Annotated in this window: 85 protein-coding genes, 2 tRNA genes and 1 pseudogene (2 of these 88 only partly in view); 19 read left to right on the top strand and 69 right to left on the bottom strand. The window is 37.3% G+C overall.

Features of this window, described 5'->3' with window-relative positions; translation table 11 throughout:
• A protein-coding gene (locus EHLA_RS00765; RefSeq protein WP_096238949.1) for a DUF5711 family protein crosses the window boundary here: on the bottom strand, positions 1-376 show its start. It extends 812 nt beyond the left edge of the window; 376 of the gene's 1,188 nt are visible here — the first part of the coding sequence; the start codon lies at positions 374-376; its stop codon lies off the left edge, out of view.
• Between the two features lie 117 nt (positions 377-493).
• Positions 494-1,702 carry a LysM peptidoglycan-binding domain-containing protein gene (locus EHLA_RS00760; protein WP_096238948.1) on the bottom strand — a complete coding sequence of 403 codons (1,209 nt, stop codon included), beginning with the start codon at positions 1,700-1,702 and terminating at the stop codon, positions 494-496.
• A gap of 356 nt (positions 1,703-2,058) precedes the next feature.
• Here EHLA_RS00760 and yyaC point away from each other — a divergent pair, with 356 nt between their 5' ends.
• The gene (gene yyaC, locus EHLA_RS00755) at positions 2,059-2,607 is read left to right on the top strand and encodes a spore protease YyaC (protein ID WP_096238947.1); all 549 of its coding nucleotides are present in this window, start codon (positions 2,059-2,061) and stop codon (positions 2,605-2,607) included.
• 442 nt (positions 2,608-3,049) lie between these two features.
• Here yyaC and serC read toward each other — a convergent pair whose 3' ends face one another.
• Positions 3,050-4,132 carry a 3-phosphoserine/phosphohydroxythreonine transaminase gene (serC, locus tag EHLA_RS00750; RefSeq protein ID WP_021906989.1) on the bottom strand — a complete coding sequence of 361 codons (1,083 nt, stop codon included), beginning with the start codon at positions 4,130-4,132 and terminating at the stop codon, positions 3,050-3,052.
• Positions 4,133-4,451: 319 nt separating this feature from the next.
• On the opposite strand from serC, the gene EHLA_RS00745 reads away from it, so the two are divergent.
• The 3 genes from EHLA_RS00745 to EHLA_RS00735 all read left to right on the top strand — a co-directional run bounded on the left by EHLA_RS00745 (position 4,452) and on the right by EHLA_RS00735 (position 6,730).
• Positions 4,452-4,721: a hypothetical protein gene (locus EHLA_RS00745; RefSeq protein ID WP_096238946.1), complete on the top strand. Its 270-nt coding sequence runs from the start codon at positions 4,452-4,454 to the stop codon at positions 4,719-4,721.
• Between the two features lie 458 nt (positions 4,722-5,179).
• The gene (locus EHLA_RS00740) at positions 5,180-5,752 is read left to right on the top strand and encodes a manganese efflux pump MntP family protein (protein ID WP_096238945.1); all 573 of its coding nucleotides are present in this window, start codon (positions 5,180-5,182) and stop codon (positions 5,750-5,752) included.
• Positions 5,753-5,818: 66 nt separating this feature from the next.
• Entirely contained in the window at positions 5,819-6,730 is a 912-nt protein-coding gene (locus EHLA_RS00735) for a polysaccharide deacetylase family protein (RefSeq protein ID WP_242970642.1), read from the top strand.
• Between the two features lie 7 nt (positions 6,731-6,737).
• On the opposite strand, the gene EHLA_RS00730 is transcribed toward EHLA_RS00735, so the two are convergent.
• The gene (locus EHLA_RS00730; RefSeq protein ID WP_021906985.1) at positions 6,738-7,409 is read right to left on the bottom strand and encodes a hypothetical protein; all 672 of its coding nucleotides are present in this window, start codon (positions 7,407-7,409) and stop codon (positions 6,738-6,740) included.
• Positions 7,410-7,739: 330 nt separating this feature from the next.
• Positions 7,740-8,444: a 5'-methylthioadenosine/adenosylhomocysteine nucleosidase gene (locus tag EHLA_RS00725; protein ID WP_021906984.1), complete on the bottom strand. Its 705-nt coding sequence runs from the start codon at positions 8,442-8,444 to the stop codon at positions 7,740-7,742.
• A 388-nt stretch (positions 8,445-8,832) separates the two neighbouring features.
• On the opposite strand from EHLA_RS00725, the gene EHLA_RS00720 reads away from it, so the two are divergent.
• Together EHLA_RS00720 and EHLA_RS00715 are read left to right on the top strand one after the other, a co-directional pair.
• Entirely contained in the window at positions 8,833-9,084 is a 252-nt protein-coding gene (locus EHLA_RS00720) for a TIGR03905 family TSCPD domain-containing protein (RefSeq protein ID WP_021906983.1), read from the top strand.
• A gap of 40 nt (positions 9,085-9,124) precedes the next feature.
• Entirely contained in the window at positions 9,125-10,186 is a 1,062-nt protein-coding gene (locus EHLA_RS00715) for an undecaprenyldiphospho-muramoylpentapeptide beta-N-acetylglucosaminyltransferase (RefSeq protein ID WP_021906982.1), read from the top strand.
• Positions 10,187-10,314: 128 nt separating this feature from the next.
• Here EHLA_RS00715 and EHLA_RS00710 read toward each other — a convergent pair whose 3' ends face one another.
• From EHLA_RS00710 to proC, 4 genes are all read right to left on the bottom strand, one after another.
• A complete protein-coding gene (locus EHLA_RS00710; protein ID WP_096238944.1) occupies positions 10,315-10,839 on the bottom strand; it encodes a cysteine hydrolase family protein in 525 nt (174 codons plus the stop codon).
• A 70-nt stretch (positions 10,840-10,909) separates the two neighbouring features.
• The gene (locus tag EHLA_RS00705) at positions 10,910-11,659 is read right to left on the bottom strand and encodes an exodeoxyribonuclease III (RefSeq protein WP_096238943.1); all 750 of its coding nucleotides are present in this window, start codon (positions 11,657-11,659) and stop codon (positions 10,910-10,912) included.
• Positions 11,660-11,684: 25 nt separating this feature from the next.
• Complete coding sequence (locus EHLA_RS00700) at positions 11,685-12,752, bottom strand: S66 family peptidase (protein ID WP_096238942.1); 1,068 nt, start codon at positions 12,750-12,752, stop codon at positions 11,685-11,687.
• Positions 12,753-12,790: 38 nt separating this feature from the next.
• A complete protein-coding gene (gene proC / locus EHLA_RS00695) occupies positions 12,791-13,573 on the bottom strand; it encodes a pyrroline-5-carboxylate reductase (RefSeq protein WP_096238941.1) in 783 nt (260 codons plus the stop codon).
• 147 nt (positions 13,574-13,720) lie between these two features.
• On the opposite strand from proC, the gene EHLA_RS00690 reads away from it, so the two are divergent.
• Genes EHLA_RS00690 through EHLA_RS00680 form a run of 3 tightly spaced genes read left to right on the top strand, consistent with a single transcriptional unit; the run spans position 13,721 to position 17,592 of the window.
• A complete protein-coding gene (locus EHLA_RS00690; RefSeq protein ID WP_096238940.1) occupies positions 13,721-14,764 on the top strand; it encodes a leucine-rich repeat protein in 1,044 nt (347 codons plus the stop codon).
• A gap of 12 nt (positions 14,765-14,776) precedes the next feature.
• A complete protein-coding gene (locus EHLA_RS00685; protein ID WP_096238939.1) occupies positions 14,777-16,066 on the top strand; it encodes a VWA-like domain-containing protein in 1,290 nt (429 codons plus the stop codon).
• 14 nt (positions 16,067-16,080) lie between these two features.
• Positions 16,081-17,592, top strand: a complete 1,512-nt coding sequence (locus EHLA_RS00680; protein WP_096241513.1) for an ATP-binding protein — start codon at positions 16,081-16,083, stop codon at positions 17,590-17,592.
• A 95-nt stretch (positions 17,593-17,687) separates the two neighbouring features.
• Here EHLA_RS00680 and EHLA_RS00675 read toward each other — a convergent pair whose 3' ends face one another.
• The 6 genes from EHLA_RS00675 to EHLA_RS00650 all read right to left on the bottom strand — a co-directional run bounded on the left by EHLA_RS00675 (position 17,688) and on the right by EHLA_RS00650 (position 25,379).
• A complete protein-coding gene (locus tag EHLA_RS00675; protein WP_096238938.1) occupies positions 17,688-19,202 on the bottom strand; it encodes a chromate transporter in 1,515 nt (504 codons plus the stop codon).
• A 303-nt stretch (positions 19,203-19,505) separates the two neighbouring features.
• Positions 19,506-20,948 carry a hypothetical protein gene (locus EHLA_RS00670; RefSeq protein ID WP_096238937.1) on the bottom strand — a complete coding sequence of 481 codons (1,443 nt, stop codon included), beginning with the start codon at positions 20,946-20,948 and terminating at the stop codon, positions 19,506-19,508.
• Between the two features lie 43 nt (positions 20,949-20,991).
• Complete coding sequence (gene cysC / locus EHLA_RS00665) at positions 20,992-22,821, bottom strand: adenylyl-sulfate kinase (protein WP_096238936.1); 1,830 nt, start codon at positions 22,819-22,821, stop codon at positions 20,992-20,994.
• Position 22,822: 1 nt separating this feature from the next.
• Positions 22,823-23,725, bottom strand: coding sequence for a sulfate adenylyltransferase subunit CysD (cysD, locus tag EHLA_RS00660; RefSeq protein WP_021906974.1), 903 nt, complete (start codon positions 23,723-23,725; stop codon positions 22,823-22,825).
• A gap of 218 nt (positions 23,726-23,943) precedes the next feature.
• The gene (locus EHLA_RS00655; RefSeq protein ID WP_096238935.1) at positions 23,944-24,657 is read right to left on the bottom strand and encodes a hypothetical protein; all 714 of its coding nucleotides are present in this window, start codon (positions 24,655-24,657) and stop codon (positions 23,944-23,946) included.
• Positions 24,658-24,782: 125 nt separating this feature from the next.
• Positions 24,783-25,379 (bottom strand): AAA family ATPase, encoded by a 597-nt coding sequence (locus EHLA_RS00650; protein WP_096238934.1) that lies wholly within the window; start codon positions 25,377-25,379, stop codon positions 24,783-24,785.
• 371 nt (positions 25,380-25,750) lie between these two features.
• Between EHLA_RS00650 and EHLA_RS00645 the strand changes: the two genes are divergently transcribed.
• A complete protein-coding gene (locus EHLA_RS00645) occupies positions 25,751-26,305 on the top strand; it encodes a TIGR00730 family Rossman fold protein (RefSeq protein WP_157908525.1) in 555 nt (184 codons plus the stop codon).
• A gap of 447 nt (positions 26,306-26,752) precedes the next feature.
• On the opposite strand, the gene EHLA_RS00640 is transcribed toward EHLA_RS00645, so the two are convergent.
• The 13 genes from EHLA_RS00640 to EHLA_RS00575 form a co-directional block, all read right to left on the bottom strand.
• Complete coding sequence (locus EHLA_RS00640) at positions 26,753-27,085, bottom strand: energy-coupling factor ABC transporter substrate-binding protein (protein ID WP_021906970.1); 333 nt, start codon at positions 27,083-27,085, stop codon at positions 26,753-26,755.
• Positions 27,086-27,099: 14 nt separating this feature from the next.
• Complete coding sequence (locus tag EHLA_RS00635) at positions 27,100-27,834, bottom strand: energy-coupling factor ABC transporter permease (RefSeq protein WP_021906969.1); 735 nt, start codon at positions 27,832-27,834, stop codon at positions 27,100-27,102.
• Positions 27,835-27,861: 27 nt separating this feature from the next.
• Positions 27,862-28,698 (bottom strand): energy-coupling factor ABC transporter ATP-binding protein, encoded by an 837-nt coding sequence (locus EHLA_RS00630; protein ID WP_021906968.1) that lies wholly within the window; start codon positions 28,696-28,698, stop codon positions 27,862-27,864.
• 96 nt (positions 28,699-28,794) lie between these two features.
• Entirely contained in the window at positions 28,795-29,607 is an 813-nt protein-coding gene (cbiQ, locus tag EHLA_RS00625) for a cobalt ECF transporter T component CbiQ (protein ID WP_096238932.1), read from the bottom strand.
• Between the two features lie 974 nt (positions 29,608-30,581).
• Positions 30,582-32,243, bottom strand: a complete 1,662-nt coding sequence (locus EHLA_RS00615; RefSeq protein ID WP_416791024.1) for a DUF6020 family protein — start codon at positions 32,241-32,243, stop codon at positions 30,582-30,584.
• Between the two features lie 707 nt (positions 32,244-32,950).
• Entirely contained in the window at positions 32,951-33,370 is a 420-nt protein-coding gene (locus tag EHLA_RS00610; RefSeq protein ID WP_096238929.1) for a cupin domain-containing protein, read from the bottom strand.
• 26 nt (positions 33,371-33,396) lie between these two features.
• Positions 33,397-33,861 (bottom strand): ribose 5-phosphate isomerase B, encoded by a 465-nt coding sequence (gene rpiB, locus EHLA_RS00605; RefSeq protein WP_021906964.1) that lies wholly within the window; start codon positions 33,859-33,861, stop codon positions 33,397-33,399.
• A 96-nt stretch (positions 33,862-33,957) separates the two neighbouring features.
• Positions 33,958-35,511: an FGGY-family carbohydrate kinase gene (locus tag EHLA_RS00600; protein ID WP_096238928.1), complete on the bottom strand. Its 1,554-nt coding sequence runs from the start codon at positions 35,509-35,511 to the stop codon at positions 33,958-33,960.
• A 109-nt stretch (positions 35,512-35,620) separates the two neighbouring features.
• Complete coding sequence (locus EHLA_RS00595; RefSeq protein ID WP_021906962.1) at positions 35,621-36,058, bottom strand: RpiB/LacA/LacB family sugar-phosphate isomerase; 438 nt, start codon at positions 36,056-36,058, stop codon at positions 35,621-35,623.
• Positions 36,059-36,117: 59 nt separating this feature from the next.
• A complete protein-coding gene (locus EHLA_RS00590) occupies positions 36,118-36,912 on the bottom strand; it encodes an HAD-IIA family hydrolase (RefSeq protein WP_021906961.1) in 795 nt (264 codons plus the stop codon).
• Between the two features lie 93 nt (positions 36,913-37,005).
• The gene (locus EHLA_RS00585; protein WP_096238927.1) at positions 37,006-38,184 is read right to left on the bottom strand and encodes a sn-glycerol-1-phosphate dehydrogenase; all 1,179 of its coding nucleotides are present in this window, start codon (positions 38,182-38,184) and stop codon (positions 37,006-37,008) included.
• Between the two features lie 95 nt (positions 38,185-38,279).
• Positions 38,280-39,227, bottom strand: a complete 948-nt coding sequence (locus EHLA_RS00580; RefSeq protein ID WP_096238926.1) for a sugar-binding transcriptional regulator — start codon at positions 39,225-39,227, stop codon at positions 38,280-38,282.
• A 282-nt stretch (positions 39,228-39,509) separates the two neighbouring features.
• Positions 39,510-39,770, bottom strand: coding sequence for a hypothetical protein (locus tag EHLA_RS00575; protein ID WP_123864821.1), 261 nt, complete (start codon positions 39,768-39,770; stop codon positions 39,510-39,512).
• A gap of 248 nt (positions 39,771-40,018) precedes the next feature.
• Here EHLA_RS00575 and EHLA_RS00570 point away from each other — a divergent pair, with 248 nt between their 5' ends.
• The 4 genes from EHLA_RS00570 (at position 40,019) to EHLA_RS00555 (ending at position 44,494) form a co-directional block, all read left to right on the top strand.
• Entirely contained in the window at positions 40,019-41,578 is a 1,560-nt protein-coding gene (locus tag EHLA_RS00570) for an amino acid adenylation domain-containing protein (protein ID WP_096238924.1), read from the top strand.
• A 34-nt stretch (positions 41,579-41,612) separates the two neighbouring features.
• Complete coding sequence (locus EHLA_RS00565; RefSeq protein ID WP_096238923.1) at positions 41,613-41,843, top strand: phosphopantetheine-binding protein; 231 nt, start codon at positions 41,613-41,615, stop codon at positions 41,841-41,843.
• A gap of 8 nt (positions 41,844-41,851) precedes the next feature.
• Entirely contained in the window at positions 41,852-43,444 is a 1,593-nt protein-coding gene (locus EHLA_RS00560) for an MBOAT family O-acyltransferase (RefSeq protein ID WP_096238922.1), read from the top strand.
• 93 nt (positions 43,445-43,537) lie between these two features.
• Entirely contained in the window at positions 43,538-44,494 is a 957-nt protein-coding gene (locus EHLA_RS00555) for a hypothetical protein (RefSeq protein ID WP_096238921.1), read from the top strand.
• 140 nt (positions 44,495-44,634) lie between these two features.
• On the opposite strand, the gene EHLA_RS00550 is transcribed toward EHLA_RS00555, so the two are convergent.
• From EHLA_RS00550 to trmB, 4 genes are all read right to left on the bottom strand, one after another.
• Positions 44,635-45,327: an HAD family hydrolase gene (locus EHLA_RS00550; protein WP_096238920.1), complete on the bottom strand. Its 693-nt coding sequence runs from the start codon at positions 45,325-45,327 to the stop codon at positions 44,635-44,637.
• A 71-nt stretch (positions 45,328-45,398) separates the two neighbouring features.
• Positions 45,399-45,471 (bottom strand) — tRNA-Lys (locus EHLA_RS00545).
• 82 nt (positions 45,472-45,553) lie between these two features.
• Positions 45,554-46,372, bottom strand: coding sequence for a Cof-type HAD-IIB family hydrolase (locus EHLA_RS00540; protein ID WP_096238919.1), 819 nt, complete (start codon positions 46,370-46,372; stop codon positions 45,554-45,556).
• A 343-nt stretch (positions 46,373-46,715) separates the two neighbouring features.
• Positions 46,716-47,363, bottom strand: a complete 648-nt coding sequence (trmB, locus tag EHLA_RS00535; protein WP_096238918.1) for a tRNA (guanosine(46)-N7)-methyltransferase TrmB — start codon at positions 47,361-47,363, stop codon at positions 46,716-46,718.
• A gap of 303 nt (positions 47,364-47,666) precedes the next feature.
• Between trmB and EHLA_RS00530 the strand changes: the two genes are divergently transcribed.
• Entirely contained in the window at positions 47,667-49,115 is a 1,449-nt protein-coding gene (locus EHLA_RS00530; RefSeq protein WP_157908524.1) for a D-alanyl-D-alanine carboxypeptidase family protein, read from the top strand.
• A 701-nt stretch (positions 49,116-49,816) separates the two neighbouring features.
• Here EHLA_RS00530 and serS read toward each other — a convergent pair.
• The 3 genes from serS to EHLA_RS00515 all read right to left on the bottom strand — a co-directional run bounded on the left by serS (position 49,817) and on the right by EHLA_RS00515 (position 53,224).
• Positions 49,817-51,103: a serine--tRNA ligase gene (gene serS / locus EHLA_RS00525; RefSeq protein WP_096238916.1), complete on the bottom strand. Its 1,287-nt coding sequence runs from the start codon at positions 51,101-51,103 to the stop codon at positions 49,817-49,819.
• A gap of 294 nt (positions 51,104-51,397) precedes the next feature.
• Positions 51,398-51,592 (bottom strand): hypothetical protein, encoded by a 195-nt coding sequence (locus EHLA_RS15995; protein WP_123864820.1) that lies wholly within the window; start codon positions 51,590-51,592, stop codon positions 51,398-51,400.
• A gap of 726 nt (positions 51,593-52,318) precedes the next feature.
• Entirely contained in the window at positions 52,319-53,224 is a 906-nt protein-coding gene (locus EHLA_RS00515; protein ID WP_096238914.1) for a diacylglycerol/lipid kinase family protein, read from the bottom strand.
• Positions 53,225-53,542: 318 nt separating this feature from the next.
• Here EHLA_RS00515 and EHLA_RS00510 point away from each other — a divergent pair, with 318 nt between their 5' ends.
• The 3 genes from EHLA_RS00510 (at position 53,543) to EHLA_RS00500 (ending at position 56,571) form a co-directional block, all read left to right on the top strand.
• Positions 53,543-54,220, top strand: a complete 678-nt coding sequence (locus EHLA_RS00510) for a response regulator transcription factor (RefSeq protein WP_096238913.1) — start codon at positions 53,543-53,545, stop codon at positions 54,218-54,220.
• Between the two features lie 18 nt (positions 54,221-54,238).
• Positions 54,239-55,642 carry a sensor histidine kinase gene (locus EHLA_RS00505; protein WP_096238912.1) on the top strand — a complete coding sequence of 468 codons (1,404 nt, stop codon included), beginning with the start codon at positions 54,239-54,241 and terminating at the stop codon, positions 55,640-55,642.
• Positions 55,643-55,710: 68 nt separating this feature from the next.
• On the top strand, positions 55,711-56,571 hold the full coding sequence (locus EHLA_RS00500; RefSeq protein WP_096238911.1) for a hypothetical protein: 861 nt from the start codon (positions 55,711-55,713) through the stop codon (positions 56,569-56,571).
• 77 nt (positions 56,572-56,648) lie between these two features.
• Here the strand turns inward: EHLA_RS00500 and EHLA_RS00495 are convergent, their stop codons facing one another.
• From EHLA_RS00495 to EHLA_RS00350, 31 genes and pseudogenes are all read right to left on the bottom strand, one after another.
• Positions 56,649-57,077, bottom strand: a complete 429-nt coding sequence (locus tag EHLA_RS00495; RefSeq protein ID WP_096238910.1) for an Hsp20/alpha crystallin family protein — start codon at positions 57,075-57,077, stop codon at positions 56,649-56,651.
• A 169-nt stretch (positions 57,078-57,246) separates the two neighbouring features.
• The gene (locus EHLA_RS00490; protein WP_096238909.1) at positions 57,247-57,708 is read right to left on the bottom strand and encodes an Hsp20/alpha crystallin family protein; all 462 of its coding nucleotides are present in this window, start codon (positions 57,706-57,708) and stop codon (positions 57,247-57,249) included.
• Positions 57,709-58,047: 339 nt separating this feature from the next.
• Positions 58,048-59,031, bottom strand: coding sequence for a ubiquitin-like domain-containing protein (locus EHLA_RS00485; protein ID WP_021906650.1), 984 nt, complete (start codon positions 59,029-59,031; stop codon positions 58,048-58,050).
• A 1-nt stretch (position 59,032) separates the two neighbouring features.
• Positions 59,033-60,448, bottom strand: coding sequence for an alginate O-acetyltransferase AlgX-related protein (locus tag EHLA_RS00480; RefSeq protein ID WP_157908523.1), 1,416 nt, complete (start codon positions 60,446-60,448; stop codon positions 59,033-59,035).
• Between the two features lie 19 nt (positions 60,449-60,467).
• Positions 60,468-61,883 carry an MBOAT family O-acyltransferase gene (locus EHLA_RS00475; RefSeq protein ID WP_096238907.1) on the bottom strand — a complete coding sequence of 472 codons (1,416 nt, stop codon included), beginning with the start codon at positions 61,881-61,883 and terminating at the stop codon, positions 60,468-60,470.
• A gap of 5 nt (positions 61,884-61,888) precedes the next feature.
• On the bottom strand, positions 61,889-62,920 hold the full coding sequence (locus tag EHLA_RS00470; protein ID WP_096238906.1) for a transglutaminase domain-containing protein: 1,032 nt from the start codon (positions 62,918-62,920) through the stop codon (positions 61,889-61,891).
• Positions 62,904-63,458 carry a transglutaminase domain-containing protein gene (locus EHLA_RS00465; RefSeq protein ID WP_096238905.1) on the bottom strand — a complete coding sequence of 185 codons (555 nt, stop codon included), beginning with the start codon at positions 63,456-63,458 and terminating at the stop codon, positions 62,904-62,906. The genes EHLA_RS00470 and EHLA_RS00465 overlap by 17 nt, the downstream gene beginning before the upstream one ends.
• Positions 63,459-63,496: 38 nt before the next feature.
• The gene (locus tag EHLA_RS00460) at positions 63,497-64,138 is read right to left on the bottom strand and encodes a hypothetical protein (protein WP_096238904.1); all 642 of its coding nucleotides are present in this window, start codon (positions 64,136-64,138) and stop codon (positions 63,497-63,499) included.
• Positions 64,139-64,598: 460 nt separating this feature from the next.
• Positions 64,599-65,963 carry a HAMP domain-containing sensor histidine kinase gene (locus tag EHLA_RS00455; RefSeq protein ID WP_096238903.1) on the bottom strand — a complete coding sequence of 455 codons (1,365 nt, stop codon included), beginning with the start codon at positions 65,961-65,963 and terminating at the stop codon, positions 64,599-64,601.
• Entirely contained in the window at positions 65,956-66,663 is a 708-nt protein-coding gene (locus tag EHLA_RS00450; RefSeq protein ID WP_154580731.1) for a response regulator transcription factor, read from the bottom strand. Before EHLA_RS00450 ends, EHLA_RS00455 begins: the two co-directional genes overlap by 8 nt.
• 282 nt (positions 66,664-66,945) lie before the next feature.
• Positions 66,946-68,106, bottom strand: a complete 1,161-nt coding sequence (locus EHLA_RS00445; protein ID WP_096238902.1) for a type II toxin-antitoxin system HipA family toxin — start codon at positions 68,104-68,106, stop codon at positions 66,946-66,948.
• Entirely contained in the window at positions 68,072-68,371 is a 300-nt protein-coding gene (locus EHLA_RS00440) for a helix-turn-helix domain-containing protein (protein ID WP_005349716.1), read from the bottom strand. Before EHLA_RS00440 ends, EHLA_RS00445 begins: the two co-directional genes overlap by 35 nt.
• A 551-nt stretch (positions 68,372-68,922) precedes the next feature.
• Positions 68,923-70,788 (bottom strand): ABC transporter ATP-binding protein, encoded by a 1,866-nt coding sequence (locus tag EHLA_RS00435; RefSeq protein WP_096238901.1) that lies wholly within the window; start codon positions 70,786-70,788, stop codon positions 68,923-68,925.
• Between the two features lies 1 nt (position 70,789).
• Positions 70,790-73,150: an ABC transporter ATP-binding protein gene (locus tag EHLA_RS00430; RefSeq protein ID WP_096238900.1), complete on the bottom strand. Its 2,361-nt coding sequence runs from the start codon at positions 73,148-73,150 to the stop codon at positions 70,790-70,792.
• A gap of 97 nt (positions 73,151-73,247) precedes the next feature.
• The gene (locus EHLA_RS00425; RefSeq protein ID WP_096238899.1) at positions 73,248-73,844 is read right to left on the bottom strand and encodes an AAA family ATPase; all 597 of its coding nucleotides are present in this window, start codon (positions 73,842-73,844) and stop codon (positions 73,248-73,250) included.
• 36 nt (positions 73,845-73,880) lie between these two features.
• Positions 73,881-74,315, bottom strand: a complete 435-nt coding sequence (locus tag EHLA_RS00420) for a MarR family winged helix-turn-helix transcriptional regulator (RefSeq protein ID WP_096238898.1) — start codon at positions 74,313-74,315, stop codon at positions 73,881-73,883.
• A gap of 473 nt (positions 74,316-74,788) precedes the next feature.
• The gene (locus tag EHLA_RS00410) at positions 74,789-75,670 is read right to left on the bottom strand and encodes an IS3 family transposase (protein ID WP_242970754.1); all 882 of its coding nucleotides are present in this window, start codon (positions 75,668-75,670) and stop codon (positions 74,789-74,791) included.
• 20 nt (positions 75,671-75,690) lie between these two features.
• Positions 75,691-76,350 carry a helix-turn-helix domain-containing protein gene (locus EHLA_RS00405; RefSeq protein WP_096238895.1) on the bottom strand — a complete coding sequence of 220 codons (660 nt, stop codon included), beginning with the start codon at positions 76,348-76,350 and terminating at the stop codon, positions 75,691-75,693.
• 616 nt (positions 76,351-76,966) lie between these two features.
• On the bottom strand, positions 76,967-77,404 hold the full coding sequence (locus EHLA_RS00400; RefSeq protein WP_330399828.1) for a metal-sensing transcriptional repressor: 438 nt from the start codon (positions 77,402-77,404) through the stop codon (positions 76,967-76,969).
• Between the two features lie 83 nt (positions 77,405-77,487).
• Positions 77,488-78,093, bottom strand: coding sequence for a methyltransferase domain-containing protein (locus tag EHLA_RS00395; RefSeq protein ID WP_096238894.1), 606 nt, complete (start codon positions 78,091-78,093; stop codon positions 77,488-77,490).
• Positions 78,094-78,214: 121 nt separating this feature from the next.
• The gene (locus EHLA_RS00390; RefSeq protein WP_096238893.1) at positions 78,215-78,751 is read right to left on the bottom strand and encodes an HD domain-containing protein; all 537 of its coding nucleotides are present in this window, start codon (positions 78,749-78,751) and stop codon (positions 78,215-78,217) included.
• Between the two features lie 128 nt (positions 78,752-78,879).
• Positions 78,880-78,964 (bottom strand) — tRNA-Leu (locus EHLA_RS00385).
• A 122-nt stretch (positions 78,965-79,086) separates the two neighbouring features.
• Positions 79,087-80,199, bottom strand: coding sequence for an FKBP-type peptidyl-prolyl cis-trans isomerase (locus tag EHLA_RS00380; RefSeq protein ID WP_096238892.1), 1,113 nt, complete (start codon positions 80,197-80,199; stop codon positions 79,087-79,089).
• Between the two features lie 98 nt (positions 80,200-80,297).
• Positions 80,298-80,603, bottom strand: a complete 306-nt coding sequence (locus EHLA_RS16835) for a hypothetical protein (RefSeq protein ID WP_330400034.1) — start codon at positions 80,601-80,603, stop codon at positions 80,298-80,300.
• Positions 80,604-80,696: 93 nt separating this feature from the next.
• Positions 80,697-81,419, bottom strand: a pseudogene (locus EHLA_RS16830) (P-loop domain-containing protein); the annotation flags it as partial.
• 12 nt (positions 81,420-81,431) lie between these two features.
• Positions 81,432-82,007, bottom strand: a complete 576-nt coding sequence (locus EHLA_RS16825) for an ABC-ATPase domain-containing protein (RefSeq protein ID WP_330399826.1) — start codon at positions 82,005-82,007, stop codon at positions 81,432-81,434.
• Positions 82,008-82,103: 96 nt separating this feature from the next.
• Complete coding sequence (locus tag EHLA_RS00370; RefSeq protein WP_096238891.1) at positions 82,104-83,597, bottom strand: C39 family peptidase; 1,494 nt, start codon at positions 83,595-83,597, stop codon at positions 82,104-82,106.
• A 47-nt stretch (positions 83,598-83,644) separates the two neighbouring features.
• Complete coding sequence (locus EHLA_RS00365) at positions 83,645-85,807, bottom strand: DNA topoisomerase III (protein WP_096238890.1); 2,163 nt, start codon at positions 85,805-85,807, stop codon at positions 83,645-83,647.
• 149 nt (positions 85,808-85,956) lie between these two features.
• Positions 85,957-86,742 (bottom strand): ABC transporter permease, encoded by a 786-nt coding sequence (locus tag EHLA_RS00360; RefSeq protein ID WP_096238889.1) that lies wholly within the window; start codon positions 86,740-86,742, stop codon positions 85,957-85,959.
• Positions 86,742-87,485: an ABC transporter ATP-binding protein gene (locus EHLA_RS00355; RefSeq protein ID WP_021906872.1), complete on the bottom strand. Its 744-nt coding sequence runs from the start codon at positions 87,483-87,485 to the stop codon at positions 86,742-86,744. The genes EHLA_RS00360 and EHLA_RS00355 overlap by 1 nt, the downstream gene beginning before the upstream one ends.
• Positions 87,486-87,532: 47 nt before the next feature.
• Positions 87,533-88,540, bottom strand: coding sequence for an aliphatic sulfonate ABC transporter substrate-binding protein (locus EHLA_RS00350; protein ID WP_096238888.1), 1,008 nt, complete (start codon positions 88,538-88,540; stop codon positions 87,533-87,535).
• 233 nt (positions 88,541-88,773) lie between these two features.
• Here EHLA_RS00350 and EHLA_RS00345 point away from each other — a divergent pair, with 233 nt between their 5' ends.
• Positions 88,774-89,805 carry a LacI family DNA-binding transcriptional regulator gene (locus EHLA_RS00345; protein ID WP_096238887.1) on the top strand — a complete coding sequence of 344 codons (1,032 nt, stop codon included), beginning with the start codon at positions 88,774-88,776 and terminating at the stop codon, positions 89,803-89,805.
• Positions 89,806-89,810: 5 nt separating this feature from the next.
• Here EHLA_RS00345 and EHLA_RS00340 read toward each other — a convergent pair whose 3' ends face one another.
• From EHLA_RS00340 to EHLA_RS00330, 3 genes are all read right to left on the bottom strand, one after another.
• Entirely contained in the window at positions 89,811-90,635 is an 825-nt protein-coding gene (locus EHLA_RS00340) for a C39 family peptidase (RefSeq protein ID WP_157908522.1), read from the bottom strand.
• 29 nt (positions 90,636-90,664) lie between these two features.
• On the bottom strand, positions 90,665-92,143 hold the full coding sequence (locus tag EHLA_RS00335; protein WP_096238885.1) for an Ig-like domain-containing protein: 1,479 nt from the start codon (positions 92,141-92,143) through the stop codon (positions 90,665-90,667).
• A 78-nt stretch (positions 92,144-92,221) separates the two neighbouring features.
• Positions 92,222-92,329, bottom strand: the end of a protein-coding gene (locus EHLA_RS00330) for an SGNH/GDSL hydrolase family protein (RefSeq protein WP_096238884.1). It continues 753 nt past the right edge of the window; the window shows 108 of its 861 coding nt (coding positions 754-861); its start codon lies off the right edge, out of view — the gene reads right to left on this strand; its stop codon occupies positions 92,222-92,224.

The raw sequence follows: 92,329 nt of genomic DNA, 5'->3' as shown, positions 1-92,329 counted from the left end.
TATTAAATAGAATAAGACTATTTTCACCTTTATCACCAAGTACAGCATATGAATCTGACTTTGTAAAAAAAGGATGAACATAAGACAATGCTACATTCCACTCAGAACGTCCAAATTTTTTCTGAAACTCAATTCCATTACTACTATACTTTAAATACCCATCTGCAAATGTTTCATAGGATACATCTACATTATCTTCTGTATCTGTCTTGTCTTTATATACATAATATTCACATCGACTTGATGATAAAATATATAAAACAATCAGAACAGCCACAATGCATACCGCTGCCATAATCATTTTTATCCTGCGGTTTTTTTCTCTTTTTTTTCGTATTTTTGTCAACGCTTCAAAATTATATACCTGTTTCTCCATTGCTCTCTCTTTCTATAAAAATAATCTGCATATTCAAAAATTTTCTTTAGTAATTTGTTGCTCATCACCTATAGATATGGGAGTCATCGCATATTTGATATTATAACATACCCCTTTTTAATCTTCAATCTGAGGGAGTTCCAAAATCTGACCCGGGTATATTTCATCAACATTTTCTATCCCATTCGCTTCCGCAATTTTTTCTATATAATTATAGGAATGATACATTTCCTTTGAAATTGCTGCTAACGTATCCCCGCGTTTTACTGTATAATATCCCCCGATAGAATTCCATGTTTCCTGCGTTTCTTCGGAACTTTCTGTCTGCCTTTCTTCATTGTTTGCATTCGTATCACTACTCGTACCGGTATCTTCTGAAGATTGCCCGGAGGAACTTTGCAATGTTTTTTCCTCTTTTACTGCTGCCGTATCTTCGTTACTACCAGCTTGTGTATTTGATTCTGTCTTTCCTTCTTCTGAATCCGCCTTCATATCCGTTATCTTTTGCTGATCAAAAACTGTCTGCGTCTTATCATCTCCTTGAAACTGTGCCAGAGTATGAATACCATAAACAAAAACTAAGGCAGCAGCAAACCCACAACCTATATAAACAGGGCTCCTAAATACGGATTTGGGCCGCAGATTTTTCTTTTTTTTCAATGCTTTTTTATAATTTCTCACGACCGCTGTATCCCTTTTTATTGTTTCAGAATATCGTCCCCTTTCCTTTTGTTCCGGTATATGTCCCATCTCTCCTTCTGCAAGCATATAATTTTTCATTTCTTGATTTGTCTCATAATAAATATAGTATCCTCTTTGTTTTTTTAAAGAATAGTTTTCAAACTGATAAAATGCATCTTCATTTTCAAGGGCATCAATCATATACAGCACCTTATTTTCTCCGCTAAAGTTATCCATATGAATCCGAATAATTTTATCATTTAAATCTACCGAAAACCCCATTCTTGATAAAAACCATCCGCAGATTTCCATTTCAGGGAAGAAAGAATCTCTAATACGATAAATTTCTCCCCAGCTCTCTTCTGAAAAAATCGTTTCTTCCAAATCCAATTCAAAATTCTGACAAGCTGCCGCCCCACTTATAAAGATACATTTTCCAATTGATGTCTTGTACATTTTTCCAAATAAAACTGCGCCTCTTGCATAAAGATTTTCCGGCTGCGCCAATTTATTTAAATATGTATACACATAATCTTCTATATATATTTTTTTTGCACCCGGCTCTCCAATCTGTCTGTAATTTCTCGGCAGACTTCTTGTTAATTCTCCTGTTTTCTTTTGATTGCTCCGCTTTTCCTCTGCCATGAATTTCCCACCTTCCCTGTTTTACATTTTTAAGATGGCTCAATCATAGCATTTTCCTATTTTGGTCTATGGCAGTTTTTGTCATATGCTTTCGCATTTTTCTTTCATTTTTCAAGTAAATGTTCTATTTAGTTGCAATTCAAATACACGTAGGACTTGAAGCACATCTTTAGCACAGCAAAATGTTGTTTAAAGTTCTTTCTCTTTGTCTACTTCTAAATATAGAAAGAAACTTTTAGCGCTACAGATATTTTACAGCATTAACATCATAAAATAAGAAAAATATGTATTCTCGGAATCTTTTTGTGCTAAGAAAGACTCCGAGAGTACATAAATAACAAAGAGAGGATTTTAACATGAAGTTCAACATAAAAAAAGAAAAACGCTGCCAGTATTTTTCTCCTGACAACGCTTCTACTGCACTTTTTTCTAATGCACTTAATAAACACATTGCTTATTTAAATAAAAAATATGAAGACCTTGTTCTTCTCTGCATCGGCACAGATAAAATAACCGGCGATTGTCTTGGTCCGCTTGTCGGTTCAAAACTAATGCAGCAAAACTTTCCTCATCCTTTATATGGAACTTTAGAAAAACCTCTCCATGCTGGCAATCTGACCAGGCAGCTCCCTGAAATCTCTACAGCGCACCCTAATGCCTGCACACTTGCCATTGATGCCGCTGTAGGTTCCCGGAATCACATCGGCCTTGTTTCTCTATCCTGCCAACCTCTTTTCCCTGGAAAAGGGGTTTCACGCTCACTTTCTCCTGTCGGAAATATTTCTATTACAGGGATCATTAATGAATTTTCTTCGGGTGAAATCTTGCTTCCCTATACCAGCCTCTACCTTGTAGATTGCCTGGCAACCTACATCTGCAACGGAATATTAATGACAATAACATAGTAAGTTGTAGATTTTGTGTAGACGAAAAAAGAACTGCTACCCTATCCCATCTGCTCTGTAGTCGCATCTGGGATAGGGTAGCAGTTCTTTTTTCTGATTATACTAAATCCACAGTTGATAAGAATGGGGATTCACCATACTCTTCTGGGCAATCCCCTTCTCTTTCCAAAACAAATAACTAATTTGTTATTAAAACAGTCAGCCGCTGAAACAAAATTTTATGCCGAATTGTAAGTACATTGTATTTAAATACTAATTTCCATCTAGAACCAAAGAACAGAAAAGTGGAATTTGATATAATCAGAAAAAAGAAAAAATACCCTATCCCAGATGCGGCTTCGGAGCGTGTTTAAAATGCGAACGAGCATTTTAAATATCGCGACTACAGAGCAGATGGGATATGGTATTTTTTCTTTTTTCGTCTATGCGAAATCTACAAATATTATTTGTTTTCAGCTTCGAATTTCTTCATAAATTCTACTAATTTTTCTACGCCTTCGATTGGCATTGCATTATAGATAGATGCACGCATGCCGCCAACTGTTCTGTGTCCCTTGAGGTTTACAAAACCGTTTGCCTCTGCTTCTGCTACAAATTTAGCGTCTAATTCTTTATCACCTGTTACGAAAGGTACATTCATGAGGGAACGGTCTTCTTTTACTACTGTTCCTTTGAACATTTCGCTCTCGTCTAAGAAATCATAAAGGATTTTGGCTTTCTTTTCGTTGTATTCTTTCATTGCCTGAAGTCCACCCTGTTTTTTCAGCCATTTGAATACTTTACCACAAATATAGATACCATAGCATGGTGGTGTGTTGTAAAGAGAATCTTTGTCTGCCTGTGTTTTGTATTTGAGCATGGTAGGTGTTCCTTCCATTACGTCATCGCGGATTAAGTCTTCGCGGATAATTACGATTACAACACCGGCTGGACCTACGTTCTTTTGTACTCCACCGTAGATTACACCATATTTTTCTACATCGTGTGGTTCGGATAAGAAACAGGAGGATACGTCAGCAACTAATGTTTTACCTTTTGTGTTTGGTAACTTTTTATACTTTGTTCCATAAATAGTATTATTCTCACAAATATAAACGTAATCTGCGTCTTCATCAATTGGAAGATCGGAGCAGTCTGGAATGTAGGAGAAAGTTTTATCTTCAGAAGATGCAATTTTTACTGCTTTTCCATAACGGCTTGCTTCCTGATATGCTTTCTTTGCCCACTGTCCTGTAACAATATAATCTGCAACACCGTTCTTCATAAGATTCATAGGAATTGCTGAGAACTGCTGTGAAGCTCCGCCCTGTAAGAATAAAACTTTGTAGTTATCTGGAATGTTCATGAGGTCTCTTAAATCCTGCTCTGCTTCTTTGATAATATCATCGAAGACTTTAGAACGATGACTCATCTCCATAACAGACATTCCACAGCCTTTATAATCCAACATTTCATCTGCTGCTTCTCTTAATACCTCTTCCGGCAATACGGCCGGACCTGCTGAGAAATTATATACTCTTCCCATTTTTAACATATCCTCCTTGTACTATTTATTAAAAATTAAAATAAATGTTTATCGCGTTACTGCGTTATACTTACGAATTATAACACACTTTGACGAATTGTTAACAGTGTTTTTTTAATATCGGCATTTTTTTGCAATTTTCACTTTGTAACCCTTCAAAATTAACAACTTTCACGAATTTTTTGAATATTTCCCCCTTAATTCAACCTTCTCTCGCTTTAGCTGCAGTTCCGCTTAGAAATTGACAAACGCTTTCAAATTCGTTACACTGGCAGAAATACTGATTTCTACTATGTTATATATCCAGAAAGGAGCTTTTATGAGAATCTGGTGCAAACTTTTTGAAAAAAATCATATGCTTAAAGATACTGTTATGGAAAACTATGATATATCCATGTCACGCACTGCCAAAGTATATGATTGTTTAGAACGTGCCTGCTATGAGTTTGATCTTGAAAAACCGCTGTGGCTCGATAAGAATAAACGTGAATTTATCAGCCATGCAAGGACTCGTTTTTATCAGGATAACTTTATTGAACACATTGATTTTGACTATCTTGATTTTCAGGTTATTGAAGAAGATTATTAACGCTTTTTCTCTATATGCATAACCTATAGTATGATTTTGATTTACAAATATTGATAAATATAATTTCCTAAATATTGTTATCCTTATTGAGAAAAAGTTATTGATAATTTCTCCCCCATATGCTATACTTCCACTCAGATATTATTCCGTGAGGGAGTAGCGAGCGTTCTTTTATACGTTGGAACGTAGCAAGTCAACATACTGGTGTAATCTAATCCACCTGGCTTGTTTTAAATTGCGAGACTCATGTATAACTGTGATAAGCTATACAGGGGTCTTTTTATATTTTTATGATAATTACCTGAGCATAGCTTATCGCTATGCTTATTTTTTTGCGTTATTATGATTAGTGCACTCTCGTAATCTTTTTGTGCTTGGTTTTGAGATTTTTTGTCAGTTGCAAAAGCACATGCAGAAAAGACTTTAAGAGTACATATTACAAACAGGAGGGATTTCTAATGACTTGGAGCTTACTATTTTTTACTACGAACATTTTTCTTGGGATTGGTCTGGCAATGGATGCTTTTTCTGTTTCCATGGCAAATGGTCTGAATGAACCACATATGAACAAAGGGCGTGTATGCACAATTGCCGGAGTATTTGGTGGATTTCAGGCACTTATGCCTCTGATTGGTTGGTTCTGCGTACACACGATCGCGGAGTATTTTCATGTATTTGAAAAGTTTATTCCATGGATTGCATTGATTCTTCTTCTTTTTATCGGTGGAAAGATGCTGATCGAAGGTATAAAAAACGACTGTAAAGAAGAAGTGTCCGCCGTCAGCCCTGGGGCACTGTTTGTTCAGGGAATTGCCACTTCTATTGATGCGTTGTCTGTTGGTTTTACTATCGCAGAATATAACTGGATCATGGCTCTTGCTGCTTCCCTGATCATTGCTATCGTTACCTTTTTTATCTGCATTGGTGGATTAATTATCGGAAAAAAATTTGGAACAAAATTATCCAACAAAGCGCAAATTCTCGGTGGAATTATCCTGATCGCCATCGGAATTGAAATATTTGTCAGCTAATTAAATATTCATATTTATTTTTTGAAGAAATATATTATAAAAAGATTTTCTTTTCGGGAGCTTTTTATGAAAAAATTTCTTCTTTTTCTTTATATTTTTCCCTGTTTCATAATGTGTGGCTGTCATCCTTTTGCCCATAATAAAAATCCAAATTCTCAAAACAATTTTTCTTCAAAACAGTCTTCTTCCACTCGTTCCTCTATGGAATCTGTCCAGAAGGAAGCAGGTACTTCCACGCAGCCAAATAAAGCTGTTTCTTCTATTAATCCTGATACGCTTCCTAATAAAAAAATGGCATGGTGGATTAAACGAGAAGAAAACCATATAACCCCTTCTGCACAGGAGGAAGTAGACCTTTCCCGTTATGATGCCTGGTATGTAAAAACAAATCTAAAGGGCGCTGAAAAGCCAGTCTTTCTTACTTTTGACTGTGGATATGAGAACGGCTATACCGCATCTATTCTTGATGTGTTAAAGAAGCATAAAGCACCCGGGGCATTCTTCCTGTGCCGGCATTATATTGAGGATCAGCCTGAACTCGTTAAGAGAATGAAAAAAGAAGGGCATGTTGTCGGAAATCACACTTCCCATCATGTTTGTATGCCTGAAACAGATTCAAGAAAAGTTCGTGAAGAAATTACAGATAATGCAAATTATATGAAAGAAGCGACCGGATACGAAATGGATCGTTTTTTCCGGCCGCCAAAAGGAGAATATAGCGAACGTACCCTTCAGATTACAAAGGATGTCGGTTATACCACTGTTTTTTGGAGTATGGCATATCTTGATTATGATGTAGATAATCAACCGGGCAGTGATTATGTCATCAACCACTTTGAAAAATATATCCATCCCGGTGCCATTCCATTGATACATAATATATCAAAATCAAACGCTGAAGCTTTAGATACGGTTCTTACAAATTTAGAGCAAGAGGGATATACCTTCCACTCTTTATTTGATCTGAAAAAGGGTTAAAAATATTTCAGGCAAAGAACTCCTGCAAAACATCTTCTAACACTTTCTTTTCTTCTAAAGATACCGGCTCATCCTTTGCTTTCTTTTTGGTATTTTCTCTGGCATAACGAAGAAGACGGCGACGCTGTTCTCTTGTCGTTCCGTTTTCCAAATCGACTTCCTGACCTGCAATACTGTTCTCAAGAACATTTTGCAGGTAATCATTTATATTCATGATGATGCGGTGTTCTTTTGCATCTGCGCGGAGCAGAATATCAAGGAATATAAGACTAAATGCAGCAATCACCCCGGTAAGGTAAGTAATAATTACGCTGGTAAGTTCACCTCCTCCCTGTGAGACAGCCAGCGCTCCTGCCGCCCCTGTGATCGCGCATGCCGCTATTGCCAGGCGATATAAGGTTCTCCAAAAAGCACAAGGAAATCCACAAACTCTTTTTTTGCGAAAATACTTGTCCACAAATGTTTCCACGTTATTCACTTTGATATCCATTTCATGATAATCTTCATACTTCTTTTTCAGAGAAACAAGCCACTTTTTCTTCGTCTGCCCTATCCTCGATGTCGCACGTATCATGCTTCTGTATGATATCGTTAACACCGACCAGCTTAATATTCCAATAAAACAGCAGGTCATGATTGTTTTTGTAAAAACGGTATTACCAAGAATAAAATCAAACATTTTCTTCCCTCCCAAATATTTCAAACATTTTCATAATTTTAATTACAAATACATGAGAAATAATACAGTCCAGCGCAGACTCTTTTTCCGGTCAGAATTATGTACGGACGTTTCATTGCCGGGCCCCAGCCGAAACAATCTGCGAATCGGTATCTTGTCTGCCATGACTCACCTATTCCCGTTCTGCCTTGTGAAATCACTTTGCTCTGTCTGGATTGTGCCCCAATTATACAAAATGAAAATCCATTTGAAAAGGGGGATTCGTTCGTAAAAAAAATCCCCTCTCTGTCAAAAAGAGAAGGGATTCGAATACTTCTTTATGAAACTGACTTATTTGGACATCTTAAGAAACATAGCTGCCAGTAGCTTCACTGTGTGAACGATCGCCTGTTCTTCAAAAGTCTCGTAAGCAACCGGTGCACTGTTATCTGCCTTATCGGAAATTGCACGAATGATAACAAACGGAACTTTATTCAGCGTTGCAACCTGTGCCATGGAAGCACCTTCCATCTCTGCACAGTACCCATCATAATCCTTTACAAGTGCTGCCTTTGTATCATTATCAGAGATAAACTGATCTCCTGTTACTACTCTTCCAACAAAGCACTGGATCTCCGGATTCACGATCTCGCATGCTTCCTTCGCCATCTCCACAAGTTCCGTATCTGCTGTGAATACAGATGTTTCCATTCCTGGAATAACACTCTTTTTATATCCAAGACCTGTTACATCAAAGTCATGCTGAAGTGCATCGCTTGAAATAACGATATCGCCAACATTAATATCTTTGTAAAGACCACCTGCAACGCCTGTGTTGATAAGCATATCCACACCATAAATATTCACAAGAATCTGTGTACAGATTGCCATATTTACCTTACCGATTCCACTCTGAACAACTACGGTATCCTGATTCCAAAGCGTTCCCTTATAAAAAGTCATGCCTGCCATCGTTTTAGACTCGGCATCTTCCATCTGATTAATGAGAGAGGAAACCTCTTCTTCCATTGCTCCGATTACACCAATACAAACCATAAATTTTCCTCCATATACTATTCTAATACTTAATGTTTTATTTACGCTGACCAGAATCACGCGCCAAGTCTCGCGGTTGCTCGACTTGAATTTTAACTGCCATCAAAACAAGTAGACTCATTATAACACATTTTGCCCCTCCACGTCATTAGGAATTTGCCAAAGGGAAGACAGAGATATCTAAATGCTGACTACCCCATTATTACCGCCTGACTTAAGATGTCAAAGACGGAAACAGAAAAAAAGCACATTTTTTACATATTGCCTTTTCTCCGTTTCGTCAAGTACCCCAAATTAGGCATTTTTTCTCTATTCTTTTAAATGAAAAGATGATATACTGACATTAAATTTTTGAAAAATATTTTTTACATACAGGAGGAAACACGATATGTATAGTTACAAGACAAAGGGAACCTGTTCTCGTGAGATTCAGTTTGATGTAGAAAACAATATTGTGAAAGAAATCCGTTTTATCGGCGGATGCATGGGAAACACTCAGGGTGTTGCCGCACTTTGCAAAGGACGTAATATTGATGATATCATCAGCACATTAAAGGGAATTGACTGTGGTGGAAGAGGCACATCCTGTCCAGATCAGCTTGCCCTTGCTCTTCTTGCATACAAACAGCAGCAGGCATAGACTTCTAGATTTTAATTTATCTTAGGAGGGTTTTAAAAGTATGAAACGAATCGTTTTAACCGGTGGTGGAACAGCCGGTCATGTTACGCCAAATATGGCACTGGTTCCAAGTTTAAAAGAAGCCGGATATGATATTCAGTATATCGGCTCCTATAACGGTATCGAAAAAAGATTAATCGAGGAAATGGGAATTCCTTATCATGGAATCTCTTCCGGTAAGCTCCGCCGTTACTTTGACCCTAAGAACTTTTCTGATCCATTTAAAGTTATGAAGGGTTATTTAGAAGCTTCCCATATTATTCATAAATTAAAACCGGACATTGTCTTTTCTAAGGGTGGATTTGTATCTGTTCCCGTTGTTCTTGCAGCAAAAAGACGGCATGTACCTGTTATTATTCACGAATCTGATCTTACTCCGGGACTTGCCAACAAGATTTGTATTCCTGCAGCAACAAAGGTTTGCTGTAACTTCCCTGAGACACTAAAACACCTCCCGGAAAGCAAGGCTGTTTTAACCGGTTCTCCAATTCGTCAGGAGTTATTTTCCGGCAATAAAGAGGAGGGGCTGCGTCTCTGTGGATTTGATGATTCCAAACCGGTTCTTCTTGTAATGGGTGGAAGTCTCGGTGCTGTTGCAATTAATAATTCCATTCGTGAGAATCTAAATGAATTATTAAAACAGTTCCAGATTATTCATTTATGCGGACGGGGACACTATGATGCTTCCCTCGATGGTACAAAGGGCTATAAGCAATTCGAATATGCAAAAAAAGAATTAACACATTTATTTGCAGCTACAGATTTAATTATCTCCAGAGCCGGGGCGAATGCGATCTGTGAGCTTCTTGCTCTTAAGAAGCCTAATATTCTGATTCCGCTTCCTGCCTCCCAGAGTCGAGGAGATCAGCTTTTAAATGCTGCTTCCTTCGAAAAGTCCGGATACAGCTACGTACTTCAGGAAGAAGAACTCACAAGCAACACTTTGTTAAAAGCAGTGCAGTATGTTTATGATGAACGTGAAGAATATATTCAGACCTTAAAAGAAAGTAAACTCAACAGAGCCATTCCTATTATAATGAATTTGATTAAGAAGTATTCATAATCTAAAAACAAAAAAGTCCGACCCATACTACTCTTTAGAGCAAGTAGAAGATTCCTAACCGAATCCCCTCGCTCCCCAAAGACAGAAAGCGAAGAAACCACCATATATGGTGGTTTCTTCGCTTTCGTCTACCTCACCTCTATTTGACAAGATTTCATTGTTTCTAATGCACTTTTATGTTTTTCCGGTGTAACTCCTGCGCAGCAGCCAGCCGTTACAGATATCGGTACTTCCGGCAGAAATGCTTTTATAAGCAAGGCATTCGAAACAACACAAATGTCTGTACATAATCCAATAAGCTCTATAGACTCTATTTTCTTTTCTTTATGAAGTTCTTTTAAAAAGCCTGCCAATTTACGTGAACCGAAAGTTTCTTTTTCAAATATAGCTAATGCTCTTTTTGTATAGGGTTGAAGTTCCTCTATAATCTCATGTCCAACCGTTCCCCTGATACAATGAACTACCGGAAGATTCTGTCCTTCCTGTGTATTTAAATAATCTTCTTCGTGTGTATCTTTTGTAAAGATAATGTCCCCCTCAAAATTCTCGATCTTATCTTTAACAGCTGGAACAATAGACTGTGCTTCCTTCGTTCCAAGAGAACCATCCACAAAATCTTTTTGCATATCTACGACAATCAATATCTTTTCCATAACCTTCTCTTAAACCTCCTCTATTCCTTCACGTCCTATCTCTTAAGATTCAAGAATGCCCCGGCATACTTTATATTTCTAATCCGATTGGACAATGATCCGATCCCATCACTGTTTTATAGATTACTGCATCCTGGATTTTTTCTTTCCAACATTCAGATACTACAAAATAATCAATACGCCAGCCCGCATCTTTTTCCCTTGCTTTGAAACGATAAGACCACCATGTATAGGCACCAGCAAGTTCCGGATTAAGATAACGGAAGCTGTCAACAAATCCTGCATTTAAAAGTTCCGTAAATTTATCTCTTTCTTCCTGCGTAAAACCGGCATTCTTTTTATTTGTTTTTGGATTTTTAAGGTCAATCTCTTCATGTGCCACATTGAGATCTCCTGTCATAATAACAGGTTTTTCTCTATCAAGTTCCTGTAAATACTCCCTAAAGTCATCTTCCCACTTCATACGGTATTCTAAACGTTTTAATTCAGACTGGGAGTTTGGTGTATAGACTGTAACAAAGAAAAAGTCTTCAAATTCTAAAGTAATTACTCTTCCTTCCTGATCGTGTTCTTCTATTCCGATTCCATTCCACACTTTTATTGGATGTTTTTTGGTAAACACTGCTGTCCCTGAATAACCTTTTTTCTCCGCATAATTCCAGTAACATTCATAACCTTCCGGTGCAAAATCAATTTGTCCTTCCTGAAGTTTTGTTTCCTGCACACAGAAGATATCTGCATCTGCTTCTTTAAAAAAGTCCTCAAATCCTTTTTTTACACAAGCTCGAAGCCCGTTCACATTCCATGATATTAATTTCATTATTTACTCCTGCTAAATGTTTTTATTATATATACGCCATATCTATTTTTATCGAATTGCCCTCTACCTTTACTTTCGCTTTACTGCCACAGACTAACGGCATCATCGGAGGCAGATGTCCGATATCCACATCCATAATAACCGGGACGTTATATTTAGATAAAATACCAAGGACTGCCGTATATTGATCCATGCCAAAGAAATCTTCTCCGTAACAATAAGGACGGCCGATTAAAAAACCTTTTGTATATTTAAGCCAGCCTGCTTCATCAAGCTGCCATAAGGCTCTGCGTATCCCCATAGGATTAAGATCACAGGACTCTAAAAACCAGAGAATCCCATCTTCTTTATATTTTTCATTAAACTGTTCTACCTGATCGAACTTCGTTCCGCACAAGATTGACAGACAGTCAAGACAGCCGCCCAAAAGACGTCCCTCCATTTGAATAATCTCATCTGTGTTTTTCGATATGTCATCAGGTATAGATAAGCCTTTTTCTGCCGTCCAGGTGCGTAGCTGAAACTTCTCTGTCACATTATATGGTTCTAATGGATTGTCTTCTGTTTTTAATCCTTCTTTTTCCCATTGTTCATAATTGTGCACACTCTTTATATTTCCTTTTAATATTCCCATCGCATCCTTTAATGAGTCATGCCATGGTTCCATCCCAAATGCTGCCGCACATGGTCCGTAAATTGCCGCAATATCACAGAGGGTTGCTAAAAGAAAAATAAGATTTGTATTGTCAGAATATCCAAGGAACCACTTTGGCTCACTGTTTCGAATCTTTTCAAAATCTATATATGGAAGAATTTCACACATTAACTCTCCACCGCCACAGGATATAAGAACATCTACATCTTCCTTAGCATACCAGTCATTAAATTCTTCTGCACACTTTTGCGGAGTGTTACTGATTCCAATTCCACAACCCTCATAAGCATTCGGGCCAAAACTAAATCCATAGCCTTGTTGTTCCCATATTTTCTGTGCATTTATAAACGCACTTCTATAAGGCTCAATGTTACAGCCGAATGATGGCGCAACAAATCCTATTGTCCCCTTTTCGGGCAAAAACTTTCCATATCTCATTTTGTTTCCATACCTCGTTTATTCTTATTCCTGGTTGATTATTTATTCATAACTGCATCAATCGCATCAATAAATGCCGCACGAACTCCCGCATGTTCTAGCGCATCCACTCCACAGATCGTTGTTCCTGCCGGTGAACATACATTATCTTTTAACACTCCCGGATGCTCTCCTGTTTCAAGCTGTAACTTTGCACTTCCAAGAATCATCTGCGAAACCATTTCATAAGCCTGTTTTCTTGGCACACCATATTTTACTCCCGCATCTCCTAATGCTTCAATAATCAAATCGATAAATGCAGGACCACAGCCTGTAAGCGCTCCTCCGATTCCCATCAGATGAACTGGCAGTTCAATGACAATTCCTAATGCTTTAAAAAGATTCTTTACTTCCTCATGTTCTTCATCTAACAATGAATTCTTTTCCTCAAATAAAAGAACTCCTTCTCCGACCATAGACGGTGTATTTGGCATAATAAATTGAAAACGAGTACTCTCATCAAGATATGCCTGATATTTATCATAATTCCATCCTGCTGCAATAGAAATTAATGCCTTTCCTTTTAAATCTTCTTTAATTTCAGAAAGAACATCTTCGATTTGATATGGTTTACATGCCATAATTAAAGTATCGGTTTTTGCCACAAGTTCTTTTAATTCTTTGCAGGCTGTAAATCCTATCTTTTCTGCATTCTTTACAAGCTTATCATAATGTGGGGCATACGCAAATACCTCATCTTTCTTCATCAGACCTTTTTGTATGATTCCGGAAGCAATTGCCCCTGCCATATTTCCCATTCCAATAAATCCAAGTGTTTTCATTTTATCCTCCTGTCTGTTCGTTTCGAGTATATTTATATGGTTTTCCCATAGTTTATCATATTTTTTTACTTCTCTCACTCCTTTTTCCTGTTTTTGTGGTATGATTCTAAAGAAACATTTTAACTTTACTATAATAGGATTTTTGCTATGAATAATATAATAAATAATACTCTCGTTTTCTTATGGGAACCTGCCGGGTCCGGGATACGACTTCTTCGCTGTTTTGGAAACAGCCCCGTATTAACTGTTCCCGACCAGCTAAACGGGAAAAAGATTACGGAGATTGGAGCCTATTGTTTTTCCCGCTCCCGTCCCAAATTCTCTGAGAAAATATATAAATCTATTTTTATCGATATAAGAAATGTGACTACTACACAGGAAAATGGGCTTTCATTCAACGATTCTTCCTTTGATTTTTCTCTCTTTGGAACAGAACTTGATGGCACATTTCTTGAAGAAGTTACTCTGCCGGAGGAGATAACCACACTGCACAATGCTGCATTTTACAACTGCCGCAAGCTAAAAAAATTATCTGTGGGTACCAGAATTTCCGGTATCGGCAGCGATGAATTTATGAATGATACTCATCTGGAACACTTAATTATCCGCGGGAAGGATACGGAGCCAAGTGGATTATCCCTTATCTTAGAACGTATTGCAGAAAATATTACCGTTTCTTTCTGCCCGAATGATTCATCCACTCCAGAAAGCATACTATTTTTCCCCGAATACTATGAGTGGCTTGATGAAATCTCTCCGGCCCATATTTTCAGCCGCAGTATTCACGGAGAAGGCTTCCGCATGAGAAAAAGTTTTGAAAACGGCATTCTTAATTACAGAAAGTATGATTCCTGCTTTGATAATGCACTCACTGTCGAATCACCGGAATCTCTTTGTAAGATTGCTTTAAACCGTCTCCGCTGGCCTTCCAGACTGGAAAATGTATTTAAAGAGAAATATGAAACTGCGATAGAAACACATTTGAATACCGCTTTTTCTCTTACAATAAAATCAAAAGATTTTTCTCTTCTCCAATTTATCTGCGAGCATTTTTCTCCAGATATGACGGTGCTTTCTGAAGCGATGGAACACTGTATTGAAACTGACTGGAGTGAGGGAAATGCCTTTCTGATGGAACAGAAACATAATACATTTTCTGAAAAAACTTTTGAATTTGATCTTGATTTTTAGAGAGGTGAGCATATGACCCAGACAGAATGGGAAAATGAAATGTGCATTAAGATTCTTGATTTAATTGAGAACGAATTATACATCGACTTTCGTTATCTTGATGTCGCCATTTCCACTCTTATATTAACTCCAAAGGAATCTCTTCGTTCTACGGCAACCGATGGAATCTCACTCTTTTTTCCGCCGGAACAGATTTTGCGAGCCTTTCGTTCCAATCCTCTTTTCCTGAACCGAGCCGTGCTCCACAGCGTTTTCCACTGTATTTTCCGGCATCTGTGGATTCGTGGAAACCGTGATTCTGATTTATGGAACCTTTCCTGCGACATTGCTGTGGAATGGATTATCGATTCCTTTGACAAAAAAAGTGTAAAACGTGCATTATCCGGAATCCGAACAAACATTTATAATGATTTTGAAAAACAGAACATCCCTGTCACAGCGGCAAATATTTATCACTATCTTCTCTCCGATGTGACCGAAAATCCTGACCGGTTAAATCAGCTTACAATGGAGTTCTTTACAGATGACCACAGATTCTGGCCAAAAGATCCTTCCCGTTCTCCTTCCGCTGCAAAAGCCGGGCAGTCCTGGGATAAGATCAGCCATCGAATGGAACAGGAATTAAATCTCCGGGGTGATCATACTGCCTCCGGTGCCGAAGCCATAAAAGCGCAGATTAAAGAGGGAAAAAGCCGCCGTTCTTATAAAGATTTTCTGAGAAAATTTACGGTTCTTCAGGAAGAACTGCATTGTGATTATGATGAATTTGACCTAAACTACTACTCCTATGGTCTGCGGCTGTATAAAAATATGCCATTGATCGAACCTTTAGAAAGCCGGGAAGTTACGAAAATTTCTGAATTTGTTATTGTCATTGATACCAGCTATTCTACAAACGGTCCGCTTGTGCAGAAGTTTCTTCAGGAAACATTTCAGATTATTCAGGAACGGGACAGCTTCTTTCATAAAAGTCAGATTCGAATTATTCAATGTGATAATCAGGTACACTCTGACACAGTTATTAAAGACCCACACGATATTCAAAAACTACTTCATAACTTTGAATTAATTGGTGGCGGCGGAACAGACTTTCGTCCAGCTTTTTCTTATATTAATACACTTCTTGAAAACGGAGAATTTCACCAACTAAAAGGGGTTCTCTATTTCACAGATGGAAAAGGCTTTTTCCCGGCAAAAAGACCGCCTTACGAAACCGCATTTTTATTTTTAGGAGAAGAAGAACACCCGGATGTACCAGCCTGGGCTATGAAGTTAGTTTTGCATGAAGAAGATTTAAAATGAAAGGATTTCATCTTATGAATATAAAAAAAGCAAAAGAAGACATAAAAAATACCGTTCGTGCCTATCTGAAAAAAGATAACTACGGACAATACGCTATCCCTTCAATTCGTCAGCGCCCTGTCCTGTTGATGGGACCTCCCGGAATTGGGAAAACACAGATTATGCAGCAGATTGCCCAGGAATGTAATATCGGCCTTGTCGCATATACTATTACTCATCACACAAGACAGAGTGCCGTTGGTCTGCCCTTCATCAAAGAAAAAACATTTGATGGCAAATCTTACTCTGTAACAGAGTATACAATGAGCGAAATCATTTACAGTATTTATCAGTACATGGAGGAATCCGGCAAAAAAGAAGGTATCCTTTTTATTGATGAAATTAACTGTGTTTCGGAAACCCTCGCACCTACAATGCTTCAGTTTCTGCAATGCAAAACATTTGGCAATCAGGCAGTTCCGGAAGGCTGGATCATTGTTGCCGCAGGCAACCCGCCAGAATATAACCGAAGCGTCCATGACTTTGACTTCGTAACCTTAGACCGTGTTCGAAAAATCAATATCGAAGCAGATCTTGATGTATTCAAAGGCTATGCCAGAGCAAGACATCTGCATCCATTTATCTTAAGTTATTTAGAACTCCGTCCGCAGAATTTCTACCGGACAGAAAATGATGTAGATGGTATCCAATTCGTTACTGCCAGAGGCTGGGAAGATTTAAGCAGTCTGATTCAGACTTATGAAGATCTTTCTATTAAAGTAGACGAGGATATTATCCATCAGTTTATTCAGCATGAGGATATCGCAAAAGATATTGCTGCCTACTATGACTTATACCAGAAATATCGCGACGACTACGACATCAGCCGCATTCTCACAGGACAGGCCGGTACTGACATCTACGCTAAACTGTTCCGTGCCTCCTTTGATGAGCACCTAAGCTGCGTAGAACTCCTTCTGAGCGGACTCCACAACTATATTTCCGAAGCCCTGACCGAAGATGCTTTAACCACAGAAGCCTATGAATTTTTAAAACACTATCAAAAAGAGTTAAAAGAAAACGGATCGTATCGCACCCTTCTTCAGAAAAAAACAGAAGAATACGATTGGGAAAATAAAGCCGGACTCACCACTCCGGAACAGAAAAATTTCCAGTTAAAATTACTGGAATTACTTTCCACATGGGCCCCGGACTCCACCCTCGCACCAAAAGAAGCCTTCCTCTTCGCCAAAACTGGTTTCGATAAACAATGCCAGATTCGCACAGACACAATAAAAAAAGCATCCTCTACACTGGAAAATGCTTTTACTTTCATGGAAGAAGCCTTCGGCGAAGGTCAGGAAATGGTTGTATTTATCACCGAACTTACCATGGACCCTGATGCATCACGCTTTATCACAGAAAACGGATGCGAACGATACTTCAAATACAATAAAACTCTGTTAGTTGGTAGCCGCAGAACCGCTATCTTAAGGGAACTCGAACATGACAGAATCTACGCCAATGCTATGGAATATGAATTCTAGGTTGTCAGCGCAGCTGACGTGATGAACAGACAGACGCCCCAGAGACTTTCCGATACGGTCAGTGGGCGTCTCGTTTGCCTTCGCAAACTAGAATTTTAAAGAATATTGCATCCAATAAAGGATATTCCTGCAGATATGAGGATTTTCCAAATAAGGTGTATGTTCTTGCCATTTTTCTGTAACTTCATTAATATAAGATTTACGGCAAGTACCAGCAATGTAATAATCAGTGCTATATTACTTCCGCTGCCTGCCTGAATCTGTCCGCAAATTCCAGATGTATACAATGATACAGCTACTGTAAGCAGCAAACCAGAAATAATCGGACGGATGAAGTGTTTTACTACAGCAAATATCTGAAGACTTTCGTACTTCTCATACACACAGAATACTAATTCAAAAATCGCTCCGGATGCTGCTACACTGCAGGCAAATCCCGAAAGTGCCACGAACAGCCCCTCAATGATAGAACCATTCAGATTATACCCTACATCATATGCGATACCGGTAAGTATCTTACAAAGAATAGAGCCTGGAAGTGCGTTCGCTACTGATACTACATTTCCATAAAAATCTGCATTATTAATTACTCCGCCTTCTACAAATAATCCCTGTGCTACAGAAAGATAAGCATCTCCTCCACCAAAAGACATAACAGAGGATAACCATCCCATTCCGATAAATCTCAAAGCCTTTGCAGTTAGGAACATTGCCGGTATAGAAAACATTGCCACAAATATAAGCCAAAAACCTACAGATGTTACAAGTCTCTTTACTGGAAAAGCCTTTTTCTGCGGACTTTCCAATACGGACTGCGCCAAGCCAAGTACTGCTAATACTGCCATAAGTGCCAATATAAATGGTTTCGCTGCCAGTGGTATAATATGTGCACTTCCTACACATAACAGATAACATCCTGTAATGATCACCGCCGGTATCGATCTCCTTAAGCAGCGGATATGTCCCTTTGTAAATAAAATTACAAAAAACGCAGCACCAAGTACCTGAATTGTTGAGAGTGCAAATATTGGTTTCATATTCAATCCAAATAACTGATAAATACTCTTTTCACCGGAAAGCAAAAATACTCCTAAAATAATCAGGCTATACAACTGTCCTTCTCTTTTATTAACAGCCTGACGGACCGTTCCTAAAGAATAGGCTAATAAAGTTAATATAATAAATGCAGAAATTCCAATCGAAAGATAGTTAATCTGTGACTTTACCATACTTCCGGCACTGGAAATAACCGCCTGTAATAATACTGTTAACAATGCACCCGGTAATGCCATCGCTGTCGCCGCTGCTGCCATTCCTTTTAAACCGGAGGCCTGTCTTCCAATTCCTGTTGCGACTTCCACAGGAAGCGCTCCCGGTGTTATACTTGCGATCATTACATCGTCATTAAATTCTTCTTCTGATACAATCTTATCCTTCTCTACGACTTCTTCTTCAATTACCGGAATCAGGGCACTTCCTCCACCAAAACCGATAAATCCTATTTTTAGCATAGTCGCAGTCATGGAAATAAACTTTCTCATCTTTATACTCTCATCACTTGTTTTTACTTTTTGTCTTTTTTCTGATATCTGTATTGCTGTTACATTCATAATATTATATTGCCTTTCATTATATATGGATATTCAAAAAACTGCAATGTAAAAATCTGCTAAATATCATTTGACTTACACGTATCTTTTTGATTTTCTTTATATTACCGCATATTTCATATTATTTCAATAGGAAATATATGAAATATTTTTGAATCCACTTTTACCAGGCAATATAAAAGACCAAGGGTATGGATTTACACCATTTGAACTATACCCTTGGTCTTTTTGCATTTTTTAATATTCAAGAATGTCGAGACATTCTTGTTACAGGATACGCATCATACAATACATGATATCCTTCTACTGCGCATCTTTTCCAGTAATATGTCTCCATTTTCTGCGAAGACGGAACCAGAGAGAAGTCTGTTCCAGCTCTCGAATCATTGCTTTTAACTCTTTATCACGTTCTTTTAGATTCTCATAATCTTTCTTCATTACTTTTTCAAGTTTATCTTGATCCTGACGCACGTCAATTAATTCATTCCCAATAGTAAGACTCTGTACTTTTACCTCTTGGCTTCTATCTTTTACTGCATCAATCTTATCAGAATTCTCAAGAGCTCTCTGAATGTCTTTCTGCTGTTTAGTAACCTGTTCAGCAAGTACCTGTAAAACATTTTTTGCAGTCTCATCCAGATCTTTATCCGACAATCTTTCTATCGTCTCTAAATGGCTGTCTTTTAAAGTGGTAATTTCTTTTTCTAACTCTTCGATATGACGTTGCTGTCTGATAACAACCCCACCAAAAAAACGTACCATATCCTCATACATAAAACGATTATTCGGAGTCCATCTTTCTCCTTCTTTTCTCTTCATGTTAAAAAGAGGCTCTTCCTGATTTAAATAATCTTTTGCCAGAGCTTTATTCCACTTTTCGTAACGCCCCATAAACTTATTAAATTCTTCTTCTGAAAACATAACAAAGTTATTCTGAGGATCTTTATAATTCTCACAGTCCTGTGCTGATTCTCTAACCAGAGTTCTCACCTTTACATCGTCTGGAAGAATTGTATTGATAATTCGCAAAATTTCCTGACTGTTTCCTGTCAGAGAACGATTTGCCTCTTCTTCTGTTATTTTAAACTCATCTGTATAATCCACGCCAATTGCCTCCAAAAAATCCGAAAAAATGGTATGATCTTTACCTTTAAACTTACCTCTGTCAAAAATGCGGACAATGATATTTTCTCTTCCTGTTACTTCAGCAATCTTTTCAAGTAAAAGATAATAATTAAATACAACTTTTCTTGTCTTCTGCTGAAAAGAATCCCATTTAATTGTAGAATTGGTATTCCATCCTTCTTTTACCTGCTGACTAAGCCACGAATTAGCCAATGTGTCCTGCCGTCTTATATAAACGACTATTTTGACCTGATAATCATACTCCTTTGCATCCTCCATAAGTTTAGACCAGAAAGGAAACTTTCTTCCGTTTGATGCATGCCAAATATTTTCATCGGAAAGTATTACATTATCATATTTTTCAAATTCTTTATGAATCATTGCAAGACCTTCGTCCCACAATTCCTGCTCTTTTTCTACATCCTCTTCACCATTCAGCTTATAAAGCCATCCTACAAGGAAGTGACCGTTCCGTCGATTAGCTACATGCGGATAAGTAAACTCTAAAAGAGGATAGCTGTAGCCCTGTTCATTTAATATATCCTGATTTTCGACACAAAACATCTGAATTGATGTCGTTGCCGTTTTAGGTGTTCCAATGTGTACATAAAGTGTGCGCATTTTTATTTCCTCTTATAATTTATATCCCAATGTTACCCGATACTTAACCTAACTTTTCTTCCAACTGTGCCATAACATAATCCACACTATCTTCAAGGCTCTTTCCTGTCGTATCAATCGTAACTTCAGGATGTTCCGGTGCTTCATATGGGCTGGATATGCCTGTAAAGTTCGGAATTTCTCCTGTTCTTGCCTTCTTGTAAAGGCCCTTAACATCACGCTTTTCGCACTCTTCTACCGGTGTACTTACGTATACTTCAATAAAGCTGTCATCTCCAATAATCTCTCTTGCGTTGCGTCTGTCACGTACATATGGGGAAATAAACGATGTAATTACAATAAGCCCGGCATCATTCATTAACTTAGCCACTTCTGCAATACGGCGAATATTCTCGATACGATCTGCCTCTTTAAAGCCAAGGTTCTTGTTCAGTCCCATACGTACATTGTCCCCATCTAAAAGCATTGTATGCTTACCAAGAGCCACAAGACGCTTCTCCAGCTCATTTGCAAGCGTAGACTTGCCGGAACCGGAAAGACCAGTAAGCCAGATGGTCTTAGGTGTCTGTCCTTTTTGCTGTGCGCGGAATTCTCTTGTAATATCCATCTCATGCCATGTAAGATTATCTGTACGTCTTAAAGCATGCATGATAACACCACAAGCAGAAGTCATATTCGTAATTCTGTCGATAAGAATCATGGAACCTAATGCATGATTATCTTTAAATTTCTCAAAAACAATCTTATCAGAAACTGCAATATCACAGGCTGCGATTTCATTCTTATAAATAGCATCTGCATGTACTTCATTCCCGGTATTAACATCAATCTTATACTTAATATTCATAACAACAGCCGGAATCATCTTTGTTCCAAGTTTTAAAAGATAGTTCTTACCAGCAACAAGATGTGTATCATCCATCCATAAAATCTTTGCTGTAAACAGATTACCCGTCTTTGGTTTCGCATTATGAACAAGAACACAACCTCTTGATACATCAACTTCTCTGTCAAGAGAAATTGTTACTGCATGTCCACGACTACTTTCTGTTACTTCTTTACCTGCATCAAGAATACCCTTTACTTCTGCCTTCTCATTAGATGGCAGAGCAATAATCTCGTCTCCAACCTTGATCTGGCCTGATTCAATCTGTCCCTGGAATCCGCGGAAAGTTCGGTCAGGACGACACACTCTCTGCACCGGCATCGTAAATCCTTTTTCAAGAGAATCATCATGTACCTGAATGTTTTCAAGATATGTGAGAAGAGACTCTCCTTTGTACCATGGCATCTTTGTTGACTTCACAGTAACATTATCTCCCTCTGTTGCAGAAACTGGAAGGATCTTAATAGATTTATAATCATACTCTGCTGCCATCATCTTGATCTCGCGCTCAATCTTCTCAAAACGATTTGCATCATAATTAATTAAATCCATCTTATTTACCGCAAAGACAAAATGCTCGATTCCCATTAACGAACAGATTCTTGTATGACGTCTTGTCTGTACAAGAACACCCTGTGTGGCATCTACAAGAATAACTGCAAGCTCTGCAAAAGAAGCTCCTACTGCCATATTTCTTGTATATTCTTCATGCCCCGGTGTATCCGCTACAATAAAAGAACGATGTTCTGTTGTAAAATAACGATATGCGACATCAATCGTAATCCCCTGTTCTCTTTCTGCCATTAAACCGTCAAGAAGAAGAGAATAATCAATTGCTCCGCCACGTGAACCTACTTTACTATCAAGTTCTAATGCTCTTTTCTGATCTGCAAAAAGTAACTTTGCATCATAAAGCATATGTCCAATCAAGGTAGACTTTCCATCATCTACGCTACCGCACGTAATAAACTTAAGAAGACTGTTCATATTAGAAATAACCCTCCCTTTTTCTCTTCTCCATACTGGCTGCTCCACCATCACTGTCAATAACACGACTGGTTCTCTCTGAAGATACTGCGCTTAATGTCTCATCGATAATAGCATCTAAAGTATCTGCATCACTTTCGATTCCACCAGTTAATGGATAACATCCAAGTGTACGGAAACGAATCTTTCCATGCTCAATCTTTTCTCCCGGTTCTAATCTCATACGATCATCATCAACCATGATAATATTGCCGTTTCTTCTGACAAAAGGTCTTTCTGCTGCAAAATATAATGGCACGATATCAATCTTCTCACGCTTGATATACTGCCAGATATCCTTTTCTGTCCAGTTAGAAATAGGGAATACACGCATCTCCTCGCCCTGATGGATTGTTGTATTATACAGCTTCCACATCTCCGGGCGCTGATTCTTCGGATCCCATGCATGACTGGAATTACGGAAGGAGAAAATCCTCTCCTTCGCTCTGGATTTCTCTTCGTCTCTTCTTCCGCCACCGAAAGCTGCTGTAAAACCATATTTATCAAGCGCCTGCTTCAAAGCCTGCGTTTTCATGATATCTGTGTAAGAAGAACCATGGTCAAATGGATTAATCCCCTTCTTAACCCCTTCTTCATTAATATACTCGATCATATCAAGTCCATATTTCTCAGCCGTTTTATCCCTGAATTCAATCATTTCCTTAAACTTCCATGTAGTGTTTACATGTAAAAATGGAAACGGTGGCTTTTCTGGATAAAAAGCCTTCAATGCTAAATGAAGCATTACAGAAGAATCTTTACCAATAGAATAAAGCATTACCGGCTTCTCACATTCTGCTACAACTTCTCGCATAATGTATATCGCTTCTGCTTCTAACTCATCAAGATGGGTCATATCACTCATTATACTTCTCCTTTATAATTATATTTTATCTCTTCAGATATATTATAAACAATTCAATCTTTATCTACATCAGAACTTTATTCTTATCTGGTTCATTTGCAACTTATGCAGACTGAATTTATTACAAAACTGTTACATTATATCTTATTATATAAGTATTTCTCGAAAATCGCAATAATAAAGTTCCACGAATGTTTTCCATAACTTCCCGGTTTTTTCTACGGATTAGGCATTAAATACAGTGGAATTTCAATATTTTGTTCCTTTACCTCAAAAACGACCTTCACCATATGAAAACGACGGTCTCTTGTATCCGTTACCATAACAGGAAATGTAAAAAATTCATTTTTCTTTTCTGTGCTGATTTCAATCTCTTTACGGAAAATCTCTTCTTCTTTGTACAAAATATGTAATATTGCAGCAGCCGGTAATATCATCTGCACCGGCTTTAAATCCCGTATACTTTCCTGGCTTTTAAAAGTGAGCATCTTCGCACCTGTCTCCCATTCCTTTTCTGGAAAAAGACAAAAATCCATACAAAATTCCTGATTTTTGATTACTTTAAGAGGCATCGCAGCAAAAAGCATATAGCTTTCTGCATTTCCTGTTAATAATTCTCCTGTTTTATATGACTCATTTTTCTTTTTATGCTGCTGCCTTTCTTTTTCTTCAGGCTCACTTTCTTCATCCGCTAAGATTTCCTCTAATTCATCCCATGCTTCTCCAATCCAACGTTTCACATTCTTTCGGTCACTCGCTCTTTTATCCTGCGTTTTCGTTACATGATTTGTATCTGATAAATTTGCAGTCAATTTTACGTCTTTGATTATGATGTCCTCATCCCTGCCGCCATTTCTTCTGTAACAATGTGGACATTTGGCAAAATACGCTTTATCATAATAATGCCCATATTTACATTGTGTAATCTTCATTTTTCCTATTCCTTTCAATCCTTCCGAAAACTATATTAGAAAAAGCAGGGCATCTCTTCTTCTGAAATGTCCTGCTTTTAAACTTATCTTACTTTATCAAGTTCCTTTCATATTATTATATGCTATCATTCACCAATCGCACTAATAATCATGTCAACACATTTATCCTTGCCAATCATTCCACTATCCAGCATCATATTATAGTCGTGATAATCGCCCCATTTTCTCCTAGTATAGAAACGATAATATACCCTTCTCTTATGATCTCTTCTCTGAAGGAACTTAATCAATTCGTCTCCCTTCAGTTCAACTCTGTCCGCTACATTCTCCGCTCTCTTTTCAATATCTGCCTTGATAAATATATCAAAACTATCAATATCTGCCTGCTCTAAAATATAGTTTGAACATCTTCCTACAATAACACATGGACCTTCCTGTGCAAACTTCTTAATGATCCTGCGCTGAATCTTAAAAATCTTATCCTGAGGATCCTCTGCATAATAATAGCTGTCAAAAGGTGCGGAAGTTCCAAGTAATACAGAAGAAAGTGTACTGTATTCGCCATGTTCTTCTATAAACTCTTTCGTAAAGCCACTCTCTGCAACGGCTTTATCCACGATTTCCTGATCATAAAACGGAATATTCAAACGCTTTGCTACTTCCATTCCTATATCATGACCGCCACTTCCAAATTCTCTGCTGATTGTTATAACCTTCTTCATAAAAATCACCCCTTTTAATACTATGTACTCTCGGAGTCTTTATCCACCAAGACACACTATCGACATAGATAATTATGCATATCTTTGTTTATATTGTAGCAATATTTATGCAAAAAAACAAGCATATTTCACAATTTTTCTGTCTTTATACACCTTCTGTCTTCCTTATTCATACAATAAAAAAAGTGTACTTTTTCTTTATTCACAGCTTATACTTTTTTCATAACATAATCTTTAGATAATTTTTTCTTTTTGTCGAAATATATAGACAATTCGTATCTATTATCTATTTTCCCTTAATATTTTGTTGTTTTTCGTCGAATAAAATGTTAAAATTAAACTCTACAAATAAAAAACGAGGGGGTGCTATTATGACCAGACTTACAATATGTATGTATGGCGCAGCAAGCGACCGCATCAATTCCATCTATATAAATGCAGCGAACGAATTGGGAAAGGAAATTGCAAAACGACACCATAAACTCATCTATGGCGGGGGTGCCAGCGGACTGATGGGAGCCTGTGCAAGCGGTGTATTAGAAAACGGTGGAGAGGTAACAGGCGTTGTTCCGACCTTCATGAACAAGTTTGAACCGATTAAAAGTGAATGCACTGAAATTGTACGCACAGAAACTATGAGTCTTCGAAAAGAAGTCATGGAAGAGAATGCAGATGCATTCGTTATCGCCCCTGGTGGAATCGGAACTTTTGATGAATTCTTCCAGATACTTACTTTGACCGAACTTGGTCGAAGCGCAAAGCCGATTATTATATACAATGTTGCCGGTTTCTATGATGACACGATTGCAAATATTGATAAACTTATCGGCATGGGCTTTATCCGCGAATCCGTAAAGTCGCTCTTCTCTGTATGCGAAACACCGGAAGAGGTACTTAATGCAGTTGAATGGTTAACAAGTCAATAGTTTTTTAAATTGTGCGAATAAACAGACGAACCCCACCACCCCTTATTATGTAAAAATGCTTCGTATCACTGCACTCTTAATGCTCGCCCGCATTAAGAGTTTGCTCTAAGGCGCATTTTTACATAATAAAGGGTGGCGGGGTTCTGTTTGTTGTAATGCTATAATTATTTCAAATCCGCAATTATGTTGGGTGGGATGGGGAATAAGACAGAAGATACAGGACTTCTGTGGAATAGCATTTGTGAAGGACTGACCCATTCTGATAGATCATTGTAAAGTAACAGAAAAAAGTAACAGAAAAAAGTAACAGAAAACCAAAGAATCCTATCCTTATATTTGCGATATTAGAGCGAGGATTGAATGTGAGCCGTTAAGCGAACATTCAACCCGCAGTGATACTTTCACAAATATAAGGATAGGATTCTTTGGTTTTCGTTTGTCTATCGATTATTTAGAAGACGTAGAATTGTTATCTTTATCCTGCCACTTCTTTCTTTCTACAAATCGTCCAAGTACGAATGCTACGATTCCTACTCCGATTCCTGTCTGAAGACAGAAGATTAAGCTTTCGATTTCTCCAGGAAGTTCTCCACCAAGTGCTGTTTCAAGTACTGGTGTGAACCATGGTTCATATTCTTTTCCCTGAATTTCAGAAATCATTTCGCTACCGGCATCATCAGATCCACCAAATTCTGCACCTTTAAGCGCAAACAGTGGAACAATTGCGATCAATGCTGCAATTACTAATAAAATAACTACTGTTTTTGTATTTTTTGTCATTTTCTTTCCTCCTATTAAAATTCCAGACTGCTTAATTCGTCTTTTGCATATGTCTCAAGTGCAATAACGATAACTACAGTAAGAATACCTTCGATAACTGCTAATGGAAGCTGTGTTGTAGCGAAGATTCCAAGGAATTTTACGATGGATGCTCCTACACCACCAACTTCTGAAGGATAAGCAAGTGCAAGCTGGAAGCTTGTTACACAATATGTAAATAAATCACCTAAGAATGCCGCAACGAATATAGCTACTCTCTTATTTACATTTGCTTTCTGAAGTAATTTATATAATACCCAGGAAATGATTGGTCCAGCAATTGCCATAGAGAAGCAGTTAGCTCCTAATGTTGTTAATCCACCATGTGCAAGTAAGATTGCCTGGAAGATTAATACGATGATACCTAAAATACTTGTTACACATGGTCCAAATAAGATTGCTCCAAGACCTGTACCTGTCATATGGGAACAGCTTCCTGTTACTGAAGGAATCTTTAAAGATGAAAGTACGAACACGAAAGCACCTGTTAAAGCAAGTACTGTAAGAGTTCTTCTGTCATTTCCAAGTACCTTTTTGATATTCATAAAACCGATTACTAAAAATGGTACACAGATTACTCCCCATAAGATACAGTATTTCACTGGAAGGAATCCCTCCATGATGTGCATCGCATTAGAAACTGGTGCGATTGTAAAAAGCATTAAAAATACGCTCGCAAGAACTGCAAGACTCTTTTGTTTTTTAGACATTTGTCTCTCCTCCTTTTAATTTTTCATTTATAAACCTTTTACCATTGCCTGAAATTCGGCAATATTTTTAGGATAAACGTCCCCTTTTGGAACGATACCTTTCTCTTTTAAAATGTCATAGACATCAAACATCATCGGATGCTTCAGGTTCGCCTGCTTTAAGATATCCTCCTGCTTAAATACAGCAAGTGGTGTATCATCCGCAATGATCTTTCCATGGCAGAATACGATAACTCTCTCTGCCCATCGATAAGCGAAATCTACATCATGTGTAGATATGAGCATTGTCCGGCCCTCATCACCCATTTTTTGAAGAACCTCTTCAAGCATTGCTGCATTCAGCGGATCAAGTGCTGCTGTAGGCTCATCAAAAATAATAACTTCTGACTCCATTGCAATAATATCTGCAATACTGACTCTCTTTTTCTCACCACCGCTTAAATAATGTGGCGGACGATCTTTAAATCCTGAGATATTCATATATTCAAGAGCTTTATCCACTCTGGAAATCACTTCTTCTCTTGGCAGCTTTAAATTCATCGGTCCAAAAGAAACTTCTGCCATTACTGTGGATGCAATAATCTGATTATCTGCATCCTGAAAAACAATTCCTACATTCTTTCTAAGATTATTCAGATTCTTTTTCGTAATTTTCTCCCCACGATAATATATTTCTCCATGATGAGACTTCAAAACTCCGTTAATATTCAGAAAAAATGTAGACTTTCCGGCTCCGTTAGAGCCAAGCACCGCAATTTTTTCACCTTCATAAATATTAAGGTCAATTCCATTCAACGCTGCTTTTTCGCCATTATATGCATAATGTAAATCTTCTACCTTTAATATTGGTTCTTTTTCCTGCATAAATACCTCCACAGGTCATACATCTATCTTGTAACTATTTAAAATTTTTCAAATCACAAATAACACATACAGGATATCTGTATACTATCTTCTAAATTACTTTGTAAAAAACCATATAAGCAATAAAATAATGATAAAAATAACTGCCATTACAACCTGGCCTGCTTTTACCTGCTTTTCCTCTTCAAGGAACTGTAAATCCCCGTTATAACAACGTGCTTCCAAGGCATTGTAATAATTATTTCCTCTTTTCAGTGAAACAACCAGCAGGTTGCTGGCAACCTGTCCAAAGGAATAACAAGACGTTTTAAAATCACAATAACCAAGTCGGGATTCCGCTGAATTCTTCATACGGCTGTGCGTATCGATCATAATGAAAATATATCGGTAAATCATATTCATAAGCTCTATAATCAGCTTTGGAACATGGGCCTTCCTCAAAACAGCAATAATTTCGCTTAACGGTGTCGTCAATGTCATCATATAAAGTGCACTGACAGCGCCTAATGCCTTAAACACAAGATTCCCTGCTTTAAGCAAACTTGCCTTTGAGCAATAAATGTAAAACAAATTCAAAAAATGAACATGATACTGTCCTACTGGATGCATTGAAAACCCAATCGCTATGGCAATTGTTCCAAAAATCAAAAATACGATTGGAACAAGGAGCATCGAAATATAATGATGCAGCTTCAAACCGCCAACAGCCACTGTCAAAAATCCCATAAAAAAAATAACTGCCAATGAAACAAACAGATTATTACACGCAATACATAAAAGTAAACTAATAATCGAAAACAGTACTTTAAAACCTGCATTCCAACTTCTCATTCGAGAAGCATATGCATAATAATCTACTGAAAAGCTTCCTCCATGCTCATGCCTGAACTTTCTTTTCTTCTCTTTCATAAAAATCTCCATAACAAAACAGGACTTACTCTATACAAGCCCCTGCTTTTTACACTCTTTCTTTATTCTTTATGTTTCTTTTCATGTACTAAAATATTCAATTTTCAATCGGTAAAATGTATAATAGATAATAGAAAATAAAAGTTAAAAGAACCTGTTACATAAACCTAGATAACAGGATGGATAGAACTTTAACACCAATTGGACAGAAAACTCTGTATTCACCAGAATATAACCATAATTGTTACTCTGTAAACAAGAAAACTCTGTTAAAAACTGTGTTGATTTCCTAAAATAGATATACGAATACTTTATAAGCATTATTGATTTTAATTATCAATCCACTCAAACTTCGTTTATTATATCACAATTTTTCTTCTTGTAAATGTATTTTTCTGCACATTCTTATTTTTTTATGAATAAAATCTTTCATTTTTCTAAAAAATCACACGTTTTATTTTGGTAAACAAATAGCCAAATATTACCTCTTATTGTGTGGAATTTTACAAATACTGATTTAATGGACTAAAGAAACGAAAAGTAGAAACTTGATATAGAAGAAAATGTGAAGATAGTCGCGGCACAGAAAATGCCTGACCGGCATTTTTACTTGCTCCGACATCACATTTTCTTCTATATCAAGTTTCTGCTTTTCTGTTCTTTGACGCCAGATGAAATCAGCATTTTGAGCAGGAAAAATAAGATGGTCCCCCAGAAATATACAATTTCTATTCAAATGGAAAACTCCAGAAGAATGCGTCAATCCTTTAGACTTTAATTCCCCGAGAATCCATAACCTTCTGGAAAATCCCCATTCTCGCCAACTGTAAATTTAGATAGCCAGAAAAAAGAAAAAAATAATACATCCCAGATGCGGCTTGGGAGCGTGTTTAAGATGCGGATGAGCATCTTAAATACAGCGACTACAGAGCAGATGGGATGTATTATTTTTTCTTTTTTCGTCTACATTAAATCTATAAATCAGGATTTTTCTCTCCAAATGCCGCTGCCAGCATCGCCGGTATCATACAACAAAGTGGATAAATATATCGAAGATTATTATTTTTAGGCGAAAGCAAACATACACCAAAAATCAAAAATACTGGCAAAAAGGCAAGCATAGAATTATATTTTCTTTTTGTCCACAATACAAAAAATCCCATTACCATAAGCCAAGTGAGCGTTCCCGGATTAAAAAAGCAATTAAAAATCGGAACTTTTTGAATTACTTTTATTATTTGTACTCCGTTTTCCCTAATAGGTTTCCGTTTTTCCGGTACTTCTGCCTGAATTTTTCTTAATAATTCTACAATATGTTTATCCTTTTTTACCCAATCACGTTTACCAATATAAAAATTCATAATTTCCGGTTTAAAATATACTCCCTTATGATTATCAAAACTAATAGTATAATAACCATATGTATTGTCTATAAATGATTGTATATATTCGCTGGGATGTTTTAACCCCATTTGAAGCCAGACAGCAAAATAATTTTTTAAATCCTCTCCTGTCGCTTCTAACTTAAATGTCATTTTTACAGGATCGGATAGATTCGGATCATACTTTTCTCCAATCACATCATAATTTAAAACTTTATTAATCGCTTCTTTTTCTTGGGATGTAACTTCATCTCCATGATATTTTATATATCTGGCTGTCTGCTGAAAACAAACAGATAAAGCTTCCTGTTTTCCTGTAGTACCAACTCTGGCAATTTTAAAAAATGGACCACAATATACAAACTGAAATAATAATATTGGTATTAACATACATACGGATATCCTTATCCTATATCTTTTAAAGTAGATTAAACAAAGTACAAAAACTGCCGCTGCAACATATACTCCTTGATTTTTAGATGTAGACATAAGGATTATTTCTATTATCATTGCAATTATAAATTTATTATTTTTCAGAATGTCACCCTTTGTATAAAAAATCCATAAAATTCCTACCATATAAAACAGATAAAAAACAGAAAAAAAGCTATCACCACCTATTAATAAAGCATATAGTGGAAAAACAGGAACTATGGCATATAAACACAAGCTTATCTTTAATATAAATACACTTACTTTGAAATGATATAACGTAGCTAAAATACCACTGAAAGCTACAATAAATAAGAGCATTTGAATAAAACTATATACTGCATATCCAAAATTGATATTATGAACTCCAAGTCCCAGTTTAAGTGCCCCGCCAACTAACATTGTTTGTAAAAAAGGATGATCATTACTATAAAATATATTGATTCCATCTGTTATAACTCTCCCCTGAAATCTCGTACGGATATGAAAAAACTGCAACATCTGCGTTGGCAAATCTGTATGCTGAAATCCCGGCCAGAAAACAATGTAATATGGTAACCAAAAAACAATTAATACAGCCATGCATATTAAAAATACTGTTTTGGCACTATAATTCTTTCCCTTTCCTCTACTTCTAAGGGAATCTTTTGAACTTTCCTGCTTTATACAATGCCCTGTTACAGCCTTGCCAACTAAAAGAAAAATTCCAAAAGCCAGCAACGCATATCCAAGTATATACCATCCATTTAATACTTTGACATAACTGTTTCGTACAAAATAGTTCCATGATTCTTTATGCGAAAATACAGTCCGGAACCACATGGTAAATCCAAACAATATTGATAATAACCCTGCACTTACTACTTCCCGAACAGAAAACCTGTATGAAAAAACAATAAGAAATATAATAAAAATAACTGCCGCTGCTATCTGATAAAACAACAATACATCACTTTTTCTTGTTATACTTATTCTTAAAACACTCATCATATGATTCCATACGGAATCATATTCTATTTTTTCCAGTACTTTTCCTATATTGGTATGTAATAACGAAATCTGCATTCCAATCGTAGAAAAAAGCGCGATAATTATAGCATAAATAATATATCTATTCTTTCTTGGTTTTATTAAAATATTCATCTTTAAGCTGCCTTTCTACTCCGTTTCAATCTGCTCCTTAAGAAGAGTTTTCTTCCAAAATATGTTATATTATACTTCCTATATATATTATCGTCAATTTTATCACCGTTTCTTAAGAATTCTTTATAATTCTAAATTCCAAGTATACACAACAATTTGAATATCAATCCTTTCGAAATTTAATTTCCCGGAAAGTCATATCCTTCTGGTACATTCTACGTTGCCCAACTGTAGATTTAGATAGCCAGAAAAAAGGAAAAAATAATACATCCCAGATGCGTCTTCGGAGCGTGTTTAAGATGCGGATGAGCATCTTAAACACAGCGACTACAGAGCAGATGGGATGTATTATTTTTTCCTTTTTTCGTCTACATTAAATCTACAAATCAGAATTCCGTTTCCATCCATTTTTTAGCTTCTTCGTCCATCGGTACAAGCTCTTTATCATTAATCGATGGTTCTTTTACAAAGATCATCTTTGTTCCAGCTTCGGATTTCTGAACATAAGTTGTTCCCGGAAAGGTCGCAAAGAAATCGCCCGCACGATATTCATATACTTCTCTTGTATCAAGGTCCATATACTGTGTTCTACCGGAAATGACATAAGCATATTCTTTTGCCACAGAGTGACGATGAGCCGGCTCACCAGTGAATTTATCATAAGCAGTTAATCCCATTTCCGTATTGTCTGACTTAACAAAAGGGATATGTTGTGGTTTCTTTAAGTTTCCAACGAAATACTGTCTTCTCTCATCTTCAAAGGCTTTCTCTATATCCTTTGATTTTATTTCCATAAAACGACTCATCTTCTTCCTCCGTAACCATATACTTTTTATTTATTATACTTTGCTGCTTCCTCTTCAATCATGTTTACGCGTCTCTCGTGACGGCCGCTTCCGATATATTTAGCATCAAGCCATGCGTCTACGATTGCTTTAGCCATCTCACTTCCAACAATTCTTGCACCAAATGCAATAATATTTGCATTGTTGTGTTCTTTTGTTAATCTTGCGGACACCGGTTCACTGACAACGGCAGCTCGTACACCCTTTACTTTATTGGCTGCAATAGAGATACCGATTCCTGTTCCACAGATTAAAACACCGGCATCTACCTCTCCACTTGCAACTGCGTGGCCTACTTTTGCTCCGTAGATTGGATAATCACAGCTTTCGGAAGAATCTGTTCCATAATTTACTACCTTATAACCTTTTTCCTCAAGATATGCCTTGATCTCATTCTTAAGATCTACTGCTGCATGGTCATTACCAATTCCGATTACTTTTACTTCTGACATAATTAATCCTCCAAGTTAAAATCTAATATACCCGCGAAGCATACAGGTAGCGTATCCTCCGCGGGCTTATTAGTTATTTACAATATTAATATAATACTATTTTTTGTTGTTGTGGTCTACTGTTTTATGTACGATTTCTTTCATCTGTGGCCATGTTTCCATATATCTTTCCATATAGAACTGATATTCTTTATGTGCTTCCATGTTAGGAATGTACTCTTTATCTACACGAATCATACTGTCTGCTGCTTCCCAGAAGTTAGGATAGATTCCAACACCAACAGCGGCGATGATACAGTCACCAAGACATCCTGCACTCTGGCTCTCTACTGTTGTATACATTGGTACTCCGATAATATCGGCATGCATCTGCATCCAGAAGTCAGACTGTGCTAAACCACCACATGCGTAGATTTCTTTTACATCATATCCAGCCTTTTTCATGCTGACGATACAATGGTTTGCACCATAAGCAACACCTTCATATACCGCTCTTGCAAGATGAGCTGGTGTTGTACCGATAGATAATCCCCAGAACATTCCTCTTGCTTTTGAGTCTGCATAAGGAGCTCTGTTACCCTGGAAGTAATCCATCATAACGAGACCGTCACATCCGATCGGAACAGAAGATGCTTTTTCTGTGATGAGATCATAGATATTCATGTTACGGTTTACAGCTTCCTGCATCCATGCTGCCGGAAGAAGGTTATTCTTGAACCATGTCAGAATAGAACCTGCTGCTGTCTGTCCACCTTCTAACAAGCTGGTTCCGTCATACATACAGTTTGGATATGTTCCATTTACACCGTCTACGTGGAATTCTTCTTCGGAAAGACCTAACAGACAGGTAGATGTTCCACCAATTAATGTCATACCGTTTGGTCTTACACCACCAACACCAAACATACATGCATTACAGTCTGCTGTACCTTCTACTACAACTGTCTTTTTGCTAAGACCAAAGATTTCTGCAGCTTCTGCACTGATATTACCAACAACTTCTCCTACCTTTAATACTGGTTCTGGGAACTTATCAACAACATCATCAAGTCCTACTGCATTATAGAAGTCTACTGGATATCCACCATTTTTATCATCATAGTTCCAACGGAATGCTGCAACAGACATACTTACTGTTTTTCTTCCTGTAAGCTTCCAGTTCAGCCAGTCTTCAAATTCCATGATCGTCTTAGTTTTTGCCCAGTTTTCAGGCTCGTTCTTCTTAACCCACATACACTTTGGAACCATAGTGTCTGCTCTAAATCCTGGTTTATAGAACTTCGTTGCATCATATTCTTCGCGAATAGTATCGATGAAGGATGCTTCTTCTGTCGCACGAACATCCATCCAGAGAATCGGTGGACGTACAGAAGTATCATTCTCATCTAAGTACACTAATGTGTTTGTTGTAGCATCACAGGTAATCGCTGCGATATTATCTGCTGCGATACCAGCCTTCTTGATACACTCAGGAATTGCTTTCTTTAATGCCTCAAACCATTCGTAGTCGCTCTGCTCTGCCCATCCATTTTTAGGATAAGTTGTTCCATACTCTGCAACAGCGTATGCACGATTCTGTCCTCTAAAATCAAATAACGCTACTCGTACACTACCGGTTCCTGCATCAATACCCATTAAATATTCTGCCATTTTGTAACTCCTTTCATCATTAACGCATACTTTCTATGCTATATTGTTTTACCCAATACCCACTTTTATTTCATATATTCCCAATCAAACGCATGTAAGATCTGATAGATTATTCTTCATTTTCAAAGTCAATGATTCTCTGTACTTTTGCAACAGATCTGCAGTTAGGATCCCATTCTACAGAAAGATATTCTTTAACAAGCTGTTTTGCAAGTTCGATTCCGATAACCTGTGAACCCATAGTAATAATGTTTGCATGATTAGAAAGCTGTGCTCTCTGAGCCTGATATACATCATGAATACATGCAGCATAAGCTCCTTTTACTTTATTGGCTGCAATAGAAACACCAATACCTGTTCCACAAACGATGATACCTCTGTCATATTCTTTAGCAGCTACAGCTTTTGCTACTTCAATGGCTGTATTCGCATAAATCGGATCATCACTTCCTAAGTCTGCTACTTCATGTCCAAGACTCTTTACATATTCCATTAAGTCTAATTTAAACTGTGTTGCGTTAGGATCACATCCAAATACTACTTTCATTTTTTAATCTCCTTCTTTATTTGAGTGGTAAAAAATCCCTTTTGATTTATACTTTAAAACTACAGATATTTTCTCATTTCATTTAAAGAATCATAGATACAAGTTGGCTCTACGTCAGATTCAGCTACAGTCTGCATATCTGCTTCCCCGGTTAAAACAAGAAATCCTTTCGCTCCGTTATTCACGCCTGTTGCCACATCTGTATATAAGCGATCGCCAACAAAAGCCATCTCTTCTGCCTTATAACCTGTAATCTCTGCAACCATATCTACTGTTTCTTTCCATGGCTTTCCAAGGAAACGAGGCTTCACTCCTGTAGAATCTGTAATAAGACTGCACATTGCTCCACAATCAGGCATAAATCCATACTCTGTCGGGCAGTTTGTATCCATATGTGTTGCAATAAACGGAACACCATTTCTTACGTAGTGACAGATTCGATCTAGTTTATGATAAGTTAATGTTGTATCAAAACTCTGTACTGCAACATCTGGATCTTCTTCTACAAGATTAATTCCTTTTTCCTTCCAGTTCTCTTCCAGAACAGGAGTACCATTGAGATAAACTCTTGCTCCCGGATAATTCACCTTCAAAAATTCTGCACAGACATCTCCAGCTGTTACAACTTTACTTTCCTCTACATCAAGTCCCAGCTTATGAAGCTTTTCAACATAAACTGCAGGGACACGAGAAGCATTGTTCGTAAAGAAAATGAAATCTCTGTCTTCTGATGCATCTACCTCACGAATGAAATCTAATGCACCTTCAATCAGCTGATCACCTAAATATACTGTTCCATCCATATCAAGGACAAATAGTTTCACACCTTTTAATGCGTCTTCCTTTTTCTGCATAAAATATACCTCTTACCTGTTTATATATTCCTGATCATATCTATCATCGTCGTCAGAAATTCTGAGAATTCCTCAAGAATAGCCCGGCATTCTTTAGCCGTAAATCTCTTCTGTAATCTTATCTGCGATTTCTTCTAAACGTCCATTATCTTTTGCAAACTGCATGATAGAGTAACGAGGACGTACTGTATATCCTTTCAGTAAACTGTTATGGAACAGTTCTTTGCTGATACCAATATCCTTTGGACTTGTTGGTGCTCCACCTTTTGCTAAAAGTGCTTCAATCTCCTCATGAGGCGGACAAAGTGCTCCGGTTCCTTCTGGAAGGATATCTGCTAATTCTTCAAAGAAACGAGCAATAATCGGAGTTGCTACACCAACCTGAATTCCATGATGATTTGGATTTAATCCACGTGCAATGTAATCCATTTCCCAGAAATGAGATAACATATGCTCTGCACCTGATGCCGGACGGGAAATATTAACTAATGCCATCGCAACACCTGTTAAAGTTAATGCTTCTAATAATGCTCCAAGTGACTCAGGATCTCTTTCCTTTAATCCTTCTGCTTTTGCAAAACACTTGTCTAATGCTCTGTTAACTAATGTAACACAAGTATCGCAACGATAATCGTTATTGGCCTTAACTGATAAATCCCAATCTGCGATCGCAGTAATCTTACCAACAACATCACCGTAACCTGCCTGAATCAGATCCTGAGGAGCAGTCTTTAAAATATCGGTATCTCCAACGAGTCCGTATGTAAGATGAGCTACCGGAGAATACTTATATCCCTGTGAGAAAATCGGGGCTCCATCTGCTACATATCCATCCATAGATGGTGCTGTCGCAACAATGATATATGGCAGTCCGGAACGTGAAGTTACGAACTTAACGGAGTCATTAATAACACCAGATCCAACTGCTACCATAAGGCTTGTATCTAAATCCTGTTCCTGTACAATTCTTCCTAAGGTCTTCTCATCTGGAATCAAGATATCATCGCCTGTATCAAATAACAGTTCTTTTACATTAAATCCATTCTCTTTTAGAAGTTCTACAGCTCTTTTACCTGCTACTTCGTAAGTATGATTATCAAATACTACAAGAATCTTACCATCTTTAAATGGTTCTGCCATCTTTGGTAAATCTTCGATTGCTCCTTTACGGATAGACATATCGTGTACGCTAAAATTGTGGTGCTTTCCACAAGAACAATCAAACTCAGTTTGTGGCATCTCATTAATTGACAGGTTTAGAATTTCATCCATGATATTTACCCCCTTGATCAAAACTATGAACTAGATATATTCTGATGCTGCATCTACTGCATCGGCAGTATTTATTACTGCTGCACCATGATTTATTATTCAGATATCAATGCCTCTGCACATTCAATATCTGTAATCAACGTATTAATATAGTGTCCGTTAATCGCTCCTCTGACTGCCCGAAGCTTCTCAACACCTCCGGCAATACCGATAGAACGTGGAACAGAGCGAAGCATACTGATATCCATTCCAATAACATTATTATCATCTTTATACGGAGCAGTATCTCCGTAAATATCATAAAACTGCATACATAGCTCTCCGGCTACCTTACGGTCAATAAGAGATTCTATCTCATTCTCCTTAAAATATCCCGTCGCCATAATTGCTGACTTCTCATTCGGATATCCGATACCAACTATTGCAATATCTAATTTCTGTGTCAGATAAATCGCCGGTAATAAACTATCTTCTTTCAAAAGCTCATCTCGGATATTTCTGCTGGAAACGCGGGCCGGTGCATGCAGCGGTACAAACTTACCATTATATATACGAGACAGTGATTCCGCCAGACTGTTCGCATGAAGCTCCATACGAACTCTTCCAACTCCACCGACTAACGGAACAAATGTAACTTTCTGTGCGGCAGGATGTACAACATGGGACACGACTTCAAATAAAGTGGAACCCATAGAAACACCTACTATATTCCCATCTTTAATCGTATATTCCAAATATCTGGCGGCCGCTTCTCCAAGCGACTCCTTCATCCCATCCTCTGAGGAATTCTCTCCTACAATGATTACTTCCCGAAGACCAAATTCTTTCTCAAGTCTTCTCTCAAGCTCCCAATGCTCTACTGCATTCACATTGGAAATACTAATCTTTACAATTCCCTGCTCCTTAGCAAGCGCCAACACTCTAGATACCGTCGGTCTGGATAAATTCAGGTCCTTGGCAATCTGCTGCTGGCTGATACCCTGATTATAATACAAATCGCATACCCGAACCATCAGGCGTGGATCATCAATTACCTTCCTCATATTTCCCCCTCCCGTAACTACCTATATTATAAAATTTTCCCTCTAGATTGTCAACAAAAACATGACATATATTTTTACATTCTTTCAATATAACCAAATATTTTGCCCTGTTTTTGGGCAATTTTTTATTATTATTTTTACTTTTGTAAATATAATAACAGTAGGCACATAAATACATTCAAACGGACCCCGGCATTTTCGCAGCATTTTTTCCTGTAAAATAAAAGAAGCTATCCACAGTTACAGTTGTAACACTGTTACTGCGATAGCTTCTTGCTTACTTTATTTCTCATCTCTTCTATATAAATAATAACTTCCACCAAAAAATCCTATAATCATTCCAGTATATCCTACAATACAAAATAATGTAATTCCATGCCCAATCACACTTCCCGTTGCCAGGGAAAATCCTGCCGCGCCAATAATAAGCGCAAGCAATGCCCAGAACATTGTATTTAAAAACAGGAAAATATTTTCTATTTTTCCCCCTGCTGCTCTATGAACAGTCTCTGATATTTTATATATTTCTTTCACTTTCATCACCCATCTGTCCTTTCCTTTATGTGCATAACTCTAACACAAAGATGTAAAATCAAAAGAGATTGTCTTGTAAAATATATGTAAGTTTTCATTGATCAAGCAAAAGAAACAAACAGCGCAAGGAAATAAATCCAGAATTATCTCTTAAGAATGTTTTAGATTCTCTTTGGTTATTACTTAAGATTTCTTTGTTATCTTGTATGTATAACTATGAATCAATAGTCGCTAACAGCACTAAGGAGATACTACATATGAAAAATATATTACAATATTTCGAGAAAACCTGTGAGCGTTTTCCTGATCATATAGCCGTTGCAGACGACCATGCTTCGGTTACTTTCCATGATCTGAAAAGAAAGAGCCAACAGACAGGTACCATGCTTGCTTCTACTTTGAAGAAGCACCGTATTCCTGTTGCTATTTATATGGATAAGAGCCCTGCTCTGGCAGAGGCAATGCTCGGCGTTCTTTACAGTGGTAATTTTTATGTCGTACTTGACACACAGATGCCTGTAGAACGTGTACACCGTATTTTTGAAACATTACAGCCGGCTGGGATTCTTACAGACAGCTCATACATTGATAAAGTGAATGCATTTCACACTAGCCGTTCTGATATGCCTTCTTCTTTTGAAGAGGACCAGAGTGAACCGTTCTCAAAGACAATTAAGACATTTTTAATAGAAGATAGTGCTTTGGCAGGAATAGATAACAAGCTTCTTGACAGAGTACGTGACCAGATGACGGAACGTGATCCGGCATATATTCTCTATACTTCCGGTTCTACCGGTCAGCCAAAGGGTACTGTGATCAGCCATCGTGCATTGATTTCTTATGGAAGCTGGTTTATCCATGCATTTGATATTGATCAAGCAACTATTTTTGGAAGCCAGACCCCATTGTACTTTAGTATGTCTGTCTCTGACTTTTATGCAGCACTTCGTACCGGGGCAACTTATCAGATTATTCCAAAGAAGTATTTTTCATTCCCGATGCAGCTTATGGAATATCTGAATACTTATAAAGTAAATACCATCTACTGGGTTCCTTCTGCGCTTAATATTGTAGCGAACTGGGATACATTTTCTTATATTAAACCGGAATATCTTAAGAAAGTATTGTTTGCCGGAGAAGTTATGCCTGTAAAGCAGTTGAATTACTGGCGCCAGGCACTTCCTGATATTTTTTACGCAAATCTTTTCGGTCCGACAGAGACAACCGATATTTGCAGTTACTATGTTGTTAATCACACTTTTTCCGATGAGGAAACACTTCCTATCGGCGTTGCCTGTGACAATTGTGACCTGATCATCGTAAATGAGAACGGGAAAGAAGCTACAAGCGGGGAACTTCTTGTCAGCGGTCCGTTTCTTGCAGACGGTTATTATCATAATCCATCAAAAACTTCTGAAGCTTTCGTACAAAATCCGTTGAATGATGCTTATCCGGAAGTTGTATATCGCACAGGAGATCTTGTATATCGAGGGGAAGATGGACTTTTAAGATATCAGGGACGAAAAGATTTCCAGATCAAACATATGGGATACCGCATTGAACCCGGTGAAATCGAAGCTTCTATTGGGGCTTTGCCGGAAATTCATGCCTGCGTATGTATTTACTTAGAAACAACTGATCAAATTCTTGTTTTTTATCAGGGAAAGGTAAAACCAGATGCACTTTCCGTTACAGCAACCTCTAAACTGCCTGCGTATATGCGACCGAATAAGTTCATCCGAATCAAACAGATGCCTTACAATGCAAACGGAAAGATCGACAGAAAACTATTAAAAGAAAGCTATCAAGAATGTTAAGACATTCTTGAATAATACACAAAGGAGATTAACTATGGACACTATTCTTGAAATTTTAGAAACTATTAAACCTGGCGCTGACTTTGCGGCATCAACAGATTTTATTGATGAACACCTTTTAGAATCTATGGAAATTCTTCAGCTTGTCTCTGAGCTTAATGATGAATTTGATATCAACATTACACTTCCTTATATTAAGCCAGAGAACTTTAAATCTGTAGAAAGTATTTACCACATGGTTCAGGAAATTTTAGAAGATGAGTAGGTGAGAATATGCAGTATAATTCATGGCTCTATCTTTTTCCATTTCTTGGCGGCAGTCTGATCCTTTATTATTTACTTCCCATAAAGCGCCGTTGGATCGGACTACTCTTTTCGAGCCTGCTGTTCTATATTCTTACAATGAAAAGTCTGGTTGTCGTTGTCCTGTTTACAACGGCAGCCATTTATCTTGGTGCAAGAGTTATCGAGCAGTTCAACGAAACATTTAAATTAAAAAAGAAAGAATTGGACCGCGCTACAAGAAAAGAACTAAAGAATAAGACCACGACAAAAATCCGCTATGTTATCGCATTCTTATGCTTTATAAACTTCGGTATTTTATTTGTTACAAAGTATTTTAACTTTTTTGGTGAAAATATCAATGCACTTTTTAATGCTTTACATATCCCCGCCCAGATTCCGTTTTTAAATATCTTTCTTCCTCTCGGAATCTCTTTTTACACACTGTCTGCCATCAGCTACGTGACAGATGTTGCCCGCGGCGTATGTAAGGTCGAAAGAAACTACCTGCGCCTGCTTCTGTTTTTAATCTTTTTCCCAGTCATCACCGAGGGACCAATCTCCCGCTATGGGCAGCTTGGTGAAGAATTAAAAGCAGAGCATCGCTTTGATTATAAACAGTTTTGTTTTGGTGCCCAGCTTATTACATGGGGACTTTTTCAAAAAGTACTTCTTTCTGACCGCGTAAATATGTATGTTCGTGCTATTTTTGCAAATCACGAACGATACTCCGGTTTTCCTGTTATCATGGCAATTCTTTTATATACTTTCCAGCTTTACATGGACTTTGCCGGATGTATTAACATTGCAAGAGGAAGCGCCCAGCTTTTCGGCATCACTTTAGAAGAGAACTTCAAACGTCCATTTTTCGCCACTTCCGTTAATGATTTCTGGCGCAGATGGCATATTACTCTGGGAGCCTGGTTCAAAGATTACATTTTTTACCCGATTTCTCTTGGAACACATTTTCAGAAGTTCTGCCAAAAGTGCCGAGCCCACATGAATCGTTATTATGCTGCCACGATTCCCGGTATTTTTGCTCTGTTCGCCGTTTGGTTCGGTAATGGAATCTGGCATGGAGCAGAATGGAAATACATTATTTACGGTCTTTATTACTATGTCATCATGGTCCTTGGTATGCTTTTCGAACCTGTTTTTGCTGCTTTTTGCAGGAAATGTAACATTGATCGAAATGCATCCTGGTATCACATAATGCAGACAGCCCGCACATTTATTCTTGTAAATATTGGTATGCTCATTTTCCGGGCACGAAACTTAAACGTTGCTATCGCTATGCTCTGTTCTGTATTTCGTCCATGGAACAGCAAAGTCTCTTTCTGGCAGATAGCTTTTGATCAAGGAGGATTATTTAAACTGGATTTCCTGTTAATCGTCTTTAGTATTATTCTTCTCTATCTCATCGGAAAGAGCCAGGAAGAGGGACATTCTATCCGCGAACTCATATCAAAACAGTCCTTACCAATTCGCTGGGGACTATATATGATTCCTATTATACTGATCATCATTGCCGGTGCCTATGGACCCGGATGGGGCGTTGCCGACTTTATTTATGCGAAGTTTTAATATGATTTACTATCGAACACTTTCATATGTACTCTCGGAATCTTTTTGTGCTTGATTTCGTGAGAGTACATTCACTTTACAGGAGGAACTAAAATGTCAAAAAAATCAATAGCAGCACGAAGCATTATTTTCCTGCTGATTTTAACATTTGCACTGAAAATCTTTTCTTCCTTATCCATTGCCATGGGGTACAATGCCAATCCGCTATTTAATTACTCCGGCTATAGCATTTTTCAGGAACCGGATAACAGTATTGATGTATTAGCAATAGGAGACAGTAATGTATACAGCGGAATTTTTCCTCTCATATGGTGGGAACAGGACGGATTCACCGGATATACCTGGGGACAGGCAAGCCAGCGTATTCCTGAGACTTATGAATATTTAAAGCAGATTTATAAACACCAAAAGCCTTCTATCGTACTGATTGACGGCAATAATCTTTTTCGTGATAAAACCGATATCGCTAATCTCGACTCTATCACAAAAGCAAAGCTCGCAACCTTTTTTCCGGTTATCAGCTTCCACAAAAACTTAAACCCACATAAAATTAAGAACATTTGGGGAAACCGATATTCCGTTATGAAAGGTTACTATTACCGTAAATCAACACACAAAGTCCATAAAAAAAAGCACCGAATGAAGTTCACCAGAAAAACCTGGAAAATCAACGATATCAGTGCATCTACCTTTGAAAAATGTATTCACTATTGCAAACGTCAGGGTTCTATTCCTGTACTGATCTCCGTTCCGAATTACAATGGATGGAACTACAGAAAGCATAATGCATTGCAGCAGATTGCCGACAAGAACAAAATCAACTTTATCGATTTGAACCTTGAATTAAAAAAGAATATCAATTGGAAAAAAGATACTGCGGACGGCGGCGATCATCTTAATATCAAAGGAGCCCAAAAGACTACAGCCTATCTCGGTGAATACCTCAAAAACGAATATGGTCTTCCTGACCGCCGCGGAGATCAAAAATATAAACAGTGGGATAATGATGTACTTGAATACCATAAATTATTAAAATTAAACACGAAGTAACCAATATCATTCTATCCTGATTATCTTATCATTCTCTGATGAAATCAGTAATATCATAAAAAATTTCTCTTAGAAACCATTACTCTTTCTAATAGGTTTAAAGTCCTAATTTCCATATAGATATTACTGATTTCATACTTTTAGCTTCTTTCTCTTATGAATCTACTTAATTCCTCTATACTTCTTACTGTCACATCAGCACAGTTTTCCAGACATTCTCGGTTACGATGATTAAACCAGACTGTATGCCAGCCTGCACCGTCTGCCCCAACAACATCTGCCTCATAAGTATCTCCGATATACCATGTTTCTTCCGGATTAAGTGAAAACATCTTTTCGATATATTGAAATGCCATCGGATCTGGCTTCTGATAGCCAATCCCACCAGAAATAAAGATGTGGTCATCGTCAAACCATCTATGTAAATCCAAAGCAATTACCTTCGCATACTGAGATTTCGGTCTTCCGTTCGTAAGAATGGCAATGAAAATATTATGAGCTTTACAATAATCAAGGAACTCTTCCACTCCCTCACTAAGAGATATTTCTTTCTGATAAGCTCTGTATAATCGTTCAAACTCTTCTGTATCTTCTCTGCTCATCTCAATTCCCACATCATGATACGTTCTTTTAATTCTCTCATAAAAACAATCCTCATGTGGAATGTCTCCTTTTATCTCTGCTTCCATGATCTCATCCGAATAAGCTCGTGATTTTATAAACAGTTCCGTACAATCCGCATCGGTTTTATCTGCATATAACTTTTTATGAACCAGTTCAAAAGGTCCCATAAGGTCATAAAGGGTATCATCTAAGTCAAAAATCAAGTTCATCGTTGTTCCTCCTTTTGGCAACAAAAAAAGCACCATCCCCAGGCCTAAATCCTAAAAACGATGCTTTGTAATGCGCCTTCAGGGGCTCGAACCCTGGACACGCGGATTAAGAGTCCGCTGCTCTACCAACTGAGCTAAAAGCGCATATCCTTGTGTTTTGTTTTCGTTTCTCTCAACGACAAGGACTATTATATAACAACCTTTCATAGATTGCAAGCATTATTTTTTATTTTTTAAGTATTTTTTTCAGTACAATCGCCGGACCATCTTCATCATTTGATTTCGTAATATAATCGGCTTTCTCCTTTAATACTTCCATCGCATTTGCTACCGCAATTCCAATATGTGCATATTCAATCATCGCCACGTCATTATCACTATCTCCAATCGCTACGGTATCTTCATGTGCAATATTATATTTTTCAGCAAGAATACGAATCCCTACATCTTTATTACATCCCTTTGGGAAAATCTCCATATTATATTCACTTGGAAATGTCACAACAAGATTCTCGTTTTTCGCTATTTTAGCAGCAAATTCTCTCAATTCCTGCGGATCTGGAAATGCAACATGGATTTTATTAATCCGCATTGTTCCCCGACGTAACAGCAGATCATAAGACAGCGCTTTTACATCGGTAGAAAGTAAACTGTCACAAAAATCCTTTCCCATTTTTGTATTGTAAAAGACAGGAATATCCTCTTTTTCTACATACGCATCATTGTCACAATATAACTCTATAAATCCATGCCTTTCCTTCACTTCTTTATAAATGTCATAAACAAAATGCTGTGGTATCTTGTAATTATGAATCAGTTCTTCTGTCTGAATATTTCCAACCAAAGTCCCGTTAGCACAGATGCAGTACTTTACACCTTCAATATCCTTTACCTGATTCTTAATGCTTCGAAAGCTTCTTCCTGAAGTCGGTACTACCATAATCCCATTTTTCCCTGCCTCAGCGATCACTTCTTTTGAATAAGAAGAAATCGTACAGTCAGAATGTAATAATGTTCCGTCTAAATCTATTGCTACGATTTTCATTTGTAAATCCTTTCATCTATTATAAAACTATTATAAAGCATATTTTGTTATCTGTAATCCCTCAGAAGTATACTGATTTCTTCAAACCAAATACATATAAGGCCTGATCTCTGTTATTTTCCATTCAGAATATTGCACACTTCTGAAATACTCCGGCAAAAGTTAAATAGGCATCGCCAGATTCCCCTGTCACAAAAACTTTTTCTTTGAATATTCCAGCACATCTTTTCTTTAAAATTCATAAAATATCACCCCTGATTTATTCTATGAACATTACTAAAGATGTGCGCCTGATTTATCAAATTCCAACCTTCTCTTATTATTCTACATATGCCCGTACAGATTACTTATTTTCTTTATAAAAAACCTGAAGCATGCAGATTGGATTACCTTTTGCTACAAACTTCTCTTCATATTCTGTCATAATATTGCCTTCTAAGTATTCACTATGGTGAAGATCAAATGTACATTTCTCCAATGTCCATCCTGCTTCCTCTACTTCTTCTAAAGAAAAATCAAATAATGGTCTGTTATCTGTCTTAAAAATAACTCTTCCTTCTTCTTTTAAAATATTATGATAACGCTCTAAAAACTGTCTGGAAGTAAGTCTTCTCTTTGCATGGCGGTCCTTTGGCCATGGATCTGAGAAATTCAGATAAATCTGATCTACCTCTCCTTTTTCAAATACATTCACAATATTCTCTGCATCCATTCGAATAAAATGAATATTATCTAAAGGAGTTTCTTCCATCTTTTCTAATGCTCTGACTAAAACACTGGAATACTTTTCAATTCCAATATAATGAATATGAGGATTTTTCTCTGCTAACCGCATAAGAAACTTTCCCTTTCCCATCCCTATCTCTAACTGAATTGGCTTACCGTCCTGAAAATAATCTTTCCACTGACCCTTGATCTGCTCTGCATCTTTAATTGTATATTCATTCGCTGCAATCTGTTCTCTTGAACCTTTTACATTTCTTAATCTCATCAAACTCTCCTATCTACTTTTCTACTTTAATACGCACTTTGCTTTCCACTGCATTTAATGTACTCTCGGAGTCGTTCTTGCACTTACTTTTGTGGCTGATTTTCCGCCTGAAACTTTTCGCGTACATTTTTCATATCTGATATTTTTAGACATACAGTACTATTCTAATCGCTGCACATTATTTTTGCAATTAATTTTTGCTTTTTCTATAGAAGTAGGATACAATGAAAAGCAAGGTCTAAAAATGACCTGGCAAAACTCTAAAACATGGCCCAACTGGGCAGAATCAAAAGGAGAATCCCAATGAAACGATTATTTACGTTTATATTGACACTGACAATGGCCTTCAGCTTTTGTGTAAATTCCTTTGCGGCGGCTGCGACCACTACTACAGCTACGGAAACTACCGCTGCTACCGCTGCAACAACAGAAGCATCGGCTGACACCTCTAACACTCAGGCAACAGGCGCTTCCTATGGAACCTCAAAGCTAAGCGGAGCACCTGACATCGTAGCAGAATCCGCTGTTGTAATGGATGCCGGTACCGGAACGGTTCTTTATGGAAAAGAAGCCAGCACAAAAAGATACCCGGCCAGCATCACAAAAGTCATGACTGCTTTACTCGCCGTTGAAAACTGTAACATGAGCGATATCATCACATATTCCAATGCCGCTGTTAATGGAATCGAAGCCGGAAGCAGTACCGCCGGAATCAATGTCGGCGCAAAGCTTACTGTCGAAGACAGCTTATATGCATTAATGCTGGTATCCGCTAATGAAGCCGCTGCTGCTATCGCTGAACACATTTCCGGTTCTACTACAGAATTTGCAAAGCTTATGACAAAGCGTGCAAAAGAATTAGGCTGTAAAAATACACAGTTTAAAAATCCTCATGGACTTCCTGATGAAGAACATTACACAACTGCCTATGATATGGGACTGATTCTCAAAGAAGCAATGAAGCATCCGGAATTCCGCAAAATTGCCGGAACCATTTCCTATACCTTAAAAAAGAGCGATTCTTTAACCGATACACTCGAACTCTGGAATCATGCTAAAATTTTAAGACAAAACAGTGACTACTATTATGAATATGCCGAAGGAGCCAAAACCGGCTTTACTCAAGTAGCCCTCAATACATTAGTAACCTATGCAAAAAAAGATAATGTTGAATTAATCTGTGTTATCTTAAAAGATCATGGAGCAGACAAAAGCTACACCGACACCGCAAACTTATTCAAATGGGCATTTAATCAGGTAAAAGCAGTCACTCCACTGACCAACTTCAGTTTAAAAACTGCCATGACAGAAAACTCTTCGATCGACTCAGCAAAGCTTGACCAGATCCAGTTATTAAACAGCTCTTATGATACTAATTTTTCTGTCCTTGTAAAAAAAGACTTCGACGAATCCACGTTAAAAACCGCTTTTAAACTAGATGAAGATAAAAAAACAGGCCGTCTTGGATATATCATTATCTCCTGCGATGGTAAAGAACTTGGTCGTACAGAAGTAACCTATGACATAACTTCTAAGCAGGGCAAAGCCTACCTTGAAGGAAAATCCCTGGATGATAACCTGAAAACTGCTCCTGTAGCATCCAAAAGAAAAGAGGCAATACATAAAGGAATCTCTTTCTCTTTAAGAATCCTCATTGCTGTCATTCTTATTATTTTAATCATGCACATGATTCATAGACACGAATTAGAAAAACGTCGAAAAGAACGCATATCACATAGAAAAAAATCCTGATTTGTAGATTTAATGTAGACGAAAAAAGAAAGAATACCATATCCCATCTGCTCTGTAGTCGCTGTATTTAAGATGCTCTTCCGCATCTTAAATACGCTCCCAAGCCGCATCTGGGATATGGTATTCTTTCTTTTTTCTGACTACTTTAAATCCACAGTTGGAGAGAATGGGGATTCTCCAAAAGATTATGAATTCTCGAGAAATTAAAGTCTAAAGGATTGACATTCAAATTGTTGTATGTGATTGAATTGTATTTAATCTTCTTTTCTTTGCTATACTTGCCTTACAATTCAGCCAAAAGTTCTATTACAGTAGCTGTCTAACCTCATTCTACAAATCAGTTAAAAAATAAGAGAAAGGGGGTTGTCAGAAATCTACGATTCTTATTCAGATAAAATCTCCAGAAGGAAGCGTATTTCTGTTGAATTGCATTCAATTTTCAAGTGTAAACAACATACAACCATTTAAATGTCAGTCCTTTAGAAATTAATTTCCCGGAATGTCATAGGCTTCTGGTGTAGTCCATGTTATTAAACTGTAGATTTAGAATAGCCAGAAAAAAGAAAAAAATAATACATCCCAGATGCGGCTTCGGAGCGTGTTTAAGATGCGAACGAGCATTTTAAACACAGCGACTACAAAGCAGATGGGATGTATTATTTTTTTCTTTTTTCGTCTACACGAAATCTACAGATCAGTATTTATTTTATTGGTTTTAATACTTCTTTTCCTCCCATATATGGACGGAGAGGTGCTGGAATTCTTACAGAGCCATCCTCATTTAAGTTATTCTCAAGGAATGCAATTAACATACGAGGTGGTGCTACTACTGTATTATTTAATGTGTGGGCAAAATATTTACCTTTTTCACCTGTTACACGAATCTTCAGTCGTCTTGCCTGAGCATCTCCTAAATTAGAGCAGCTTCCTACTTCAAAATATTTCTTCTGACGAGGAGACCATGCTTCTACATCGATAGATTTTACTTTAAGATCTGCTAAGTCTCCGGAACAACATTCAAGTGTACGAACAGGGATATCCATAGAACGGAATAAATCTACAGTGTTCTGCCATAATTTATCAAACCACATCTTGCTTTCTTCTGGCTCACATACAACGATCATTTCCTGTTTTTCAAACTGGTGAATACGATATACTCCTCGTTCTTCGATACCATGTGCACCTTTTTCCTTACGGAAACATGGAGAATAAGATGTCAGTGTTCTTGGCAGCGTATCCGCTGGTAAAACAGTATCAATAAACTTACCAATCATGGAATGTTCGCTAGTTCCGATTAAATATAAATCTTCACCTTCGATTTTATACATCATCGCATCCATCTCGGCAAAACTCATAACACCTGTAACAACATTGCTGCGAATCATGAAAGGAGGTACACAATAAGTAAATCCTCTGTCAATCATGAAATCTCTTGCATAAGAAATTACTGCTGAATGAAGTCTCGCAATATCACCCATTAAATAATAGAATCCGTTACCGGCAACTTTTCTTGCACTATCTAAATCAATTCCATCAAATCTTTCCATAATATCTGTATGGTATGGAACTTCAAACTCAGGAACAAATGGTTCACCATACTTCTGAATCTCAACGTTCTCACTATCATCTTTACCGATTGGAACACTTGGGTCAATGATATTAGGAATAATCATCATAATTTTCTTCACTTTTTCCCCAAGTTCTGCTTCTAATTTTTCAAGCTCTGCCAGGCGTTCTGCATTCTTCGTAACCTGCTCTTTTACAGCGTCAGCTTCCTCTTTCTTACCCTGTGCCATTAATGCACCGATCTGCTTAGAAATCTTCTTTCTATTTGATCTTAAATCATCTGCTTCCTGCTGAGTTGCTCTTCTCTGTGCATCTAATTCAATTACCTCATCTACTAAAGGAAGCTTCTCATCCTGAAATTTATTACGGATGTTCTGTTTTACAACTTCTGGATTTTCTCTAACAAATTTTAAATCTAACATTATCAATATTCCTCCTGTGTTATAGAAGCGGGAATTCTCCCGACTAAATTCAAGTCGAGCTGCTGCGAGACTTGGCGCGTGATTCTGATCAGCGTAAGCTGACATATTCTTTACAGAATCACTGCTCATCCTCGCGTAGCGTTTATCTCAGTCGGAGATTGGACTCCCACTGAGACAAATTTGCTGTCACTCACCACCTGAAAGAGGTGGGAGTCTTCTCGACTGAGATAAAAAAAGAACCCTTCTACCCTACATCATGGGACGAAGAATTCCGTGTTGCCACCCAAATTGCTGTTATATAAACATATCCAAATACATCAAACGATCCTGTCTTAAATATGAAAAACGATAACAGCCTCTCGTCGGTACGTTAAAGGATACCAGCCTTTGACTTTCGTCAATGCTCAAAAAGTGGAAAGGTACTTCCGCCTGCTGATTCTCACCAACCATCAACTCTCTTAAAAACATCCATACCGTAGCTTCTCTCAACGCAACAACTCTATATTCCTGTCTATTATAAGTCAGAAAGAAATTCTTTGCAACTATTATTTTCTAAAATACTAATTTGATGGACTAGAGAGACGAAAAGCAGAAATTTGAGATAGAAGAAAATGTGAAGATAGTCGCTTCGTAGAAAATGCCTGACCGGCATTTTTACTAGCTCCGACATCACATTTTCTTCTATCTCAAATTTCTGCTTTTCTGTTCTTTGGTTCCAGATGGAAATTAGTATTTAAAGCTTGGATGGGAATAAGTGGCTTGCCCAGAATGCTTTGGTTTTTATTTGGAATAAAAATCTCCAGAAGAGAATATCTTCTCCTAAATAATTGTAGTTAGTCTTCTTACAATTCAGCATAGAATTTTGTTTCAGCAGCTGTCTGTTTTTAATAATAAATAGCAAATTAGTGATTTCTGTTGGAAAGAGAAGAGGATTCTCCAGGAGATTATGATTTTTAATCAAAGAACTATTTTGCCGTAAGAAAATATTCTTCATCTGGAGCCTTTATTTGGATGAAAACCATAGATTTCCGAGCAATCCCCATTCTCACCAACTGTGAGTTTTGTATAGTCAGAAAAAAGAAAGAATACCTATCCCAGATGCGGCTTCGGAGCATGTTTAAGATGCGAACGAGCATTTTAAACACAGCGACTACAGAGCAGATGGGATATGGTATTCTTTCTTTTTTCGTCTACACAAAATTTACAAATTAGTGTTTATTTTCCCGGTACCACGATTTGTATTGCCTGTGGAATGATACTGATATTTACCGGGAAACCTTCCGGTAATTCTTCTCCATCGTAATCTACTTTTACTTCCTCTCCGGACAGATTCTCTATCTGAAGGTTTTCTGTCTGAATATATTCTACTGCCGGATGATTTACATGATCCCCCTGTAATATAGAGATCATTAATGGAAGCACCTGAAAAATATCCATTTTCTTTATAATCACTGCATCAAATAAACCATCGGAAACTGATGCCAGCGGGGCAATCTCCTTAAATCCGCCTACACTCTGTGAGTTTGCAATCATAAATAAGAGAACTTCTTCTTCTATTGTCTTATCGTCTGTTGCAAACCTCATTTTCCAGCTTTTTCCGAATTGTTTTGGAAGTTCTGCCGCTCCTTCTAAATAGTAAGCTAACTTACCCATTACTGCTTTTTTATCTTTCGATACTTTAAATCCGGTATCTGACAATAAGCCTGCGGCTACTACGTTAATAAAATACTTGTCGTTTACTTTGCCAACATCTACTTTTTTAAGTTGGAAATCTGCTATCATATCGCAGAATTCTCTCGGGGTTTGCGGAAGATTTAAATATGTAGCGAAATCATTAACTGTTCCTGCAGAAATGACAGCAACCGGAGTCTCGCTTTTACTCATCACTACTCCATTAATTACCTCATTAAGTGTTCCGTCACCTCCAACAGCAACGACAAAATCATACTGGCCTTTTTCCAGTGCGGCTGCTTTATTCAAGGCATCATCCTGTTTCTCTGTATAGAAAACATCTATTGTATTACATATCTGGTCAATGACCAGCATTCCCGCAATCTCCTTAATCTTGTCAATAAAATTCTGCCTTCCAGAAGATGGATTAATGATAAACAAGCCTTTCATCACTTTCCTATACCTCCCTAATAAATTTTTATATACTCTCGGTACTTTTCTTTCAAATTCCAGTTCATTTATTCTATCATAGCGTTACATTCATTACAAGATTTTTACATATATTTCATTTATAAATTACTTAGCTTAACACGAGATATAGAGGAATTATGCACCAAAAGCATATCTCTCATAATATTTTTAATCCTGCTTTAATATTTTTATGATATGATGTCAGGGTCAAAAGGTCCAAACTCCTTTCGTGCTTGCACGTTAAGGTGTTTGACTTTGGGACCCACGAAACATATAGATATATGAAGGGAGATTCCTATGAAAATTCTTGTAGTTGAAGATGAACCGGATTTAAATCACATTATTGCAAAACATCTTAAGGCAGAAGGATATATCGTAGATTCCTGTTTTAATGGAAATGATGCTGTATATTACATTACAGAAGAAAGTTATGATGCTATTTTACTTGATGCTATGATTCCCGGAAAGGATGGATTTGAAGTCTTAAAAGATATCCGAAATAAAAAAATAGAGACCCCTGTTATGTTCCTTACTGCGCGTGACCAGACCGAAGATATTGTAACAGGGCTTGATTATGGTGCAGACGACTATGTTGTCAAACCATTTTCTTTTGATGAAGTTCTTGCCCGGCTTCGTGTTATTATAAAACGCTGTCCTCAAAAACACAGTACTTTTTATTCCTGCGGAAATCTGATCATTGATACCGATCAAAAATCTGTTTCGCGAGATGGTATCCTCATCGAGCTTTCTCCAAAAGAATATTCTATTTTAGAATATATGATGCGAAACAAAAATATCGCGCTTTCCCGCTCACAGATAGAATCTAATGCCTGGGGGATTGACTTTGATGGAGAATCCAATATTATTGATGTATATATACGATATCTTAGAAAAAAAGTGGATGATGATTTTGATGTAAAACTTATTCAAACCATTCGAGGAATCGGATATATGCTAAAATCTCCTGAACAATAATAAAGATAAGGGAATGCTATGAACCATAAAGAAAAACAATCAATTACTCACTATATTTCTATTCGCTTTGCCGCAATTATATTGATTATGGCAGCTATAATGATACTGTTTATTTCATATTTTTCCAATAAAACAATTTACTTTGATATCAGAAGGCAGATCCGCCGGGAAAGCCGTTATGATTTTCTTAACGTTGAAGTCCGAAATGGGAAAATTTTAGTAGACAAAAATTTTATTTTCCGGGAAAATCATGTACAAAAACTTGTTTTAGATAATAAGGGCCGAACAATCCGCGGTCATTATCCAGACAAAGAATTAAACAATTATCCTCTAAATCAGTGGGATTTTAGGCGAGTGAAATGTTCCTCTGGATATTATTATATTTTTGACCGGCCCTTTTTAAAAAAAGACATCATTACTAATAAGCAAATTCTTGTTATTATAAGAAACATTGGAAAAGAAACGGATTTTAACAGCCAATACCAGGCTATGAAATACATATCCTATACTTTTACTTTTGTAATCAGTATTATTGGTCTTTTACTGATCGGCGCTGTCTCTTCCCGACTTACAATTCCTATGAAAGAAATAAAAGATACTGCTGATACTATCGGTATCGAAGGTAATCTTGCAAAGCGTATTGAATCTGCTACTGCATTTAAAGAAATGGATGCTATGATTCAGGCAAATAATCGTATGATGGACCGATTAGAAGATCTGTTTCATCAACAACAGCAATTTACCTCTGATGTTGCTCATGAACTTCGAACCCCTGCATCTATTATATCAGCAGAATGTCAATATTTAAAAAAATATGGGGGAACAATAAACGATTATATGGATTCCCTGACTGTAATCGCACGTCAAAATGCAAAAACAAATGAAATTATTACTCAGCTTCTTCAACTTTCCCGCTTAGAACAGGGGAGAATAAAAGAAGACTTTGAATACTCCTGTTTAAAAGATCTTATTGAATCTATTTGTGAGGCAGAACCACTTCGTATGCAAAAACAAATATCTGTTCAATATGATCTCAAAAACATATCTATTTACATGAACATAAGCCTTATGGCTATCGCTATCAAAAATCTTATAAATAATGCGATGAAATATAGCGAAAACCAGTCTTTTGTCAAACTTAGATTATGGGAAAAAGACAATCTTGCTATTTTTGAAATAGAAGATCATGGGTGTGGTATGGACGAAGAAACACAGAAGCACATTTACGACCGTTTTTATCGTGCAGATAAATCCAGGAATACACCGGGCTTTGGATTGGGACTTTCTCTGGTACAGAAAATCACAGAATTGCATAAAGGATCAATATCTGTAAAAAGTAAAGTGAATGAAGGCTCTATTTTTACACTTTCTCTCCCCAAAGAAGCAGCTATTTCTAATATGCGGTCACAGGAAGCTTTTTAATTTAATTTTAATGTTTTTAAGATATTCTCTTTTTCGTTTACAAAAAAACTTTAAGAAAAGAGGATATCATGAAAACATTATATATACACATCGGCTGTCCAAAAACTGCCACTACTTCCATCCAATATTTTTGCAACGAAAATAAAGAAAACATTGCAAAACATGGGGTTTATTTTCCTGTATTTGAACAAACTTATCCTGATATAAACCCTTTTCGAAATGCACATTTTCTTATTGCTCCACAATATGATAAAAATGGTAAAATAAATATATTAGAAGAAAAAAGGCTCTTTCGTTTTAACATGGACCACATTATTCATATGTTTTCTAAATATGATAATGTTCTCCTCTCTGATGAAGGAATCTGGTATGCCGCACATTTTAAAAAAAGAGACTTATGGGAAACATTACGAAAGGAATCTCTCCATAATGCATTTAAAATAAAAATTATCGTTTATCTCAGACGACAAGATGCTTTATTAAATGCCATGTGGAATCAAAAAATAAAAAAATCTAAAAAAAGATTTTGCTCTATGACATGGGAAGAATTTATCCACACTACTCCTTCCGCAGTATATCTTGATTACGCAGAAGGACTAAATGAAATCGCTGCCGAATTAGGAAGTGAAAACATTATCGTACGACGCTATGGGAAACGATATTTTAAAAATCATTCTATTTATGATGATTTTCTGGACATCTTTGGACTTGCTCTAACAGACGAATATACCATTAGCACTTTTGAAAGAAATGCTCGTCTTAGCGGGAATACGAATGAAATACAACGAATCCTCAATAGTGTTCCGTCTGCCAGCCAGAAAGATTATACTTTCTTTTACCATATGCTTTCTGAAGTTACCTCCGAAGACCCGGACAAAGAAAAACTAAAACATCCAGCTAAAACTATACTTTCCAAAGTTTTAAAATAAAAGAGAAAAAGGTCTGGTAATCGCATCTGCAATCACCAGACCTTTTTCATTCTATCTATTCGTTTCTGAATAGATTATTATTCAATTGCAATATATTGTTTTTCCTCTACCGGTTTCTGAACTTCTTTCGGTACTGCTACCGTAAGAATTCCGTTATTAAAAGCAGCTTTCAAATCTTCCTGTTTTACGCCTTCACCAACATAGAAGCTTCTCTGGCAACTTCCACTGTATCTTTCTTTACGGATATAATTACCTTCTTTATCTTTTTCATCTTTATTGGTATTCTGCTGTGCAGTAACTGTCAGATAACCATCTTTCAGTTCTGCTTTGATGTTTTCTTTTTCAACTCCAGGCATTTCCATTTCGAGTTCATAGTGATCTCCGGCATCTTTTACATCTGTCTTCATAAGATCATAGTTAGCAGTTGTATAATTACCTGCGAATGGGAACATATCATCAAATACATCATCTACAAAATTATTTCCAAAAATACTAGGCATCATCATAAGTCATTTCTCCCTTCAAAACTAAATTTTAATCTCTATATTCAGGCTACTATATTTCGCCTTTCTTATAATCCATATTACCTATATCTTATCAAATACCTCATGGGTATCTGTTATTTTTCCATGTATTAATATTCTGATTTATCTTTTTCTAAGATTATCTTATCAATTATTCACCAATTGTAATGTATTTCTTCTCTTCCTTGGCTGTTTTATCTTCTTTTGGAACGGTAATGCTCAAAATACCATTCTTGAATGCGGCTTTAATATCTTCCTGTTTTACACCTTCTCCGATATAAAAGCTTCTTGATAAGTTACCGGCATAACGTTCACGGCGGATATATTTACCTGTCTTTTTATCTGTTTCATCTTTATCTAAACCTTTTGCGGCAGAAATGGTAAGATATCCATTCTCAAGTTCCAGCTTAATCTCATCTTTCTTAAATCCTGGAAGATCAATATCTACTTCATAGCTATCTTTCTTTTCTCTTACATCTGTTTTCATAAGGTTCTTTGCATGTTTTCCATATAACGGATTCTTCTTACCAAAAAATCTCTTCTCAACCGGTGCGTCAAACCAGCTATCAAAATCATCAAATAAATTCTCTCCAAAAATACTAGGCATCATCATAAGTCATTTCTCCTTTCGAAATCTTTAAACTGTCTTCAGCAAATCGGAAGCTTCTTTCTTTCGACTATGTTGAAATGAATTTTATGAACTTCGGTTCAGAACTTCTTTTTTATCTTCTTATCTCTTTATGTCCTTTCCTTTGTTCTAGCTGTAATATAACACCTATTATTAGCCATGTCAAGCGTTGAGTGCTAAAATTTTGTGAACATTTTGTGAACAATAAAAAAGCCATTATATAAAACTTCAACTTCCGTAAACATGAAGGCTGCTGGCAGGCATCCTCACTCAGTGCTGTAAATCTGTTTTACATAATGACTTTTTTATTCGTTTTATTTGTGTTTAATAATTCTTTGTTACTACTGTTCCGTCTGAATACTTGATTTCCCAGTAGCCATGACCGGAACCATCACAGTCCGGTACTTTTCGTTTTGAAACGATATGTTTTCCAGAACCAGAAGATTTCTGTGAAGATTGCTGTGGTTTTTCTTTTGTGCCTTCTGTAACAATCTTAGAAACAGGCTCTTTGATTACCTTTTCTTTTACTTTTTTGCGGCTCTCTTCTTTGCCATCTACATAAGTAATCTGATATGTAACTTCTTTAGAGCCATTCACGCCCTCTCTTGTTACTTTACTTGAACCTACATACATAGAAGAGGATTTTTGTGTTTCCACACTAAATGCAATCTCTTCTGTCTTCTTTTCTTTTCTTGTTTCAACTCGTTCTACTACAACTTTTGTTCCTTCTTTTAAAGGTTTATTTAATGCAGGGCGTATACGATCCTTTTTGGAAAGAGCAATATTATTTTCGTTAAGAAGTTCTTTGACTGTTTTTGCCTGAGTGACTGTCTTTTTTGTCTTGCCATCTGCCCGTAGAGAAACTTCTACCCGGCGGATTACCTGGATATCCATGTCATCCGTACAGCTTGCCTCTAAATCATGATTTACGATATCATGTTTTCCAAGAGTAATCCCTGCTTGTTCAAGGACATCTTTTACCTTGCCGCCGAGGATTTCTACTTCCTGTTCTTTATTATCATCCGATACTTTTAACTTTTCATAACGAGCTATCTCTATTTTTTCTTCTCCGCTATCTAGTTTCGTAGTAAGGGATGGGGTAATTTGATCCTTCTTATTCAGAGTAATCTCCGCTTCTTTAAGAATATCAGATACAGAGGAACCTTTCGCTACAGCAAGTTTTGTCTGTACCTGACCATCCTGGATACTTACATTCATATCTGCCTTTTTATTTGACTGACATCCGGACAACATACTCAGGGAAAATATACCTGCTGCAATTGCAATTATATATTTATTTACTCTCATACTATTCTCCCTTCAAGCTCTGTCCCACAAGATAAAGACCCTGCTCTGACTCTACATAAACCTGAACTTTCGTCTTTGTATCTACTGTCTCCTGTGGAAGATACAGACGATACTGTGTAGTTGTAGTATCTAAAGAATTATCAGAAGAATCATCATTCACCAGATACGCCTGATAAATATGCTGATCAGAATCTTCTCCAACCGCTGCATATACTTTCATTCCTGGTGTGACATATTTAGAATCAAGCTTTCCAGAAACTTCTGTATAAGCAGTATCCGCTTCACTGACACCCACATGAACTGTGGTCTTTGTCTCTACCTGTTTTGCTTCACCTGATAACTTTGTCTCTGATGGAGTAAGCATTGGTGGATCTGTTATAAAGTCTTTTAAATTTCTTTCTACCTTTTCTATAATAACAGTGTCTGCCTTGGATTCCTGCATATATTTTTCTAACGGATATGGCATCTCTTTTGAAAATACAGCTTTCTCATAGGACTGTGCCATCCATGGAAGTAATGTATTTCCAAAGGAATCACGAAACATTAAAAGAGAACCCTGGGCCTTTTTGTTTGTTGTCGTGATATATGCATCTTCCACGCTTTTTGTATCAGATGTGTATGCATAATTCTTCTTATATTGATAATCATAATTCCATTCCGGTTGGCTCCACATCGGATAAATCATCTTATTCAGATCTCCGATTTCTGTCTTTGTTCGAAGTACCGGCACCGTTTCATACAATTCATGCTCTTTATTTAAATCTGTAAGCAACGCATTATATGCAAGCAAAGAACCTTTTTCATTCCAGTGAGAATCTCTCTTCAAATACAAAGTTTCTTTCTTATTAGAAAAAAGCTGATACAAATCTGTATATGCTACTTTATTCGATTTAAGAGCCTTTATGATATTCGTATAATTTCTCTCACTACTTACCTTAGACTGGTCATAATATGGCATATTTTTCCCATATAACGAATTCTTATTTGGAGGGACTGCTACTAAAAACTTTGCGCCTCTGCTCTGGACATATTCCTGCACAATAGACAGATTATATGCTGCATTATAAACTTCCTGATCAGACATCAGGTTCTGTCCAAGATAGTTGTCAAGAGAGGCTGTGTAATACAGCCAGTCATTCTTTCCTACAATGACAGTATCCATATTTGATGTTTTAAATAACTTTGCCTGTATCTGCGAATCTACGGAAACCAGAAGATTTCTAAACGCATAATGATCTTCAAAGTATGCTCCTAAGTCCTGCAGGTAATTTACATTCCACTTTCCTTCTTCCATAAAAGAAGGGAAAGCAGCCATTGTTCTATTCTCTGTTGTTGTCTCTGTTTTTGCAACTGCCATTCCGGCAAAAGGAAGAATGCACATTACCATAAATATAACGATATATAATTTATATTTCATTTTTATCACATTCCTTCCTCTAAAATCTAAAATAAATAAATGGATTATATGCATTTCCGGAAAGTCGGATCATGCACCATAAAAGTAATACCAGTGTAAATACACTTTTTATTGTTCCGCAAACAGCCAATCCTTTACTTCCTTCCGTCATCTTGCTTCTGATTCCTTTTACAAGGGAATTTACCGGTGCAGCGCAAAGAACAGCAATGACAAGAATAAAAATAAACCATGGTGTCATCTGCTGCATTGCAAGGCTGTTTCCTGCCACAGACATAGGAAAGTCGGAGAACATTTTCCGAATAAACATCCATCCCTGCGATAAGGTATCTGCTCGGAAAATAACAAAACCAACCGTAACTACGACTAAGCTATAAATATGTGCCACTACACGAGGAAGTTTCTGAAGCTTTGGAACAAACTCTTCAAGCATCAAAAAGCAGCCATGGAATAATCCCCATACAACAAATGTCCAGTTTGCACCATGCCATAAACCAGTAAGAAAGAATACGATCAATTTATTTATTGCTGTACGAACTTTTCCTTTTCGATTACCTCCTAATGGTATATATACATAATCCTTGAACCAGGAAGATAAGGAAATATGCCACTTTCTCCAGAAGTCACGAATGCATGTTGCATCGTATGGATGGTCGAAGTTCTCACGAAAATGAAAACCGAATACCTGTCCAAGGCCAATGGCCATATCACTGTAACCACTGAAATCATAATAAATCTGTAAAAGGTAGCTGATTGCCGCAAGCCATGCTGTAACACCATTAATGGATGATGCCTGCGCCGCAAAAATATGATCGACTACCTGTCCAACTGTATTAGAAATAAGAACTTTTTTTGAAAGACCTATAATAAATCTCTGAAGTCCCTGCATTACTTGTTGTGCATCCGTATGTCTTTCATCAATCTCTTTGCTGATATCTCTATATTTTACAATCGGTCCCGCAATTAACTGTGGGAAGAAAGATATGTACAACAGTACTTTAAAAAAGTTAGTCTGCACCTCAACACGTCCACGATATACATCAATTACATAAGACATAGACTGGAACGTAAAAAAAGATATGCCGATAGGCATAACAATAGCTGGTACTGGTATGTTAGAATGTGCAATCTGATTAACCGTTGTAACAATCATTCCTGTATATTTAAAGAGTCCAAGAACAACAAGACTCAAAATAACATCCAGCGCCAGCAGAGGCTTCTTTGCAGAAGCAGATTTACTGATTCCCATAGCAAGCAAATAATGTACCAGGGAACTTCCTATCATTAATAATACGTATATCGGTTCTCCATATGCATAGAAGAGGAGGCTGCCTATAATAAGCAGCCCGTTTTTCCATCGCATAGATGGCAGTATTGCATACACTATGCAGAGTACAGGGAGAAATATACATAAAAATTCAAAAGAACTAAATACCATTTTCCCTAGAACACCACTTTCCTCTGAATGCTATGACGAACACGATATCCTGCAGAACCATAGATTCCTCTTGCCCATCCGGCAAACTGTCCTTCTGGATCATAATTTCTTCCGCCAATCTGTACCCAGCTGTGTCTTGTCATACCGTCACTGGCATGATCTCTTCTTCCGCTTACTCTTCCGCAGATTACAACTGGTCTGTCACCAATTTCTTTTGTTAATGCTGCAAATCCACAAGCGAAACTATAGCAGTTTCCACTCTTTGTAGAAAGCATATTTAAAGCAGTCGCTCTCTGCCATCCCTTTTTAGATAAGTTAGGATACTTTAATGCATAATGAAAACGTCCACGTCTTACCATGTAATTCCAGCATGCACGTCTCTTCTGCGCTCCGCTCATTTTACTTGTTGTAATACTTTCAACAATCTTTCTTGCCTTGATCTTTGACTTAGTATTTGTATTATTCGCTGCATAAGACTTCTTAGTAAATGTAATGCCATCTACTGTCTGAGACTTTGCACATACACCGGACTTCTTCGCATAATACAATTTATTCTCATATACATGCCATCCTGGTGCTGCCATACCTTTTTTAGAAACAAAATATACTCTTTTTCCTACACTTACTGGCTGTTCAGACTTATACTTCTTAAATACGCCCTTTTCATTAAAAATATAATATTTCTTTTTAATTTTATAAGAACCTGTTGCAGCCTGCCCATTCTTTTTAAAGAAGTACTTCTTACCATTTACAGTCTTCCATACATTCTTCTGTTCTTTACCATCTTTATAAAAATAATATTTACCGTTTTCTTCTACCAGACCATTCTTAATTACAGGCGTTACTTCCTGTTCTGTTGTCGTTTCTTCCTGTGCTTGTGTTGTTCCTTCCGCAGGATTCTGAGAACCAGCTTCTTCTGCATGTCCATTTACAGAAAATGCAAATACTAAAACAGCAGCAAAAAGGAACATCTTTACAACACGAAAATTCTTCTTCACAAAATCTATACAGGAGGTAAAATTACTTGATGTTAACATACTTTACTCCTTTGTTTTTATAAACTTTCTTTGCAGCTTTACTTGTCTTTAACAGGTTATAGTATTTTAAAGTGGAGTTCGCTTTAAACTTATCCATATTAGTATCAAAGATATACCATTTACCTTTAACCTTAACTTCTGTCCATGCATGTGGCTGCCATGAACCGCTAAATCCTTTTGTCTGACCGACAGCAACACGAACTTTATATCCTGTTGCTTTTTTAGCGAGATAACCATAAACAGCAGCAAAATGATAACAGCTTCCTTTTTTGCTCTTAATCATCTTCTGTGCATATGTTTTTGTCCAGCTTTTTTTATTCTTGAAACCAATCTGTCGTTTGTAACCATAAGTCTTCTCTGTATACTGGAATAACTTCTGTAACTTTACTTCCTTCGTGTCTTCAGGAAGAACCTGACTTTTAACGATCCCATTCACATTTGAATTCAGACTTGCAGCCTTACATGGTACTGCCTGCATTGTTCCGATCAGACATAATGCCAGCAGAAAAATCCCAACATACTTCTTGATACTTTTCATTTCAATTCTCTCCTTTGTTAGATATAATGATTTATTCTTTACTCTGCACCCATATACAATACTTTACCTTTGTACTTGTATACATATACAGTAAAATTAGCATACTTAATGTATCCGTCATTTCCCGGTCCATAACAGGAATATGACTCATACTTCGTCTTCTTTGGCTTGCCTAAAAGCTTTTTAAGCTTTTTAAAGTTCTTATTATACTTTGCAGCCGCTTTAAGCTTCTTTGTCTTTTTTTGGTTATAGACCCCATTCTTATTAAATGCATAAAACTTATTCTTTATATAGTAAATTCCAGAAAGAGCCTTTCCATTCTTTCCTGCGTAATACTGTTTGTTCTTCACTGTTACTAGACGCTTCTTACCTGTCTGTAAAACACCAGCTTCATTAAAAATATAATACGCTTTCTTTACTTTTACACTACCAACAGCTGCCTTTCCATTACTCTGGAAATAATACTTCTTACCATCTACTGTTTTCCATGTGTTTTTAACAGCTGTCCCATTTTCATAATAAGAAATTACCCCATTATTTACAACAAGGCCATTTGGAACTTCCGCGGCATCCGTTTTCATTCCTGCTGTAAAAAACAACATTGCCAGCATCGCTAATGTCAGAAAAATACTTAGCTTATATTCTGACATAAACTTTTCACTTTTTCTTAATCCTTCCATAAATCTTCCTCCTTGTAAAAATTCACACCCATTTTATCACACTCCCCCTTCTGTTTGCAATGTCTGTAGTACTGTATTTTCAAGAAAATTATCAGCTTTATTTAGTACATTTTTAACTTCATAAAATTACATTGAAAATATTTTATAACATTCTTATAATGGAAAAGATTATATCACTTTCAAGGCTTCAATTTACTTCAAGCAAAACATTTAATCTTGCCTTGCCACTTAGCAGAATAAAAGAGGCCTTCAAAAGACTGGATGATTATTTGATTTATTGAAGAAACAAACGAAAATAAAAATTTCAGACCATAGCAAATGTAAAGATATCACTGCGTAGAAAATGCCTTCCCGGCATTTTTACTTGCTCTCACATTACATTATACTATGGTCTGAAATTTTTATTTTCTGCTTGTTGGCTCCGAAAGGAATCGATTATCTTTTCGCTCCATCCATTTTCTTAATGAACTAAACTAAATTTTAATTCTACGGCGAAGGATCCATTTTTTTCAGAGAACGTACTTTCTCCTCCGAGTTGGTGCATCATTTTTTCTACACTCATTAATCCAATATGATTGCTTTCCACCCCGGTATTTTGTTGTTTTACAGTGTTAGATATTTCAAGAATGTATGATTGCTTTGTAAAGCTTCCCTTTATAAATACCGGTGAAGACTTATCTCCGTACTTTAAAATATTGGAAAAAAGATTACTGAGAATCCGCTTTATCATCCCTTTATCCCCCGTAATCCATCTTTCGACATAAGTATATTCCATCTCTGTCTGAAATCCTGCCAGACGTATAAAATCACTATGTTCATTGATACAGTCTCTGAAAAACTTTATTGGAATTTCCTTTACTTTTGGCTCTTCTCCTTCTTCAAATACCAGCGCATATTCAAACATCCTATCTGTCATCTCTCGAATATCACTGGTCTTTTGCAGGCACCTCTTTAAATATTCCTCATGCATTTCCGGATTTCTATTCAGGCGAAGTACTTCTAAATATCCATTTAAGATAGTCAACGGTGTCCTTAAGTCATGTGACATCGCCGTAATCAGATCCTGATTCGCTCTGCGGCTTTCTTTCTCGCGAACTAATGTATCCTGCAGTGCTGCTCTTAAATTATCCAGTTCTTCCGCAATAATTCCAATCTCATCCTGCCCCATATTCGGTACACTGTCCCTGAGATTACCTGCTGCCATTCTGAGAATCTCATCTTTTAGTTCTGCAACCAGATTCATTTTCTTTTTTATGAAAAATAAAATGACAGTAAAAAATAAACCAATACTGACAGTTAATGAAAAAATACAATATGGATAAATAAAGCGCACTCTGTGATAAAACCATACCATTACTGTCGCATATCCATTCTTGAACTTCATAGGAAACTCATATGTTTCCTCCCCTTCGCCTCCGGTAAGCTGATATCCCATATCAAAAAATGTACTAAATGCTACATTCTCCAACACTTTTGGAAACCTTCCGGTTATATAATTCCCTTCTTTTAACGCATAAATATAAATTCCGGTATATTTATCTCCTTGTTCAAGAAACGGCTGAATCTTCTTAATCCCTGCCTTATCGTCTTCCGAAGAAGGTATATCATACTTTGTTGCTTCTGCTCGTAAATCTTCCCAAAAATCTTCATCCAATGATACATCATGCAATCCCGGAATCTGTCGAACATACTCATAAATATTCCACTTGTTTAACCATAGTACTTCAAATAAAAGAACACTCACCATTCCCGTTAAAAGAATAAGAACGATCAACTGTTTATGAATCTGCCAGCCCTTTGTTTTTTCCCGTACTTTTTTAATCACAATAATATCCCTTTCCCCATGAAGTCTTTATAATGGACGGGTTTTTAGAATCCCGTTCTACCTTTCTTCTGAGATTTCGAATATGCACCATCACTGTATTCTCTGCACCATAGTAAAAACTCTCCTTCCATACAGCTTCATAAAGACGCTCTGCCGAAAATACCTGATGACGATTCTTCAAAAGCAGCAGCAAGATGGCATATTCCGTATCCGTAAGTTCCAGCAGCTCTCCATCAGAGTATACATTCTTAGTCTCTTCATCCACGATCAGATTCCTACAGGAAAAACGATTCAATTTCACTGGCTGTTCTGCTTTTCCTCTATAAACCTGATATCGCCGTATTAATGCCTTTGCCCGACTGATCAACTCATTATAGGAAAACGGTTTCGCCAGATAATCATCTCCTCCGCTCGAAAATCCTAATGTTTTATCACTGTCTTTCGTTCTTGCACTTAAAAATAAAATAGGTGCGTTACTTTCTTCTCTCATCTTGCGGCATGTCTGATACCCATCAAGTCCCGGCATCATAATATCAAGAATAATTAAATCATACTCTCTTTGACTAAGCATTTCCAAAGCTTTCACACCATTACCTGCTGTCTCTACCAGATACCCTTCTCCTCCAAGTAATACCTGTATAATTTCCTGAATTTCCGGATTATCATCCACCACCAAAATACTTGAATTATTCTCTTCCAAATTTATCCGCCTCTCTAAAATAATTTCTTAAACTTCTTCCAAACTCAGTATTTATTACTGTATTTCATATTTGATTTATAAAAACCTCTATACAAAAAAATACTGATAAGAACCTTTTTTGTAAAACATTTTTTATTATTTTATTATACCTTATTTCGGCATGAAAAAAGAAAAAAAGAGCCTATCTTAAGTATTTTTAAGTTTTACTTAAGATAGGCTGTCACATTCTTTTTTCCAAATTCTCTTATACGCTATTTAAATATTGTTACTATACTTCCACCTCTATAAGTATTTTTCCAATCGTTCTTCCACCGTATTTTTCATCTTTTCTATTACTTCCTCGCACCAGCTTTTTTCCAGACCTGCCTGCAGCCCCACCGCCAACAGTTCGTTTTTCCCTGGATTTCTTCCATTACCATCTACCATTGTGGTATGCTCTCCATAGTAAGTATTGCTGAAAGTAAGGTCATACGCAGGACTCAATCGCCATCCCTTTTTCATTTCATCATACAAATATGTGAAATTCTTAGAATGATCATCCCGATTATGTGCAAATACATTAAAACACATTCTGCGAAACATCTCTCTTACATCATCTTCATTATCTCTCGTCAAAATCTTAGTCAATTTCATAAGACTATGATAATCCAGGCTCGGCTGTTCAAAATCCAGCTCCAACAGTGCCGCTGCTGTTAACATATGAATCCTCTTTTTCTTATTTCCTGCTTTTACTTTTGTTTCTATTCCATCTACTATCCTTTCTCTGTCAAAACGCTTAATACCAAAATAGCCTTTGCATTTCTTTGATGGAAAAAGCCGCACTTCCGTCATATCAATTCCACACGCTTTCGCACATAAAGCATACTCATACTCCATCTCTCCTGCATCCTGACCGTCTACATGAGCTGGGAACTTTATAATCCAGTCCTCTCTATCAATTTCCGTCATAATCTTAGGCCTAGCACCTCCACTGGTTCCTCCCAGCAAATATAACTCATCCAATTTTTCCGAATACTCTGTATTCAATATCTTCTGGCACTGTAATGCTAAATCATCTAAATCATATCCCTGCGGCTCAAAAGAAAAATGTTCCTCCGGCCGATATGCCAATGCTCCCATTCCGGACTGTCCCACAATCGCCAAACGATTCAGCATTGTCATTTCTTCTGGCTTCATTCCTTTTTTCCACAACATACGATTCAATAATAAATTACCCCACCCATCAGGAAGACTATCCCCAAAAACACCAAATAAACCGCCGAAATACTCTTTTGTTGGTATAAAAACCTGCTCCTTTAACGGCAAAGAAAAAGGACTAATAGAAAATCCTGTTTCCAGCCATTCCTCACTGTACTCAAATGCAATCTTTCTTCCTGCCATTAATGCCAGCTTTCCAACTACTTTTCCATCATATAAAACTTGTAGTGTTCCGTTTTCTTTCATCAATAACCTCCTGAATATTCCGATATGGAACCTGTGTAAATAACTCACGAAGTTCATCTGCCATATCCAACGCCATCGCCAGCTTCGTAAGCGACAACAACGAAATCTTCCCCGTAGCCTCAAACCTCTTCACAGAACCATAACTCACCCCACTCATACGAGAAAGTTCCTCCTGCGAAATCTTTCTCCTCCGCCTAATATTCCGCACCCTCTGCGCCAGCTTCATATCAAGTTCTTCCGCCGTTTCCCAAACCAACGCCTCCATCAATGTATCTCCTTTTCTTGCTCCACTATTCTATACTCAATCTTGTTTGTGCTCAATCTTATTCATATTTTCATATTTATTCTTATTTTTTAGATAATATATTATCTAAAATCTCCGTTTTTAAGCTATTTTAGATAATATATTATCTACTATTTTATAACTAGCTTACCTCTTTAAAAATAATATGTCAAGAAGGCAAAAATTTATTCCAGCATTAAAATCAAACACTCCGCACCTTGATTTTTTTCATCTTAAAACCAGTGTATTTCACTTATCATTTTCGTCCCAAAATACACATTCAAATATTTGAATATATATTTTTCATACTTTTCTTATCAAGTCGCCCAAAAATATAAATTCTGACTATTCTTCAACTTCCAAAGACAACTCTCAGTAAATAAAATAACCTATATTTGTGGCCTCGGAGCAAGGTTTGGATACGAGAGTGTGTAAGCGAGTATTCAAACCGCAGCGACTAAGGTCACAAATATAGGTTATTTTATTTACTAAGAGCGTCTCCTTGCCTGCGGCAAACCAGAATTCAAACTCTATTATGCTGCTTCTTCAAACTGCGAATTATACAACTGTGCATAAAAACCATTTTTCTCCAGCAACTCTTCATGATTTCCCTGTTCGATAATATCTCCATCTTTCATCACAAGAATCACATCTGCATTTTTAATCGTAGACAATCTATGCGCAATAACAAAGCTCGTTCTTCCTTCCATCAGGTTATCCATCGCCTTTTGGATAAGAGCCTCTGTACGAGTATCTACAGAAGATGTTGCCTCATCAAGAATCATTACCTTGCTGTCTGCCAAAATAGCTCTTGCGATAGTAAGGAGCTGTTTCTGTCCCTGAGACACATTACTTGCATCTTCATTAAGTTCCATGTTGTAACCGCCCGGAAGTGTTCGGATAAAGCTGTCTGCATGAGCTGCTTTTGCTGCCTCGATAACTTCTTCATCTGTTGCATCCAAACGTCCATAACGGATATTTTCCATAATAGTTCCTTTATAGAGCCATGTATCCTGTAACACCATTCCAAATGCTTTACGAAGATCACGTCTGTTATAATCACGAACATCATGATTATCTAAAAGAATCTGACCACTATTTACATCATAGAAACGCATAAGCAGTTTCACCATTGTTGTTTTTCCTGCACCGGTAGGCCCGACAATTGCGATTTTCTGACCCGGCTTTACGTCTACGGAAAAATCGTTGATAATCGTCTGATTTGGATTGTAGCCAAAATTCACATGAGAGAATTTCACTTCTCCTGTTACGTTTTCTACAGATACCGCTCCCTCGTGTTCCTGATCTTCTTCCTCTTCTTCTAAGAATTCAAATACTCTCTCGGAGGCTGCTGTCATGGACTGTACCTGATTGATAACCTGCGCAATCTGCTGGATTGGCTGTGTGAAATTCTTTACATACTGAATAAATGCCTGAATATCACCGACACCAATCGTTCCTCTAATTGCTAACAGTCCACCGGAAATGGCAACTCCGGCATACCCAAGGTTTCCGACAAATGCCATGATTGGCTGCATTAAACCTGACAAAAACTGAGATTTCCATGCGGATTCATATAAGACTCCATTGGTTTCATCAAATGTTTTTACCATGTCTTTTTCTTTGTTAAATGCTTTAATGACCAGATGACCACCATAACTTTCTTCTACCTGTCCATTAATATGTCCAAGATATTCCTGCTGTGTGCGGAAATATTTCTGAGAAAACTTTACGACTGTAGACATTAAGATTGCCGATACCGGTAAAATGATAAATGCAATTAATGTCATTAACGGTGAAATAGTGAGCATCATTACAACGACACCAATAAGCGTTGCTGTTGAAGTAATAACCTGCGTTACACTCTGGTTTAATCCCTGACCTAATGTATCTACATCGTTGGTGATTCTTGAAAGAACTTCACCATAAGTACGACTTTCAAAGTACTTCATCGGCATACGGTTAATTTTCTCCGAGATTTCTTTTCGAAGGCGGTAACATATTTTCTGTGTTACGCCTGTCATAATCCATCCCTGTAAAAAGTTAAACACTGTACTTGTCAGATACAATCCTAAAGTAAGCAAAAGGATCTTTCCGATACGGGTAAAATCAATCCCACCTGTTCCGGCAATCTTTTTCATCAGACCTTCGGCCAGCGCAGTAGTTGCCTTTCCCATAACTTTTGGTCCAGCTACTGAAAATACTGTAGATATTGCCGCAAAAATCATTACCGCAAGAATCGCAAATTTATAATTTCCAATATAACGTAAAAGCTTTTTAAAAGAGCCCTTAAAGTTCTTAGCCTTCTCGCCGCCATGCATCATTTTTCTTCCGCCGCCCATCGGACCACGACCACCCATTGGGCCTCTGTTTGATGTTCCTGCTTTATTTTCAGCCATTTTACTTACCTCCTTTCTTATTTGTTTCCTTCTCTGCTTTTTCTTTTACCAAACCTAATTTTTCAAGTCCAAGCTCCTTTTCAGAAAGCTGTGACTTTGCAATCTGAAGATATACCTCACAGTTTTTCAGCAGTTCTTCATGCGTTCCTTTTCCAACAATCTTTCCATCATCCAAAACAAGAATCTGGTCTGCATGTAAAATCGTACTGACTCTCTGCGCTACAATTACGATAGATGCATCCTGCACCTTTTCATTTAATTCCTTACGAAGTGCTGCATCTGTCTTCATATCAAGTGCAGAAAAACTATCGTCAAATACAAGTACTTTTGCCTTTTTCGCAATCGCTCTTGCAATCGCAAGACGCTGTTTCTGTCCACCAGATACATTACTTCCACCCTGGGCAATTGGACTGTCGTATTTTTCTTTTTTCGTCTCAATAAATTCTGTCGCCTGGGCAATTTCTGCTGCTTCTTTTATATCCTCATCTGTCGCATCTGCTTTTCCAAATCGCAGGTTAGAAGCAATTGTTCCGGAGAAAAGAACACCTTTTTGTGGTACAAATCCTATTTCTTCTCGAAGTTCTTCCATAGAAATCCGACGAATATCTTTGCCATCTAATGTAATCTGTCCACCTGTCACATCATAAAACCTCGGAATCAGATTAACCAGCGTAGACTTTCCACAGCCGGTACTTCCGATAATTGCCGTTATCTTGCCTGGCTCCACTTTAAAATCAATATCAGAAAGCACGTTATGTTCTGCTCCCGGATACTTGAAATCTACATGTGAGAATTCCAGAACACCTTTATGCTCCTTAAGCGTTTCTGGCTTCTTCACATCCTGAACAGAAGCTTCTGTCTTAAGAACTTCATCAATACGATCTGCTGCAACACCCGCTCTTGGTACCATAATAGACATCGCTGTCATCATAAGAAATGCCATAACGATCTGCATTGCATAAGTAATAAACGCTGTCATCGCACCAACCTGTAACGTACCCGCATCAATTTTTTGTGCGGAAACCCATGTGATCAGAATGGTAACACTGTACATGATAAACATCATTCCCGGCATCATAAACGTCATAATACGGTTTGTAAAAAGCTGCGTACCTGTCAACTTTTTATTCGCTTCATCAAAACGCTCTTCCTCTGTTTTCTCTCTGCCAAATGCACGAATAACAGAAAGTCCTGTTAAAATCTCTCTGGAAACAAGGTTAAGACCATCTACTAATGTCTGCATAATTTTGAACTTCGGCATCGCCATCGAAACAAGCAGCATAACAAATCCGAGAATCACAACAACCGCAAGAGCAATAATCCATTCCATTCCTGCTCCGGTCTGATACACTTTAATAATTCCACCAATTCCGATAATCGGTGCATACAAAAGAAGTCTCAGCATAACTGCTGTAACCATCTGAATCTGCTGAATATCGTTTGTACTTCTTGTAATAAGAGATGCTGTAGAAAAACGGTTCATTTCCGCATTTGAAAATCCCATAACCTTTTTATAGATTTTTCCACGCAAATCCCTGCCAATACTCGCACCTACCTTAGAAGCAAGAAAACCGACTCCAATCGCCGCTACCAGAATCATAAATGCAATTCCAAGCATACGGCCGCCTTCTTTCCAGAGATAATCTGTCTGTATCTTATCGATATCTACTCCTGCAGCTTTATCACATTTTGTCGCATAGGCAACACCTGTAGAAAATAAAGTACTCTCTCCAATATCGTTCATTTTCTTTTCGATTTCTTCTCTGGACTTCTGGATATCTTTGGCACTCATCATGCCTGTCTGCTTCATCTGATACAGCATCGGGCGCACATCAACGTAAGTAACCTTTTTCCCGTTATCATCTTCCTCCTGAAAACTCTTAAACTCCATGTTGAGCATCTTTCCAATCTCATCGACACTCATATCATCTATTTTATCCTTCATCGGAGCCATCGCAGGATTCGAAGCAATCGAATTCTTAATCATCTTCTTAAACTGCGATTCTTTTACATTTGACATGTTATGATTTAAGAAAATCGCTGTAAGAAATGTATCATCTAACTGATCCAGCTTCTCCTCATCTTCTACTTTGCAAATGTAATACTCACCCTTTTTCTCATAAGTATCTTTCCATACTTTCTTCTCTTTTGAAGTCATATACAACTGCGAAATCTCATACTCATCCTCCATCATTTTCACAGGAAGAATATGCTCCACACCTTTATTCTGAATTCCCACATCAATGATATCTGACGTATACTGCGGCAGCGACAAATCGCCAAACGCCTGCACAATAAGCAACAGCACAATCGCAACGATCATATACCAGTATGGGGCCATATTTTTAAATATTTTTGTCATTCTTTATGTCCTCCAATTACTTTTTGTCAAAACAATTTTACTCTGACTACTAAGTTCATCAAAAATCCGCATCGTTTATTATTATGCTTTCCAATGCCTACTCGTTCATCCTCTTCAATAAAATCTCTGAACACTCCTCCAAAGAAAGCTTCGCTGTATCAAGAATCAGATCATAGTTCTTCTCGTCCTTCCAGTCCTTTTTCGTCCAGAACTTAAAATACCTTTCCCTGCCCCAATCCTTTCTGTCCATTAAACGACGTGCCTTCTGCATCGTATCTACATTTTCCTTATCAAAAATGCGCTGTACCCTCTTCTCCTTATCACTACAGCGGACAAAAACTGTCACAACATCTTCACAGGATTTCAAAATTTCTGTAGAACATCTTCCGATAAAAACCGCCGGACCTTCTGCATAAAGATTCTTAATCGTCTCTTTCATTCCATAGAAAATCTCATTAATTTTCACCATATTTTCATACTGATTATAGCCTGCCATCATCGCGATATTATAGAGAAGACTTCCTACTTTATTCTCGTCAAACTCCTTAAGATCTGCAATCTCTATGCCATATCTTTTAGCGGCCTCAATCAGCAGCTGTCCATCATAGTAAGGAATCTGTGCCTCTTTCGCAATGCGAATTCCGATATCCCGTCCTCCGCTGCCAAATTCCCTTTCTATTGCCATTGACTTCATATACTACATTCCTTTCTTCTAATCAGACTAATTCTGTTACTTTTGAAGTTCCTCATCCAAACTGCGAAGCATCTTCTGCATCACACGATCCATAACTGCCTTTTCTTCCTCTGTCACATACCGCATAATAATACGCTTACAATCATTATGAACTTCTAACATCTCCTTCGCTGCCTCCTCCGCTTTTTGTGTCAACTCAATATGTCTCTTTCTACGATCATTGTCATCCTCTATCAAAACAACGAATCCCTTTGCCCGCAAATTATCCACAGACTTTGAAATATGCGCCTTAGATAAATTCTTCTGCTCTACGATATCCTTCGCCGTATCTCCACATGATGAATGATATAAAAACAAAAGAATCTCCAACTCCACATTTCTCACTCCGTATTTCTGCACCAGCACTTCAGATTTTTTCTCCAAAAGCTTACGCATATTCATTCCACAGATATTAATTATAGAATCTCGCATATTTTATCCTCCGTTTGTTATCATGCACTCTTCAAAGCTTTCCTTGCTTGCTTTTATGAGAATACATATTTTCTTTCATATCTCCTTTATTTAGTTCGTTAGGAATCTGTTCACTAGCGAACTTGTTTGTATATCATAATCCTTTTCCAAGAAAATGTCAATAACAAACTACTAATTTACTGGGGAGACAGACACCGCTTTATGTAGAAGATACCAAGCCGAATTGTAGTTAGTCTTGTAAAGAAAAAAGAATTGTTATAAGTTTGATTTTGTTCCGTTGCGCTAAGCATTCCATTCTGCCCAGAAAAACAGGAACTTGGGAAAAACGAGTCCCAAGTTCCTATGGTCAGAATTCCATAGCGCAAAGTCACAAAATACAATACTTATAACAATTCTGGTGTGCATCCCGTCAAGTAGACAATTAAAAAAATATAAAATTTTTGTGTTGCCCGGTTGGATATCGGGCAACATTTTTATGCCGCCAATCGTTGCTTTTCATGAAATTCCATTGGTGTTAATACTCCAAGTCCTCTCTGTGGTCGGTCGTTTGTATAGTAATCTATATATTCTGTGATTGCCTTCACTAATTCTTCTCTGCTCTCAAATTTCTTTCCATAATACATTTCCCGTTTCAAGATTCCCCAAAAGCCTTCCATTACTCCATTATCTGTACAGTGTGCTACCCTCGACATACTCTGTATCATTCCTGCTTCTTCCAATTTCTGATGGAATCTTCGGGAGGTATACTGATATCCTCTGTCACTGTGAAAAATAGGATGGGCTTCTGGATTTGCCTTTACTGCTTTATCAAAAGTTTCAAATACCAGCGCATTATTATTACTATCCCCAATAACATATGCAACGGGCCGTCTATCACATAAGTCTAATATAGCGCTTAAATATATTTTATGAACACTGTCTAAGGTGTTTCCATATTTGAATTCCGTTACATCAGTAACCCATTTCTCATTAAGGTGTTCTGCCTTAAATTCTCTATTAAGAATGTTTTCTGCAATAAATGCTGGGTTGTTTGATGCTCTGGTACAGCCATTATACCGGCTCTTTAAGTTGGACCGGATCTGTTTTTTTCTGCAAATACGGAGGATTCTCTTATCATTTACCCGAATGTCTTCATCGTGGCGCAGCTTGTCATTTAACCTTCTATATCCCATATCTGGATGTTTTTCATGTAATTGTTCCAGTTTCTCTGCCAATTCCTCGTTAAATCTCTCGTTCGGTGTCTCTACGTGATGGAGCCATTTGTAGTAGGATGATCTGGCGATTCCACCTATTTCACATAATAACAGGATTGGATAGTTATATTTTTCGTGTTCTTCCTTGATTGCCCGATAGATATGTTCCTGGCGTATCAGGCTCAGCCTCCCCTCCTCTCTATCTCTTCTAATTTTTTTAAGAAAGATATCTCTATTTCTGCCCGTCTTTTTTCCGCACGCAGAAGTCTTACTTCTGCACGCAGTTTTTCTACTTCCGTCATTTCCTCTGGGGATTTTCTCTTTCCCCGCTTATCTTGCAGCCCATCCACCCCGTTTTCTTCATATCTTATAGTATAACTTCTGGCCTGATGATAAGAAATGTGAAATTTTTTTGCTGTTTCCGAATAGTTATGAGAATGTTTTATGCAATATTGAACGATCTCGACACGTTCTTCAAATGTAGTTTTTCTGCCTTTAGTCATGATTGGTCTACCTCCTGTTTCCTTATCATGACTATTATACTTCATAATCCATCTTCTGAGTATCTGTGCATCTGAAATTTTGTGTTTGGCACAGATATCCCGGAGAGAACCTTTTCCAGAAAGATAATCGAAAACAGCTGCTTCTTTTTGAGCAGGAGTTCGATAGGTATGACCTTTTCGAAAAAAAGCTTCCGGTCCAATTGATTGATAATTTCTAAGCCATTTATCAACGGTCGTATAATAAACTCCTATTTTTGATGCAACAGAACTGATGGATTCTTTTTTCTGAAGAATTTTTTCCATCCATTGTATTTTTTCTTCTGGAGAAATCTTATCCATAAAAAATGCCCCCTTTCAGATAAACAGTTTTATTTTTTTCAACTGTCTACCTAAAAGGAAGCATACCATTCTTTTTTCTTTATCATAGCTTTTCTTACAATTCAGCATAAAAGTTTGTTTCAGCGGCTGTCTGTTCTTGATGAGGAATTAGTATTTTAGTCTGAGGGAAAAAGAGGGGATTGTCCAGAAGTCTATGGTTTTCACTAGAATAAAAATCTCCAGAGGAGAATATTTTCCCACTGGATTTGTAGCCGGTCTTCTAAAGGAAAAGGAATTGTTAACGAAATTTTAACGGAATTATAGAGAAAGAAATCTTATTAATTGGAAGGCTTTGACCTTCACTGCTATTTTTTTATGGCGAATTTCTTATGGGGAAACAGTTCTCTGATTAAAAACCATAGCCTTCTGGACAATCCCCTTATTCCCATCCAAGATTTAAATACTAATTTCCATCTGGAGCCAAAGGACAGAAAACCAGAAATTTGATAGAAAAGAAAATGTGATGTCGGAGCCAGTAAAAATGCCGGTCAGGCATTTTCTACGAAGCGACTATCTTCACATTTTCTTTTCTATCAAATTTCTGGTTTTCGTTTCTTTAGTCCCTCAAATTAGTATTTTATTTTATAAATTTGTCTATTGCTTCATTCAATGCTTCAATTGCTTCAGTATCTTCTGTTTTTATCGCATCGACGATACAGGTTGACATATGCTCTTTTAAAATAACTCTGCTTAGGCTCTTTATTGCGGCATCAACTGCTGCTAACTGTATAAGAACTTCACTACAGTCTCTCCCCGATTCAATCATCGTCTTGATTGACTTCATATGGCCGATAATGCGGGCAATACGATTCAATTCATTTTTTACGGTTTCTGGATTATGAGTATGTGTATGAGCTTTCCCATGTTCATCTATATGTGTATGTTCATATATATGCTGTCCTACATATTCCTGCATATGTTCGTCCATATAAGCTGCTTCATGAATATGGTATTTATTTTGTGTTTTATCTTTATTTTTTATATATTCGTTTTCATGAATATGTTTATTTTCCATTTTATTTTACCTCGTAGTCTTATTTTGTTTCAAAAATAATGTCAGTATCAAAAAAAGAGTATTCTTAGAAATCAAGATTATTTTTAAAGTTCAAATATCACAATTCTTTCTCTGGAATCATTTTTCTGGAATAAATCTCTGCAGTCGATTTCATCTGCAAATATTAATTCATTTACTGTCATTAAATAGGAGATGTATTCATCTGACGGATAATAAAAAAGTAATTTCATTTCCCGAGGATTTTCGTAGTAAGATTCTAATATTTTATGCATTACCTTTTGTAATATTTCCAGGGAAAATGGATTAAAGAAATAGATTCTATCCACTTCTTTTGGTACAGCAAAATATTCTGCATTTTCCGCTTTGAAAGATACTCTTCTTGTAGAAATAGCACTTTCTTTATTTTCTACTGCCTTATTATAGATTCTTTCATCATATTCCACACCAACAGATGTACACCTGGTCTGATATGAAAGGAAAAAGTCTACACGCCCTTTTCCACAGCCATAATCAAGCAGTGTATTATTTTTTCGTATGATTCCTGTATTAGCTAATCTTTCTAATACAGAATATGGTGTAGGTTCATATGGATAATGGTATTGATCTGCGTTAGAATCATCACGTCCCATTGTATGTATTTTCAGTAATTTGTCCCATTTATTCTCTATTATATCTTCTTTCTCTTTCATATTTTTCCGCTTCCAGCCTTTCTTAAAACTACTTACGCTCGGAACATTAACCGAAAACCGGTGTCAAAAATTCCGAGCGTATATCTTATAACATTTGTCATTTAATTCATTATATTTTATCTTATCTTTTATATCGTTTAAATATCTCTAAATATTCCTTTTCCACCTCAGAAAATGCTCTTACCGTATAATCAGGCTCTACATGAAGCTTCGGCTGCCTTTCTTCTAATTCCTCATCTAATAAATACTTCAGATCATACCACAATAATGCATTATCAATTTCTTTTATAAGCTTTTCTTCTTCTTCGCTCAGCGGAGTTTCTAAAAACTTTGTATAAAGCACATCTAATAAATGATTCTCCTGCTCTTTATATTGCTTCATGTTCTGTTTTAACGGCCTTGGCACATCTGACATATAACACTCGCTTGCATCATGTAAAAGCGCAGCGAGTACTAAACGATCTGCATATCCTTTTGCAGCCGCCTCCTTTGCACATAAAATACAATGCTCCCCTACAGACCAGAAAGAACTGACATGTCCATTTCCTCTGCATATCATTGAAAGAGCATGTGCAATGTCTTTAATATCTATATCCACTGGCTCAGGATTTACAGGGTCAAAATGTTTTCTCGTGTATGTAGTGATACAGTTACTCATAAGCGCACCCTCCCTTTCCAGGTCCTACGTAATAATGACTGTCTTACTTTTTTATTATGATCATATATACGTAAAATTTTTGTAAAAAAAACCATTATGACTCATAACGAATCATAATGGTTTTATGCTGCGGATAACAAGACTTGAACTTGCATGAGCGTAATGCTCACTAGAACCTGAATCTAGCGCGTCTGCCAATTCCGCCATATCCGCTTACGGATATTAATTCTATCATAAACAAAAGATGAATGCAAGCATTTTTTACTTTAATTTTATTTGAAAATTATCGTTACTTTTATTCTTTTTCATTTCCTTTTCCATGATTGACTGTGGCCCTATTCTGCTTTCTGAATCTTTGTATCTTTTAATAATGCTGTCATCAGATTGGTATACAGTAATTCTGAACGGATTTCTTCCTCCGGCATTGTATCTAAAACATCTTTTTTATCCTTGTAGCCTAATTCGTCAATATAATACTGTATCTCTTTATTCAATTCTTCATCTGTTACCGTTACATTCTTTGCTTCTACTAACAAATCCTGCACGCACTGTCTCTTAAGCGAATCTTTGGCATATTCTTCGATTGACATATCGTTATACTGCTCAATAAAGTCACTTACGCTCATGCCAAAGTACTCTGCCATTTCTTTATTCTCTATTTTAACATTTTTCACTTCCTGCTTAACTGCATCTTCCGAGAACTCTTTAATCTGCGTTACATTCTCCATAATCTTTGTCCAGAGCGCATCTTCATTATTCTGCTGTGCTTCTGTCTTCTTATCGGAAATAAGATCTTTTCTGACCTGTTGTTTATATTCCTTTAATGTAGAATAGTCTGTATTCTTTTTAATGAAGGAGTCTGTGATTTCCGGAACAACTTCTTTTTCTATTGCATTAATCGTCACTGTCATCTGACACTTCTTTCCCGCTACAGAAGTATCTTCATAGCTTTCCGGAAATGTAAATTCCACCTCTACTTCCTGTCCAACCTTACTTCCTACAAGCTTCTCGTCTATATCGACATCATCATCTACATTCAGGTTTCCTTCCCCTAAATGAATGTCAATACTGCTGTCAGAATAATCTTCATTCTCCTTACCATCAATCGTTGTTGCATAATCGATATTCAGATAATCTTCTTTCTGAACAATATCACGACTGGTAATCTCCTTGTAATCTGTATATTCTTCAGCCAGTTCATCAATCTTATCTTCTATCTCCTGTTCTGTGACCTTAGTTGAAGAACCTTTAATCGTAAGTCCTTCATATTGCCCAAGCTTCACATATTCAGAAGCGTTCAGTTCTACCGGTGTTGTCTGCTCTGTTGTAGCAGCTGCTTCTGTTGTCGCTTCCGCAGCCTTTTCTCCGGACTTTGAGGTAGCACATCCACCCACCATACACATAGATGCTAACAATACCGTCGCAATAAATATCTTTCTCTTTATCATAAATTATAAATTCTCCTTTTTTATTGTTAGTTTACCCTTCACCTACTTTATTCTACTTTACATTAATCTCACTCTATTCTCAATCATTTTCACAAAATCTACATATATTTTTTTACAATTTTGGCACTTCTGTATCTGCTAAGACAGGCATACAATTCCTGCTTTCTTGGAAGAACGGGATGTCCGGCAGAATAGTTTGCAGGAATTACCGCTGCCATTCCTTTTCTCTCGATAAGCTTATACATATTTTCTATGAATTCCTGAATATCTTCTTCTTTTGTTACATGATCTAGTATCCATCCCATCATATAGGCAAGTGCTGTTGTCTGTCCACTTTCTGAAAGCTGTTCTAAGTAACGCACATCAATGGATTCCCTGTCGATCAGCACCGTATCTGTTCCCATTGATTTTAACTTTCTTCTAGCAGATTTTATTGGTTTTAATTTACGGGAAAATTCCGGCATACAAACTTCTTTTTCCGCATACTGCCCTGCAATCTGGCATTGTTCGCAGATTTCCTTTGCTTCTTTTGTAACATCTTTTACTTTATAATGATCTAGCTGAAGCACAAGGTCTGCTACGGATAAATAATCTCCAGAACTTCCTACAACAATGATAAAAGAAATTCCCATCGTTTTATAAATTCCACGTATGTGACGAAGTAAGGTTGTAATCGGTTCTTTTTCATCAGAAACTAACTTTGCCATCACTTTATCCCGAATCATAAAATTCGTTGCAGAGGTGTCTTCATCTAAGAGCAGCAATTCTGCTCCAGCTTCCATGGCTTCTATCAGATTGGCCGCCTGAGAAGTACTTCCGCTTGCATTTTCCGAAGAAAAATCTACGGTATCCTGTCCGGCAGGAAGATGATTAATAAACAAAGAAATATCTGTATGCAAAATACTTCTGCCGTCTTCTGCCCGGATTTTCATTCCTGTAGCATCTGCTACGACATATTCTCTCCCATCTCCTGCAATATGATTATATACTCCCTGTTCTAACGCTTTTAATAATGTAGACTTTCCATGATAACCGCCACCTACGATAACAGTAATTCCTTTAGGAATCCCCATTCCGATCATCTTTCCTTTATGTGGAAGCTCTATTTCAATCTGTAAGGATTCCGGTGAAATAAATGGCACTGCATCCCGCATTGGACGATCGGAAATGCCACTTTCTCTTGGTAATATTGCACCGTTTGCCACAAAACCTATCAATCCTCTTTCTTTTAGCTACCGGCGTAATTCCTTTTGATCGTCTGCAAGAGAAACAGCTTTTTCCAAAAAGCTCTTACTCTTTGTATCCCATTTACGATAAAACAAACAGCTTTCTGCCAGTTCCGGCAAAATATCAAAAACAAGTTTTTGCATCTCTTTTGCCATAATTGTTCTTCCTCTCGCCGGAAATCCCATTTCAAAACGAAGTTCCATTCTATCCTTAGAAAAAACAACCGCGATTCTTTCCTGCACCGTCTGATTTGCCGGACAGGTCGTAATTCTTCCGCTCTTACCAGAACCCATAGATCCTTTATCTAATTGACGAAGCTGCCTTAAAAACCGGCGCAGCACTTGATCTTCTAATGCCAGTCTGCGATGTTTTTCTTCATAATACTCTTCCGGAAATCCATGCGTTTCCTTCTTCACTTCAAAACGAAGTCTGGAAGGAGAAGCAAAGGGATCTCCCTGTACATGATCTATATGCAAAATATAATTTCCGTAACTGTAACTACCTCCAAGCGTTTTATACATTCCGTAACTTTTATGATCGATTTTGATCAGTTCCTTTTTTAAATCTTCTTTATTCTTCATATTCATTTCCCTGCTTTTCGTATTTTCACTCTACAGACTTCGTTCTCAAAATCATATCCCGAATACCTGCTCCACTACATCGCTGCTACTTCATCATTACTTTTCACTAAGTTTAAAGAAATAAAAATACTGGGATTCTAATGCCCCGGATAAAAGTCTGTCTACTTTAATCCAATCACCAAAAGCGGAAGTTGCACGTTTTGGCAGATAATTGGAATCCAGTAAAAGATATTTCTTTGTTTTTTTATTATAATCAGAAATACAAACATAATGTCCCTGTACATGAACGATTGCTGTATCTCCTGCCTTAAGCTTTTTCTTTAAAACGTCGATGCTTCCACTTCCACCATCCCAGGCAAATCCATATTTTTTTCCGTATTTCTTTGCTGCTGCCTTAAAAATACCATCATCTGTTCCGCTTCCGACAATACGGTAATTTTTCTTCACTGCATAATTGGCAAGCTCCATTACATCCATATACTGACCGTTCAATGCGTAAACAGCATTTACTGTTGCAAGAATTCCACAGCCTGCAGTTCCCATACATCCACCTCCGCCATATGGTGTCGCACACCACTCCGGATCATATTGGGTAATGACAAATGGCTTCTTTGTATTACTCATCTTTTGTGTCGCATGAATCCGCCAGTGACTCCCTATATCACTTCTTCCTGTGAAAAGTGTCAAGCTCACAGAATCTGCAGAATCTTTTTCTTCCGCAAGGAAACGCTTACTCGACACATTCTGAATCGTATAGGCTCCATTTAATCGCTGCAATTCAAACCGCCCTCGTACTTCTTCTGGTTTTTCTGTCCAACAAAGTTTATAACTTCCCTTTTTCCCCTTCGCTGCATTTTCCCTTGAAACACTCTGAAATACCACAGATAAATACTTTCCATCTTCTGTATTTTGAATATAGTATTTATTCTGTGTAATATGCATTATCTTAAATGTGTACTTCTGATAGCCTTCCATTTCTGTCTGATCTTTTGCTCCGCCGTTTTTATCATCCTGATATCCACATCCAAATTCATAGATGCCATCTGCTACTGTCTGTTTTTCTCTTCCGTCATAAAGCAATGTATTAGAAAATGCCCCAGCGGTCATCCATCCAATCTCATAATGATCTTTTTTATCGCAAATCACCTGACGGTCCCCATCTTTTTTACTGATGACGATAATCCCACTATACTTTTTAATCGTTGTCTGTACCTTTGAAAAACTTCGATTCGTATAAATGTACATCCCGTCTCGTACTGTTGCATACACATTTTTATAATCAGGATCGACTACAAAAGTATCAAGGGAAAACCAGCCGAAACCAGATTCCTTTCCACTTGTATACTTTCCGTAAATACTTTTTCCACTGACTCTGTATGCCTCTATGTTTAGCTTGCTGCCGTTCACTTCCTTTAACAACTTTTTCAGTGATACATCTTCATAAACAGATACTTTTTCGCTCTTTATAGAGGCTGCCATTACTGGCTTTTGCTCCATATCATAAGGAAAAGCTGCCTCTGCTTTTTTTCCTGCTGCAAATAACATTGCTACACAAAATAAAGAAGTTAAAATCACTCTTTTTATACTCATAAATTAAATCCTCATTTTTATTTACTCACTTCCGTACTGGCTGTATCCTATAACTTCAGGTTTGCCAGCGCATCTGCAAGTGCATTATTCAGTGGCTGTTTTTCTTCTTTCTTCATTTTTTTCATATAATTTGCCACATCTTTTTTAGAAACACCGGCTCCTTCTTTCTTTCGGCGGTTTTCAAATGCCTGCATCGATTCTTTATGCCCACAAGAACATACAAACTTCTGATTCTCTTTTGCTCCGATCAGTTCCATCTTTTTATGACAAACCGGACAACGAGCATTTGTCATTCGGGAAATCCGTTCCTTGTATCCACACTCTCTATCCTGACAGACATAGAGCTTACCCTGTTTACCATTTACTAAAAGAAGACGCTTTCCACACTCCGGACAAACTTTATTCGTCAGATTATCATGACGGAAAGTTCCTGTTCCATTCTGGATCTGTTTCATCAGTTCTTTTGTGTATGTTTCAATTTCTTTCATGAACTTTCTATCACTTGCCTTACCTTTTGCAATCGCAGATAACCTCGATTCCCACTCAGCGGTAAGTTCTGGCTTCTTTAAATCTTCCGGCACAAGAGACAACAGCTGTTTTGCCTTACCTGTAATAAATATTTCATTATCCTTTTTTTCAATAAGATAGCTGCCAAACAGCTTATCAATAATATCTGCCCTTGTTGCAACCGTTCCAAGTCCACCGGTTTCCTGTAACGTTTTTGCTGCTTTTGCATCCTTTTGCTGCATATATTTTACTGGATTCTCCATCGCTTTCAATAACGTTCCTTCTGTAAATCTCGCCGGCGGTTTTGTCTTTCCTTCGGTTTTTTTCAAAGTAAATTCCCCGATTACTTCGCCTTCTTTTAAAGATGGAAATACCTTTCCATTCTCATCTCCTTCCGGCGCAGTTACTTCTTTGTATCCCCTGTTTAATGGAACATTTCCTTCAGCAAAAAATGTTTCCCCTTCACATTGTATGGTAATCTTCGTCTGTTCATACTCATAAGGAGGATATAAAACTGCAAGGAATCTCCTAACAACAAGATCGAAAATCTTTCGCTCATCTACTGAAAGCTGTGCCAGGATAACCGGCTGTTCTGTTGGAATGATCGCATGATGATCGGATACTTTCTGATTATTAACAAAAGATTTCTTCGGAGTAATCTTTCCCTTCAGCACTGTATTAGTAAAGCTTCTATACGGACCAACTGCAATCGCCTCCACACGTTCCCGCAGAGTCTCTGCCACATCCGTTGTCAGATATCTCGAATCTGTTCTTGGATAAGTCAGCACCTTATGATGTTCATAAAGGCTCTGCATAATATTTAATGTCTGTTTGGCAGAAAAACCAAAGCGCTGATTCGCATCTCTTGAAAGATCGGTCAAGTCATAAAGTCCCTCCGGCTGTGAAGTCTTTTTCGTCTTTTTTACTTCAATAACCTCTACTGTCTTTCCTAAAATCTTTTTGTAAATTTCTTCATTTTTTTCTCTGGAAAATGTTGCCGCACTTCCGGACTTTTTATCTTTCCAAGTAAATGTAATTCCCTTACCAATAAGCTGTAAACCATAATACGGCTTCGGTGTAAAATGTCTGATTTCTTCCTCCCTTGCTGCAATCATTGCCAAAGTCGGTGTCTGCACCCTTCCACAGGAAAGCTGTGCATTATACTTACAAGTCAACGCTCGCGTTGCATTCATTCCCACCAGCCAGTCGGACTCCGCTCTCGCCGTTGCAGCATGATAAAGATTCTCATACTCTTTCGCATTCTTAAGATGTGCAAATCCTTCACGAATTGCTTTATCTGTCACAGAAGAAATCCATAATCTTTTCAACGGCTTTTTATTCCCTGCCTTCGCAAGAATCCATCTCGCAACCAGTTCACCCTCTCGTCCGGCATCCGTTGCGATAATAATTTCCCCAACATCCTTTCGCTCGATCAAAGACTTCACTGCCTGAAACTGCCCTCTTGTCTGTGGTATAACTACTAGCTTAAAACGTTCCGGCATCATTGGAAGATCTTCCATTCTCCATGTCTTTAACTTCTTATCATAGCCTTCCGGGTCTGCCAGTGTCACCAGATGCCCCAGTCCCCAGGTAATAATATATTCATTACCTTCAATATATTTCTTCCCCTGCTGCTTACAGCCAAGCACGCGGGCAATATCCCGTCCAACAGACGGTTTCTCTGCAATTACTAATTTTTTCATTCTATAATAATCTCCATTTCATACATTATGTACTGTCCTAAAGTTATTTTCTAGTATAACAGAACAGGAAATGGGTTGCAAATAAACGAAACGAAAAAAGGATAGGGATTGCAGTGATAATCCCTGTCCTTTTTCATTTCTGTATTTTGCTAAATTGTCAATCCTCTTTTTCTTAGTATTCTTTTTTCCAGGTTATGAAAGATCACCTGATCAATCACGATTCCAACTACCACAATAACTACCATGACGAGCATAACCTGATTGATGTCTGCAAGATTTCTCCCTGTCATTAATGTCTGGCCAAGTCCAATGGATGTCGTCATTACTTCTCCACTCATTAATGCGCGCCATGCAAATGACCAGCCTTGTTTCATACCTGATATTAATTCCGGAAGGCTTGCGGGAAATATAACTTTCCAATAAATTTGTTTTTGATCTGCCCCCATTGTAAGCGCTGCTTTTTTATAGATTGGAGGGACGTTTAGTATCGCATTGTCTACGGCGATTGCCATACTGAATGCAGATCCCATAATTACTACAAAGATGATTGCTGTCTGTGTTAATCCAAACCATAAGATAGAAAATGGTACCCAGCAAATACTTGGCAGTGTTTGTATTCCCATAATCAGAGGTCTTAAATTTTTATGTAAAAATGAAAAATGATTCATAAATACTCCAATAACTCCTCCAATCATAAGGGAAAGAATATATCCTATTGCCCCACGCAGTAAACTGTTCCCCATTGCCGATAGTAAGGTTCCCTGCTTTATCATTTCCGTAAATGAATTCCACACACCACTTGGTGACGGCATCGCATAGGCTTTCCATATTCCAAGTCCGTCAACACCGATCATATATAAAATCTGCCATAAAAGAATAACACCAAGAAGGAACAGTATTTCTCCTGTTATATTGGATTTCCATATTTTTTTCATCAGTAATCCCCTCCCTGGATCTCTTCTAATATTTTATGTCGATAGGCAATGAAGTCCTCGTTATAGACATGCCTTGGTCTATCTAACTCTATCGGTACAATATTTTTGATTCCGCCGTCTTCTCCTGACATTACTACAACTCTGTCTCCAAGATAAACCGCTTCTTCTACACTGTGTGTAATAAAAAATATTGTTTTATGTGTTTTCATCCATATATCCTGCAGTTCCTGTCTTAAATGGTTTGATGTTTGTTTATCAAGTGCGGAAAAGGGTTCATCCATCAGTAAAATTTCTGAATCCATTGTAAATGCTCTTGCTAATGCTACCCTCTGGCGCATACCTCCGGAGAGCTGATGTATCGCATAATTTTTATAGTCTTCAAGCTGCATCATTTTCAAATACTTTTCCGCGCGGTAATCCTGCTCTTTCTTTGGAACTCCGTTTATCTCCATTCCAAACTTTATATTTTGAATTACATTCAGCCATGGAAACAGAGCGTGTTCCTGAAACATCACTGTCCGTTCCGAACCGGGTGCTTTCACTTCTTTTCCATTTAAAAGAATTTTTCCTTCTGTCGGTTTTTCCAGTCCTGCAATCAGATTCAGCAGCGTACTTTTGCCGCATCCGCTTTTCCCAACTACACAGAGGAACTCTCCCGGTTTTATTTCAAGATTTATATTTTTTAAAGTAGCCTGCCCTGTATTTTCAAAGGTTTTTCCTACATTTTTTAATAATAATGCCATGCTCTGTCTCCTTTAAAATGCCATTCTTCAAAACATTGTCCTATCCATCATTTTGCAGATGTGTTTGTCTCCTCAACGGAGATAAAATCATCGGTCGGTTTCTGATTAATAAATTTCTGATCAAGTGAAATTGCTGCAAAATCATCAACTGCATCTTTATTTACATCTGTTGAAATCGTAAGTTTCTGAAATGCTGTCTTTAAAATGTCCGCACTTAGTGATTTTCCTGTTGCTGCATTAATCTCATTGTTGATAATCTCCGCTGCTTTGTCTACATTTTGATTAATTGCATCTGTCGCTTCCTCATGTTGTCTTAAAAATTCTTTTACTAAGTCCGGATGCTCCTTTAAAAATTCATTTCTCACAACAACTACCGCTACTGGATAATTGCCTTCCATATAAACCTGATTATAATCGAGAACGATTTCTGCTCCGTTCTTTACAAGTGTAGAACCCCATGGTTCCGGAACAAGTGCTGCATCTATATTTCCCTGATCCATCATGTTCTGAACATCTGCATTTTCTACAGCCGTTACCGTAACTGTGCCACCTTCTTCTACTGTTTTTAAACCATTATCTGAAAGCAGCTTTAAAAGGCACAAATGCTGTGTATTTCCAATCTGCGGTATCGCTACCGTCTTTCCATCTAAATCTTTTGCAGATTTAATATCCGAACCGGGTGCTTTTACCAGTTCCGCTCCTGCCTGAGAAGCTCCAGATATCAGACTCACATCTCCCTTTGACTTTACATTGGCACTGATCGCCGGAACCGGTCCAATATATCCAATATCGATATTTCCTGAAAATAATGCTTCCACTTCAGAAGGACCTGCATTAAAGGAAGTCCATTTCACTGCTGCCTTTCCGTCAAATGCTTTATCAAGTGTTCCCTGTGCTTTCATATAAAGAGCCTGTGCATGTGTTACATTATTAAAATAACCCACATTAATTTCTGTTGTTTTTCCTGCGCTCTTCTTTGTTCCGCATCCTGTAAGCCCCGCTATCATTGCTACTACTCCTGCCATCATAAAAATCTTCTTTATATTCCGTCTCATACCTTTTCGTCCTTTCTTTGATTTTTCTGCCTGACATCAGTTCTTCTTGCTTTCACATGTGTTGTATTTATATTATTCGAAAAACGCCTTAACAACAATGCCATTTTTTGATAACGTTATCTTTTTTGAACAAATTGACTTTTTGCAACATATTTTTTATAATAAGCTGATATACAGATGATTTTTTTATTCTATTTTTATAATATTTTTGATAACGTTATCAGGAGGTTTTTATGTCTTTAAAAGAAATAGCCCGCATTGCCGGCACTTCAGTATCTACTGTTTCAAGAGTCTTAAATCAACCGGATTATAAATGCAAAAGTCCTGAACTGGAAGCCCGTATCTGGGCTGCCGCACAGGAAATCCGTTATACACCAAACACTGCCGCTCAAACCTTAAAATCCGGAATTAGTCTGGCGCGGACCGAAGAAAAAACGATGACTTTTGATATTTTTCTTACTCGTTTTCCTTCGCTTTCTCAGGATTTATTTTTCAGCGAACTTTTTGAGTTTCTCAAAAAGGAACTTTTACGCCAGCAATGTATCATTGGAAAGTTCCTCACTCTTCCGGAAGTTACTTCTATGTTAAATGAAAAGTCTTCTTTTTCTGCCACTGACAAACATGCAGATGGAATCATTCTTCTCGGAAAATGTCCTTCTGAGCTTATTTCCCCTCTGCAAAATCACTATCGTAATATTGTTGGAATTGACCGTAACCCAACAGACTTTGCCTACGATGAAGTAATCTGTAACGGAACCAATGCAGCCATCACCGCTATGAATTATCTGATTTCTCTTGGGCATAAAAAAATCGCCTACATAGGAGATTGCTCCTATGAGGCGAGATATATCGGTTATTATCAATCTTTAATTTCACACAGCCTTCCTCTTGACTACTCAAATATCTATCCAACAAGCCAGACCCGCGAGGAAGGAATGAAAACAATGGAGCTCATTCTGCAACGAGCTTCCCTTCCTACTGCCATCTTCTGTGCAAATGACAGTACAGCACTTGGTGTATTTGACTGTCTGCGGCATCGTAGAAAAAAAGGATATGTTCCTTCTATCATCTCTATTGATAATATCCGAGAATCAGAGCAGACGAAACCAATGCTGACTACCATTGATATTCCAAAAGAAGAAATGGCGCACCATGCTGTGAAGCTCCTTCTTGACAGAATCCATAATGAACATAATAGTGCTGCAAGAATTGAGCTTCCATGTAAGCTGCTTGTCAGAGAAAGCTGTTCTATTTCTCCGCATTAACCGGATTACTTCGTATTTACCAACACATATCCCCCAGAAGCTGCGGTACTGGAGAAATAGTAAGTTCTGGCTGAAGATTTACATGGAATCAGATACTTTACAATTTCTTTCACTGTAGTATATTTGATTCTCTGTTTCTTCTTCGACCAGGTTCTCTGCGCAGAATCTGCTACGATAACTCTCCCATCATCGGTGAGTCCCAGCAGAACCATTGTATGCTTCCCAAGAGCCCATCTTCTGGTTGTTCTGGCACTGAAACGGCCATTTATCTGTGTTCGGTTATTCGCTTCAATTACTACCGCATTCCCTGTCTTAAGATGCTTTAATATCTGTTTCTCTGCCTGTTTATTAGTAAAGGTACGTACATACTTTGTTTTGATACCGGCATAATTCAGTACTTTTGAAATTCCATACATGGAAATTGGCATCTGTCTTAATACTGGTTTACTGTAATTACGCTTCCAGGCAGCTGTTCCAAGTGCTTTCTTTTCCACAATATTTTTCACCTGAACAGGAGTATAGTCCCTGTATTTTTTAGAATAAGCAGAAAGTACCGCTGTCAAAGAAGAAACAGCGCATCCATGCATATCAAGATACTTCGTCTTCTTCCATGGATTTTTATGCTGTCCAAAAACTGTATACTTTCTTGTACCATTCTCAGAATTAACAGTAACTGTAATCTGTCCTACATCTGACTTTTCCGGGAGCTGTGAGACTGGTGTCGTTACTGACTTTGCCTGTATATTTACCGGAAGTGCTACTGTCAGAATGAACATTGTGAGCATGAATGTGATTGTTTTTTTCATTCTTGTTTTTATTCTTGTTTTCATGTCTGTCCTCATTTTCTGTCTGATGTACTTTATTGATTCTGCGGATTAATTAAAATGTAACCGCCGCTGCTTGCCTTTCCACTCCAGTATATTGATGTGGAGGTCGTATTTGTACATGGGAACATGTAGCCAATCAATTCTCCAAGTGATGCATACTTTATTCTCTGATTATTTCCAAAAATACTGCTAGAACGGTCTACGGAGTCTGCTACGATTACCTTCTTTGTATCTGTCATTCCAAGCATTGTCATGCAGTGATATCCGCTTGTCCATTTGTTCGCTACTGCACCATCTTTTCGGCTCTTAGCAGCAACAACAAAGATTACCGGATTACCAGTCCGTAAATGTGCTTCGATTTCCTGCTTTGCCAGACTGTCTGAAAAATCTCTGACATATTTATATCTTACTCCATAACCTTCCAGAATCTTCGTCATTCCATATAAACTGATTGGCATCGGACGGCTCTTACTGTCATTCGTGTCTTTCTTACTGTAATTCTTTACCCACTCATCACCAAAGTACTGTCTCTCAACAGTTTCTATCATATAGGTCGGCTTATAAGTAACTCCTGCGTAAGCACTGAGTACTGTTGTTAATGACGAGGCGGAACATCCATGTCCCTGCATATAATGTGGAAACTGTTCACTTGTATTTTTCTTTCCATTCTGTTTATAAATAGAATATGTTCGGTTATTCGGATATCCTGTCACTGTAACATCTATCTGATCTACCTTTGTATTGTCTGGAAGATCTGCTCTCTTTGTCACAAGATTATTTGGATTAATAACTGTCAAGTCATACTCTAAAACAGCATTACCTGTTTTACATTTAATCGTTGTCTTTCCTGCTTTTAAAGCCTGTACTGTTCCGTTATTGTCAACAGCGGCAACCTCACCGGATGAAGAGGACCATCGACATGCATTGGCCGTGTTAACTACTTCAACTTCTCTTGTTGTTTCCACAACCATCTTTGTACTTGCATTTTCAAGTTTCGGTACATACACCTTACACTTAATCTTTCTTCCGGTACGAGTTATACAAACAATCGTAGTCTTTCCGCTTTTCTTAGCCTTTACAACACCCTTTGAAGTAACTGTCGCAATCTTTTTATTTCCAGAATACCATTTCCTTGCTTTTGAATTTCTCACTTTTAAAGTAAACTTTTTCTTTTTAGATAAGGTTAGCTTTTCTTTATTAAATCCTACAACTACAACTTTACATTTATATGTTTTCTTTTTTGTCTTTGCTTTAATATAGGCTGTTCCACCTTTTAACGCATATACTCTACCTTTTTCATTAACAGAAACTATATTTTTATTACTAGAAGACCATTCAACTGCCCCCTTAGCCTGTCGTAATTTTAACTTTTTATTTGTTCCTGCTGTCATCACTATATTTGTCTCACTCAGCCGGGTTGCTCCCTCAGAAGAACAACTAAACTGAATGAACATCGTAAACGTTAATAGCAACACTGTTAATAGCGTATATAACTTTTTATGTTTTCTCATAACTGTTACCCTCCTCCTGATAAATTCAAGAATACTTAACTACAACAAGCTACTTTTTGTCTTCCGCAATAACCGTAATTAATTCTGCTTTATATCTTTGCTAATATTCATATCATTTTTAATAAAGTCATTTACATATTTAAAAAGCTTTTTATCTACTGAATCGGTGTAATGTAACTGATAGCT

It is taken from the genome of Anaerobutyricum hallii (assembly GCF_900209925.1).
GTDB classification, from domain to species: domain Bacteria; phylum Bacillota; class Clostridia; order Lachnospirales; family Lachnospiraceae; genus Anaerobutyricum; species Anaerobutyricum soehngenii.
The sequence above is the reverse complement of the archived record's forward strand: the minus strand, read 5'-3'. Positions and strand labels throughout refer to the sequence as shown.

Coding starts and splice junctions, on each gene's coding strand:
- EHLA_RS00720 (WP_021906983.1), top strand. CDS start 8,833: ATGTATAGTTACAAGACAAAGGGAACCTGTTCTCGTGAGATTCAGTTT.
- EHLA_RS00630 (WP_021906968.1), bottom strand. CDS start 28,698: ATGCAGGAAAAAGAACCAATATTAAAGGTAGAAGATTTACATTATGCA.
- EHLA_RS00340 (WP_157908522.1), bottom strand. CDS start 90,635: ATGAAAACAAGAATAAAAACAAGAATGAAAAAAACAATCACATTCATG.
- proC (WP_096238941.1), bottom strand. CDS start 13,573: ATGAAAACACTTGGATTTATTGGAATGGGAAATATGGCAGGGGCAATT.
- EHLA_RS00585 (WP_096238927.1), bottom strand. CDS start 38,184: ATGGATGAAATTCTAAACCTGTCAATTAATGAGATGCCACAAACTGAG.
- EHLA_RS00365 (WP_096238890.1), bottom strand. CDS start 85,807: ATGAAAAAATTAGTAATTGCAGAGAAACCGTCTGTTGGACGGGATATT.
- EHLA_RS00725 (WP_021906984.1), bottom strand. CDS start 8,444: ATGGTTTGTATTGGTGTAATCGGAGCAATGGAAGAAGAGGTTTCCTCT.
- EHLA_RS00390 (WP_096238893.1), bottom strand. CDS start 78,751: ATGAGTAACTGTATCACTACATACACGAGAAAACATTTTGACCCTGTA.
- EHLA_RS00350 (WP_096238888.1), bottom strand. CDS start 88,540: ATGAGACGGAATATAAAGAAGATTTTTATGATGGCAGGAGTAGTAGCA.
- EHLA_RS00460 (WP_096238904.1), bottom strand. CDS start 64,138: ATGGAAGGATTAAGAAAAAGTGAAAAGTTTATGTCAGAATATAAGCTA.
- EHLA_RS00570 (WP_096238924.1), top strand. CDS start 40,019: ATGAAAAATATATTACAATATTTCGAGAAAACCTGTGAGCGTTTTCCT.
- EHLA_RS00370 (WP_096238891.1), bottom strand. CDS start 83,597: ATGAGTATAAAAAGAGTGATTTTAACTTCTTTATTTTGTGTAGCAATG.
- EHLA_RS00710 (WP_096238944.1), bottom strand. CDS start 10,839: ATGGAAAAGATATTGATTGTCGTAGATATGCAAAAAGATTTTGTGGAT.
- EHLA_RS00580 (WP_096238926.1), bottom strand. CDS start 39,227: ATGAGGAAGGTAATTGATGATCCACGCCTGATGGTTCGGGTATGCGAT.
- EHLA_RS00420 (WP_096238898.1), bottom strand. CDS start 74,315: ATGCGAGATTCTATAATTAATATCTGTGGAATGAATATGCGTAAGCTT.
- EHLA_RS00530 (WP_157908524.1), top strand. CDS start 47,667: ATGAAACGATTATTTACGTTTATATTGACACTGACAATGGCCTTCAGC.
- serS (WP_096238916.1), bottom strand. CDS start 51,103: ATGTTAGATTTAAAATTTGTTAGAGAAAATCCAGAAGTTGTAAAACAG.
- EHLA_RS00470 (WP_096238906.1), bottom strand. CDS start 62,920: ATGTTAACATCAAGTAATTTTACCTCCTGTATAGATTTTGTGAAGAAG.
- EHLA_RS00565 (WP_096238923.1), top strand. CDS start 41,613: ATGGACACTATTCTTGAAATTTTAGAAACTATTAAACCTGGCGCTGAC.
- EHLA_RS00500 (WP_096238911.1), top strand. CDS start 55,711: ATGAAAACATTATATATACACATCGGCTGTCCAAAAACTGCCACTACT.
- cysD (WP_021906974.1), bottom strand. CDS start 23,725: ATGAGTGATATGACCCATCTTGATGAGTTAGAAGCAGAAGCGATATAC.
- EHLA_RS00475 (WP_096238907.1), bottom strand. CDS start 61,883: ATGGTATTTAGTTCTTTTGAATTTTTATGTATATTTCTCCCTGTACTC.
- EHLA_RS00635 (WP_021906969.1), bottom strand. CDS start 27,834: ATGTCTAAAAAACAAAAGAGTCTTGCAGTTCTTGCGAGCGTATTTTTA.
- EHLA_RS00615 (WP_416791024.1), bottom strand. CDS start 32,243: ATGTGGTTCCGGACTGTATTTTCGCATAAAGAATCATGGAACTATTTT.
- EHLA_RS00400 (WP_330399828.1), bottom strand. CDS start 77,404: ATGGAAAATAAACATATTCATGAAAACGAATATATAAAAAATAAAGAT.
- EHLA_RS00640 (WP_021906970.1), bottom strand. CDS start 27,085: ATGACAAAAAATACAAAAACAGTAGTTATTTTATTAGTAATTGCAGCA.
- EHLA_RS00560 (WP_096238922.1), top strand. CDS start 41,852: ATGCAGTATAATTCATGGCTCTATCTTTTTCCATTTCTTGGCGGCAGT.
- yyaC (WP_096238947.1), top strand. CDS start 2,059: ATGAAGTTCAACATAAAAAAAGAAAAACGCTGCCAGTATTTTTCTCCT.
- EHLA_RS00675 (WP_096238938.1), bottom strand. CDS start 19,202: ATGAATGTAACAGCAATACAGATATCAGAAAAAAGACAAAAAGTAAAA.
- EHLA_RS00405 (WP_096238895.1), bottom strand. CDS start 76,350: ATGGATAAGATTTCTCCAGAAGAAAAAATACAATGGATGGAAAAAATT.
- EHLA_RS00670 (WP_096238937.1), bottom strand. CDS start 20,948: ATGCGCACACTTTATGTACACATTGGAACACCTAAAACGGCAACGACA.
- trmB (WP_096238918.1), bottom strand. CDS start 47,363: ATGAGATTAAGAAATGTAAAAGGTTCAAGAGAACAGATTGCAGCGAAT.
- EHLA_RS00685 (WP_096238939.1), top strand. CDS start 14,777: ATGACCCAGACAGAATGGGAAAATGAAATGTGCATTAAGATTCTTGAT.
- EHLA_RS00445 (WP_096238902.1), bottom strand. CDS start 68,106: ATGAAAGAAAACGGAACACTACAAGTTTTATATGATGGAAAAGTAGTT.
- EHLA_RS00680 (WP_096241513.1), top strand. CDS start 16,081: ATGAATATAAAAAAAGCAAAAGAAGACATAAAAAATACCGTTCGTGCC.
- EHLA_RS00745 (WP_096238946.1), top strand. CDS start 4,452: ATGAGAATCTGGTGCAAACTTTTTGAAAAAAATCATATGCTTAAAGAT.
- EHLA_RS00590 (WP_021906961.1), bottom strand. CDS start 36,912: ATGCAGAAAAAGGAAGACGCATTAAAAGGTGTGAAACTATTTGTCCTT.
- rpiB (WP_021906964.1), bottom strand. CDS start 33,861: ATGTCAGAAGTAAAAGTAATCGGAATTGGTAATGACCATGCAGCAGTA.
- EHLA_RS00505 (WP_096238912.1), top strand. CDS start 54,239: ATGAACCATAAAGAAAAACAATCAATTACTCACTATATTTCTATTCGC.
- EHLA_RS00335 (WP_096238885.1), bottom strand. CDS start 92,143: ATGAGAAAACATAAAAAGTTATATACGCTATTAACAGTGTTGCTATTA.
- EHLA_RS16825 (WP_330399826.1), bottom strand. CDS start 82,007: ATGAAGAATAAAGAAGATTTAAAAAAGGAACTGATCAAAATCGATCAT.
- EHLA_RS00510 (WP_096238913.1), top strand. CDS start 53,543: ATGAAAATTCTTGTAGTTGAAGATGAACCGGATTTAAATCACATTATT.
- EHLA_RS00440 (WP_005349716.1), bottom strand. CDS start 68,371: ATGGAGGCGTTGGTTTGGGAAACGGCGGAAGAACTTGATATGAAGCTG.
- EHLA_RS00735 (WP_242970642.1), top strand. CDS start 5,819: ATGAAAAAATTTCTTCTTTTTCTTTATATTTTTCCCTGTTTCATAATG.
- EHLA_RS00555 (WP_096238921.1), top strand. CDS start 43,538: ATGTCAAAAAAATCAATAGCAGCACGAAGCATTATTTTCCTGCTGATT.
- EHLA_RS00425 (WP_096238899.1), bottom strand. CDS start 73,844: ATGAAGTCAATGGCAATAGAAAGGGAATTTGGCAGCGGAGGACGGGAT.
- EHLA_RS00360 (WP_096238889.1), bottom strand. CDS start 86,742: ATGAAAAAAATATGGAAATCCAATATAACAGGAGAAATACTGTTCCTT.
- EHLA_RS00705 (WP_096238943.1), bottom strand. CDS start 11,659: ATGAAATTAATATCATGGAATGTGAACGGGCTTCGAGCTTGTGTAAAA.
- EHLA_RS00480 (WP_157908523.1), bottom strand. CDS start 60,448: ATGAAATATAAATTATATATCGTTATATTTATGGTAATGTGCATTCTT.
- EHLA_RS00490 (WP_096238909.1), bottom strand. CDS start 57,708: ATGATGATGCCTAGTATTTTTGGAGAGAATTTATTTGATGATTTTGAT.
- EHLA_RS00355 (WP_021906872.1), bottom strand. CDS start 87,485: ATGGCATTATTATTAAAAAATGTAGGAAAAACCTTTGAAAATACAGGG.
- EHLA_RS00515 (WP_096238914.1), bottom strand. CDS start 53,224: ATGAAAGGCTTGTTTATCATTAATCCATCTTCTGGAAGGCAGAATTTT.
- EHLA_RS00650 (WP_096238934.1), bottom strand. CDS start 25,379: ATGAAGAAGGTTATAACAATCAGCAGAGAATTTGGAAGTGGCGGTCAT.
- EHLA_RS00740 (WP_096238945.1), top strand. CDS start 5,180: ATGACTTGGAGCTTACTATTTTTTACTACGAACATTTTTCTTGGGATT.
- cysC (WP_096238936.1), bottom strand. CDS start 22,821: ATGAACAGTCTTCTTAAGTTTATTACGTGCGGTAGCGTAGATGATGGA.
- EHLA_RS00495 (WP_096238910.1), bottom strand. CDS start 57,077: ATGATGATGCCTAGTATTTTTGGAAATAATTTTGTAGATGATGTATTT.
- EHLA_RS00655 (WP_096238935.1), bottom strand. CDS start 24,657: ATGAAGATTACACAATGTAAATATGGGCATTATTATGATAAAGCGTAT.
- EHLA_RS16835 (WP_330400034.1), bottom strand. CDS start 80,603: ATGGGAACAGATACGGTGCTGATCGACAGGGAATCCATTGATGTGCGT.
- EHLA_RS00730 (WP_021906985.1), bottom strand. CDS start 7,409: ATGTTTGATTTTATTCTTGGTAATACCGTTTTTACAAAAACAATCATG.
- cbiQ (WP_096238932.1), bottom strand. CDS start 29,607: ATGAAAGAGAAGAAAAGAAAGTTCAGGCATGAGCATGGAGGAAGCTTT.
- EHLA_RS00380 (WP_096238892.1), bottom strand. CDS start 80,199: ATGATAAAGAGAAAGATATTTATTGCGACGGTATTGTTAGCATCTATG.
- EHLA_RS00465 (WP_096238905.1), bottom strand. CDS start 63,458: ATGAAAAGTATCAAGAAGTATGTTGGGATTTTTCTGCTGGCATTATGT.
- EHLA_RS00595 (WP_021906962.1), bottom strand. CDS start 36,058: ATGAAAGTAGTATTTGGATGTGATCCTAACGCAACACAGTTTAAATTA.
- EHLA_RS00600 (WP_096238928.1), bottom strand. CDS start 35,511: ATGGCAGAATATTTAATGGGTATTGATGCAGGAACCGGTAGTGTACGA.
- EHLA_RS00690 (WP_096238940.1), top strand. CDS start 13,721: ATGAATAATATAATAAATAATACTCTCGTTTTCTTATGGGAACCTGCC.
- EHLA_RS00395 (WP_096238894.1), bottom strand. CDS start 78,093: ATGAAAGAGAAAGAAGATATAATAGAGAATAAATGGGACAAATTACTG.
- EHLA_RS00435 (WP_096238901.1), bottom strand. CDS start 70,788: ATGGCTGAAAATAAAGCAGGAACATCAAACAGAGGCCCAATGGGTGGT.
- serC (WP_021906989.1), bottom strand. CDS start 4,132: ATGGGAAGAGTATATAATTTCTCAGCAGGTCCGGCCGTATTGCCGGAA.
- EHLA_RS00540 (WP_096238919.1), bottom strand. CDS start 46,372: ATGAAAATCGTAGCAATAGATTTAGACGGAACATTATTACATTCTGAC.
- EHLA_RS00550 (WP_096238920.1), bottom strand. CDS start 45,327: ATGAACTTGATTTTTGACTTAGATGATACCCTTTATGACCTTATGGGA.
- EHLA_RS00610 (WP_096238929.1), bottom strand. CDS start 33,370: ATGAGTCGTTTTATGGAAATAAAATCAAAGGATATAGAGAAAGCCTTT.
- EHLA_RS00485 (WP_021906650.1), bottom strand. CDS start 59,031: ATGAGAGTAAATAAATATATAATTGCAATTGCAGCAGGTATATTTTCC.
- EHLA_RS00715 (WP_021906982.1), top strand. CDS start 9,125: ATGAAACGAATCGTTTTAACCGGTGGTGGAACAGCCGGTCATGTTACG.
- EHLA_RS00345 (WP_096238887.1), top strand. CDS start 88,774: ATGTCTTTAAAAGAAATAGCCCGCATTGCCGGCACTTCAGTATCTACT.
- EHLA_RS00430 (WP_096238900.1), bottom strand. CDS start 73,150: ATGACAAAAATATTTAAAAATATGGCCCCATACTGGTATATGATCGTT.
- EHLA_RS00760 (WP_096238948.1), bottom strand. CDS start 1,702: ATGGCAGAGGAAAAGCGGAGCAATCAAAAGAAAACAGGAGAATTAACA.
- EHLA_RS00645 (WP_157908525.1), top strand. CDS start 25,751: ATGACCAGACTTACAATATGTATGTATGGCGCAGCAAGCGACCGCATC.
- EHLA_RS00700 (WP_096238942.1), bottom strand. CDS start 12,752: ATGAGATATGGAAAGTTTTTGCCCGAAAAGGGGACAATAGGATTTGTT.